General features: G+C 70.1%; 98 protein-coding genes, 4 tRNA genes and 1 pseudogene (2 of these 103 cut by a window edge). 39 read left to right on the top strand and 64 right to left on the bottom strand.

Annotated elements, in window-relative coordinates:
• Both AB0G10_RS25125 and AB0G10_RS25120 read left to right on the top strand, forming a co-directional pair.
• Nucleotides 1-460, top strand: partial view of a pyridoxamine 5'-phosphate oxidase family protein gene (locus AB0G10_RS25125; protein ID WP_360926213.1) — the 3' portion only. Its footprint begins 47 nt before the window's first position; only the last 460 of its 507 coding nucleotides appear in the window; its start codon lies beyond the left edge, outside the window; it ends in the stop codon at nucleotides 458-460.
• Between the two features lie 53 nt (nucleotides 461-513).
• Nucleotides 514-584, top strand: a tRNA-Gly gene (locus AB0G10_RS25120).
• A gap of 165 nt (nucleotides 585-749) precedes the next feature.
• Here AB0G10_RS25120 and AB0G10_RS25115 read toward each other — a convergent pair.
• Complete coding sequence (locus tag AB0G10_RS25115) at nucleotides 750-2,516, bottom strand: ATP-binding protein (protein ID WP_360926211.1); 1,767 nt, start codon at nucleotides 2,514-2,516, stop codon at nucleotides 750-752.
• Nucleotides 2,517-2,873: 357 nt separating this feature from the next.
• On the opposite strand from AB0G10_RS25115, the gene AB0G10_RS25110 reads away from it, so the two are divergent.
• A complete protein-coding gene (locus AB0G10_RS25110; RefSeq protein WP_360926208.1) occupies nucleotides 2,874-6,047 on the top strand; it encodes a FlgD immunoglobulin-like domain containing protein in 3,174 nt (1,057 codons plus the stop codon).
• Here AB0G10_RS25110 and AB0G10_RS25105 read toward each other — a convergent pair.
• The 3 genes from AB0G10_RS25105 to AB0G10_RS25095 form a co-directional block, all read right to left on the bottom strand.
• Nucleotides 6,034-6,795 (bottom strand): LamG domain-containing protein, encoded by a 762-nt coding sequence (locus tag AB0G10_RS25105; RefSeq protein WP_360926206.1) that lies wholly within the window; start codon nucleotides 6,793-6,795, stop codon nucleotides 6,034-6,036. The two genes, AB0G10_RS25110 and AB0G10_RS25105, sit on opposite strands and share 14 nt — an antisense overlap.
• Before the next feature lie 198 nt (nucleotides 6,796-6,993).
• Complete coding sequence (locus AB0G10_RS25100) at nucleotides 6,994-8,025, bottom strand: hemolysin family protein (protein ID WP_360926203.1); 1,032 nt, start codon at nucleotides 8,023-8,025, stop codon at nucleotides 6,994-6,996.
• The gene (locus tag AB0G10_RS25095; RefSeq protein WP_360926201.1) at nucleotides 8,018-9,352 is read right to left on the bottom strand and encodes a hemolysin family protein; all 1,335 of its coding nucleotides are present in this window, start codon (nucleotides 9,350-9,352) and stop codon (nucleotides 8,018-8,020) included. Before AB0G10_RS25095 ends, AB0G10_RS25100 begins: the two co-directional genes overlap by 8 nt.
• Before the next feature lie 86 nt (nucleotides 9,353-9,438).
• On the opposite strand from AB0G10_RS25095, the gene AB0G10_RS25090 reads away from it, so the two are divergent.
• The gene (locus AB0G10_RS25090) at nucleotides 9,439-10,095 is read left to right on the top strand and encodes a GPP34 family phosphoprotein (protein ID WP_360926198.1); all 657 of its coding nucleotides are present in this window, start codon (nucleotides 9,439-9,441) and stop codon (nucleotides 10,093-10,095) included.
• A gap of 47 nt (nucleotides 10,096-10,142) precedes the next feature.
• Here AB0G10_RS25090 and AB0G10_RS25085 read toward each other — a convergent pair whose 3' ends face one another.
• Nucleotides 10,143-12,290 carry a heterodisulfide reductase-related iron-sulfur binding cluster gene (locus AB0G10_RS25085; RefSeq protein WP_360926196.1) on the bottom strand — a complete coding sequence of 716 codons (2,148 nt, stop codon included), beginning with the start codon at nucleotides 12,288-12,290 and terminating at the stop codon, nucleotides 10,143-10,145.
• Between the two features lie 160 nt (nucleotides 12,291-12,450).
• The gene (locus AB0G10_RS25080) at nucleotides 12,451-12,714 is read right to left on the bottom strand and encodes a cell division protein CrgA (RefSeq protein WP_360926193.1); all 264 of its coding nucleotides are present in this window, start codon (nucleotides 12,712-12,714) and stop codon (nucleotides 12,451-12,453) included.
• A 257-nt stretch (nucleotides 12,715-12,971) separates the two neighbouring features.
• Here AB0G10_RS25080 and AB0G10_RS25075 point away from each other — a divergent pair, with 257 nt between their 5' ends.
• The 4 genes from AB0G10_RS25075 to AB0G10_RS25060 all read left to right on the top strand — a co-directional run bounded on the left by AB0G10_RS25075 (nucleotide 12,972) and on the right by AB0G10_RS25060 (nucleotide 17,091).
• On the top strand, nucleotides 12,972-13,742 hold the full coding sequence (locus AB0G10_RS25075) for a DUF881 domain-containing protein (RefSeq protein ID WP_360926484.1): 771 nt from the start codon (nucleotides 12,972-12,974) through the stop codon (nucleotides 13,740-13,742).
• 263 nt (nucleotides 13,743-14,005) lie between these two features.
• Nucleotides 14,006-16,144, top strand: coding sequence for a class E sortase (locus AB0G10_RS25070; RefSeq protein ID WP_360926190.1), 2,139 nt, complete (start codon nucleotides 14,006-14,008; stop codon nucleotides 16,142-16,144).
• Between the two features lie 4 nt (nucleotides 16,145-16,148).
• On the top strand, nucleotides 16,149-16,436 hold the full coding sequence (locus tag AB0G10_RS25065) for a hypothetical protein (RefSeq protein ID WP_360926187.1): 288 nt from the start codon (nucleotides 16,149-16,151) through the stop codon (nucleotides 16,434-16,436).
• A gap of 4 nt (nucleotides 16,437-16,440) precedes the next feature.
• On the top strand, nucleotides 16,441-17,091 hold the full coding sequence (locus AB0G10_RS25060) for an aminodeoxychorismate/anthranilate synthase component II (RefSeq protein WP_360926184.1): 651 nt from the start codon (nucleotides 16,441-16,443) through the stop codon (nucleotides 17,089-17,091).
• A 32-nt stretch (nucleotides 17,092-17,123) separates the two neighbouring features.
• On the opposite strand, the gene pknB is transcribed toward AB0G10_RS25060, so the two are convergent.
• The 7 genes from pknB to AB0G10_RS25025 all read right to left on the bottom strand — a co-directional run bounded on the left by pknB (nucleotide 17,124) and on the right by AB0G10_RS25025 (nucleotide 25,966).
• The gene (gene pknB / locus AB0G10_RS25055; protein WP_360926181.1) at nucleotides 17,124-18,911 is read right to left on the bottom strand and encodes a Stk1 family PASTA domain-containing Ser/Thr kinase; all 1,788 of its coding nucleotides are present in this window, start codon (nucleotides 18,909-18,911) and stop codon (nucleotides 17,124-17,126) included.
• Nucleotides 18,908-20,314, bottom strand: a complete 1,407-nt coding sequence (locus AB0G10_RS25050; protein ID WP_360926178.1) for a protein kinase — start codon at nucleotides 20,312-20,314, stop codon at nucleotides 18,908-18,910. Before AB0G10_RS25050 ends, pknB begins: the two co-directional genes overlap by 4 nt.
• Before the next feature lies 1 nt (nucleotide 20,315).
• Nucleotides 20,316-21,815, bottom strand: a complete 1,500-nt coding sequence (locus AB0G10_RS25045; protein WP_360926175.1) for a penicillin-binding protein 2 — start codon at nucleotides 21,813-21,815, stop codon at nucleotides 20,316-20,318.
• Entirely contained in the window at nucleotides 21,812-23,266 is a 1,455-nt protein-coding gene (locus AB0G10_RS25040) for an FtsW/RodA/SpoVE family cell cycle protein (protein WP_360926172.1), read from the bottom strand. The genes AB0G10_RS25045 and AB0G10_RS25040 overlap by 4 nt, the downstream gene beginning before the upstream one ends.
• 78 nt (nucleotides 23,267-23,344) lie before the next feature.
• Entirely contained in the window at nucleotides 23,345-24,697 is a 1,353-nt protein-coding gene (locus AB0G10_RS25035; protein ID WP_360926170.1) for a PP2C family serine/threonine-protein phosphatase, read from the bottom strand.
• Nucleotides 24,694-25,176, bottom strand: coding sequence for an FHA domain-containing protein (locus AB0G10_RS25030; RefSeq protein WP_360845922.1), 483 nt, complete (start codon nucleotides 25,174-25,176; stop codon nucleotides 24,694-24,696). The genes AB0G10_RS25035 and AB0G10_RS25030 overlap by 4 nt, the downstream gene beginning before the upstream one ends.
• A gap of 4 nt (nucleotides 25,177-25,180) precedes the next feature.
• Nucleotides 25,181-25,966 (bottom strand): DUF3662 and FHA domain-containing protein, encoded by a 786-nt coding sequence (locus AB0G10_RS25025; protein WP_014440161.1) that lies wholly within the window; start codon nucleotides 25,964-25,966, stop codon nucleotides 25,181-25,183.
• 235 nt (nucleotides 25,967-26,201) lie between these two features.
• On the opposite strand from AB0G10_RS25025, the gene AB0G10_RS25020 reads away from it, so the two are divergent.
• The 3 genes from AB0G10_RS25020 (at nucleotide 26,202) to AB0G10_RS25010 (ending at nucleotide 28,028) form a co-directional block, all read left to right on the top strand.
• Nucleotides 26,202-26,284: transfer RNA gene (locus AB0G10_RS25020), tRNA-Leu, on the top strand.
• A gap of 208 nt (nucleotides 26,285-26,492) precedes the next feature.
• A complete protein-coding gene (locus tag AB0G10_RS25015) occupies nucleotides 26,493-27,314 on the top strand; it encodes a WecB/TagA/CpsF family glycosyltransferase (protein WP_360926481.1) in 822 nt (273 codons plus the stop codon).
• A 69-nt stretch (nucleotides 27,315-27,383) separates the two neighbouring features.
• Nucleotides 27,384-28,028: a hypothetical protein gene (locus AB0G10_RS25010; protein ID WP_360926167.1), complete on the top strand. Its 645-nt coding sequence runs from the start codon at nucleotides 27,384-27,386 to the stop codon at nucleotides 28,026-28,028.
• A 90-nt stretch (nucleotides 28,029-28,118) separates the two neighbouring features.
• Here the strand turns inward: AB0G10_RS25010 and AB0G10_RS25005 are convergent, their stop codons facing one another.
• Both AB0G10_RS25005 and AB0G10_RS25000 read right to left on the bottom strand, forming a co-directional pair.
• The gene (locus tag AB0G10_RS25005; RefSeq protein ID WP_360926165.1) at nucleotides 28,119-28,559 is read right to left on the bottom strand and encodes a hypothetical protein; all 441 of its coding nucleotides are present in this window, start codon (nucleotides 28,557-28,559) and stop codon (nucleotides 28,119-28,121) included.
• 145 nt (nucleotides 28,560-28,704) lie between these two features.
• Complete coding sequence (locus AB0G10_RS25000; protein WP_360926162.1) at nucleotides 28,705-28,929, bottom strand: DUF397 domain-containing protein; 225 nt, start codon at nucleotides 28,927-28,929, stop codon at nucleotides 28,705-28,707.
• Between the two features lie 759 nt (nucleotides 28,930-29,688).
• On the opposite strand from AB0G10_RS25000, the gene AB0G10_RS24995 reads away from it, so the two are divergent.
• A complete protein-coding gene (locus tag AB0G10_RS24995) occupies nucleotides 29,689-29,991 on the top strand; it encodes a hypothetical protein (protein WP_360926159.1) in 303 nt (100 codons plus the stop codon).
• A 61-nt stretch (nucleotides 29,992-30,052) separates the two neighbouring features.
• Here AB0G10_RS24995 and AB0G10_RS24990 read toward each other — a convergent pair whose 3' ends face one another.
• Complete coding sequence (locus AB0G10_RS24990) at nucleotides 30,053-30,757, bottom strand: PASTA domain-containing protein (protein WP_360926157.1); 705 nt, start codon at nucleotides 30,755-30,757, stop codon at nucleotides 30,053-30,055.
• A gap of 144 nt (nucleotides 30,758-30,901) precedes the next feature.
• Here AB0G10_RS24990 and AB0G10_RS24985 point away from each other — a divergent pair, with 144 nt between their 5' ends.
• Entirely contained in the window at nucleotides 30,902-32,128 is a 1,227-nt protein-coding gene (locus AB0G10_RS24985; RefSeq protein ID WP_360926155.1) for a Hansenula MRAKII killer toxin-resistant protein 1, read from the top strand.
• A 3-nt stretch (nucleotides 32,129-32,131) separates the two neighbouring features.
• On the opposite strand, the gene AB0G10_RS24980 is transcribed toward AB0G10_RS24985, so the two are convergent.
• Nucleotides 32,132-33,610 (bottom strand): glutamate--cysteine ligase, encoded by a 1,479-nt coding sequence (locus tag AB0G10_RS24980; protein WP_360926479.1) that lies wholly within the window; start codon nucleotides 33,608-33,610, stop codon nucleotides 32,132-32,134.
• A 159-nt stretch (nucleotides 33,611-33,769) separates the two neighbouring features.
• Nucleotides 33,770-34,348, bottom strand: a complete 579-nt coding sequence (locus AB0G10_RS24975; RefSeq protein WP_360926152.1) for a YceI family protein — start codon at nucleotides 34,346-34,348, stop codon at nucleotides 33,770-33,772.
• Between the two features lie 103 nt (nucleotides 34,349-34,451).
• On the opposite strand from AB0G10_RS24975, the gene AB0G10_RS24970 reads away from it, so the two are divergent.
• Entirely contained in the window at nucleotides 34,452-34,940 is a 489-nt protein-coding gene (locus tag AB0G10_RS24970; RefSeq protein ID WP_360926149.1) for a MarR family transcriptional regulator, read from the top strand.
• Nucleotides 34,941-35,271: 331 nt separating this feature from the next.
• Here AB0G10_RS24970 and AB0G10_RS24965 read toward each other — a convergent pair whose 3' ends face one another.
• The 11 genes from AB0G10_RS24965 to AB0G10_RS24915 form a co-directional block, all read right to left on the bottom strand.
• Complete coding sequence (locus tag AB0G10_RS24965; protein ID WP_360926146.1) at nucleotides 35,272-36,429, bottom strand: acyl-CoA dehydrogenase family protein; 1,158 nt, start codon at nucleotides 36,427-36,429, stop codon at nucleotides 35,272-35,274.
• Between the two features lie 17 nt (nucleotides 36,430-36,446).
• Nucleotides 36,447-37,970, bottom strand: coding sequence for an acyl-CoA carboxylase subunit beta (locus AB0G10_RS24960; RefSeq protein WP_360926143.1), 1,524 nt, complete (start codon nucleotides 37,968-37,970; stop codon nucleotides 36,447-36,449).
• A 193-nt stretch (nucleotides 37,971-38,163) separates the two neighbouring features.
• Nucleotides 38,164-39,429: a chaplin family protein gene (locus AB0G10_RS24955; protein ID WP_360926140.1), complete on the bottom strand. Its 1,266-nt coding sequence runs from the start codon at nucleotides 39,427-39,429 to the stop codon at nucleotides 38,164-38,166.
• 237 nt (nucleotides 39,430-39,666) lie between these two features.
• Nucleotides 39,667-40,713: a hypothetical protein gene (locus AB0G10_RS24950; RefSeq protein ID WP_360926138.1), complete on the bottom strand. Its 1,047-nt coding sequence runs from the start codon at nucleotides 40,711-40,713 to the stop codon at nucleotides 39,667-39,669.
• A gap of 155 nt (nucleotides 40,714-40,868) precedes the next feature.
• On the bottom strand, nucleotides 40,869-41,747 hold the full coding sequence (locus AB0G10_RS24945; RefSeq protein WP_360926135.1) for a hydroxymethylglutaryl-CoA lyase: 879 nt from the start codon (nucleotides 41,745-41,747) through the stop codon (nucleotides 40,869-40,871).
• A complete protein-coding gene (locus tag AB0G10_RS24940) occupies nucleotides 41,744-43,081 on the bottom strand; it encodes a biotin carboxylase N-terminal domain-containing protein (protein WP_360926132.1) in 1,338 nt (445 codons plus the stop codon). The genes AB0G10_RS24945 and AB0G10_RS24940 overlap by 4 nt, the downstream gene beginning before the upstream one ends.
• A gap of 335 nt (nucleotides 43,082-43,416) precedes the next feature.
• Entirely contained in the window at nucleotides 43,417-44,022 is a 606-nt protein-coding gene (locus AB0G10_RS24935; RefSeq protein ID WP_360926129.1) for a helix-turn-helix domain-containing protein, read from the bottom strand.
• 71 nt (nucleotides 44,023-44,093) lie between these two features.
• Nucleotides 44,094-46,877 (bottom strand): tetratricopeptide repeat protein, encoded by a 2,784-nt coding sequence (locus AB0G10_RS24930; protein ID WP_360926126.1) that lies wholly within the window; start codon nucleotides 46,875-46,877, stop codon nucleotides 44,094-44,096.
• A gap of 3 nt (nucleotides 46,878-46,880) precedes the next feature.
• Entirely contained in the window at nucleotides 46,881-48,614 is a 1,734-nt protein-coding gene (locus AB0G10_RS24925) for an HSP90 family protein (RefSeq protein WP_360926123.1), read from the bottom strand.
• Between the two features lie 58 nt (nucleotides 48,615-48,672).
• Entirely contained in the window at nucleotides 48,673-49,572 is a 900-nt protein-coding gene (locus AB0G10_RS24920; protein WP_360926120.1) for a sulfurtransferase, read from the bottom strand.
• A 20-nt stretch (nucleotides 49,573-49,592) separates the two neighbouring features.
• Nucleotides 49,593-50,363 carry an SGNH/GDSL hydrolase family protein gene (locus AB0G10_RS24915; RefSeq protein WP_360926117.1) on the bottom strand — a complete coding sequence of 257 codons (771 nt, stop codon included), beginning with the start codon at nucleotides 50,361-50,363 and terminating at the stop codon, nucleotides 49,593-49,595.
• 127 nt (nucleotides 50,364-50,490) lie between these two features.
• Here AB0G10_RS24915 and AB0G10_RS24910 point away from each other — a divergent pair, with 127 nt between their 5' ends.
• From AB0G10_RS24910 to AB0G10_RS24895, 4 genes are read left to right on the top strand one after another with little or no spacing between them, the layout of a single operon-like run.
• Entirely contained in the window at nucleotides 50,491-52,224 is a 1,734-nt protein-coding gene (locus AB0G10_RS24910; RefSeq protein WP_360926114.1) for a proline--tRNA ligase, read from the top strand.
• 38 nt (nucleotides 52,225-52,262) lie between these two features.
• Entirely contained in the window at nucleotides 52,263-52,652 is a 390-nt protein-coding gene (locus AB0G10_RS24905; RefSeq protein ID WP_360926111.1) for a CBS domain-containing protein, read from the top strand.
• Nucleotides 52,653-52,672: 20 nt separating this feature from the next.
• Nucleotides 52,673-53,104, top strand: coding sequence for a SufE family protein (locus tag AB0G10_RS24900; protein WP_360926108.1), 432 nt, complete (start codon nucleotides 52,673-52,675; stop codon nucleotides 53,102-53,104).
• A gap of 1 nt (nucleotide 53,105) precedes the next feature.
• Nucleotides 53,106-53,726, top strand: coding sequence for a DsbA family oxidoreductase (locus AB0G10_RS24895; RefSeq protein WP_360926105.1), 621 nt, complete (start codon nucleotides 53,106-53,108; stop codon nucleotides 53,724-53,726).
• 42 nt (nucleotides 53,727-53,768) lie between these two features.
• On the opposite strand, the gene AB0G10_RS24890 is transcribed toward AB0G10_RS24895, so the two are convergent.
• The 10 genes from AB0G10_RS24890 to gyrB form a co-directional block, all read right to left on the bottom strand.
• Nucleotides 53,769-54,320 (bottom strand): YbaK/EbsC family protein, encoded by a 552-nt coding sequence (locus tag AB0G10_RS24890; RefSeq protein WP_360926476.1) that lies wholly within the window; start codon nucleotides 54,318-54,320, stop codon nucleotides 53,769-53,771.
• Between the two features lie 83 nt (nucleotides 54,321-54,403).
• Nucleotides 54,404-54,619 (bottom strand): hypothetical protein, encoded by a 216-nt coding sequence (locus tag AB0G10_RS24885; protein WP_360926102.1) that lies wholly within the window; start codon nucleotides 54,617-54,619, stop codon nucleotides 54,404-54,406.
• 125 nt (nucleotides 54,620-54,744) lie between these two features.
• Nucleotides 54,745-55,452 carry an NUDIX hydrolase gene (locus AB0G10_RS24880; protein ID WP_360926099.1) on the bottom strand — a complete coding sequence of 236 codons (708 nt, stop codon included), beginning with the start codon at nucleotides 55,450-55,452 and terminating at the stop codon, nucleotides 54,745-54,747.
• A 93-nt stretch (nucleotides 55,453-55,545) separates the two neighbouring features.
• Nucleotides 55,546-56,220, bottom strand: coding sequence for a DUF6461 domain-containing protein (locus AB0G10_RS24875; RefSeq protein WP_360926096.1), 675 nt, complete (start codon nucleotides 56,218-56,220; stop codon nucleotides 55,546-55,548).
• Nucleotides 56,221-56,428: 208 nt separating this feature from the next.
• Nucleotides 56,429-56,501 (bottom strand) — tRNA-Ala (locus AB0G10_RS24870).
• Between the two features lie 12 nt (nucleotides 56,502-56,513).
• Nucleotides 56,514-56,642, bottom strand: coding sequence for a DLW-39 family protein (locus AB0G10_RS24865; protein WP_220091386.1), 129 nt, complete (start codon nucleotides 56,640-56,642; stop codon nucleotides 56,514-56,516).
• Between the two features lie 179 nt (nucleotides 56,643-56,821).
• A tRNA-Ile gene (locus tag AB0G10_RS24860) sits at nucleotides 56,822-56,895 on the bottom strand.
• Nucleotides 56,896-56,975: 80 nt separating this feature from the next.
• Nucleotides 56,976-57,845: a DUF3566 domain-containing protein gene (locus tag AB0G10_RS24855; RefSeq protein ID WP_360926094.1), complete on the bottom strand. Its 870-nt coding sequence runs from the start codon at nucleotides 57,843-57,845 to the stop codon at nucleotides 56,976-56,978.
• A 3-nt stretch (nucleotides 57,846-57,848) separates the two neighbouring features.
• On the bottom strand, nucleotides 57,849-60,326 hold the full coding sequence (gene gyrA / locus AB0G10_RS24850; RefSeq protein ID WP_360926473.1) for a DNA gyrase subunit A: 2,478 nt from the start codon (nucleotides 60,324-60,326) through the stop codon (nucleotides 57,849-57,851).
• A 155-nt stretch (nucleotides 60,327-60,481) separates the two neighbouring features.
• Nucleotides 60,482-62,434 carry a DNA topoisomerase (ATP-hydrolyzing) subunit B gene (gene gyrB / locus AB0G10_RS24845; protein WP_360926091.1) on the bottom strand — a complete coding sequence of 651 codons (1,953 nt, stop codon included), beginning with the start codon at nucleotides 62,432-62,434 and terminating at the stop codon, nucleotides 60,482-60,484.
• Nucleotides 62,435-62,951: 517 nt separating this feature from the next.
• Between gyrB and AB0G10_RS24840 the strand changes: the two genes are divergently transcribed.
• Nucleotides 62,952-63,518, top strand: a complete 567-nt coding sequence (locus tag AB0G10_RS24840) for a hypothetical protein (protein WP_360926088.1) — start codon at nucleotides 62,952-62,954, stop codon at nucleotides 63,516-63,518.
• A 116-nt stretch (nucleotides 63,519-63,634) separates the two neighbouring features.
• Here AB0G10_RS24840 and AB0G10_RS24835 read toward each other — a convergent pair whose 3' ends face one another.
• The 6 genes from AB0G10_RS24835 to dnaA form a co-directional block, all read right to left on the bottom strand.
• The gene (locus AB0G10_RS24835; protein WP_360926085.1) at nucleotides 63,635-64,126 is read right to left on the bottom strand and encodes a hypothetical protein; all 492 of its coding nucleotides are present in this window, start codon (nucleotides 64,124-64,126) and stop codon (nucleotides 63,635-63,637) included.
• Between the two features lie 70 nt (nucleotides 64,127-64,196).
• A complete protein-coding gene (locus tag AB0G10_RS24830; RefSeq protein ID WP_360926082.1) occupies nucleotides 64,197-64,718 on the bottom strand; it encodes a DciA family protein in 522 nt (173 codons plus the stop codon).
• Between the two features lie 382 nt (nucleotides 64,719-65,100).
• Nucleotides 65,101-66,231, bottom strand: coding sequence for a DNA replication/repair protein RecF (gene recF / locus AB0G10_RS24825; RefSeq protein WP_360926079.1), 1,131 nt, complete (start codon nucleotides 66,229-66,231; stop codon nucleotides 65,101-65,103).
• A gap of 3 nt (nucleotides 66,232-66,234) precedes the next feature.
• On the bottom strand, nucleotides 66,235-67,107 hold the full coding sequence (gene gnd / locus AB0G10_RS24820; RefSeq protein ID WP_360926076.1) for a phosphogluconate dehydrogenase (NAD(+)-dependent, decarboxylating): 873 nt from the start codon (nucleotides 67,105-67,107) through the stop codon (nucleotides 66,235-66,237).
• Nucleotides 67,108-67,146: 39 nt separating this feature from the next.
• Nucleotides 67,147-68,280, bottom strand: a complete 1,134-nt coding sequence (gene dnaN, locus AB0G10_RS24815; RefSeq protein WP_360926073.1) for a DNA polymerase III subunit beta — start codon at nucleotides 68,278-68,280, stop codon at nucleotides 67,147-67,149.
• Nucleotides 68,281-69,655: 1,375 nt separating this feature from the next.
• Nucleotides 69,656-71,494 (bottom strand): chromosomal replication initiator protein DnaA, encoded by a 1,839-nt coding sequence (dnaA, locus tag AB0G10_RS24810; protein ID WP_360926070.1) that lies wholly within the window; start codon nucleotides 71,492-71,494, stop codon nucleotides 69,656-69,658.
• Between the two features lie 592 nt (nucleotides 71,495-72,086).
• Between dnaA and rpmH the strand changes: the two genes are divergently transcribed.
• The 9 genes and pseudogenes from rpmH to AB0G10_RS24765 form a co-directional block, all read left to right on the top strand.
• Nucleotides 72,087-72,224, top strand: a complete 138-nt coding sequence (gene rpmH, locus AB0G10_RS24805) for a 50S ribosomal protein L34 (protein ID WP_097329385.1) — start codon at nucleotides 72,087-72,089, stop codon at nucleotides 72,222-72,224.
• A gap of 38 nt (nucleotides 72,225-72,262) precedes the next feature.
• Complete coding sequence (rnpA, locus tag AB0G10_RS24800) at nucleotides 72,263-72,619, top strand: ribonuclease P protein component (RefSeq protein ID WP_360926067.1); 357 nt, start codon at nucleotides 72,263-72,265, stop codon at nucleotides 72,617-72,619.
• Nucleotides 72,616-72,873, top strand: coding sequence for a membrane protein insertion efficiency factor YidD (gene yidD, locus AB0G10_RS24795; RefSeq protein ID WP_360926064.1), 258 nt, complete (start codon nucleotides 72,616-72,618; stop codon nucleotides 72,871-72,873). Before rnpA ends, yidD begins: the two co-directional genes overlap by 4 nt.
• A gap of 1 nt (nucleotide 72,874) precedes the next feature.
• The gene (gene yidC / locus AB0G10_RS24790) at nucleotides 72,875-73,900 is read left to right on the top strand and encodes a membrane protein insertase YidC (protein ID WP_360926061.1); all 1,026 of its coding nucleotides are present in this window, start codon (nucleotides 72,875-72,877) and stop codon (nucleotides 73,898-73,900) included.
• 110 nt (nucleotides 73,901-74,010) lie between these two features.
• The gene (locus tag AB0G10_RS24785) at nucleotides 74,011-74,592 is read left to right on the top strand and encodes a R3H domain-containing nucleic acid-binding protein (protein ID WP_360926059.1); all 582 of its coding nucleotides are present in this window, start codon (nucleotides 74,011-74,013) and stop codon (nucleotides 74,590-74,592) included.
• Nucleotides 74,593-74,720: 128 nt separating this feature from the next.
• Complete coding sequence (rsmG, locus tag AB0G10_RS24780; RefSeq protein ID WP_360926470.1) at nucleotides 74,721-75,413, top strand: 16S rRNA (guanine(527)-N(7))-methyltransferase RsmG; 693 nt, start codon at nucleotides 74,721-74,723, stop codon at nucleotides 75,411-75,413.
• Nucleotides 75,414-76,181: 768 nt separating this feature from the next.
• The gene (locus tag AB0G10_RS24775; RefSeq protein ID WP_360926467.1) at nucleotides 76,182-77,234 is read left to right on the top strand and encodes a ParA family protein; all 1,053 of its coding nucleotides are present in this window, start codon (nucleotides 76,182-76,184) and stop codon (nucleotides 77,232-77,234) included.
• Nucleotides 77,231-78,289, top strand: coding sequence for a ParB/RepB/Spo0J family partition protein (locus AB0G10_RS24770; protein WP_360926056.1), 1,059 nt, complete (start codon nucleotides 77,231-77,233; stop codon nucleotides 78,287-78,289). The genes AB0G10_RS24775 and AB0G10_RS24770 overlap by 4 nt, the downstream gene beginning before the upstream one ends.
• A 2,672-nt stretch (nucleotides 78,290-80,961) precedes the next feature.
• Nucleotides 80,962-81,549: pseudogene (locus AB0G10_RS24765) on the top strand (hypothetical protein); the annotation flags it as partial.
• Nucleotides 81,550-81,684: 135 nt separating this feature from the next.
• On the opposite strand, the gene AB0G10_RS24760 reads toward AB0G10_RS24765, so the two are convergent.
• Both AB0G10_RS24760 and AB0G10_RS24755 read right to left on the bottom strand, forming a co-directional pair.
• Nucleotides 81,685-82,656, bottom strand: coding sequence for a D-alanine--D-alanine ligase (locus tag AB0G10_RS24760; RefSeq protein ID WP_360926053.1), 972 nt, complete (start codon nucleotides 82,654-82,656; stop codon nucleotides 81,685-81,687).
• Nucleotides 82,653-83,963 (bottom strand): PLP-dependent aminotransferase family protein, encoded by a 1,311-nt coding sequence (locus AB0G10_RS24755; protein WP_360926050.1) that lies wholly within the window; start codon nucleotides 83,961-83,963, stop codon nucleotides 82,653-82,655. Before AB0G10_RS24755 ends, AB0G10_RS24760 begins: the two co-directional genes overlap by 4 nt.
• Nucleotides 83,964-84,155: 192 nt before the next feature.
• Between AB0G10_RS24755 and AB0G10_RS24750 the strand changes: the two genes are divergently transcribed.
• Nucleotides 84,156-84,821, top strand: a complete 666-nt coding sequence (locus AB0G10_RS24750) for a GNAT family N-acetyltransferase (protein ID WP_360926047.1) — start codon at nucleotides 84,156-84,158, stop codon at nucleotides 84,819-84,821.
• A gap of 2 nt (nucleotides 84,822-84,823) precedes the next feature.
• Here AB0G10_RS24750 and AB0G10_RS24745 read toward each other — a convergent pair whose 3' ends face one another.
• The 8 genes from AB0G10_RS24745 to AB0G10_RS24710 form a co-directional block, all read right to left on the bottom strand.
• A complete protein-coding gene (locus tag AB0G10_RS24745) occupies nucleotides 84,824-85,975 on the bottom strand; it encodes an N-acetylmuramoyl-L-alanine amidase (RefSeq protein ID WP_360926044.1) in 1,152 nt (383 codons plus the stop codon).
• An 85-nt stretch (nucleotides 85,976-86,060) separates the two neighbouring features.
• Nucleotides 86,061-86,378 (bottom strand): thioredoxin, encoded by a 318-nt coding sequence (gene trxA, locus AB0G10_RS24740; protein ID WP_014448213.1) that lies wholly within the window; start codon nucleotides 86,376-86,378, stop codon nucleotides 86,061-86,063.
• 16 nt (nucleotides 86,379-86,394) lie between these two features.
• Complete coding sequence (gene trxB / locus AB0G10_RS24735) at nucleotides 86,395-87,354, bottom strand: thioredoxin-disulfide reductase (protein WP_360926041.1); 960 nt, start codon at nucleotides 87,352-87,354, stop codon at nucleotides 86,395-86,397.
• A 122-nt stretch (nucleotides 87,355-87,476) separates the two neighbouring features.
• The gene (locus AB0G10_RS24730) at nucleotides 87,477-88,409 is read right to left on the bottom strand and encodes a hypothetical protein (RefSeq protein ID WP_360926038.1); all 933 of its coding nucleotides are present in this window, start codon (nucleotides 88,407-88,409) and stop codon (nucleotides 87,477-87,479) included.
• The gene (gene sigM / locus AB0G10_RS24725) at nucleotides 88,406-89,092 is read right to left on the bottom strand and encodes an RNA polymerase sigma factor SigM (protein WP_360926035.1); all 687 of its coding nucleotides are present in this window, start codon (nucleotides 89,090-89,092) and stop codon (nucleotides 88,406-88,408) included. The genes AB0G10_RS24730 and sigM overlap by 4 nt, the downstream gene beginning before the upstream one ends.
• 39 nt (nucleotides 89,093-89,131) lie before the next feature.
• Nucleotides 89,132-90,688 carry a protein kinase family protein gene (locus AB0G10_RS24720; protein ID WP_360926032.1) on the bottom strand — a complete coding sequence of 519 codons (1,557 nt, stop codon included), beginning with the start codon at nucleotides 90,686-90,688 and terminating at the stop codon, nucleotides 89,132-89,134.
• Nucleotides 90,689-90,828: 140 nt separating this feature from the next.
• The gene (gene murJ, locus AB0G10_RS24715; protein ID WP_360926029.1) at nucleotides 90,829-92,589 is read right to left on the bottom strand and encodes a murein biosynthesis integral membrane protein MurJ; all 1,761 of its coding nucleotides are present in this window, start codon (nucleotides 92,587-92,589) and stop codon (nucleotides 90,829-90,831) included.
• A gap of 52 nt (nucleotides 92,590-92,641) precedes the next feature.
• Nucleotides 92,642-93,520: a hypothetical protein gene (locus tag AB0G10_RS24710; protein ID WP_360926026.1), complete on the bottom strand. Its 879-nt coding sequence runs from the start codon at nucleotides 93,518-93,520 to the stop codon at nucleotides 92,642-92,644.
• 103 nt (nucleotides 93,521-93,623) lie between these two features.
• Between AB0G10_RS24710 and AB0G10_RS24705 the strand changes: the two genes are divergently transcribed.
• A complete protein-coding gene (locus AB0G10_RS24705) occupies nucleotides 93,624-95,054 on the top strand; it encodes a CCA tRNA nucleotidyltransferase (protein ID WP_360926023.1) in 1,431 nt (476 codons plus the stop codon).
• Here the strand turns inward: AB0G10_RS24705 and AB0G10_RS24700 are convergent.
• The 4 genes from AB0G10_RS24700 to AB0G10_RS24685 are packed head-to-tail and all read right to left on the bottom strand — an operon-like array spanning nucleotide 95,051 to nucleotide 98,268.
• Nucleotides 95,051-96,157, bottom strand: coding sequence for a hypothetical protein (locus AB0G10_RS24700; RefSeq protein ID WP_360926020.1), 1,107 nt, complete (start codon nucleotides 96,155-96,157; stop codon nucleotides 95,051-95,053). The two genes, AB0G10_RS24705 and AB0G10_RS24700, sit on opposite strands and share 4 nt — an antisense overlap.
• Entirely contained in the window at nucleotides 96,154-96,663 is a 510-nt protein-coding gene (locus AB0G10_RS24695) for a SigE family RNA polymerase sigma factor (protein WP_360926017.1), read from the bottom strand. Before AB0G10_RS24695 ends, AB0G10_RS24700 begins: the two co-directional genes overlap by 4 nt.
• Nucleotides 96,664-96,718: 55 nt before the next feature.
• Nucleotides 96,719-97,753 carry a hypothetical protein gene (locus AB0G10_RS24690; protein WP_360926014.1) on the bottom strand — a complete coding sequence of 345 codons (1,035 nt, stop codon included), beginning with the start codon at nucleotides 97,751-97,753 and terminating at the stop codon, nucleotides 96,719-96,721.
• On the bottom strand, nucleotides 97,750-98,268 hold the full coding sequence (locus AB0G10_RS24685; protein ID WP_360926011.1) for a SigE family RNA polymerase sigma factor: 519 nt from the start codon (nucleotides 98,266-98,268) through the stop codon (nucleotides 97,750-97,752). The genes AB0G10_RS24690 and AB0G10_RS24685 overlap by 4 nt, the downstream gene beginning before the upstream one ends.
• Before the next feature lie 64 nt (nucleotides 98,269-98,332).
• Here AB0G10_RS24685 and AB0G10_RS24680 point away from each other — a divergent pair, with 64 nt between their 5' ends.
• Nucleotides 98,333-98,788: a methylated-DNA--[protein]-cysteine S-methyltransferase gene (locus AB0G10_RS24680; protein WP_360926008.1), complete on the top strand. Its 456-nt coding sequence runs from the start codon at nucleotides 98,333-98,335 to the stop codon at nucleotides 98,786-98,788.
• A gap of 54 nt (nucleotides 98,789-98,842) precedes the next feature.
• On the opposite strand, the gene AB0G10_RS24675 is transcribed toward AB0G10_RS24680, so the two are convergent.
• Together AB0G10_RS24675 and AB0G10_RS24670 are read right to left on the bottom strand one after the other, a co-directional pair.
• Nucleotides 98,843-99,922: an inositol-3-phosphate synthase gene (locus tag AB0G10_RS24675; RefSeq protein ID WP_229076670.1), complete on the bottom strand. Its 1,080-nt coding sequence runs from the start codon at nucleotides 99,920-99,922 to the stop codon at nucleotides 98,843-98,845.
• Between the two features lie 23 nt (nucleotides 99,923-99,945).
• Nucleotides 99,946-100,572, bottom strand: coding sequence for a PadR family transcriptional regulator (locus tag AB0G10_RS24670; RefSeq protein ID WP_360926005.1), 627 nt, complete (start codon nucleotides 100,570-100,572; stop codon nucleotides 99,946-99,948).
• A gap of 161 nt (nucleotides 100,573-100,733) precedes the next feature.
• Here AB0G10_RS24670 and AB0G10_RS24665 point away from each other — a divergent pair, with 161 nt between their 5' ends.
• The 3 genes from AB0G10_RS24665 (at nucleotide 100,734) to AB0G10_RS24655 (ending at nucleotide 105,655) form a co-directional block, all read left to right on the top strand.
• A complete protein-coding gene (locus AB0G10_RS24665; RefSeq protein ID WP_360926002.1) occupies nucleotides 100,734-101,156 on the top strand; it encodes a DUF5318 domain-containing protein in 423 nt (140 codons plus the stop codon).
• Nucleotides 101,157-101,529: 373 nt separating this feature from the next.
• Nucleotides 101,530-104,007 carry a transglycosylase domain-containing protein gene (locus tag AB0G10_RS24660; protein ID WP_360925999.1) on the top strand — a complete coding sequence of 826 codons (2,478 nt, stop codon included), beginning with the start codon at nucleotides 101,530-101,532 and terminating at the stop codon, nucleotides 104,005-104,007.
• Nucleotides 104,008-104,134: 127 nt separating this feature from the next.
• Nucleotides 104,135-105,655 (top strand): glycosyltransferase 87 family protein, encoded by a 1,521-nt coding sequence (locus AB0G10_RS24655; protein WP_360925996.1) that lies wholly within the window; start codon nucleotides 104,135-104,137, stop codon nucleotides 105,653-105,655.
• Here AB0G10_RS24655 and AB0G10_RS24650 read toward each other — a convergent pair.
• Both AB0G10_RS24650 and AB0G10_RS24645 read right to left on the bottom strand, forming a co-directional pair.
• Nucleotides 105,652-107,868 (bottom strand): hypothetical protein, encoded by a 2,217-nt coding sequence (locus AB0G10_RS24650; RefSeq protein WP_360925993.1) that lies wholly within the window; start codon nucleotides 107,866-107,868, stop codon nucleotides 105,652-105,654. The genes AB0G10_RS24655 and AB0G10_RS24650 overlap by 4 nt on opposite strands.
• A gap of 22 nt (nucleotides 107,869-107,890) precedes the next feature.
• Complete coding sequence (locus AB0G10_RS24645; protein WP_360925990.1) at nucleotides 107,891-108,667, bottom strand: deoxyribonuclease IV; 777 nt, start codon at nucleotides 108,665-108,667, stop codon at nucleotides 107,891-107,893.
• A gap of 129 nt (nucleotides 108,668-108,796) precedes the next feature.
• Between AB0G10_RS24645 and AB0G10_RS24640 the strand changes: the two genes are divergently transcribed.
• The 5 genes from AB0G10_RS24640 (at nucleotide 108,797) to rplI (ending at nucleotide 111,765) form a co-directional block, all read left to right on the top strand.
• A complete protein-coding gene (locus tag AB0G10_RS24640) occupies nucleotides 108,797-109,807 on the top strand; it encodes a hypothetical protein (protein ID WP_360925987.1) in 1,011 nt (336 codons plus the stop codon).
• Between the two features lie 294 nt (nucleotides 109,808-110,101).
• The gene (gene rpsF / locus AB0G10_RS24635; RefSeq protein ID WP_014448192.1) at nucleotides 110,102-110,392 is read left to right on the top strand and encodes a 30S ribosomal protein S6; all 291 of its coding nucleotides are present in this window, start codon (nucleotides 110,102-110,104) and stop codon (nucleotides 110,390-110,392) included.
• A gap of 65 nt (nucleotides 110,393-110,457) precedes the next feature.
• The gene (locus tag AB0G10_RS24630; RefSeq protein WP_360925984.1) at nucleotides 110,458-111,024 is read left to right on the top strand and encodes a single-stranded DNA-binding protein; all 567 of its coding nucleotides are present in this window, start codon (nucleotides 110,458-110,460) and stop codon (nucleotides 111,022-111,024) included.
• 37 nt (nucleotides 111,025-111,061) lie between these two features.
• The gene (gene rpsR, locus AB0G10_RS24625) at nucleotides 111,062-111,301 is read left to right on the top strand and encodes a 30S ribosomal protein S18 (RefSeq protein WP_007073789.1); all 240 of its coding nucleotides are present in this window, start codon (nucleotides 111,062-111,064) and stop codon (nucleotides 111,299-111,301) included.
• Nucleotides 111,302-111,315: 14 nt separating this feature from the next.
• The gene (gene rplI, locus AB0G10_RS24620; protein WP_360925981.1) at nucleotides 111,316-111,765 is read left to right on the top strand and encodes a 50S ribosomal protein L9; all 450 of its coding nucleotides are present in this window, start codon (nucleotides 111,316-111,318) and stop codon (nucleotides 111,763-111,765) included.
• Between the two features lie 107 nt (nucleotides 111,766-111,872).
• On the opposite strand, the gene AB0G10_RS24615 is transcribed toward rplI, so the two are convergent.
• Nucleotides 111,873-115,343, bottom strand: partial view of a hypothetical protein gene (locus AB0G10_RS24615; RefSeq protein ID WP_360925978.1) — the 3' portion only. It continues 1,323 nt past the right edge of the window; 3,471 of the gene's 4,794 nt are visible here — the last part of the coding sequence; its start codon lies off the right edge, out of view — the gene reads right to left on this strand; the stop codon is at nucleotides 111,873-111,875.

Here is a 115,343-nt window from a genome sequence, read left to right as displayed (position 1 = left end):
CGGCGTCCGCGCGCTCCTCCAGCAATACGGTCCCGGCATGGGCTACCTCGCCACCGTCCGCGCCGACGGCGGCCCCCGCGTGCACCCGGTCTCCCCGGTCTTCACCGACGGCGGCCTCTACTGCTTCATCGTCGACTCGCCGAAACGCCGCGACCTGGAGCGCGACGGGCGCTACGCCCTGCACTCCTACCCGCCGGAGGACAGCGACGACGAGGCCTCGCTGACCGGCCGCGCCATCCCCGTCACCGACCCGGTCACCATCGCCCACCTGGCCGGCGCCCTGCACGCCTCACCCGACGTCGACTGGCGCCTCTTCGAACTCACCGTCGAGACCGCCATGCTCCGCCACCACGGCCCGGCCGGCGCCCTCCCACTGGCCGAGTCCCCCTTCACCGCCGCGTTCACCCAGACGTGGCGGGCCCCCCACAACTTACGGCGGCCGCTGGCCATAGCGAGTTGATCGCGGGGCGGTCCCGCCACACTTCCGGATAATCAGGTACAGTGGGGCCGCTTGCGGGTGTAGTTCAATGGCAGAACATCAGCTTCCCAAGCTGACAGTGCGGGTTCGATTCCCGTCACCCGCTCATCGGTGAGAGGCCCGTGTCCGCGGAAAGCGCGGACCGGGCCTCCTCGCATTTCTGCTTGGGCCGAGCCCTCGGGCCCACGGCGCGGCGGCGACGTCTGGGTGCGTGGTGTTCGCCGTCGCAGCGTTAACAGTGAACACTGAGCTTGGGTGGCGCCTGAGCGAACTAGAAGAGTCCCTCTGGCTTGGCAGTAGCTGACGGCTGCACGCGGCGATACTTCGTATGCTTGCTTGCGGTCGATGCCTCGGTCGCCTCGACCAACCCTTCACGACGAAGCATCGTCAGCCATCGACGAACCGTCTGATCGGACAAGCCGGTCCTGGCGGCGAGTTCGGCGCGAGAAGCGGTCGTTGCACCCAGCGCCTCGAGAATTTCTTCGCGGCGGTCAGCCGGCGCCATCCGACCAGATCGGGCACTCCCGTCACCCGCCACGAGCCGCTGAGGCAAACGGTATCTGGCCCATCTACCGGTGCCCACTTGCTCAACGAGCTCACGTGCCACCAGGTCCTGAAGTTCGGCGGTGACCTTGCGGGAGTCAAGGCCGGTCATCTTGCGATAACTGGCGTTGTCGATGACCGTGCCGTCATGCATCACGCCAAGAGCCATGCACTGACTGTCGGTCAGCCCCGTTTGACCGAGGCTACCTATCCACCGGACCACATCGTCGCTGAGTAAAGAATGGTTGGGGAACGTCACCACGAAAGACGAGATCCGATCGTCGAACTTCGGCGCGGTCATACCAGAACGACGCAATGAGATCAGCATGGCTCGGATTCCCGACCCCCGGTTCTCGCACACCGTTCGATCTTCACCCGGAATCGGAACATCCTCCAGGACCCTGAGAAGCGAGGCGTTCCTGGAGGATGTCGCTCCTTCATCGCCGAGGTTCTCCAGCGTTACCGGACCGTAGAGCCCACCCGCGTTGCGTATGACCAAGCGGTCGGGGAACATCTCCACCTGGACCTGCGCGCCCCGAGATGCTGCAGAGAGATCCCTGTGGACAAGAGCGTTAGTCACAGCCTCCCTGAGGGCGGTTTCCGGGTACTCCCAAATGTCCTGCCGTCCAGCGCCGGTCGTTATGGAGCGACGTGACATGTTCCGCTGAATGGCCGCCAAGGCATCGCGGACCATGACTGGAATTGGGCCCTCGATCGCAACACTGTCCAGAAACCTGACACCCGTCTCCTCGGCCGACCCGCCGGGCGTGGGGTAGTGAACAAACGTCAGCATGAGCTGGGGAAAGTGTTCTTGAGGGTAGGTACCGAGGGCCAGGAGCCCGCCGACAGACACGTCGTCACCCGATCCGTCCGAACGCGGGATCAACACCTTCGTGCGGCGGAGGATCTCCTCTACGGTGAGGTCACGGTAGGAATAAGGGCGGCTGCTGCGAAGGCGCAGCATCATCGCCGAGACCAGGTGGGAGTCGAGAGCGTCGGCTCCCACGCCTGGGACTGGCTCCAAATCGTCCTTCGGCTGCCCTCGTGCAGACAACATCATCTGCACTTCATAGCTGGACAGTTGCCGGTCGCCGTCATGCAGCCGCGTGTAGGCCCCCTTGGTCAGGCCGGCACCTCTGTAGTAACAGGGCTTCTGCTCACGCGGAATCTCCGGCACCTCGGCGACGACCAGTTGAACGCCCTCGAAGGGATGGATCTGTATGTAGGGTCGGACCGGCGGCTCCATCTCGCTGGCGCAGAGCGAGGCCAAGTCCGCGGCTAGCTTGGCGGGATCAGCCAGCTTGACCGGCTGAAATCTTTCGTTTTCATCCAGTCCGAGGACGACAACCCCACCGCGGGTGTTGGAGAAGGCCGACAACGTCTCCCGCAGGCTCTTAGGAAGGCCTCCCTGCGCCTTTTTCACCTCGATGTCGGCCACGTCGCTACCTAGTACGCGGAGGTTCTCGACAATTTCAGCAAGTTCCTCGGCGTTCACGGTCCACCATCCTGCTAACCATCCTGATTATCAGGCAGGTTAGCAGGATACGGAGAGCACCGACTCCCGTCACCCGCTCGGGGTGCGCGCTCTGTGGGTGGTCGCTCTTCCCTTTCTTTTGTACGAGGTTCCGACCGCCCACAACCGCATCGGCGGGGTCACCGGTTTTCGGCGCGGGGTTGGTGGGTGGGCCTGGCCGTTGGGCGGGTTTCGCTATCGGTGGGTGGCTGGGCTTCCTGCGGGTCGATGGGTTTGGATCTCTGCTGCTAGGGTGCAGCCACGTGTGCTCGGGGGTGCCACGGTGGCCTCGCGCCCACTGGTGGAAGTCCCCCGTTCTTCGGTCATCAGGAGGATCGGTTGGGGACTGCCCGCCGGCTGCTCGGTTCAGTTCGTCTCATCTCTTTTCTCTCCCTTGTCTCGGTGCTGGTCGGCGGGACCCTCGCCGCCCCGGCCACAGCCGCCGCGCAGGCCGCCGCCGGCAGCGAGATCGTTGTTCCGGCCGCGGCCCGGGCCGTGCCCCGCGCCACCCGGATCCTCAATGCCGGTGACAGCGGCTTCCTGTGGGCTCAGGAAGGTGACGATCGGCTGCTCTGGACCGCCTATGCGAGCGGGGCGACGAACGCCCTCCCGCAGCGGCTGCCCGAAAAGCTGGTTTACGACGTCGATTCCGGATATTTCCGGAATGGCCCTTCCTTCCAAGCGGGCTGGTACGGCGCCGGCTCCGATGTGGTCGCCACCCTCGACGGGTCGGAGGTCGAACTCCGCGACACCACGGGAGTCCTCCGCACGGTCAGCTTGCCGGAGGGACACTCCTACCGCGGAACCTTCGGCGGCGTCGTCCTCAGCCGGAGTGGCGGGGACGGAACGCCGGAGGCCTACCACCTGTGGCGGCCGGCCGGCAGCGAGACCGTGGTCATGCCGGAAGGTGCGGAACAGATCCAGGTCGAGGACGGCGACGCCCGTTCGGTGGTCCTGCGATTCCAGACCGCCGAGGGCAGCCGCTGGGGCATCCTCGACCTGGCCACCGCCGTCGTCACCCCGCTGACCGGCGACGACGGCTGGGCCGCCGACGCGGTCCGGCTCGCGGCCGGCTCGGTTCTGCGGATCCGGTCCGGGTGGATGAAGCTCGACCTCTACGACCGGGACGATCTGTCGGCCGAGCCCCGGCAGGTCGACAGCGGGGCGTTCTCCTACGAGGCCGAGTACGGCGTCGTCGGGTCGACGATCCTCGCCGTCGAGCCGGTCTGGCCGGGCAACAACCTGTACCGCGGACAGACGCTGTGGGCGGTGTCCGCCACCGACGCCGACCCGGACCAGGTCTCCGTGATGAACCCGGCCGCCCACCAGATCGCGGCCGCCCCGGACGGGTCGGTGCTCGTCGCCGGAGCGGCGGAGTACCGGGCCACCGGCGACCTCGACTGGGGGATCTACCGGGTGAGCCGGCAGGCGGACGGCTCGATCGTCCGCAGCCGGGTGACGGCGGTGCAGCCGATGCCCGCCCAGGTGCACGGGCTCGCTCTGGGCAGCGGGATCCTCTCCACCGCCTCGGCCGGTGACCACTACAGCCCCGGCGACGTGATCGGGGCCTATCGGAGTGACTGGCTCGGCACGTCCGGCGTCGTCCGGTCGAGTGTGGACGGCTACGTGGCGTCCTGGGAGGGCTACTGCGGGGAGAGTCAGCCGCGGTGCATCACGATGTTCGCCGACGGCGCCGGGCACCAGGGCCGCCTCATGAACGCGCAGTCGGACCGGACCACGCTGACCGTCAACGGCAAGAGCACCCCGGGGCCCAGTGTCACCAGCGGTCTCGACAGCCCCCAGCTCGGCGAGCTGTCCGGCCGGTACGGCGTGATCAACTCGGCGTCGTCGACCGCGCAGCAGATCGTCGACTTCCGGCGCGGCGCCGTGCTGCAGAAGCGGAACCGGGTCGGCACCGCGATCTGGGGCGACATCCTGTGGAGCGGGGCCGCCGAGGGCGGCACCGTGCAGGCGAAGCGGATCTCGTCCGGGGCCGCTGTCGAGAGCTTCACCACGCACAACGGCTGCACCCCGTCGGAGCTTCAGGCCGCCGGCCGGTTCGTCTACTACACCTGCGTCGACTACTGGGGCGGCGTGCAGGGTTCCGGCCTCTACGACCGGGTCGCCAAGCGCACCACGACCGCACCGGCCGGCGACGTGCTGCTCGGCGACGGCTACCTGGTCGAGAAGGCCGACGGCGCCGGCCTGCGCCTGTTCGACCTGCACGGCGGCCTGCCTGCGGGCGGGTCGCACACCGCGATCCCGAGCCGGGTGCTGGTCACCGCGGCGCAGCTCGGCACGTTCACCGAGCGGCGCACCAGCTGGACCGTGGACCGGTTCGGCGGCGGCGTGGCCTACGCCGACGACCAGCAGCGGGTGCACGTCGTGCCGTCCGGTGTCCCGGCGCCCGCGATCTCCGTCATCGACTCGGTGACCGGCACCGCGGCGGCGAACTGGACCGGCGACTGGTGGCTCTCCAAGCCGGCCGCGTCGTGGCAGCTCACGTTCAAGAACACCGCCGGGGCTACGCTGCGGACGATCAACGGCTCGACCGCGTACGGCCTGATCCACGCGACCTGGGACGGCAAGGACTCGGCCGGCAAGGCGGTCGCCGACGGGACGTTCACCTGGACGCTCACGGCCAAGCCCGCCGACGGGATCGGCGCCGCGCTGACGACCGGCACCGCGCCGGCGCCGCTCACCGCGACCCGGGCCCCGGCGATCGGCGGAACCGTGGCGGTCGGCTCCACCGTGACCGCGTCGACCGGCACCTGGTCGCCGGCGCCGACCTCATACGCCTACCAGTGGGCCGCCGGCGGCGTGGCGATCAAGGGCGCGACCGGTTCCTCGTACGCAATCCCTGCTTCTCTGCTCGGAAAGCGCCTCACCGTGACCGTCACGGCCAAGCGCGCCGGTCACCCGAACGGCGTGTCCACGTCGGCGGCGTCGGCGGCGGTCGCGGCCGGCCGGGCCCCGAAGGCGACGAAGGCGCCTGCCGTCACCGGCACCGTGGCGGTCGGCTCCACCGTCAAGGCCACAGCCGGCACCTGGTCGCCCGCGGCGAGCTCGTACGCCTACCAGTGGGCCGCCAACGGCGTGGCGATCAAGGGTGCGACCGGTTCCTCGTACACGATCAGCGCCTCCCAGCTCGGGAAGCGCCTCACCGTGACCGTCACCGCGAAGCGTGCCGGTCACACGAACGGTGTGGCGAAGTCGGCGTCGTCGGCGAAGGTCGCCAAGGGCAAGGCGCCGAAGGCGACGAAGAAGCCGAAGGTCACCGGCACCGCCAAGGTCGGCAAGAAGGTGAAGGCTTCGGTCGGCACCTGGTCGCCGAAGGCGACCTCCTACCGGTACGAATGGCGGCTGAACGGGAAGCTGATCAAGGGGGCGACCGGCGCGACGCTGAAGCTGAAGTCCTCGATGAGGAAGAAGAAGCTGACCGTCACGGTGATCGCCAAGCGGACCGGCCACACGGACGGCCGCGCCACGAGCGCCTCGGTCAAGATCCGCTGATCGAGACGAAGACGTTGTCGATGGCCCCCGCGAACTGATCGTTCCCGGGGGCCGCTCCCTTTCCGCCGACCCGCAGCGGCTCGGCGTTCGCGATCGAGAGCATCGGCGGGACCGGGACCCAGGCCCGCAGCACGCCGTCGACGATCATCAGGAGCCGGTTGGGGGTCCGCCGGCACTCGAGGTCGTGCCAGGCGCCGTCGGCCACGTCCAGGAAGGGCTCGGCCCGGTAGATGCGGGCCCGCTGACCGGCGATCACGCAGCTCGGGTGGCCCTGCCGGTGGTCGACCTGGAGCTTGAACTGGCTGATGCCGCCGACCGAGTAGCCCTTCTGCAGCACGTTCGCGCCGTCGGCCAGGTCGGCGTGGGTCATCAGGACCGAGGCGCCGTAGCGGAGCGGGCGCCGGCCCGGGTTCAGGTCGTCGTCGCGGACCCCTTCGAGGATGGCGCGGGGGCAGTCGCGCTCGCGGGGCAGCGTGCAGCGGTCCGGATAGTCGACGGCCAGGCCACCCCCGTTCGGCGAGGAGCGCGGCACCAGCCGCAGCGTCCCGCCGTTCTGCCCGAGCGGCCGGAGCCGAAAGCGCCCGCTCAGGTCGGCGATCGGGTGGCCGGCACCCTCGTCGAAGTCGTACCGGACGGTCAGGGGACCGCCCGCGACCCGGACCCGGGCCGGGTTGATGGGGTCGGTGAGCCCGCCACTTGCGGGTGACGCCGGTACCGCATCGGCCCTCGCCGGGGCATGATTGATCAAGAGAAGTGCGCAGCCGAGGACGAGTGTGGCTGACAGGGCGCCGACCGGAACGACACGCCGTCTTCTGTGAAGCATGCGGTTAATTGTCCGGATTGCTCCCCCGTCGTCCGCTTGAAACTCCGAGTGTGAGCGAAAGCACCCATACGCGGTAAACCGAACACCCGAGGGCAAAAACCGGATAATGCCCCGATCGAGTGATCAGCGCAGCTTCGCGGCGGCGCCGGCCGGCTCGCCGACGACCGCGTGCAGCACGTCGTCCAGGGTGATCACGCCGAGCGGCCGCCGGCCGTCGCTCACCAGCACGATGTGCAGCCGGTCCCGCCGCATGGTCAGGAGCAGGTCGGCGAGGCTGCGCTCCGGCGCCACCACCGCGAGGGGACGGATCACCTCGGCGGGTATCGGCAGGCGCCGCTGCGGCCCGGCGTACCCGAGGACGTCCTTCACGTGCACGAAGCCCAGCACCCGCCGGGTGTCGCGCTGGACCACCGGGAATCGCGAACGGCCGCTGCGGGTCGCCACCGCCTCGAGCGTGGCCGGCGAGACGTCGGCCGCCACCGTGGTCACCCGCGACCAGGGCAGCAGCGTGTCGGCGGCGGTCCGGCTGTTGAGGCCGAGGGCCGCGTGGATCCGGGCGTACTGCTCCGAGCCGAGCAGGCCCTCGCTGCGCGCCTGGGTGACCATGCCGGCCAGCTCCTCGGCCGTGAAGACCGTCTTGACCGCGTCCGTCGTCTCGATCTTCCAGAGCTTCAGGATCAGCCGGGACGCCCAGCGCATCGCGTTGAGCAGCGGCTTCGTGGCGGTGCAGAACGCCAGCATGAACGGGCCGAGGATGAGCGCCGAGCGCTCCGGGCCGGCCAGGGTGATGTTCTTCGGCACCATCTCGCCGATCACCGTGTGCAGGAACGTCACGATCACCAGGGCGAAGACGAAGGCCACCGGGTGAATGGCGTTGTCGGGCAGGCCGGTCGCCGCGAACGGGCCCTCCAGCAGGTGCGCCACGGTCGGCTCGGCCAGCGCGCCGAGCACCAGCGTGCAGATCGTGATGCCGAGCTGCGCTCCGGCGATCATGAGCGGGATCTGGCTCATCGCGGAGAGCGCCCAGCGGGCCGCCTTGGACGTCTCGGCGAGCGGCTCCAGGGCGGTGCGGCGGGACGCGATCAGCGCGAACTCGCCGCCCACGAAGAGACCGTTGCCGACCAGCAGCACCGCGACGAAGAGGAGCTCAGTCATCGGCCGGCTCCGGCGGGGCGACCACCCGCACCTGCTCGATGCGGTGCCGGTCGACCTCCATCACGGTGAACTCCCACCCGTGCTCCTCCAGCGACTCGCCGACGACCGGGATGTGCCCGAGCCGGGCGAGCAGGAAGCCGGCCAGTGTCTCGTACGGGCCCTCGGGCAGCCGGAAGCCGGTCTGCTCCAGCGTCTCGTCCTCCCGGAGCAGGCCGTCCACCAGGAACGTCTTCTCGCCGCCGGGCGCGGTCAGCTCCTGGCTGCCGATCTCGTCGAGGTCGGTGTCGTACTCGTCGGCGATCTCGCCGACCAGCTCCTCGATCAGGTCCTCGACCGTCACGACCCCGTCGGTGCCGCCGTACTCGTCCACCACGATCGCGAGGTCCGCATCGGCGGCGCGGAGAGCAGCCAGAACCTTGTCGAGACCAAGGCTTTCGGGTACGTAGACCGCTTCCCTGGCGAGGGTCGACACCTTGATGGCGGCCCTTCGCTCGGGGGGCACTCCGAGCGCCTCGTTCACCCCGACCACGCCGGTCACCACGTCGAGCGTGTTCTCGTAGACGGGGAAGCGGGTGTGCCCGGTCTGCCGGGCCACGGTGATCAGGTCGGCCACGCTCGCGGTGGTCTTGAGGCCGACCACGTCGACGCGTGGGGTCATCGCCTTGGCCGCGCGCTTCTCGCCGAACCGGATCGTCCGGCGCAGCAGCGTCGCGGTCTCGTCGGGCAGCGCGCCGGCCCGGGCGCTGATCGCCGCGAGCAGGCCCAGCTCCTCGGGGGACCGGGCGCTCGCCAGCTCCTCCTGCGGCTCGATGCCGAGGCGGCGGACCAGCCAGTTGGCGGTCCCGTTCAGCGCCGCGATCAGCCACTTGAAGAGCGTCGAGAACCCGCGCAGCGGCGCCGCGGTGAGCAGCGCGAGGCTCATCGGGCGGGCCAGCGCCGCGTTCTTCGGCACCAGCTCGCCGAAGAGCATGGAGAGCAGGGTCGCCGCGACCAGCGCGCAGATGTGCGTGACGGTCTCGGTCGCCGAGCCGGCGAGCGGCTTCACGAGCGGCGTGAAGATCTCGGAGAGCGCGGGCTCGGCCAGGTAACCGGTGAGCAGCGCGGTCAGCGTGATGCCGAGCTGGGCGCCGGAGAGCTGGAAGGAGAGGCCGTGCAGTGCCGTGCGGACCGTACGCGCCCGGCGGTCCCCGGCCATGGCACGTTGCTCGATCTCCGCCCGGTCGACCGTGACGAGACCGAACTCGGCGGCCACGAAGAACGCGTTGCCCGCCGTGAGCAGCACGAAAGCCGCCAACGAGAGCACCGCGGTCAGGAGCAGGCCGTCCATGATCGCTTCACCTCGGCCATCATTCTGCCGGATCCGGGCCTTCCGGGACCAACCGTGACGGTGACAAGAGCCACTACCTTCGAGACATGAGCCTCCTCGACGACTTCATGCTTCTCGCTCACGACCGGCAGGGACGCCGGAAGGCCGACAGCACCCGGCTCGACTACGGGCTGGGCGGCGCGGTGCTGATGGAGCTGGCCCTGACGGGCCGGATCGACGTGGTGGACAAACGGGTCGTGGTCCTCGACCGGACCCCGACCGGCGATCCGATCGTCGACGACGCGCTGCGTCAGATCGACGGCGACCCGAAGGGCCGCAAGGCCGGCCACTGGGTGAAGAAGCTGGCCAAGGGTACGCGGAAGCGGGTGCTGGCCCGGCTCGTCGGCACCGAGGTGCTCGAGGAGGAGCACTCCTCGGTCCTGGTGATCTTCCCGCGCACCCGGTACCCGTGGGTGACGGACACCGAGCCGTCCGCCCGGGCGGACGCGCGGGAACGGATGCGCGCCGCGATCCTCGGGGGCGATGCGGGCCCTCGTACGTCCGCGCTCTGTGCCCTTGTCGCGGCCGTCGAAATGGAGCGCAAGGTCTTCCCGGAGCTCGACCGCAGGATGGTCAAGCGGCGGCTCAAGGAACTCAGCGAGGGCGAGTGGGCGGCCGTGGCCGTCCGCAAGGCGATCCAGGAGGTGCAGGCGGCACTCGCGGCCGCGAGCATCGGCGGCGCGGTGGCGGCCACCGGAAGCTGAGCCCAACGGCCGCTCCCGTCACGGGAGCGGCCGTTTCACGGGAAACCTCAGGCGTCCTGCTTGAGCGAGCGCAGCAGCACGGTCGCGACGTCGACGACCTCGACCTCTTCCTGCTTGCCCTTGCCGGTCACCCCGTCGCCGATCATCGTGTAGCAGAACGGGCAGCCCACCGCGATGGTCTTCGCGCCGGTGGCGAGGGCTTCCTCGGTGCGCTCCACGTTGATCCGCTTGCCGATCCGCTCCTCCATCCACATCCGGGCGCCGCCGGCGCCGCAGCAGAAGGAGCGCTCGGAGTTGCGCGGCATCTCGATGACGTTGCCGGCCTCGCCGAGCACCTCGCGGGGCGCGTCGAAGACCCGGTTGTGCCGGCCCAGGTAGCACGGGTCGTGGTAGGTGATGTCACCGTCGATCGGCTGGACCGGGGTGAGCTTGCCCTCCTTGACCAGGTGCGCCAGCAGCTGGGTGTGGTGCACGACCTCGACCTCGAGGCCGAGCTGCTCGTATTCGTTGCCGAGCGTGTTGAAGCAGTGCGGGCAGGTCGCCACGATCTTCTTCGACGTCTTCTCGCCGAGCGCCTCCTGCAGCGTCTCGACGTTCTGCTGGGCGAGCATCTGGAAGATGAACTCGTTGCCGATGCGGCGGGCCGGGTCGCCGGTGCAGGTCTCGCCCTCGCCGAGGATCGCGTACTTGACGCCCGCCTCGTTGAGCAGCGTCGCGACCGCCCGGGTGGTCTTCTTGGCCCGGTCCTCGAACGCGCCGGCGCAGCCGACCCAGAACAGGTAGTCGAAGTCCTCGACCTCGCCGACCCGCGGCACCTCGAAGTCGAGGCCCTTGGTCCAGTCCTCGCGGGTGTTCTGCGGGGCGCCCCACGGGTTGCCCTTGTTCTCCAGGTTGCGCAGCATGACGCCGGCCTCGCTGGGGAAGCTCGACTCGATCAGGACCTGGTAGCGGCGCATGTCGACGATGTGGTCGATGTGCTCGATGTCGACCGGGCACTGCTCGACGCAGGCGCCGCAGGTGGTGCACGACCAGAGCACGTCCGGGTCGATGACGCCCTGGTCCTCGGCGGTGCCGATCAGCGGCCGGTTGCCCTCGGCCAGCGCCAGGACGTCCATGTGCGCGAGCTGGGCCTCGGTGGCCTTCTCCTCGCCCATCAGGTCCTTGCCGCCGCCGGCCAGGAGATAGGGAGCCTTCGCGTACGCGTGATCGCGCAGGCTCAGCACCAGCAGCTTCGGCGACAGCGGCTTGGCCGTGTTCCACGCCGGGCACTGCGACTGGCAGCGGCCGCACTCGGTGCAGGTGGAGAAGTCGAGCAGGCCCTTCCAGGTGAACTGCTCCACCTGGTTGACGCCGAAGAGGTCCTTCTCCGGGTCGGCCTCCTCGAAGTCGAGCGGCTTGCCCTCGCTCATCATCGGCTTCAGCGCGCCGAGGCCGGAACCGGCCGGCTTCTCCGGGTTGCGCTTGAAGTAGATGTTGAAGAACGCCAGGAACCGGTGCCAGGCCACGCCCATCGTCGGGTTGAGCGAGATGGTGATCAGCCAGGTCATCGAGATGCAGATCTTGATGAGCGCCATCCAGGTGGCGCCGTCCTCCCAGGCCGGGAGGACCGCGCCGACCGCGTGGCTGACCGGAGTGGCCCAGAGCGGGTACTCGAAGTGGTCGGTGGCGACCTTGAACCCGCGGATCAGGAAGCCGAAGATCAGCACGCCGACGATGACGGCCTCGACGAAGTACGCCTGCCACATCGTCGAGCCGAGGAACCGGCTGCGCTTCTTGACGCCCGGCTTCTCGCGCTGGCGCACGAACACCAGGTAGAGGATGGCGATCGTGCCGAGGATCCCGAACCACTCGGTGACCAGGCCGAAGATCGTCCAGTGCCCGATGATCGGCAGGCCCATCGCCGGCGCCGCGACCTCGAAGTACGCCTCGAGGACCAGCAGCGACAGGATGATGAACGAGAACATCACGAACCAGTGGGCCGCGCCGATGGCGGACCACTTGAGCATCCTGGTGTGGCCGACCGTCTCGGTCAGCATGGTCTTCGTCCGGGTCTTCGGGTCGGCGAAGCGAGCCGGATCCGGCTGGCCGCGACGGATCACCGAGGTGATCGTCAGCACGGCCTTGACCGCCAGGTAGACGGCCACAATCGTGATCGCCCCGGCTAAGACGGTGGCGACGATCTGTGGAGTGTCCATCCGGTTGTGCCTCCTCGGTCGGCGGTGCGCCAGCCCATGTTACCCACGAGTAATAGACGGGCGCGCACCAGTCCGTCAAGGTAAAGCGCACCCCACGCCGGACGGGGGTGCGCTCACTTTGGCAGATTTTCACGTATCCGCAGGAAGCGGAGTGTGAAACCTAACGCCAGCGGGAGAGGAGGCCCAGCGAGGCGACCATGCAGCCGAAGCCCACCGCGAGGTTCCAGTAGCGCCAGCTCTCGACCGGCCACTGCTGCGACGACAGGTAGTAGATCACCAGCCACGCGATGCCGATGACGATCAGGGCGACCGCGGTGAACGGAATCCACGCGGGACTCGGCTTCTTGGACTCCCCCGCCACCGCCGGCCGGATGTCCGACGGCGGGGTGTAGACCTTCTTCTTGCGAACCTGAGACTTCGGCACGGTGCTCTCCTGAGGGCAACAAGTGGTGAACAACCCACCGCTGGGCCGGCTCCGGAAGCCCCGAATGCTGCCCGTGGCGAATACTGTTCGACAGCTAGCGTAGTCAAGGCGGCGCTCGGACAGGCACCCGCCGGGCGAGGAAAATACCTGGAGTCGGGTTCGACAGGGGGACTGGGGTGGTGTTTTCGGCGGGCGGCGACGGCATCGACGGGCGCGAAAATGCCCGTGACGGTGCTGGTGGGGCCTCCTGGCGGCTCGTGCTGCGGCGTGCCGCGCGCGGCCTGAGGCCCCGTCGCGACCACAAGAAATCAATCTGGTCGGCGGGGGTCCCGCTGATCGCCCTGGCGGCGGGTCTGCTCTTCACCACGTCGGCGACGACCGCCGACGGCACGGCCCTGCGCGACGACCGGCGGCCCCAGCTGGCCCAGCTGATCGCGGAGAAGCGGGACCGGCTCGCGGCGAGCGAGGAGCGGGCCGCCGATCTGCTCGCCGAGGTCGACCAGGAGACCGCCCGGCTCGCCGAGGTCGACCAGCCGGTGAAGACCGCCCGGGAGAACGCCGACGCGATCCGGGAGCCGGCCGGCTTCACCGGGCTGCGCGGGCCGGGCCTGACCGTGACGCTCAACGACTCCCCGCGGCGCGGCTCCGACTTCGCCGAGAACGCGCCGGACAACGACGATCTCGTGGTCCATCAGGGTGACGTCCAGGCCGTCGTGAACGCCCTCTGGGCCGGTGGAGCGGAGGCTATGACGATCATGGATGTCCGCGTCATCTCCACGAGCGCGGTACGCTGTGTCGGCAATACGCTGCTCCTTCACGGCCAGGTCTTCTCGCCACCGTTCAAGATCACGGCGATTGGCGAACCCACAGCCATGAGTCGTGCGTTGGACTCGGCAGAGGGAGTCAGGCAGTTCCGCGAGGCCGTCGCCGACTTCGGGCTCGGTTACACGGAAAAGGTGGAGAAAAACGTGACAGTGCGGGCGTACGACGGTTCGACCGACCTCCGATCGGCGCAGGCTGCCCAGTGAGTCGGCACCGCGCCCCGGACAACGACGGCCACACGGCCTACATCCCTCGCATTTCGGACGCTTCGGACGACGGCGTGCCCGGCGGTCCGCTGGCGCCCCCGGTCGGTCTGGGCGGTCTCAACGGCCGCCCCGCCGGCCGCCCCTCGCCCGAGCAGTCCCCTCCGGATCAGGCGACTCCTGATCGGGCCGTTTCGGATCGGGCCGCTCCTGATCGGGCCGCTTCGGATCGGGCCGCTTCGGATCGGGCCGCTTCGGATGCCGAGGTGAGTGCCGCGGCTGCGGCCGCGCGTCGCCGCGCCCTCCAGCCGCAGGCGAAGCCGTCCGAGCCGTTCGACTTCTTCGACGAGCCTTCTTCCGTACGCGGAAGCACCGAGCACCCGCCGGTCTCGCCGGCCCGCATCCCGGGAGAGGGCCCGACCGCCCCCATCCCGCCGGCGGCCACCCCACCTTCCCGGGGTGGCTCTCAGCCCTCCGGCGGCGCCGTCTCTCCGGGTGTGTCGTCTTCCGGCGTGTCGTCCTCGGGCATGGACCAGCTGGCCGCCCCGTTCCCCGGTTCCAGGCCGATGCCCGGTACGCGGCCCGCTGAGCAGCCTTCCTGGGTGCCGCAGAAGCCGCAGACGACCCAGGCCCCCGGCTGGACCGATCCGGCCGCCACAGCCCAGATCAGCACCGCAGGTGCCACTCCGCATCCGCAGTCCCGCGGCGACGCCACCACCGGCTGGCCCGCCACGCCCGGCGAGCCCACCACCGGATGGTCGGCAGCACCCGCTTCCCCGGCCGCGCAGTCCGCCGCCGCGCAGTCCGCCGCCGCGCAGTCCGCCGCCGCGCAGTCCTCAGTCGCGCAGCCCTCAGTCGCGCAGTCGCCCGCCCCGCAGTCGCCGGCCGCCGCGCCGAACACCCGCGTGGGCCGCCGCCGCCGTGCAGAATCGGTCAGCGAGACCCAGGCCGCCGCCGGCTGGAACCCGTCTGCGACCCCGCAGAGCCCGGCCTCCCAGGGCCTCCCGACGCCGCACAGCCCGGCCGCGCCCGCCGCCCAGGCCCCCACGGTCCTGACGCCGGCCATCGCGAGCCCAGCGGTCCCGGCCGTCCCACCGGTCGCGCAGCCTCCGGCGCACGCTTTCCCGCCTGCCACACAGCCCGCGGGCCAGGCTTTCCCGCCCGGCGCGCAGAGCCCGACCCAGGCCGTCCCGCCCGTGCAGAGCCCGACCCAGGCCGTCCCGCCCGTGCAGAGCCCGACCCAGGCCGTCCCGAACACGGCGGTCCCCGGACCGGCGGCCGCCGACGCCACCTCGACGTTCGGCGCGGTCGGCGCGGCTGGTGCGGCCGCTGCTGGTGGGGACAAGCCGGCCTGGGCCGCGAACGGCGCGGTCGGGCCCACTCGTGACCCGAGTGTCACGACGGTCATCCGTACGATCGACGCCCCCACCGGCATGCTGCCCACCCTCCCGGCAGGCGCCCCCCTTCCCGGCAAACTCACCGTGCTGCCGCCGGGCGCGGCGGCGCAGGCCGCCCGCGAGGCGGCCGGACCCGACGCCACCGTCGGCGCCGCCACGGTGAGCGCCACCCCGGCCGTCCGGCCCGCGGGCCCGGACGACGCCGGAACCCCCGGCGACGACGACGCCGACAGGCCGAAACGCGGCGAGCGGGTGGTCAAGCTCCGTCCGGAGCAGACCGGCGAGGGATACAAGAGCGTCTACTCCGAGCTGACCCGCCCGAGCGTCGGCTCGCGGATTCGCACCGGCATCCGCACGTCCGGTGAAGTGATGATCACTTTCGGTCTGGTCGTGCTGTTGTTCGCGGGCTACCAGGTCTTCGGCAACTCGGCGAAGGTGCAGTCCGAGCAGGACACCCTCGCGCAGGAGCTGGACCAGGCGTGGAACGACCCGACCGTCGCGCCGACCGCCACCAACGCGGCGGCGCCCGCCGCGCCCGGTGACAGCCTCGTCGGCCGCCTCTACATCCCGAAGTTCGACAAGGAGTGGGTGGTCGTCAACGGCGTCGAGCCGGACGACATCAAGTACGCGCCCGGCCACTACCCGGACACCGCCATGCCCGGCGAGATCGGCAACTTCTCGGTCGCCGGCCACCGGATCAAGAAGATCTTCTGGCGGCTGGACGAGATGAACGACGGCGACGTCATCGGCGTCGAGACCCGCGACAGCTGGTACGTCTACCACGTCTACAAGTCCGAGATCGTCCGCCCGCATCAGGTCGAGGTCGTCGCGCCGGTGCCCGGCAAGCCCAGGGCGAAGCCGACGAAGGCGCTGCTCACCCTCACCACGTGCAACCCGAAGTTCAACAACTACGAGCGGCTCATCGTGCACGCCGAACTGGTCAGCACGGTCCCGCGCGACCCGAGCAAGCCCGACGCCGGCATGCCGGCCGAGATGAAGGCCTCCTGAGACGATGTACGCCTGGATCTGGCGCAAGCTCCCGGGTGCCGTCTGGAGCAAGCTGTCCATCTCGCTGGGACTGGTCGCGGCCACCGGCGCGCTGCTCTGGTACGTGATCTTCCCGTGGGCGACGCCGCTGCTGCCCTTCGACGACGTGCAGGTCGAGTCCGGCACCGGCCAGGACGCCGAGACGGTGATCCCCGGTGACGACGGCGGCGCCGGCGACGAGGACGCGCCCGAAGAGCTGCCCTACAGCACCCACTCCAACGACCCCCACCCCAGCGAGACCGCCAGCAGGTGATGAGTTGCGCATCCTTGTCATAGACAACTACGACTCGTTCGTCTTCAACCTGGTGCAGTACCTCGGCCAGCTGGGCGCGGAGTGCGAGGTCCGCCGCAACGACGAGATCTCGGTCGACGAGGTGGGCGGCTTCGGCGCGGCCGGCCTGCTGCTCTCGCCCGGACCGGGCTCGCCGGAGCGCGCCGGGATCATGATGGACGTCATCAAGGCGTACGCCGGGAAGATCCCGATGTTCGGCGTCTGCCTCGGCCACCAGGCGATCGGCGCGGCGTTCGGCGCCACCGTGACCCGGGCGCCGGAGCTGCTGCACGGCAAGACCTCGCAGGTCCACCACGCGGGTACGGGCGTGCTCGCGGGCCTGCCCGACCCGTTCACGGCGACCCGCTACCACTCCCTCGCGGTCCTGCCGGAGACGCTGCCTGACGAGATCGAGGTGACCGGGCGTACCGAGTCCGGCGTGGTCATGGCGATGCGGCACCGCGAGCTGCCGATCGAGGGCGTGCAGTTCCACCCGGAGTCGGTGCTCACCGAGGGCGGCCACACCATGCTGGCGAACTGGCTCGCCTCCTGCGGCCTCACGTCGGCCGTGGAGAAGGCGCCGGCCCTCGCCGCCGAGGTGGAGACCCGCCGCAGATCCGCCTTCGCGACCGCATGAGAAAGGCCCGGGGAGATCCCCGGGCCTTTCCGCTAGTTCAGGCCGGTGCCGCCACCGCTGCCGTCGTCCTCTTCCGGGGGAGTCTCCCCGGTCGACGGCTCGGGGCTCGGCGACTCCTCGACCGGCTCACCGACGATGCTCAGCGTGATCGTCGTACCCTTGTCGACCTTCTTGTCCGGCGCGACGCTCTGCTTCGCGACGTCACCCGGGTTGCCCTCGGCCTGGATCGTCTGGATGCTGAAGTTCAGGCCGGCCTGCTCGAGCCGGTCCTGCGCGACCTCCTGCGACAGGCCCTTCACGTCGGGGACCACGACCTGGCTGTTGTCCGAGACCGTCACCGTGATCTCGGTGCCCGGCTCGACCTTCTTGCCGGCGCTCTCCACCTTGAGGACCTCGCCCTTGGGCTGGGCGCTGGCGACCTCGCGGATCACCGGCGTGAAGCCCTTCGCCACGAGCGCCGCCTCGGCCGCGCTGGACGTGCCGCCGACCAGCCCGGTCGGCACCTCGACCTCTTCGGGCGCGTTGCAGAGCTGGTAGCTGACCTGCGCGGTGACCTCGATCTGGGACTGCGCCGCCGGGTCCTGCTTCTCGACGGTGCCGGTGCACTCCTTGTCGACGGTCGGCTTCTGCGCCACCCGGTTGTTGAGCCCGAGCTGATCGAGCTCGGCACGGGCCTGCTCCTCGGTCATGCCTTCGAGGTTCGGCATGGTGACCGTGGCGACCGTGGGCGTGTCGTCGGTGTTGTCCCGGTCGCGGCTCATCGCGAGCGCGACGCCGAGGACGATGACGACGAGCACGGCGAGGCCGGCCAGCGTCGCCATCACCCAGTTCGACTTGTTCTCCGGCGGGCGCTGCTGGGCCACCGACGCCGGGATCGGCCGCTGCATCGTGGTGGCGGCCTGCGGCTGCCACTGCTGCTGCGGGCCCATCGCGACGGTCTCGGCCTGGCTCATCACCGGGGTGGCCATGACCGGGCGGCCGGAGACGGCGCGCAGCGCGTCGGCGCGCATCTCCTGGGCCGACTGGTAACGGTTCAGCGGGTTCTTGGCGAGCGCCTTCAGCGTGATCGCGTCGATGTCCGGCGGAAGGTCCCGGACGATCGAGCTCGGCGGCCGCGGGTCTTCCCGGACGTGCTGGTAGGCCACGCTCACCGGGCTGTCGCCGACGAACGGCGGGTGCCCGACGATCAGCTCGAAGAGGACACAGCCGGCCGCGTACACATCGGAGCGGGCGTCGACGGACTCGCCGCGCGCCTGCTCGGGCGACAGATATTGCGCCGTACCGATCACGGCGCTGGTCTGCGTCATCGTCGTGGCGCCGCTCGCGAGCGCCCGGGCGATGCCGAAGTCCATCACCTTGACCTGGCCGTTCTGCGTGATCATCACGTTGCCGGGCTTGATGTCCCGGTGAATGATCCCGTGCCGGTGGCTGAACTCCAGCGCCGCGCAGATGTCCGCGATGATCTCGAGGGCGCGCCGTGGCTGGAGGCGCTGCTCCTGGGCGAGCACCTCCTTGAGGGTGCGGCCGTTCACGAACTCCATCACGATGAACGGGAGCCGCTCGCCGGTGGCGGAGGTCTCCTCGCCCGTGTCGTAGACGGCGACGATCGCCGGGTGGTTCAGAGCTGCCGAGTTCTGTGCCTCACGCCGGAACCGCTCCTGGAACGTGGCGTCCCGGGCCAGGTCGCTGCGCAGCATCTTGATGGCGACGTCCCGGCCGAGGCGCAGGTCGCGCCCGCGGTGCACCTCCGCCATGCCGCCGTAGCCGAGCAGCTCGCCGACCTGATACCTGCCACCGAGCAGGCGGGCCTGCGCCGTCATAACGTCTGTCGTCCTTCGTTCAGTCGGATCCGGCCGAGCTGGGCATCGGCCTTCATAAGACGGTACGACGCCACCGACACTGGGTCAGCAACCACGCCCGAGCGGAGGATAGCCGCAGAGCTGCTCTGATAGCCCAGCGTGCTGCCTACGGCGCTGCTGCCGTTGCCATCTCGTAATAGGAAAGAGATGACCCCGGCGCAGAGGAGAACGAGAAGGGCGAGCACCACGGCCAGAACGATCAGGACCTGGCGCCCGAAAGTGTTCTCCGGCTTGGCGCCCGGAGACACGGGGGGTGAGTACGCCGGCGGCCCCGACTGGGGCCGATAGGGCGGAGGCTGCGGCGCCGGCGCCGGCTGGCGGTACGGCGGTTGCATCTGCGGCGGCGGGGAGGTCGGCACCGAGGCGGCGCCCCGCGCGCCCGACCCGGACACCGGCCGCGGCACCGAGGCACGCGCCGCCGCGCCGGACTGCGGACGGGCCTGGCCCGAGTGGGGCGGCCCGGAGTGCGGTGCGGAATGAGGAGGGGCCGAGTGCGGCGGGGCGGAATGCGGCGGCGAGGAGATCGGCGGCTGCACGATCCCGGTGGTCAGCGACGCGGCGGCCTGGCGGGCCACCGAGGCCATCGCGGCGGCGCTCGGCCAGCGGCTCGACGGGTCCTTGTCCATGGCGCGGTCCACGATGGCGCGGACCGCCGGCGGGATGTCGCCGGGCAGCGGGCGGGGCGTCTCCCGGACGTGCTTCATCGCGATCTCGATCGGCGTCGCGCCGTCGAACGGGCGGTGGCCGGAGAGGCACTGGTAGGCCACGACGCCCAGCGCGTACACGTCGGAGGCCGGGGTGGCGACGTCGCCGGCGGCCTGCTCGGGCGAGATGTACGACGCCGTGCCGAGCACCGCGCCGGCCACTGTCAGCTGCCCGACCAGCGCCGAGCGCGCGATGCCGAAGTCGGTGAGGACCAGCGTGCCGTTGGGGCGTACCAGAAGGTTTCCGGGTTTGACGTCGCGGTGGACGATGCCGTTCGCGTGCGCTGCCTGCAACGCGTCGGCGGCCTGCGCCACGAGCGCCATCGTCCGGGCCGGCGTCAACCGGCCCACCCGGCTCAGCGTCCGGGAGAGGGCGTCACCCTCCACGTACTCCATGACCAGGAACGCGAGCTGCTGGTCACTGCCGTAGTCGTAGACGTCCACGACGCCCGGGTGGTTGATCGTGGCCATGGTCCGCGCCTCACCGCGGAACCGCTCGGCGAAGCCCGGCTCGTCCAGCAGGGCGGGCAGCAGGATCTTGACGGCGACGGTACGGCCCAGCACCTCGTCGGTGCCGCGCCAGACGTCGCCCATGCCGCCGCCGGCGATCCGCTCGTCCAAGCGGTACCGCCCACCCAGCGTGACCCCCGGGCGGATCATGTCAGTCCCCTCCCCGGCCCGCCGCGGCCTTCATGATGAGCCCGGCGATCCGGGCCGCCTCGGCGCTCGCGTGTCCACCGGGCACGTTCTCCAGCATGACGCACACGGCCGAGACCGCCTTGCCGCTGTCGTCGAAGGCGAACCCGATGAACCAGCCGTGCGGGTTGGCGCCCTCGGCGTTCTGCGCGGTGCCGGTCTTGCCGCCGACCGTGAAGCCGCTGATCTGCGCCCGTTTGCCGGTGCCGTTCTCGACGACGCTGACCATCATGTCCCGCAGGTCGTCGGCGACGTCCGAGTTGATCGGGTCGCGCAGCTTCTCCGGCTCGGCCGTGTAGATCGTGCGGCGGTCCGGGCCGAGGAGCTTCTGCACCAGGTACGGCCGCATCTGCCGGCCGCCGTTCGCCACCGTGGCGGCCATCAGCGCGCCCTGCAGCGGGGTCATCCGGACGTCGCGCTGGCCGAGCGAGGACTGGGCCAGGGCCGCGGTGTCGGTGCTGCCGTCCGGGTTCGCGATCTCACCGGTCCGGCTGGCCGCGACCGTGAGGCCGGAGTCGTTGTCCAGCTCGCCGACCTTGAGGCCCTCGTCCTCGAAGCCGAACGCCTTCGCCGTCTCCTTGACCTTGTCGGCGCCCAGTTCGACGCCGAGCCGCGCGAAACCGGTGTTGCAGCTCTCGGTCAGCGCCTCCTTGAGGGTGACCCGGGAACCGGGGCAGACCTCCTCCTCGGAGTTGCGGATCGTCGCGCCGCCCTCCTGGTAGGAGCTGCCCGCCTCGATCTCGCTGGTGGTCTTGTAGCCGTTCTGCAGCGCCGCCGCCGAGACGATCACCTTGAACACCGAGCCGGGCGGCAGCGTCGCGCCGACCGTGCGGTTGATCAGCGGGTCGTCCTCGTCGCTCTCGAGCGCCTTGTACGCCTTCTGCGCCTTCTCGGTGTCGTGGTCGACCAGCGGGTTCGGGTCGTAGCTCGGCATCGAGACCATCGCCTGGATCGCGCCGGTGCTCGGGTCGATCGCGACCGCCGCACCCTTCGCGACCCCGCGCTGGTTGTTGGTCATCTGCTTCCAGGCGGCCTCTTGCGCCTTGGTGTTCAGCGACAGCACCACGTTGCCACCGCCGGCGTTGTCGCCGGTGAACATGTTGCTGAGCCGGTCCGCGAAGAGCTTGTCGCTGGCGCCGGAGAGGAAGTCGTTCTCGCTGGCCTCGATGCCGGTCGCGCCGAGACCCACCGGCTTGTAGCCGAGCACCGGCGCGTAGACCTTCCCCTCGGGGTAGACGCGCAGGTACTTCAGCTCGTCGTCGGTCTCCTTGTTCTGGGCGAGCGCGGTGCCGCCGGCCTCGATGACGCCGCGGGGCGTTTCGTACTCGGCGACGGTGACCCGCCGGTTGAAGTCGTGGGTGCGGTAGTCGTCGGCCTTGTAGACCTGGACCCAGTTGAGGTTCGCGAAGATCAGGCCGAACAGGACGATGATGACCACGCCGGCGCGGCGGAGCGGTGCGTTCACGGCTTGATCACCTCCGTCATGGCGCCGTGCAGCTGTACGGGTGCTTTCTTCGGACCGGCTCGTTCCGGTCCGGCCCCGGCCTGGGGCTGCCGGGCGGCGTCCGAGATCCGCAAGAGCATGGCGATCAGCAACCAGTTCGCCATGAGCGAGGAGCCACCTGCGGAGAGGAACGGGGTGGTCTGACCGGTCAGCGGGATCAGGCCGGTGATGCCGCCGAGGATGACGAAGACCTGCAGGCCCAGCGTGAAGGCGAGGCCGCCGGCGACCAGCTTGCCGAACGAGTCCCGGACCGCCAGGGCGGCGCGCAGGCCGCGCTCGACGATCAGCAGGTACGTCACCAGCAGCGCGGCCAGCCCGAAGAGGCCGACCTCCTCACCGAGGCCGGCGAAGATGAAGTCGGTGCGCACCTCGGGGACGAAGCCCGGCGATCCGGCGCCCGGCCCGCTGCCGAACAGGCCGCCCGAGCCGAGCGCGAGCAGGCCCTGGACGAGCTGGTAGCTGCCGCCGACCCGCTCGTAGTTCTCCAGCTCGAACGGGTCGAGCCAGACCTCGGCACGGTCGTAGAAGTTGGCGAACGGCCCGCCGATCGAGGCGCCCAGCAGGTATGCCACGTAGACGCCGCCGAAGAAGAGCAGCAGACCGATGATCAGCCAGCTGGCCCGCTCGGTGGCGACGTAGAGGGTCACCACGAACAGGCCGAAGTACAGCAGCGCGGTGCCGAGGTCCTTCTCGAAGACCAGGACCAGGAGGCTCAGCAGCCAGACCGTGACGACCGGGCCGAGGTCGCGGCCGCGCGGGAAGTCGATGCCGAGGAACCGGCGGGACGCCAGCGACAGCACCTCCCGCTTGCGGACCAGGTAGTACGCGAAGAACGAGACCAGCGCGATCTTGGCGAACTCACCGGGCTGGATCGAGAACGAGCCGAACCGGATCCACAGCTTCGCGCCGTTGACCTCGGAGATGCTGCTCGGCAGCACCGCCGGGATCATCACGAGCACGATGCCGACCAGGCCCAGCGTGTACGCGTACCGCGAGACGATCTTGTGGTCCCGGATCACCAGCAGCAGGATCGCCGCGAGGATCAGCGAGGCGAGCGTCCAGGCCAGCTGGCGGCCGCCGGTGCCGGCGAAGATGCCCGGCTCCGGCTGCTTCTGCGCGATGGCCCGGGCCAGGTCGAGGCGGCGCAGGAAGCCCACCCCGATGCCGTTGATCAGCGCGACGGCGGGCAGCAGCACCGGGTCGGCGAACGGAGCGGTGTAGCGGACCACCACGTGCAGTCCGAGGAAGAGGATGCCGACCAGCGCGGCCGGGATCCAGGAGGTCATCCGGATCTCGTCGAACTGGTGCGCCTCGACGGTCGCGCCGTACACGGCGACGATCGCCATGGCGAACGCCAGCAACCCGAGCTCGGCGTTGCGGCGTGTCTTCCATCCCGTCGGGATACGCGACATCTCACCCGTGGAGGCGGGCGGCGGAGCCGGTACGGCGGGCGCGGTCAAAGAAAGATCCCCAGACGTGTAGGCCGGACTTCAGTTGACGGTCCGGCAGCCGACCGTGTCGACGGTCGCCGGAACGCTTTCGGACGGTTGCGAGGGGGCGGCCGACGGGCCGGGCACGGCGGTGGCCGCCACCGACGGCGTCACCGAGGTCGCCGGCGTCGGCGCGGTGCTCGCGATGACGCAGACCGGCTTCAGATCGTCCGTGGTCAGCGACGTGAGCGTGGTCCGGGCCTCGTCCCGGTTGCCCGCGTGGATGCCCTCCTTGACCCGCTCCTGGGCGACCGGCGTGAGGTCGTCGAGCCGGACCTCGCTGGTCTCGCTCACCGAGGAGAGGTCCAGGCCGGCCACCTGGCCGGGCACGCCACGGAATATGGCGATCTGGCCCTGCTCGGTCGCGCCGACGTAGTACTGGTCCTGGGTGTACTGCCAGCCGGCCCAGAGGCCGCCGCCGAGCACGCCGAGCAGCAGCAGGACCATGAGCGTGGTCCGCACCGGGTGGCCCGCGGGCTCCGGTTCGTACCCGTTCACGGTCGGCTCCGGCTGGGCCGGGCGCGGCGGCTTGAGGGCCGCGGCACGGGCCGCCGAGGTGGAGCTGTCCGCCACCGTGTTGTTGCCCCGGTCGAGCGAGGCAGCACCGCCGACGATCGGCGCCTGCTCCATGATGTCGGCGTCGGTCGCGTCCGCGATCACCACGGTGATGTTGTCCGGGCCGCCGCCGCGCAGCGCGAGCTGCACGAGCCGCTCGACGCAGGCCTTCGGGTCCGGGATCTCCCGCATGGTCTGGCCGATGGTCTCCGCGCTGACGACACCGGAGAGGCCGTCGCTGCAGATCAGGTAGCGGTCGCCCTTGAGCACCTGGCGGACCGAGTACTCGGGGTCGATGTCGCGGCCGTCCAGCGCCCTGGTGAGCAGGGAGCGCTGCGGGTGGCTGCTGGCCTCCTCCGGGCTGACGCGGCCCTCGTCGACGAGCATCTGGACGTACGTGTCGTCCTTGGTGATCTGCGAGAACTCACCCCCTCGCAGAAGGTAGGCCCGGGAGTCCCCGATGTGCACCATGCCGAACTTGCTGCCCGAGAAGAGGACGGCGGTCAGCGTGGTGCCCATGCCCTCGAGCTGAGGGTTGGCGTCGACGGTGTCGCGCAGCTGCTGGTTGGCAGTGCCGACGGCGTGCCGCAGCGCGTCGACCATGGCGTCCCCGGGGACGTCGTCGTCGAGTGGCGCCATCGCGGCGATGACGATGTTGGACGCCACGTCACCGGCGGCCATGCCGCCCATGCCGTCGGCGACAGCGAGAAGTCGCGGCCCGGCGTAGACGGAGTCCTGGTTCAGGTCTCGGATCAGACCGCGGTCGCTCTGAGCGGCATAGCGCAGGGTCAGGGTCATGGCCGTAACTCGAGTGAAGTGCGTCCGATGCGAATCGGGACGCCAAGGGGGACTGGAGTAGGTCCGGAGACCTTACCGCGATCTAGATAGGTGCCGTTGGTCGAGCCGAGGTCCTCGACGAACCACTGGCCATCGCGGGGAACCAACCGGGCATGCCGTGCGGACGCGAAGTCGTCGGTGATGACGAGCGTCGAATCCTCGGCCCGCCCGATCGTGATCGGAGCCTCACCGAGCGTGATCCTGGTGCCGGCCAGCTGGCCGGCGGTCACGACCAGCTGCCGCGCCGCCTTACCGCGTTTCACCTTTGCCGGCCGGCCCGGGAGCACCGCGCCACCCACCCCCCGAGGGCTGGCGACGATGCTCTTGGTCCGGGCGCCGGAGAAGAGGTCCCGCCGGATCACCCCGACCACTGTGAAAACAAAGATCCACAGAAGGACGAGGAACCCGAAGCGGGCGACGGTGAGGACGAATTCGGGCAAGTCGCTAGCCGTCCACTCGGAAGGTGAGCGTGGTCGTCCCGAGCTGGATCATGTCGCCCGGGTTCAGGGCGACGGCCGAGACACGCTGGCCGTTCACCATCGTGCCGTTCGTCGACCCGAGGTCGGTGAGCACGACCTGGTTGCCGTCGTAGTCGAGCCGGGCGTGCCGCCGCGAGATGCCGACGTCGGGCAGGCGCAGGTTCGCCTGGTCGCCGCGGCCGATCACGGTCGAGCCCATCTGGAGCGGGTAGGTGCGCCCGTCACCGGAGACCAGGCCGACGCTGCGCGGGCCGCCGTGGCCGCCGTGCGGCGGGTAGCCACCCTGCTGGTCGTAGGGCGAGTACTGCGGGCCGGCGTCGTACGCGGGCTGCTGCACCGGGGCGACCTCGCCGCCGGTGTAGACCTCCGCGGTCACGCGGAACATGCCCGTGTCCAGGCCGTCGCCGCGCTCGATCTCGACGATCACGTCGCCGTAGACCGTCCAGGCCTGCTCGCCGATGAACTCGGCCTGCGACTGGGCCAGCTCCTGGGCCAGCGCGGCCGCGTACGGCGCCAGGCGACTGTGGTCGTAGGGCGACAGGTCGATCACGTAGCGGTTGGGCACGAGAGTGCGGCCACCGGCCAGGATGGCCTTGTGTGCCTCGGCCTCCCGCTGCATGGCATTCAGGATCTCCACAGGGTGCACGACACCCTTGAAGACCTTCGCGAAGGCCCCCTCGACAAGGCCTTCCAATCGCTTCTCAAAGCGCTGCAGCACGCTCACCGGCTCCTCCTCGGGTTCCGAGGACATGATGGTATCCGGCGACCGCTTGCGCATCCGTAGCCCAAGAGCAGCCGGCACTTCTGACCCTCGTATGACGCCCCTCGACGCCGTGCTAATGTTTCCTGCGTCGCGAGGCGATATCAAATTCGCTTAGTGACGTGCGACAGCGTAGTCTGTCGCAGCCAGTAACAAGAAGCAGGCTCAACGAGCCGGTTTCCGGCCGACGAGATCGTTCCTATATGATCTTGAAGGCAAGTCACATGGGGATGTGGCGGAATGGCAGACGCGCACGGTTCAGGTCCGTGTGTCCGAAAGGACGTGGGGGTTCAACTCCCCCCATCCCCACGAGTCGCAGGAGCCCTGTGTTTGCGGAGATCGCAGACCAGGGCTTCTTCGCTTTTCAAGATCAAAACCTCCTTCCGTACGTCTCCAAGCGTGCCGTAGGACACAGGAGGTTGTCTCGCCGTTCCCCTAGGGGTGTGTCGGCTCGTTCGGGTGAAGAAGGCGCCGGGCGCTATGCTCGCCGCCACTGTTCGACTTCAGGGCTGGAGTGTTGGTCGTGGCCGTCACCGCTGTTCGTGGGAAGCGCAACGTCCTCGGGGTGCTCGTCGACGTCACCGACTATGCGACGGCCACCGCGCAGATCATCGAAGCGGCCCGTGAGCACCGCCCGTTCGCGGTCACGGCACTCGCCGTCCACGGCGTGATGACCGGCGTCGAGGACCCGGCCCACAACGCCCGGCTGAACTCCTTCGACCTGGTCACCCCGGACGGGCAGCCGGTGCGCTGGGCGCTGAACCTGCTGCACGGCGCCGGCCTGACCGACCGGGTCTACGGGCCGTCGCTGACCCTCAAGGTGGTCGAGCAGGCCGCCGCCGAGGGATTGCCCGTCTATCTGTACGGGTCGACCCAGCCGGTCCTGGACAAGCTCGTCCCGGCGCTGCTGGGGATGTTCCCGGCTCTGAAGATCGCCGGTGTCGAGGCGTCGAAGTTCCGCGCCGCGCTGCCCGGCGAGGAGCTCGAGATCGCCGAGCGGATCAAGGCCTCCGGCGCCCGGATCACCCTGGTCGGCCTCGGGTGCCCGCGCCAGGAGCTGTTCACCTACGCCATGCGGCCGCTGCTCGACATGCCGCTGCTGGCGGTCGGCGCCGCCTTCGACTACCACGCCGGCCTGCTGAAGAACCCGCCCGCGTGGATGCAGAAGTACGCGCTCGAGTGGCTGTGGCGTCTCGGCCTGGAGCCGAAGCGGCTCTGGAAGCGCTACATCATCCTGAACCCGAAATACCTGAGCCGGCTCTTCGCGCAGAAGCTCGGCCTCTGGAAGGCGACCCCGCCGGCGCCCGCGAGCACGCCGGTGCACGGCTTCGCTGTCTGATCATTTACGGTCGGGCACCCGACACCTTGACCCCCTACGGGTAGGTCTTGGGGGCATATCCCGGTTTCGATGTCGGACGAATCGGTGAACGCTGTCGATGTGGACACCGTTGTGGACCTCATCCTGATCGGCACCCTCGCCGCCGTCTGGCTCACCGCCGGACTGCTCGTCGACGGGCTGCCCACCGCCGGCACGGCTCGCGAGCTGCGCCGGCGGGCCATCCTTCTCACCGCGCTCGTGGGCGCCGGCGCCGCCGTGCTCGTCGCGGTGCCCGTGGTCACCGGGCTCATCCCGGGCGTCTCGCCGGCTCCCACGGCCGCGCTGCTTCCCGCCGTACCCGGTCTGATCGTCCTGACCGCGACCCTGCGCCGTCTCTCCTGGGTGCGGCGCGGCGCGGGAGCGTTCGCGACCGCGCCGCTCGCGCCGGTCCCGCCCGCCCTGCGTGCCGCCGCCGCGCATCCGCTGGTGACCGCGCCGCTGCAGATCACCGGCCTGGCCGCGCTCGTCGGTGTGCCGATCGCCGCGCGTCTCGTCGAGGTGCCTGCGGGGGGCACCTCGGCCGTCGCCGGTGTCGCCATCAGCGTCGTCGCGGTCGCCGTCGTGGCGATCGGCATCCGCGCCGGCCTGCGGCACAGCCGCCTCGCCCCGCTCGTGATGGCGCCGCTCGGCTCCCGCACCCCGGGTCGGGCCCGCCTCACCGCGGGCGTCCGCTGAGGCCTTTCTCATAGAACTCGTGAGGCCGTCCGGCCGGTCGTCAGTGCTGTCTCTCTCCCGTGGAGGCAGCACTGCCGGCCGGCCGGGGTGTCACTGCTTCTTCGCCTCTTGCACGTAGAGCAGCTCCAGAATGGAGCGTGCCGCCTCGAACCAGCGGTCCAGCCAGTCCGACGGCGGCAGCGTCCCGCGCGCCGGAAGCTCGAGGAGCAGGCCGCGCAGCAGCGGGTGATCCGCCATCGACTGGCTCGTCGAGTCCGACCAGCTGGTCGAGAAGACCGGCTCGGTCAGCCCGTTCAGGTCGAGCGACGGGAGCTTGGCCGCGCGGTCGAGCGCGCTGGTCGGCTCGATGCTGTGCGACCGGCCCGGCGACCGGGTCGGCAGGCCGGAGCTGGTGCGGGACAGCAGTTCGCCGTCGCCGTCCGACGTCAGGGCCGCGTCCCGGCGGTTCTGCCGGTACGCGCTCACGCCACCGCTGAACCGGTCCTGCGCTGTCGACGAACCGTTGGTGAGGTTCTCGGAGCCAATAGTCATTTATCTGCCTTGCCTCGTTCGGTTGTGCCGCCGTAGCGCGGTCCGGTCCGCGCTTACGGCAATCAACGAGGCGACTCCCGCCCAGCGACGGGAAAATCGGGCAAATGACTACGGCCGGCCCGGGCGAGCCGGCCGTGCCGGAGGCTCAGAGATCGAACTCGCCGTCCTTGGCGCCGCCGACGAACGCGTCCCATTCCGCGGTCGTGAAGATCAATGCCGGACCGGCCGGGTTCTTGGAGTCGCGGACCGCGATCGCCTCACCGACGAACGCCACCTCGACGCAGTTCTCGCTGTCCGGTCCACTTCGGGTGCTCTTGTGCCACTCCGCCTGGTCCAGGTCGACCAGGAGACCCTTCGTCGCGAATTCCACAATGGCTCCTTCGCACGCATCTCGATCTTGTTGGTGGGCGGATCGCCGGATCCTGGTCACTCCGCCATCGAGCACTGCCCAGAGATCGATTGGATCGTCCTGAATCAGTAACGAACGCTTTCGCCGTCCGGACGTGGGCCGGTCGGCCGATTACAGGTCGCCGTCCTCCCATCGGGCGGATCAAATGGGGCCATTGCCGCTTGCCGCCCCATTAATTTGATCAAGACCTCCACATTTCCGCTGGTCAGAGCGTTGCGTTTCGCCATTCTCTACGCATGCGAGGCGCATTGTGGCGATAGAAGTTTTATGTCCGAAATGGCGGTTATTGCAGGTCGGCACTTGCCGTTCGGTGCGTTGACGCGGCAGCATTCCGGACGGCCACCGCGGCTCGATCCAGAGTCGATCTTCAACGCCGGTTCGATGATCACGGAGGATCACGGAAGGCGTACATGCAACTTGCATCGACGGAACTGGTGGTGCAATCTTTCCGTATGGCTGGCACTACTCAACGTTCTTGAGCAGACCGGTCAAGTCCGGCAAAACACAGCAAAACGACGTCCGATACGGGGCGCCGAGCCACTGGAAGTCCATTTCGGACTCCCGCGCCTGACGTGGGTGGCAGGATCGGCGATGGTGACGTTCCGCAACCTTCTTCGATGGGTATATGTCATCGAAGAGTTGCAAAGGTGTACCAGACAGGCACACTGGTGCATCTGTCACAAGAGTCCACCCCACACGAGTCTCAGGGCAGGAGATGACGTGGTTCTTCCTCGGTCCGGTGATGTCATCCACGTGACGAAAGCGGCGAGTGTCCAATTCGCATCACCGATGCTGTTCCGGGTGATCCGGGTGCACGACTGGCCGACGTACGAGGGTTGGGTCTGGCTCGACGGCTACGAGCTCAACTCCTCCGGTGACGCGGTCGAACGCCGATCCATCTTCGTGCAGGTCAACGGCCTGCGACCGGTCGGCAAGGCCCCCGATCCGCGGGCTCGGAACGGGCGTCAGCCCGCCGCCCGCCCGGGTGTGATGCCGTCGCGTCCGCTGCGCGCCCACCGCTGACCTCCCCCGGTCCTGGGTTCCCGCGGCAACGGGAGTCCAGGATCGGTGTGGAGGGGAAGCGTCAGGACGTGGCCTCGGCAGCCGGCGACGGGGACGCCGGGCTGTCCGAGGGTGCGATCGCGACGACCAGGGTGATGCGCGTATCCGAGGTCACCACGCTGCCCTCGGGCGGATCACTGTCGATCACCGTGCCCGGCTCGGCGTCGCTCTCGCGGCGGATGACCCGGGAGGTCAGGCCGGACCGTTGCAGGGCTGCCTGCGCGTCCGCCACCGGCATCCCGCGCAGCGCCGGCACCGCGACCTCGGCGTCCACCGGCTCGGTGGTCGCCTGCGTGGTGCTCAGCGTCGGCGCCGGGCTGGTCGCGGCGGTGGTCGGCGCGGTCGTCGGCTGCGTCGTCGCGGCTGTCGTGGTCGTCACCGTCACCGGTGTGGTCGCGGGCGTCTCGGTGCCGTCACCGGAGCTCTGCAGGATCACGGCGATGCCGTACCCGAGCAGGCCCAGCAGCACCAGCGCGGCGCTCCCCACGGCGACCGGCGCCCACCAGCGGCCCTGCGGCTCCTCCGGGCGGGCGTCCGCCCAGTCGCTCTCGTAGGCCTCGGCGCCCGGCCGCGGAGGCCTGACCTCGGCGCGTCCGGTCCAGATCGCGTTGTCCCGGTCATCCGATCGGGGACCCCCGGAAGGCTGAATCCGCGTCGCGTCGGGGGCAGGCTCGACCGGCTCCATCGGACGGGTCTCATCCCGTTCCGGGGGGCGTTCGTCGGCCATCGCCGGTGTCCCTTCGGTTCGGTCGTGCCGCGCGGGTCGCAAGCGTCAAAGTATCGAATCTTGAGCCCACGTGGGGTTTTCCCGCCGAATGCAACCGTGCCAGGCGTTTAGCAGACATCGGCGGCTACCAGTACAGTGCCCCGCATGGCCGACAAGGGCTGGACATCGCAGGCCGCCACGGCGGCCGGAATCGCGGCCGGCGCGGGCGCCGCACAGCTGGGCCTCGGCTACGGCCTGGGCGTTCTCGTGTGGCCGGTGACCGCGACCGGATCCGAGAACATTTGGCTGGGCAGCCTCGGCTGGGCCACCTGGATCACCGCGAGCGCCACGGTCCTCGGCGCGGTGATAGCCGGTCGCCTCCGTCCCGATCCGCCCGGCCGCTGGCGGCCACTGTGGCGGTTCGCGCTGGCGGCGGCGTCCGCGGTCGGCGCGCTGGTCTCGGTCGCGCTGGTCGCGCTTCCGGCGCGTTCATCGGTACGGGTGGACAGCCTGTCCCCGCAGCTCGTGGCGGGCGGTTACGCCCTCGCCGGACTCCTGGCCGGCCTGGTCGTCGCGTTCTGGGCGGTCTCCTCCGGTCCGGTGGCGGCCAACCTGATCGGCACCGCGCTCTGGCTCTGGGCCCTCGCCATCGCCGGGGTGATCGCCGAGCTGGTCACCGGCCGGGACTTCGCCACCTACCTGACCAGCTGGCAGTTCGCCGAGTCAGCGGTGAGCCCGATCCGGTACGGCGGCATCTACTGGCCGAGCGCCCTCCTGACCCTGGCCGCCGCCTTCGCGATCGGCATGGTCGCCGCCTGGCCGGCCGCGTCCCGGGGGGAGACAGGCCTCGGCACCGCCATCTCCGGCGCGGTGGGGCCGCTGCTCGTGGCCTTCTCCTTCCTGATCCTGGCGCCCCAGCTGACCGAGGCGATGGGCCCGCTCCAGTCGGCGTACCTGATCGCCCCCTACGCCGTCCTGTCCGGCCTGGCGGGTTCCGCCCTGACCACGGCGATAGGCCAGAACCGCCAGAACCGCCGCAACCGCCCCGACCTGGTCCCGGTCCCCGCGCCTGCCTCGCCCTCGCCCTCGGCTTCGGCTTCGACGTCGCCCTCGCCCTCAGCTTCGATCTCGGCTCCGGCTCCGGCTCCGGCTTCTGCTTCGGCTCCGGTCCCGCACGATTCCGCCGACCCGGCCGGCGAGTCCTCCAAAAAGGATGAACCGCCCGCCTACGCCGACCCGGAGATCGCCGCCGCCGCTCGACCGAGCCGCAGTCCGGCGAAGCGCGCACCCGCCCGCAAGGGCGACGACAAGCCCGAACCGCGCTCCACCATCACCCCTCCTCCGGCCAACCCCACTGTCGCCCGGATCAACCCGGCCGACCCCGGGAAGTAGCCGTCAGCGCTCGACCGGCCAGGTGTGCACCGGCTCGTTGTGGCGCTGCAGCTCCACGTACCGCCCGGTCATCTCGCGGAGGGCGGCCGGCCGGTCGAGGCCACGCCGCTCGGCCGCGCACACCGTCTCGATCTGCCAGGTGGCGCCGTTGCGGCGGCGACGGCACCGGCCCTCGATCACGCCGAGCAGGCGGTCGCGCTGGGCCGGGTCGACGCCGAAGCGGTCCAGGCCGGCGTGGGCCTTCTCGAGGAGATCGCCCAGGACGAGGTCGACCACCGGCACCTCGCCGAGGCCCGGCCACCTGATCACCGCGTCGATGCCGTCCCGGGCGCCGGCCTGGAAGTTCGCGTCGGCGTCGGCGAAGGCGAGCCGCTCCCAGATCGGGGACGAGGACGCCGACAGCTCGCCGACCAGGCCGAAGTAGAACGCCGCGTTGGCGACCAGGTCGACGACGGTCGGGCCGGAGGGCAGCACCCGGTTCTCCACGCGGAGGTGGGGCCGGCCGCCGGCGACGTCGTAGACCGGGCGGTTCCAGCGGTAGACCGTACCGTTGTGCAGTCGCAGTTCGTGCAGGCCGGGAACTCCGCCGGACGCGAGCACCTCGGCCGGGTCCTCGTCGTGGATCTCCGGGAGCAGCGGCGGGAAGAACTGGACGTTCTCGTCGTACAGGTCGAGGACCGAGTCGATCCACCGTTCCCCGAACCAGACACGTGGTCGGACGCCCTGGGCCTTGAACTCGTCCGGGCGGGCGTCGGTGGCCTGCTCGAAGAACGGGATCCTGGTCTCCGCACAGAGCCTCCGCCCGTACAGATAGGGGGAATTCGCCCCCAACGCGACCTGGACCGCGGCAATCACCTGGCTCGCGTTCCATGCTCGCGGAAAATCCGCGGGGGAGACCTGGAGGTGGAACTGGACGCTCGTGCACGCGGCTTCCGGCGCGATCGAATCGCTGGTGACGCGCAGCCGCTCGACACCGTCGATGTCGATCCGGAAGTCGTCGCCGCGGGCCGCGACGATCTCGCTGTTCAGGGCGGAGAAGCGTTCGCCGACGGAGAGGTTGCCGGACACCAGATGGGACGGCCGCAGGGTGGGCAGCATGCCGATCAGCGCGAGCCGGCTCTCGTTCTTGACGGCGCATTCGGCAGCGGCACGCAGACCGTCCAGAATGTCCTTCTCGTAGTCGCCGAGCCCGTGACCTGCGATGAGTCGCGGCGGAACGTTGAACTCGATGTTGAACCTGCCGAGCTCCGGCTGGAAGCGCGGGTCGCTCAGATCGGCCAGCACCCGCCGATTCCGCATGCTCGGGCCGGCGTCCGCGTCGACCAGATTGATCTCGATCTCCAGGCCCGTCATGGGCTCCGACGCATCGAACGGTGACGTATCCAACATCTTGCCCAGGACATCGAGGCAGCCGCGAAGTTTGCCCCGGAACGCGACCCGATCCTGCGGCGAGAAGGTGGCGTTCACCAGATCCTTGCCCATGGTGCCCTCCCAGGACGGCAGGCGGACGAAACGGACGTCGATCACCGCTCTGTGAACGAACACTTGCGCTCGGTACACATTGCCATCCCAGACGGAGGACCGCCAGGCGAACGAAAACGCCGCCCGGGAACCCGGACGGCGTTGTCGAGAAGACGTGGATCAGGCAGCGGGCTGCTGCAGGATGGCCTCGCCCTCGATCTCGATCTTGACCTTCTTGCCGATCATCACGCCACCGGTCTCCAGGGCCATGTTGTAGGTCAGGCCCCAGTCCTCCCGGTCGATCTCGGTGTGCGCGCTGAAGCCGAAGAGGTGCTGCCCGTAGGGGCTCGTGGTGGCGCCCTCGAACTCCACGACCAGCTCGACCGGACGGGTCACGTCCTTGATCGTGAGCTCGCCGTCGAGGACGAACTCGGCGCCCGCGTGCGACTTCACGCCGGTGCTGCGGAACTCCATGGTCGGGTACTTCTCCGCCTCGAAGAAGTCACCGGTGCGCAGGTGGTTGTCGCGGTCGACCTGGCCGGTCTCCACGCTCGCGGTCTTGATCGACGCGGTGACGGTGGAGTCGAGCGGGTTCTCGCCCACCACGATGGTGGCGCTGGCCTCGGCGAACTGGCCGCGGACCTTGCTGACCATGAGGTGCTTCACCACAAAGCCGACCCGCTTGTGAGCGGCGTCCAGCTCGTAGGTGCCGGCGGCCGGGATCTGCAGACCCTCGAACTCACGAGTGCTGACGGTCATGACTGTTCCTTCTCTCGAAACACTGGGCGGGTTTGCTTGTGTGACACAGCAACTATATGCGCAGCAATATTCCTCCTGTCAAGTGCCTGCTACTGTTGATCGTGTGAACACCGACCTGGACGACCCACGCCTCACCGCGATCGGCCTGCTCGCCGAGACGTACACGGGTCTGATGAACCGCCTGGCCGCACAATTCGACGAGCACCGGCTCTCCCCGGTCGAGTTCGAGGTGCTCATGCGCCTCGCCCGCACCCCCGGCAACCACCTCCGGATGACCGACCTGGCCGGCCAGACGACCCTCTCCACCAGCGGCGTCACCCGCGTCGTCGACCGCATGGAGCGCGGTGGCCTGGTCCGCCGCGAGGCCTGCCCCAGCGACCGGCGCAGCTCCTACGCCGTCATCACCGACGCCGGCATGCAGCGCCTCGACGAGGTGCTCCCCGGCCATCTCGAACTGGTCCAGCAGTGGTACGTCGGCCTGCTCCCGCCGGCCCAGCTCGACCAGCTCCTGGGCTCCCTCCGCACCATCCGCGACGCGGTGAATCCGTGCGCGGTCGCCGGAAGCGAGGAGCAGGCCGCACCGGCAGCCTGACCCAGACGCGCGCCCTCGCCAGGTCTGAGCCGTCGTCCACGCGCCCTCGCCCGGCCTGGGCGTCGTCCACGCGCTCCCACCCAGATCTTGGCGAGTTCTGGTTCAAAGATGGGCACAAGTCGCCGAGATCTGGGTGGGGCTCGCCGCGCGGTGCGGCGGGGTGCCGGTTGTCCACATTCGCGCGTTGTCCACAGGGCGGAGCGTGAAGATCGGCGCTGCTCGTCAGACTGGCCAGCGGGGGCTTCCCCCTGGGAGGGCGGGCTCGGAGGGTGGGCTCGGAGGGTGGGCTCGGAGGGCGAGCTCGGAGGGCAGGCTCGGAATTGGCGGCGATCTACAGGCCCAGCCCCCGCGCGATCAACATCCGCTGCACCTCCGACGTGCCCTCGCCGACCTCGAGGATCTTCGCGTCCCGGTAGAAGCGGCCCACCGCCGACTCGTTCATGAAGCCGTATCCGCCGTGCACCTGGGTGGCGTACCGGCTGTTCTCCATGGCCGCGTTGCTGGCGTTCAGCTTCGCGATCGCCGCGTGGCGTTTGAAGTCCTCGCCGGCGAGCATGCGGGCGGCCGCGTCGTAGTAGCCGAGCCGGGCCACGTGGGCTCGCATGTCCATGTCGGCGATGAGGAACTGGACTGCCTGGTTGTCGCCGATGGCGCGGCCGAAGGCGGTGCGCTGTTTCGCGTACGCGACGGACTCGTCGACGCAGCCCTGGGCCAGGCCCACCGCCAGCGCCGCGATCGCGATCCGGCCCTCGTCGAGGATGCGCAGGAACTGGGCGAGGCCCCGGCCGCGTTCGCCGAGCAGGTTGGCGGCCGGCACCCGTACGTCGTCGAAGAACAGCTCGTGGGTGTCCGAGGCGCACCAGCCGACCTTCGAGTACGGCGGGGCCACGGTGAAGCCGGGCGTGCCGGACGGGACGATGATCGTGGAGAGCTCCTTCGAGCCGTCCGGGTTGTGGCCGGTCACCGCCATCACCGTGACCAGCGTGGTGATGTCGGTGCCGGAGTTCGTGATGAACGCCTTCGTCCCGTTGATCACCCACTCGCCGGTGGTCTCGTCGAGCACGGCCCGGGTGGTGGTGCCGCCCGCGTCGGACCCGGCGCCCGGCTCGGTCAGGCCGAAACCGGCGAGCGCCTCGCCGGTGACCAGCCGGGGCAGCCACCGCTCCTTCTGCTCGTCCGTCCCGTACCGGTAGATCGGCATGGCGCCGAGCGAGACCGCCGCCTCCAGGGTGACCGCGACCGAGCTGTCCACTCTGGCCAGTTCTTCGAGGGCGATGCAGAGCGCGAAGTAGTCGCCGCCCATGCCGCCGTGCTTCTCGTCGAACGGGAGACCGAAAAGTCCCATCTTCCCCATTTGACGAACGATTTCGTACGGGAAGGTCTCGCTCTCGTAGTGCGCCGCGATGACCGGGGCGACCTGCTCCCGGGCGAACTCCCGCACGCTGGCGCGCAGCTCCGCATACTCGTCGTCGAGCCGGAAGTCGACCATGACCTGACTCTGCCTCTCTACACAGGAGTGACGCCGTGCCGGCGCCGGGAGAACGTGCGGTCCTTGCCCCGGGCCGCGGAGTAGCGCCGGATCAGCTCGGCCCGCAGATCGGCCGGCTCGACCACGGTGTCCACGACGAGCTCGCTGGCGAGGCGCATGATGTCGATGTCGCGCTCGTACTCGGCGCGGCGTTCGGCGACGAAGGCGGCCCGTTCCTCCGGGTCCTCGATCGCCGCGATCTTGTTGGCGTAGACCGCGTTGACGGCGGCCTCGGCGCCCATCACCGCGATCTTCGCGGTGGGCAGGGCGATCGTGGCGTCCGGGTCGAAGCCGGGGCCGGCCATCGCGTAGAGGCCGGCGCCGTACGCCTTGCGGACCACCACGCAGATCTTCGGCACCGTGGCCTCGGAGATCGCCGTGATCATCTTGGCGCCGTGCCGGATGATGCCCTGCTTCTCGACGGCCGTGCCGACCATGAAGCCGGGCACGTCGGAGAGGAACAGCAGCGGGACGTTGAAGGCGTCGCAGAGCTGCACGAACCGGGTGGCCTTGTCGGCCGAGTCGACGAACAGCACGCCGCCCTTGAACATCGAGTTGTTGCCGACGACGCCGACCACCTCGCCGTTCAGCCGGGCGAAGCCGACGGTCAGCTCGCGGGCCCAGAGCGCCTGGATCTCGAAGTAGGAGTTCTCGTCGACGAGCGCTTTGACGTACCTCCGCATGTCGAAGGCCTGGCGCTCGCTCGCCGGAACCAGCGCGGCGAGATCTCCCTTGCCCGGCTCGGCGGCGGAGGCCGCCGGCGGCTGCTGCGTCCAGTTCGCCGGAAGGTACGACAGGTAGGTCCGCACCACGTCGAGCGCCTCGCGCTCGGTCTTGCAGAGGAAGTGGCCGACGCCGGACTCGGTGCAGTGCACCCGGGCGCCGCCCATCGCCTCGAGCGTCGTCTTCTCCCCGGTGACCATCTCGACCATCCGGTCGGAGCCGAGGTACATGCTCGCGTTGCCCTCGACCATGGCGACCACGTCACAGAAGGCCGGTATATACGCCCCGCCGGCCGCGGACGGCCCGAACAGCGCGCAGACCTGCGGGATCGCGCCGGACGCGCGGACCTGGGTGTGGAAGATCTTCCCGGCGCCGCGGCGGCCGGGGAAGAGGTCGACCTGGTCGGTGATCCGGGCCCCGGCCGAGTCGACCAGGTAGACCATCGGGACGCTTTCCCGGTAGGCCCGCTCGATGATCCGGACGATCTTCTCGACCGTCCGCGCGCCCCAGGACCCCGCCTTGACCGTCGAGTCGTTCGCCATGACGCAGACGTCCCGGCCGTCGATGCGCGCGGATCCGGTGATCACACCGTCGGCGGGCAGCCCGTCGGCGAGACTGTTGGCGAACAGCCCGTCCTCGACGAAGGTGCCCTCGTCGACCAGCAGCGCGATGCGCTCCCGGGCGAACAGCTTGCCCTTGGCGGCGTTGGCGGCGTGGTACTTCTCGGCGCCGCCGGCCAGCACCCGCTTGCGAGCCGCCGCGAGCGCGTCGGCGTCCATTCGTTCCTCCGCATCCCGGCGGGATCGCCGCCCTTAACGATCGTTAGAACCTTAACGGTCGTTAGGCTAGCTCATCCGGTCGAGCGGCGGCAACGACGGATGGGAGCTTCCGCCGGCTGCGGAAGCTCCCATCCGTTTTCAGTTCAGGCAGTGCTGTGGAGAAGCGCCCGGGACGGCGCTACCGACCCGAGGGTCAGCGCAGGGTGTTGAGCAGACCGAGGCCACCGCCGAGACCCGCGCTGCGGACGCCACCGAGGTCGGTGAGGCGGCCCAGCGTGGTCTTCTCGGAGGCACGGCCACCGTTGCTGCTGCTGTAGTTGTCCGGCAGCTCGTCGCCGTAGCCGGCGTCCATGGCGTCGCCCGGCTCGTCGACGTCGGCCGGAGCCTCGTCGCCGTAGCCCGCGTCGTCCGCCACGTCGGCCGGGGCCTCGTCGCCGTAGCCGGCGTCGTCCGGCATCTCACCCGCGTCGTTGTAGCCGTTGTCGCCACGGACGTCGCCGGTGTCGTCGGGCATCTCGTCGCCGTAGCCACCGTCGTCGCCGGCCACGTCGCCGTCGTCGTCGTGGTTGTGGCCCTTGACGACCTTGACCTTCTTGACGTCGCCGCCGATGACGTTCGCGCAGTTCGCCGAGCTGTACGAGGTGCCGAGGAACGACAGCGAGTTGCCGCAGACGTTGATCGGGATGGTGATCGGCGCGGCGTACTGGTTGCCGTTGCCCAGGCCGAAGTTGCCGACGCTGCTCTGGCGGATGCCGCCCCAGTCGCCACCGTGCCGGTTGCCGGAGATGCCGAAGTTGCCGAAGCCGCCGGCGCCGTTCACGACGTGGCCGCCGGGAACGAAGGTGCCACCCGGGATGAAGCCGTGGCCCGGCATGAGGTTGCCGTGGCCGGCCTGCACGCCCTTGGCGCCGGTGCCGTGGGCCAGGTTGTGCGCGAGGTTCCCGACGGCGTTGTTGCCGAGCAGGTTGCGGTCGGTGCCGAAGCTCTCCCGCTTGTGCGACTTCTTCACGACGATGCTCTTGCGGCCGTCGACGCCGATCGCGTTGGTGCACGCGGCAGCGGCGTAGGAGATCCCGCCGAGGCTGGTCGCGTTGCCGCACTGGTTGATCGGGATGGCGACCGGAACGGCGATCTGGTTGCCGTTGCCGAAGCCGAAGTTGCCGACGCTCTGCTGGGCGATCCCGTCGTTCCAGCCACCGCGGTTGCCCTTGTGGCCGCCACCGATCGCGTTGAGGCCGCTGCCGGAGCCCTGGGAGATCCCGAGGAGGCTGTCCGCGTTGCCGACCTGGTTGACCGGGATGGCGACCGGCACGGCGACCTGCCCGCCGTTGAAGCCACCGACGTTGCCGAAACCGGTCTGGTCGATGTCGGCCTGCGCAGCGGCGGCCGGGGCCAGCAGCAGGGCGCCGGCGGCGAGCACGCCGATGCTGAGCGTCTTACGAACCCACGTCTTCTTCATCTGGAAAGAAATGCCTTTCACGAATGGTCAGCAAGGAATTTCCGCGTATTAAATTGATTCGGTTCCGAACCTGTCTTCGGGCGCAGCGGTGCCCTGGCTCGTTTCTTTCTGGCCTGACTCCGCGTTCGGCCCAGCGCCCCTGAATGGGGGTCGAGCAGCGGTGATGCGATGTGATGTGAACGATTCGCCGCCTGTACGCAAGCGGTTCGGGAATCGTGGCCCGGAGGCGTCAAACCATCAGTCAGGTGAGACGGTCGGTGCCACGGCGTCGTTGCGCCGGGCCTCGACGTCGGCCGCGAACGGGAACCGGTGGCCGTCCACCGCGTCGTTCACGACCCGAGCCGGAAGAACGGCCGCCGGGCCGACCTCCGGAGACGCTCCCGGCCCACCGGCCGGGATGCCGCTGACGGTCCCGAGGTTCATCCGTGCCGGGGTGTGCCCGTCGTCGACGGGCTCCTCCTGCCGGACCGTCTCCGCCGGGGCCGGCCGGGCGGCCGGGACACGACGGTGGACGTGGGACCGGGACTCGGCCTTCGCACGCCGCGGCGACGATTCGCCGCGCGGAGCGTGGTCGGCCCTGGTGCTGTGGTCCGCTGAGGTGGGCAGCGCTGCCCGGGGTTCCGCGGGCGGAACCACGGCGCTGCCGGCCGGGGACGGGTCGGCCACCTGCGGCGATGCCGCCGGGGCCTCCTGTTTCGGCTCGGTCACGGTGTCCGCGGCGTCCTCTGCCGGTTCGGGTCGCTCCCGGTCGTCCGCCGGCCCGTCGCTGGTACGCGAGGGAGCGGACTTCCGGCGCGGCTCCTCCTCGAGCAGGTCCGCGTCGATCGCGGATCCGTCGTAGATCACCTCGTCGGGCATCTCCACCGGACCGGACAGCATCCGTTCCGCTGTCGTGAGGATCGACTTCACGACCCGCCGGTGGAGTTTCGGTGCGGATTCTGACTCCAGCGGCTGGGCGGCCGCCTTCAGGAGTTCACCGACCATTGCTTCGTCGCCGGCAACCGGCGCGACACTGTGCGACGTGGACTCGTACAGCGAGCCGGCGGGCTCGAAGTCGTTGTCCGCGGCGTGTGCGGCGGTGCCGGTGAGCAGCCAGGCCGCTCCGGCCAGTCCGCCGATGACGAGTGCACGCAGAGCCCACCGAGAGCCGATGTGCCCTGCGCGGCGCTCCGGACGCCGCTCCGCCTCCTGGTTCGGAGACGGCATGAGCGGGGAGCCGCCGCGGGGGATCGACAGGGACCGGCACGCCGCGCGCATTCCACGCTCGACCCCCCAGCCCGTCATTGGTTCACCCCTCGTCGCCGACGCCGACCGATGGCCAATTCATCCCGTTCGTGAGGAACAGGCGATATTTGCCACTCGGTATTGGTAACGACGAGAGGGAACCGGGGTCACGCGTACAAAACGGGAAAAATGATCGCTGGAATGGGCCCGAGAATTCACACGGTCCGGGTACGCGGCCCAGCTCGCAGGACCCCCGACGGCAGCGGCCGGCCGACGATCTTTTCGGCCAGCTCAGCGGCCTCAATCAACCTATCGAGGTCGATTCCGGTGTCGATGCCCATGTCGTGGAGCATGTGCACGACCTCCTCGGTGGCGACGTTGCCGGAGGCGCCCGGCGCATAGGGACAGCCACCCAGCCCGCCCGCGCTCGCGTCGAACTCGGTCACCCCGAGATCCAGGGCGGTCAGGATGTTGGCGAGCCCGGTGCCGCGGGTGTTGTGGAAGTGCAGCAGGTCGGGGCGTACCTCGGAAAGAAGATCACGCACCCGGCGCGGAGTCGCCATGCCGGTGGTGTCACCGAAGGCGATGCGGTCCGCGCCGTCGGCGCGGACGCGAGCCACCATGCCCGCCACCCGCGCGGGGTCGACGTCGCCCTCGAACGGGCAGCCGAAGCTGGTCGCCACGATCACCTCGAGCGTCGCGCCGGCGTCGTGGACCAGCGGGATCAGCCCGGCGATGTCGTCGAGGGACTCCTCGGTGGACCGGTTGAGGTTGCGCCGGTTGTGGGTGTCGCTCGCCGAGACGACCACCTCGATCTCCCGGAAGCCGGCCGCGATCGCCCGATGCGCGCCCCGGGTGTTCGGGATGAGCGCCGAGTAGCGGACGTCCGGGTTCCGCTCGGCGCGCGCCCACACCTCGTCGGCGTCGGCCATCTGCGGGATGGCCCGGGGATGTACGAAGGAGACCGCCTCGATGCGCCGCACGCCGGTCCGGCTCAGCGCGTCGAGCAGGCGGATCTTGGCCTCGGTCGGGACCGGGTTCTCGTTCTGGAGGCCGTCCCGGGGCGCGACCTCGCGGATGCTGACGGCGGTCATTTCCGGGCCCTCATCCGTCCGACGATGGCGGTGTCGTAGTCGCCGGAGAGGAACTCCTCGTTCTCCAGCAGCTCGGCGAAGAACGGCAGGTTGTTCTTCGGCCCGGCGATCGCGAAGCCGGCCACCGCGGCGCGGGCCTTGGCGATCGCGTCGTCCCGGTCGGCGCCGAAGACGATCAGCTTCGCCATCAGGGAGTCGTAGTTCTGGCTCACCGTGGTGCCCTCGGCGTAGCCGGAGTCGACCCGGACGCCCTCGCCGGCCGGCTCCACCCAGGTGGTGACCTTGCCGGGGCCGGGCAGGAAGCGCTTCGGGTCCTCGGCGTTGACCCGCAGCTCGATCGCGTGCCCGCTCTGTCCTTCCTGGATGGTGACGTCCAGGCCGGAGGCGATCCGCAACTGCAGCTCCACCAGGTCGATCCCGTGGATGAGCTCGGTGATCGGATGCTCGACCTGGAGCCGGGTGTTCATCTCCAGGAAGAAGAACTCCCCGGTCGACGGGTCGAGCAGACACTCCACTGTGCCCGCATTGCGATAGTTGACCGCTTCGCCGGCTTTCACGGCGGCTGCCAGAATCCGTGCGCGCAGTTCGGGGCTCACGGCCGGCGACGGCGCCTCCTCGACCAGCTTCTGGTTGCGGCGCTGCACCGAGCACTCCCGCTCGGAGAGGGCGATCACCCGGCCGTCGGCCAGGCCGAGGATCTGCACCTCGACGTGCCGCACCCGGGGGAAGTAGCGCTCGATCAGCACCGAGCCGTCGCCGAACATCCGCTCGGCGAAGGCGCGCACCTTCTCGTACTCCTTCGCGAGCCCGGCCTCGTCGTCCGCGACGGCCATGCCCATCCCGCCGCCACCCGCGGCGGCCTTCACCATCACCGGAAATCCGATCTCCCCGGCCGCCCGGAGGGCGTCCTCGACGGTCGCCGCCGGGTCTGCCGACCCGGGCGCGACCGGCACGCCTGCCGCGGCCATGAGGTTGCGCGCATTGATCTTGTCGCCCATCGCGCTTATCGCTTCGGCGCCGGGTCCGACCCACACCAGGCCGTTTGATTGCACCGTACGGGCGAAGTCCGCGTTCTCGCTCAGGAATCCGTACCCGGGATGGATCGCCTGCGCCCCGGTCCTCTTCGCGGCGGCCAGGATCGCCTCGGCGTTCCGGTAGCTCTCCGCGGGGTTGGCCGGCCCGATCTCGACAGCCTCGTCCGCCTCCAGGACGAACGGCATGCCGGCATCGATGTCCGAGTGGACCGCGATCGTCCGGATCCCGAGCCGCTTGGCGGTCCTGATGATCCGGCGGGCGATCTCGCCCCGATTGGCGACGAGCAACGACTCGATCATTCCGCTCCTTTGCGGGTCGATCTTCGACATCTCTTCCTGCCGCATTTCCTCTTGGCGCGGCCCCTCTCGCCGCGGCTCCCCCTCTTACCGCGGCTCCCCCTCTTACCGCGGCCCCCTCCTGCCACGGCTCCCCTCTTGCCGCGGCCCTTCTTGTCGCGGCCCGCTGCCACGGCCCCCTCTTACCGCAGCTCCCCTTCTCGCCGCAGCTCCCTTCTCGCCGCGATCTTGTGAAGTTGCGCAGGACCGTCCCTGTGGAACTTCAAGATCGCGGCAAAGGGGGGAGCGGCGAGGAGAAGGGGCGGTGTGGAGGCGTGGAGGGGTGCGGTTCGGGGCGTCTAGTGCCCGGCCAGGGCGTGGATCGTCGCCTCGCGGAGCAGGTCGGCACGGCGGCGCCGCTCGACCTCGCCGCCGAGGAAGGGCGTCGAGTTCATCAGGCCGAACGCGGCGTGGGCCAGCACCCGGGCCTCCGGCGCCGCCAGCTCGGGACGCACCCGGGACAGCACGGCCACCCACTCCTCGACGTAGAGGCGCTGGAGGCGGCGGATCTGCCGGCGCGGCTCGTCCGGCAGCCGGTCGAGCTCGTGCAGGTGGAGGGCGATCACCGCGGGGTTGGCGAGCGCGAAGTCCACATGGAAGTCGATCAGGTCGGCGAGCGCGGCCTCGGCGTCGCCGGAATGCCGGGCCACCCGCTCGCGCCCACCCTCCAGCAGGCTCTCGCTGACCGGGATCAGCGCGGCGACCAGCATCGCCTCCTTGCCGGCGAAGTGGTGGTAGAGCGCTGGGCCGGTGACGCCGGCGGCCGAGCCGATGTCGTCCATCGACACACCGTGATAGCCGCGGGAGGCGAACAGGTCGACCGCGATCTCCAGAATCTCGTCGCGGCGTGACCGCCGCCGAGGCGCCGGAGGGGTGGTCCGGTGCCGTTGCTCTACCGTTGTCACCAGGCAACTGTAACCCGGCGTCAAGACTTCACTTAACGGTCGTTCAGCCTATTTTTGGAGCACTGCGCGGCTCAGGAAAGTTCGCGGGCCTCCACACGCAGGCCGGTCGCCAGCTCCCTGCCAGGTGCGTCGGGGGCCATGCCCGCCAGCAACGTGTCGAGCATCTCCTCCGCCTCGCGCACCGATCCCGACCGGAGTAACGCCTCGGCGAGCATGGTGGTCACCTGATCGGCGTCGTCGATCGCGCCGATCTCGCGGAGCTGCTCCGGCCTGCCCCGCAGGTGCGGCACCGCCTCGGCGAACCGGCCGCGGCGCATCAGCAGGTTGCCGACCTCGTACGCGAAGATCGACCGGCCCCAGATCACGCCCGGCTCGGCGGCCAGCTCCTCCGGCAGTTCCGCGTAGCGCCGGGCGACCAGCTCGATCAGCTCCTCGGCGGCCGGCACCTCGTCGGCGTAGTTGAGCGCCATCAGCCGCCGGCGCAGGACCCGCAGCTCACCGACCGGATCGCCGGCCTCGCGCAGCGCCTCGGCGGACGCCAGGAAGGTCAGGGCGGCCTCGCTGTCCCGGTCCATGGCGTAGAGCAACTGGCCGGCCTGCTCGCCGATCTGCCCGCGGCCGGCCGGGTTGCCCTCCAGCCGCTCGATCAGGTCGCGGAACCCGGCGAGGGCCCGGTTGTTGTCACCGAGATCGCGGTAGAGCCCGGCCAGCAGGAAGCGGCAGTCGTCGGCCGGCTGTTCGGCCTCGAACCGCTCGTATCCCAGCAGCGCCTCCTCGGCCACCTCGATCGCCTCGGCGATCCGGCCGGCCTGGCGGTAGGCCTGCGCCAGATCGTGACGGGCGAACGCGCCGCCCTCGTCCATCCCGCGCTCGGCGCAGAGCGCGACCGCCTCGACCAGGTCCTCGATCGCCTCGGCGGGCCGGTTCATCCGCAGGTATTCCCGGCCCCGCTGCACCCGGGCCGCCACCGCCGGACCGGGCAGGCCGGAGGCGAGCGTCTCGGTCAGAGCGGTGACCGCCTCCTCCGGGTCCTCGGCGAGCTGCCCGAAGATCATCGCCGCCTGCGCGCTGGAGCGGGCCGGGCCGTTGTCCCGGTAGAAGTCCCAGGCCGCGCGGGCGGCGTCCACCGCCTCCTCGTGGCGGTGCGTGGAGGCGAACAGCCGGGCCCGCATGATCGCGTGGTACGCCTGCCGGCGCGGGTCACCGGTCTCCTCGGCGAACCGGTCGGCCTGCGCGCCGGCCGTGACGGCCTCGTCGGCCCGCTCGAGACGCCAGTACATCGTGGACAGACGCAGCCAGGCGCTCGCCCGCTTCGCCGCGTCACCGTGCCGATCCTGGTGGTCGACGTCGGCCCGGACCGCGTCGAGGCCGCCATCCAGCTCGCCCATCTCGGCGCGTTCCAGGGCGATCCGGGCGCGCAGCACGCTCACCCGGCCGGGCTCGCCGGCCTCCTCCAGGAGCGCGATGGCCTTCTCCCAGACGGCCACCGTCTCGGCGTGCGCCTCGTCCGGCAGGCGCAGCCCGCGGAGGGCCCAGAGCCGGCCGGCGTGCAGCGGCTCCGCCGGCACGCCGAACCGCTCGTCGATCGCGTCGAGGGCCGCCGCGAACGCGTCCTCGCGGTCGTCCTCGAGGTGTTGCTCGGCCAGGTCGAGCAGTTCGGCCGCGGACGCCCGGGGCGGGATCTCGGCCGGCGGCTCCAGGACGACGGCGGCCGGTCGCGGCCGCTCGACGGCCAGTCCGACCGGCGCCGGCCGGGCGGTCGGGGAGAGCTGGACCGGAACCTCGTACGGCCGGGCGTCCAGCTCCTTGCGGATGATCTCGCTCTGGTGGCCGGTGCCGTTGCGGGCGTCGAAGCGGGCCGCCGTCTCGGCCGCGAAGGCCGACAGCTCGCCGGCCAGCTCGGCGGCGGTGGTGTCCGGCCGGCCGGTGCGGCGGACCACCGCGTCGCCGTGGCCGATCTCGGTGAGCCGGCGCAGCAGCAGCGACGCGTCGGCCGCGAACCACATGGCCGCCGAGGGGGAGGGCGCGCGGTCGAGCCAGTCGATGTGGCGCTGCAGGATCTCCAGGCCGCGGTGCTCGTTGCCGGTGCGGGCGCAGAACGCGATGTGGTCGCCGATCCCGCCGAGGTCGGCCAGGTTGTTCCGCTCGATCAGGTATGACCGGCGGTGCGCGTCGGCCGCCTCGGCCGGGTGCCCGGACCGCAGGTAGGCCACCATCAGCTCGCTCAGGATGCTCTGCGGCTGCTCGTTGCAGGACAGGTCGCCGGCCAGCACCGGCTCGGCCAGCTCGACGGCCTCGGCGAAGCGCCCCTTGCCGATCAGGTGGTGGGCGAGCGACGTCGGGTCGCAGCCGGCGCAGTCGGACAGCTCGTCGCGGGGCGCGGCCTGCCACTTCTCGAACCAGGCCTGCGCCTCGTCGGTGTCGCCGACGTGCTGGGCCACCAGGTAGCGATGTTTGTAGACGGCCTGCATGCCGCTGCCGTGTTCCCGGTAGCGCCGCTCCATGTCGTCGAGCACCGCGTGGGTCCGGGCCAGCGGGATCTCCGGGAACTTGGTGAGCATGCTGACCATGTTCTTGAAGAGCCAGAGCAGGTTGTGCGTCCAGCGCTCGTGGTACGGCGCGGGCTTGCGGTCGAAGTCGGCCACGCACCAGGAGAAGATGGGGAACGACTTCACCGGCTCGCCGCCGTACATGTACGCCGTCGTGGCGAGCAGGCGCGAGTAGAACGCCAGGGCCGGGTCACCGGCCGTGTCGACGTGCCGCAGCACCTGCTCGACCAGCGCGATCTGGGCCGCGCCGTAGGGCAGTTCGTGGGCCTGGTTCAGCAGGTCCCAGAGCTCTTCGGCGGTCTTCATCTGTCAGGCCTCCCCGGGAACGGCACGGTCCAGCAGGCCGAGGAGCGACGTGGTGAGCAGCGCCGCGTCGTTCGGCCGGATCGGGTGGTGGCCGAGCATCAGCGCCTGGCCGTAGAGCGACTCCACGGCGAGACCGGCCAGCTCGGCGTCGCCGAGCGCGGCGATCCGCCGAACCAGCGGGTTGCGGTGGTTGAGGACGAGCTGCGGGCGGTCGGCCGGCACCGTCGACGACAGCGCGTCGAGCACCCCGCCCCAGAGGTCGTCGGCCTGCGACCGGCCCGCCGTGAACTCCTCGTGGAAGGCGGCGGCCCGGCTCACCAGGTAGAGCGAGGGGAGCGTGACCGGGTCGAACGCGCGCACCACGACCTCGCAGCCGAGCCGGTCGAGGCGGCGCTGGGCGGCCGCCAGGAACGGCCGCAGCCGCAGCTCGGTCTCGGCCTCCACCGGCAGGAACCGGGTGGCCAGGTCGGACGGGTCGAGCCGCTCGGCGCGGACCTCGGGGTCGAGCTGGGCGAGCCGCTCGATCAGGTCGGCGTCGTAGACGTAGCCGCCGTTGATGAGGGCCACGTCCTGCGCCGCGGCGACCGCGGCGAGCTGCCGGAACTCGTCGTCGGTGGCGGCGTAGCGCAGCACCCCGTGCCGGGCGCGGAACTCGGCCAGGGTGATCTCACCCATGTTGGTCTGCAACGGGTACCACTGCTCGACCAGGCGCAGCATCTCGTCGTCGTGCAGGGCCAGCGCCTTCACCCCGAGGTGGTGGATGCGCAGGAACTCGCCGAGCCGGCGCGGGTCGGTCGCGGCGAGCCGGGCCAGCCAGCCGCGCAGCTGGTCGGCGATGGCGTCGCGGGTCTCGGCGAGCTGGCCGTCGTCGTAGAGCGCCTCGCGGCTCGCGGTCGGCCGCAGCTCGCTGCTGTCCACCACGCACCGGGCGAAGAACGCCCACTCCGGGAGCAGGCCCTCCACGTGCTCGGAGAGCAGCATGCGCTTGAGGTAGACCCGGTGGCCGCCGCGGCTCGCCGGGTTGACCGGGGTGGGCAGCACGAACGCGGCGCCGCTGAGGCCGGCGGCCGGCACGTTCAGGTCGATCACGTCGAACGGGCGGAAGCCGAGGACCTCCTCGGCGTAGGCCAGCCGGTCCGACTGCGGCCGGTCCCAGGGCAGGTCGTCGCCGGTCACCCGGGCGCCGTCGACGGTCACCGCGACCGGAAGCAGCGAGCCGTAGAGCCCGGCGAGCTCGCTCACCGTCGTACGCGAAAGGAAGTGCTCGGAGCCGCGGCGCGGCAGCAGGGTGACGGTGGTCCCGGGCTCGCGCTCCTCCCCGGGGCCGACCTCGTAGCTGCCGTCGGCGTGACCGGTCCAGAGGACCGGCGGGGCATCGCCCCGGCGGGTGTGCACCCGGATCTCGTCGGCCACCATGAAGCAGGAGAGCAGGCCGATGCCGAACTGGCCGAGGAACTGGTGGCGGGCGAAGCCGAGCTCGTCGCGCTTCGAACTGCGGCCGATCGTGGCGAGCAGCTCGTGCACCTGCGCCTCGGTGAGGCCGATGCCGTTGTCGCTGATCCGCAACGCGTCCCCGGTCGTGATCTCGACGCGGCCGGGATGCCCGGGGCCGACCGCGGTGATCGCGTCGACCGCGTTCTGGAGGAGCTCGCGGACGTAGACGCGCGGGCTCGCATAGAGGTGGTGGCTGAGGAGATCGACGATTCCGCGGAGATCGACCTGGAACGTGTTGCTCACGATCGAGCACGCTACCGGGCGGGGCCGACACTTTCGGCCCCCGCCCGGTCGTGGGAGATCAGCTCAGGCCGCCCGGCTCCGAGCCCTTCGCGATCGGCGCCCGGACCAGGTTGCCCCACTCGGTCCAGGAGCCGTCGTAGTTCCGGACCTGCGGGTATCCGAGCAGGTGGTGCAGCACGAACCAGGTGTGCGACGAGCGCTCGCCGATCCGGCAGTAGGCGATCACGTCGTCGGCCGGCTCGAGGCCGAGCTCGTCGCGATAGATCTTGACGAGCTCGTCGTGCGGCTTGAAGGTGCCGTCGTCGTTGGCCGCCGACTTCCACGGCTTGCTGACCGCGCCCGGGATGTGCCCGCCGCGCAGCGCGCCCTCCTGCGGGTACGCCTCCATGTGGGTCAGCTCGCCGGTGTACTCCTGCGGCGAGCGGACGTCGACCAGCGGCCGGCCGGTGGCGATGTGGCCCATCACCTGGTCGCGGAACGCCCGGATCTCGGCGTCGTTGCGGACCGGGACCGGATAGGAGGCGGGGGCGCGGGTGGTCTTGTCCCGGGTGAGCGCACGGCCCTCGGCCGCCCACTTCTGCCGCCCGCCGTCGAGCAGGCGCACGTCGCGGTGGCCGAAGAGACTGAAGACCCAGAGCGCGTACGCGGCCCACCAGTTGAAGTTGTCGCCGTAGAAGACGATCGTGTCGTCCCGGCCGATGCCCTTGGCCTCGCACATCGCGGCGAATGCGGCCGGGTCGAGGTAGTCGCGGGTGAGCTGATCGTTCAGCTCGAGGTGCCAGTCGACCTTCACGGCGCCCGGGATGTGGCCGGTGTCGTAGAGCAGCACGTCCTCGTCCGACTCGACGATGACCAGGCCGGGCGTTTCCAGGTTTGCGGCGAGCCACTCGGTGGTGACCAGTTTGTCGGGATGCGCGTACGCCTGAAGCGACTGCGCCGGATCGTTCGGAACGGACATGACGTAAACGCTAGCCCCTTCTAGTCGCCGAACGGGGCCAGCGCCGGTCGCTTCGCCGTGACCAGGTCGCCGGAGGAGCGTCCGCGCAGGTGCCGGCCCACCCACGGGGCCAGGTGCCGCCGCGCCCAGCGCAGGTCGGCGCTGCGGGCCAGCCGCCACGGCGTGGGCTGCGGCGCCGGCGGGACCAGCATCCAGTCCTCCTCGACGCCGACGCCGAGCGCGGTCAGCACGTGCCCGGCGACCCGGCGGTGACCGATCTCGGACAGGTGCAGGCGGTCGTCGCTCCACATCGTCGGGTGCAGGTACGCGCGGTCGCCGAACAGGTCGATCAGGTGCGCGCCGTGCCGCTCGGCGATCGCTCGGGTGCCGTCGTTGAGCGCGGCCGCCCGGGCCCCGATCATCCGCTGCCCGCCGGGGATGTGTGCCGCCACGTCGGCGAACCGGAAGAGGACCACGTCGGCGCCGGTGGCCCGGATCCGCGCGATCACCGGTTCGATCCGCGCCACGAGCGCGGCCGGGTCCGCCTTCGGCCGCAGGATGTCGTTGCCGCCGGCCGCGAAGCTGACCAGGTCGGGCCGCATCGCCAGGGTCGGCTCGAGCTGCTCGGCGAGGACCTGGTCGAGCAGGCGGCCGCGGATCGCCAGGTTCGCGTACTGAAACCCCGGGCCGGAGTCGACCGCGAGGCGGGTGGCGACCAGATCGGCCCACCCTCGATAGGTGCCGTCGGGATACGCGTCCGACATTCCTTCGGTGAAGCTGTCTCCCATTGCCACGAAACTGCGCCAGGCCATGGTGCCCCCCTGAGTTTGCCTATTGGGCAAGTTTTCCACCTCGGAGGGGCCCCGCGTCTACGTGACGCTGGCGACACGGGTTAATCCGGATGCTTCCCGACCAGCGGATTCCCTAGGCTTCGTCACCATGCTGCTCCGGATGTCCACCCTGCTGCTCAAGACCCTGCGCGAGGAGCCGGCGGACGCGGAGGTGCCGAGTCACCGGCTCCTCCTGCGCGCCGGCTTCATCCGCCGTGCCGCGCCGGGCGGCTACACCTGGCTGCCGCTCGGCAAGCTGGTCCTCGACCGGGTCACCGCTGTCGTCCGCGAGGAGATGGCCGCAGCCGGTGGACAGGAGGTCTCCTTCCCGTCGCTTTTACCCCGGGATCCGTACGAGGTGAGCGGGCGCTGGACGGAGTACGGCGACGACATCTTCACGCTGACGGACCGGCGCGGCGCCGAGCACCTGCTGGCGCCCACGCACGAGGAGATGTTCACCCTGCTCGTGCAGGACATGACCGGGTCGTACCGGGACTTCCCGCTGGTGCTCTTCCAGGTGCAGACGAAGTTCCGGGACGAGGCCCGGCCGCGCGGGGGTCTGCTCCGGGGCCGCGAGTTCCTGATGAAGGACGCGTACTCGTTCGACCTCTCCGACGACGGTCTCGCCGAGGCGTACCAGCGGATGCGGACGGCGTACCGGAAGGTCTTCGCACGGCTCGGTCTGGAGCACACCATCGTCTCGGCGGTGTCCGGCGCCATGGGCGGTTCCGCGTCGGAGGAGTTCCTCGCCACGTCCGAGGTGGGCGAGGACACGTTCGTCGGCTGCACGTCCTGCTCCTACGCGGCGAACACCGAGGCCGTGACGACGCCGGCGCCGGTCGTCGCGGAGACGCCCGGCGTGCCGCTGGTCGTCCACGACACCCCGGACACCCCGACCATCGCCTCGCTCGTCGAGCACGCCAACAGCCACCGGCTCGGCGGCCGGGACGACTGGACCGCCGCGGACACCCTCAAGAACGTCGTCGTGACGGTCCACCACCCGGGCCGCGAGCCCGAGCTCCTGGCGATCGGCGTGCCCGGCGACCGCGAGGTCGACCTCAAGCGGCTCGACGCCGCGCTCGCCCCGGCCACCGCCACCCTCTTCGACGACTTCGCGTCCCGGCCCGACCTGGTGAAGGGCTACATCGGGCCGCAGGGCATCGGGATCCGCTATCTCGCCGACCCGCGCGTGGCGACCGGCACGGCGTGGCTCACCGGCGCGAACGAGCCCGGCCGGCACGCCACCGGCGTGGTCGCCGGGCGCGACTTCACCCCGGACGGGACGATCGAGGCGGCCGAGGTGCGGGCCGGTGACCCCTGCCCGGCCTGCGACGGCGGCGAGCTGACCATCCGGCGTGGCATCGAGATCGGGCACATCTTCCAGCTCGGCCGCCGCTACACCGACGCGTTCAAGGTCGACGTGCTGGGCGCCGACGGCAAGCCGGTCCGGCCCACCATGGGCAGCTACGGCATCGGCCTGTCCCGCGCCGTCGCCGCGATCGCCGAGCAGCACCACGACGACCGCGGCCTGCTCTGGCCGTCCTCGGTCGCGCCGGCCGACGTGCACGTCGTCGCGGCCGGGAAGGACGGTCAGGTCGAGGCCGCGCTCACGCTCGGCGCGACGCTGGCCCGGGCCGGCCTGCGGGTGCTCGTCGACGACCGGCCGAACGTCTCGGCCGGCGTCAAGTTCACCGACGCCGAACTGATCGGCGTACCGCGGGCCGTCGTGGTCGGGCGCCGGCTCGCCGAGGGATACGTCGAATTACGCGATCGACGAAGCGGAACCCGGCAGGAGGTGCCTCTTGTGGACATCGCCGGTGTAATCACCACAGCGGTCGGGTAACCGCCTGACAACTGCGGCTGCACAGGGGGCGAGGGGACATGGTCAGGTCCGTCGCGGACGCGATGACACGGCAGGTCGTCTACCTGCCCGAGGACACCCCGCTCGACGAGGCGGCACAGGCCATGCGCGATCAGGGCATCGGCGATGTCGTGGTGACGCACGGACCGACGATGGCCGGGATCGTCACCGACCGGGACATCGTCGTCCGTGCCGTCGCCGAGCATCTGTCGCCGACGGCCACGACGCTCGGCGAAATCGCCACCCGGGAGCTGATCATGGTCGAGCAGAGCGCCACTGTGGAGGACGCGGTGCGGGCCATGCGTACGCGCGGGGTTCGCCGCCTGCTCGTCTGCGACGCGGACCGCAAGGTCGTCGGCATCGTGAGCCTCAGTGACATCGCTCTCCTGCCGACCTCGGCGGCCGCCTGAACCCGCGTAGGGTCGGTCCTGTGACTGACATGCCACCGAAGCTCGCCGAGATCGTCGACGAGTTCGCCTCCGCCCCGCGCGAGGTGGTCCTCGAGATGCTGCTGGAATTCGCCGACGCGGTGCCGCCGCTGCCCGCGTCGCTGGCCGGCCACGAGGGCATGGAGCAGGTGCCGGAGTGCCAGACGCAGTTCTTCCTGAAGGCCGAGGTGCAGCCGGACGGGACGGTCGTGACGCACTTCGACTGCCCGCCCGAGGCGCCGACCACGCGCGCCTTCGCCGGCATCCTGGCCGAGGGCCTGGCCGGCGCGAGCGCCGCCGAGATCGTGGCGGTGCCGGACGACCTCTACGCCCGGATGGGGCTCGCCCAGGCGATCAGCCCGCTGCGCATCCGCGGCGGCACCGCGATCCTGGCCCGGCTCAAGCGCCAGGTCGGCTCTTCCCTACAGGAGTGACGTGGATCTACAGGTCTGGTCCGACGTCGTCTGCCCGTGGTGCTACATCGGCAGGCGACGGCTGGAGAACGCCGTGAAGGCCTTCGACGGGACCGTCACGATCACCTACCGGGCCTACCAGCTCGACCCCGACCCGGTGCCGATGGTGGAGAAGGCCGGCGGGCCGGAGGAGCATGCCGAGCAGCTGTTCACCCAGGTCGCCTCGATCGCCGCGGGTGAGGGGCTCACGCTCAACTTCGATCGGGTGATCGCCGCCGACTCGTTCGCGGCGCACCGGCTGATCGCCTGGGCGCAGATCCAGGACCGCCAGGCCGACATGCTCGACGCGCTCCAGGTCGCGCACTTCACCGACGGCGTCGACATCGGGGCGCCCGGCGCGCTGGCCGCCCTCGCGTCCTACATCGGGCTGGACGGCGACGCGGCGCTGGAATACCTGGAGTCCGGCGCCGGCGAGGCGGCCGTGCGTACCGACCTCGCCGCCGCGCAGGAGTTCGGCATCACGAGCGTCCCGACGGTCGTGATCGACGGGAAGTATGTGATCCAGGGTGCTCAGGAGACGCCGACACTGCTGGCCGCGCTCGAAGAGATCAGCCGCCGGGAGGCGGCCGAGGCGTCCGCCTGACAGGGGTCGATGTCGTTTCACGTGAAACGACATCGACGCTGATCACGCTACTTCGCGCGCCAGACCCTCGATCACCTCGGCGCCGGGCAGTGCGCCGAGGGCCGGCCCGGCGATCGCGATCTTGCTGTGCCGGACGCCGGATCCGATGATCACGTGCGGGGTGGCGACCACCCGGGAGTCGACCAGAATCGGCCACGACGCCGGCAGGCCGATCGGGGTGATGCCGCCGTATTCCATTCCGGTCAGCGACACCGCGTCGTCCATCGGCGCGAAGCTCGCCTTGCGGACGTCGAGGTGCTTGCGGATCACGCCGTTCACGTCGGCCCGGGTGGTGGCGAGCACGACGCAGGCGGCATACCTCGTGACCTCGCCGCGGCGGCCCGCGACGATCACACAGTTCGCCGACTCGGCGAGGCTCACCCCGTACGCATCACAGAAAGCGGCCGTGTCGGCGAGGCCCGCATCGATCGGGGCGACCAGCACCTGGTCCGCGTCGATCGGCGCCTCGACCGGCCAGACCTCGAGGGCCTTCGCCACCGGCGGGGCGAGCAGGTCGAGCCGTGACTGTGCGGATTCGGTCTGCAGTCTTCCCATCATGCCGTCATCCTTGCCCGGATTCGGAGTTCATCCACCGCCGGGGCCGAGACTCCTCAGATGACGGCGGATCTTGCCGACCTTCAGTTGGTGTGAAGGACCGTCGGAGTGCACGCGTCGGGACCGTGAGTGGCCTCGCCCTGCTCACCGGTGCCACTGCCCTGGTCGCCGTTTCGGGCGGCCACCATTCGATCTTTGCGACCCTGCTGCTCGGCCTGCTCGCGGCCGTGATGGCGCACGCTCTCGTCGTCGAGATCCAGCGCCAGGCCCGCCGCCGAACCCGCGGCTGGGGCCGGCACGACACCGTCAACGCGGTACTGCTCGCCTGCTGGGCGGTCAGCGCCGCCCTGTTGATCGGCGTCGGGTCCCGTCCGGTGCAGATTCTCGGGTGTGTGCTGGCCCCGGGTTACGCCGCCGCGAGCGCCTACTTCGTCGTGGAACGCCTCCGCGTGCTGGCCGCGCCGTTCGCCCCGGCCCCCGCACCCGCCGCCGATCCGGTCGCCGCCGTCCCGGCGCCCGCACCCGCCGCCGTCCCGGTGCCCGCCGCCGTCCCGGTGCCCGCACCCGTCCCGGTGCCCGCAGCCGGCGTTTTGGCGCCCGCACCTGTGGCCGACCGGGTCGCCGGCGACGTGCCGCCCGCCGGACCGGTCGAGGCCGCACCTGTCGAGGCCGGACCTGTCGGTGTCGGGCCGTTCGCCGCCGCACCGGCCGACGCCACGCCGTCCGTGTGATCGTCGAGGGTCGGCAGCACCACCATGAGCGGTGGCACCGGCACCCCGTTCGTCTCGATAGGGAGCTCGGGGACCGGTAGCCAGTCGACGCCGAGCTGCTCCGGGCCGGCGCCGGTGTCCTGCCGCACCCGTGGCTCGCCGTCCGCCACCGTCACCGCGAAGACCGAGGTCATGCCGGTGGGGTAGGGCATCTCCAGCACGTAGCGGGCGTCGCTGACCACCAGCCCGGTCTCCTCGAAGACCTCGCGTCGCAGCGCTTCCTCGACCGACTCGCCAGGACGCAGACCACCGCCCGGCAGGGTCCACCACTCGCCGCCACCGGATCGCCGGCTGCGCTCGTGCACCATCAGCACACGACCCTCCCGCACGATCACGGCGGCGGCACGTCTTCGTTCGTCCACGAGTCGCAGGCTAACCGCCGTGGCTCTCCCGCGCAGAACTCATTCATTCCTCTGTGGAGACGTTCATCCATCGAAGAAAGGGCAAATAGGTGCCTACCGTTTCGGAACGGTGACCAGCACATACGTCCGTTCGGTGAGCTGTTCCCGGGTCAGCGCCACGCCCGTCCGGGCCGCCAGGAACGCCAGCGCCGGTCCGGTGGGCTCCGTCACGTCCGTACCCTCGAGAAGGCCTGCCGCCCGCATGGCCGGCACGAAGTCGCCGGGCCTGGACCCACCCCAGCGCTCCGGGGTCTCCGAATCGAAGTCGAGGAGGACCTGCTCGTCCTCGAGCACCAGCAGGTGCCCCCGCCCGGTCGCGTCGCTGCGGTAGGCGAGCACGGCACGGCCCTCGGACAGCGGACGCACGATCTCCTCGGTCACGCCGAGCTCGCCGGCGTCCTCGACGATCAGCGTCCAGTCGCCGATCCGGGCCAGGCCGGCGAAGTAGCGCTTCGAAGCGTCCGCCTCGCCGTCACCGGGACCGACGAGCTGGTGCCACTCGACGCGTTCCAGCTCCCTGCCGCCGAGCCGTTCGATGACCTGGTTCGGCTTGAGCTTCTCGACGAGCGTGAAGCAGAACCCGGCGTCCAGGCCGGCGTCGCGCAGCGGCCAGATCAGGTCGGCGGCCGGCACCGCGGACGCGCTGACGTCAGGTTCGTCGGCGCCCGCACCGGCACAGCCGGCCAGGCCGGTGAGGGCGAGGAGGAGAAGGGCGGAGCGGCGTTTCACGGCGACAGTCAACCAAAGCTCCGCTCGCGGGTCCGCCCCACTCTCAAGATCGGCGCAACGCGGCCGCAGACCGGCCCCAGACGCTTCCTGCGGGCCCGGACGAGCGCCGCGACGTATCAGGGTGCCCAGAAGCCTTGCGCCGCGCCAGAGATCGTTTGCGGGGGCCGCAGCCCGGCGACCATCACCGAGCCGGCGACGAAGTGGAAAGTGGAGCCCAGGGGACTTGAACCCCTAACCCCCGCCTTGCAAAGGCGGTGCTCTGCCAGTTGAGCTAGGGCCCCGACGCCAGAAGACTAGCGAAGGTCAGGCGAGGTGGTGGCCTCGTGCCACAACGCGCGCTCGTCGCTGGAAGCCTTGACCTTCTTGACGACCAGGTAGGCGGCACCAGCCACACCGGCAACGATCAGAAGCTTCTTGAGCACGAGCACGTCCCCTCAGAAAAGTGTCGAGCATGCCAACCCCGTACAGAAAGGGAAGCGCAACAACGCGGCAAGCGCAACCGAATCGCACCGTGGGGGGTTCGGGGGGCTCGGCCCCCCGGTAGATATGACGAGCGGTCCTGGTTCGCGCTTTCTGCGAACGCAGGACCGCCGACCGCTCGTGGGGCTAGATGGAATCGAACCATCGACCTCAGAGTTATCAGCTCTGCGCTCTAACCGACTGAGCTATAGCCCCGCTCAACTGCGAGAGGAACGTTACCGCATCGGGTTGCGAGCCTCCAAAGCGGGGGTGGCTCGCAACCCGACCAGGGGTCGTCAGTCCCGTTCGGCGAGGGTGAGCTCGACGCCGCCGACCAGGTCGGCGCAGACGTTGTAGATGAACGCGCCCAGGGTGGCGAGCGCCGTGAAGAGGACGACGTTCACCGCCCCGATCAGCATCGACGTGCCGATCACGCCCCACGCGGTGATCCGGAAGGAGCCGCCGGAGCTGGCCTGGTCGCCGCCGGAAGCGGTCACCAGGTCCTTGAGGCTGTTGTTGACCGAGCTCCACACGCCCATCGTGTCGAGGGCGAGGTAGAGCACCGAGGTCGCCACGACGACCACGATGAACAGCACGATCGAGACCGCGAATGCGAACTTCATCACGGACCAGGGGTCGATCCGCTTGAGGTTGAGCCGGGCCCGGCGGGGTCCGCGCGCCGCGGCCGAGGAGACCGTGGAGCGCGCGGAGCGGACCGCTTCGGAGACACGGGCGGCGCCGACGGCTGCGGAGCCGGCCGCCTGCGGGCCGGAACGCTGCTTGGCCGCGCCCGGCGCGGCGGCCGGGGCGGCCCCGGAGGGCCGCTGCGGGCCCGTCTGAGCCTGCCCTGGAGCCGTCGCACCACCGGGGCGTCCCGCGGCGGCGCCGGGCGCTGCGCCCTTGCCCTTGGTGACGACCGGCACGGCGGCGGAGCCCTTCACCACGGAGGGGCCACCGGCCGGCTTGCCGTCGCCGGCCGGCTCACCCGGTGGCGGGGCCATGCCCGGCGCCCGGGTGAATTTCGGCGGCGTGGAGGGGGCATCGGCGGGGACAGCGGCGCGCCCTGGGGTCTCACGCCCGTTCGCTGCGGCTGCGTCCTTTTTCGCCGCATCGTCCGGAGTCGCTGAGGCCCCCGGACCTCCCGACTTCGCCTGTGTCTCCGGCATCAACTAGTCCTGTTCGTCAGGCTCGTCGGCATTGCGAGCAAGCGCCACGATGGTTACACCTTCTGGGAGGTCCATCAGCTTGACCCCCATTGTGTTCCGATCCCTCGTGCGCCGTACAGGCTTCACGGGAGTCCGGATGACACCACCATTGCTGGTGATGGCAAACAGTTCATCCTCCGGGCTGATCACCAGAGCACCGACAAGTCCACCACGACGCTCCGTGATCTTGGCAGTGAGCACACCCTTGCCGCCACGGCCCTGTACGGGATACTCCTCGATCGGCGTGCGTTTCGCATACCCACCGTCGGTGGCGACCAACACATCCATGCCCTCGCGCACGACCTCCATGGCGAGCAGCTCGTCGTTGTCGCTGAACCGCATGCCGATCACACCGGAGGTCGCACGACCCATCGGGCGGAGTGCCTCGTCGGTCGCGTTGAAGCGGATGGCCTGAGCCTTCTTGGAGACCAGCAACAGGTCTTCCTCGGAGGCAGCCAACGCCGCGCCCACCAATTCGTCATCCTCCCGCAGGTTGATGGCGATGATGCCACCGCTGCGGTTGGAGTCAAATTCCTCCAGGCGGGTCTTCTTCACGAGACCATTCTTAGTGGCGAGCACAAGGTAGGGCGCGACCTGGTAGTTCGGGATCTGGATGACCTGCGCGATGTGCTCGTCCGGCTGGAAGGCGAGCAGGTTCGCGACGTGCTGTCCCTTGGCCACGCGAGCCGCCTCGGGCAGCTCGTACGCCTTCGCGCGGTAGACCCGGCCCTTGTTCGTGAAGAACAGGATCCAGTCGTGCGTCGAGATGACGAAGAAGTGCGAGACGATGTCGTCCTGCCGCAGCGTGGCGCCGCTCACGCCCTTGCCGCCGCGCTTCTGCGACCGGTACAGATCGGTCTTCGTCCGCTTCGCGTAACCGGTACGTGTGATCGTCACCACAACGTCCTCGCGCGCGATGAGGTCCTCCATCGAGACCTCGCCGTCGAACGGAATGATCTGGGTGCGCCGGTCGTCGCCGAACTTCTGGACGATCTCGCCCAGCTCCTCGGAGACGATCGCCCGCTGCCGCTCCGGCTTCTGCAGGATGTCCTTGAGGTCGGCGATCTCGATCTCGATCTTCGCGAGCTCGTCGATGATCCGCTGACGCTCCAGGGCGGCCAGCCGGCGCAGCTGCATGTCGAGGATCGCGGTGGCCTGCACCTCGTCGACGTCGAGCAGCTGCATCAGGCCCTGGCGGGAGTCCTCCACAGTGGGCGAACGCCGGATCAGGGCGATGACCTCGTCGAGCATGTCGAGCGCCTTGGCCAGACCGCGCAGGATGTGCGCGCGCTCCTCGGCCTTGCGCAGGCGGTACGCGGTCCGCCGGCGGATGACCTCGATCTGGTGCTCGACGTAGTACCGGATGAACTGCGCGAGGTTCAGCGTGCGCGGCACGCCGTCGACCAGCGCCAGCATGTTGGCGCCGAACGTCTCCTGCAGCTGGGTGTGCTTGTAGAGGTTGTTGAGCACCACCTTGGCGACCGCGTCGCGCTTGAGCACGAGGATCAGGCGCATACCGGTACGGCCGGAGGACTCGTCCCGGATGTCCGCGATGCCGGTGAGCTTGCCCTCCTTGACCAGTTCGGCGATCCGCTCGGCCAGGTTGTCCGGGTTGACCTGGTAGGGCAGCTCGGTGACGACGAGGCAGGGCCGGCCGCGCGGGTCCTCCTCGACCTCGACGACCGCGCGCATCCGGATCGAACCGCGGCCGGTCCGGTAGGCGTCCTGGATCGCCTGCTGACCCACGATGAGGCCGTAGGTCGGGAAGTCCGGGCCCTTGACCAGCTCGAGGAGCGCCTCGAGGGTGGTCGCCTCGTCCGCCTCGGGGTTGTCCAGGCACCACTGCACGGCGGCCGCGATCTCGCGCAGGTTGTGCGGCGGGATCTTGGTGGCCATGCCGACGGCGATGCCCTCGGAGCCGTTCACCAGCAGGTTCGGGAACCGCGCCGGCAGGATCGTCGGCTCCTTGGTCCGGCCGTCGTAGTTGTCCTGCATGTCGACGGTGTCCTCGTCGATGTCCCGCAGCATCTCCATGGCGAGAGGCGAGAGCTTCGACTCGGTGTACCGCATGGCGGCCGGCGGGTCGTTGCCCGGCGAGCCGAAGTTGCCGTTGCCGTCGATCAGCGGGTAGCGCAGCGACCACGGCTGGCCCATCCGGACCAGGGCGTCGTAGATCGACGAGTCGCCGTGCGGGTGGTAGTTGCCCATCACGTCGCCGACGACGCGGGCGCACTTGACGTAGCCGCGGTCCGGCCGGAAGCCGGCGTCGTACATCGCGTAGAGGATCTTGCGGTGGACGGGCTTGAGGCCGTCGCGGACGTCGGGGAGCGCACGGCCGACGATCACGCTCATGGCGTAGTCGAGGTACGAGCGCTGCATCTCGACCTCGAGGCCGACGGGCTCGACCCGCTGGGCGACACCGCCGACGGCGTCGTCCTGGATCTCGTCGCCGTCCGGGGGCTCGGGAGTGTCAGTCACTTTTAACCCTTACTCAAGGTGAAACCAGGCAAGTGCGGCCAAAACCGGCAAACTGCTGTGGATAACGCTGTGGAAAGTACCGTCACGCTGTGGATACCTGACTAGATGTCGAGGCTGAGTTAAATATCCAAGAAGCGGACGTCCTTGGCGTTGCGCTGGATGAACGACCGGCGGGCCTCCACGTCCTCACCCATCAGCACGCTGAACAGCTCGTCCGCGACCGCCGCGTCGTCCAGGGTGACCTGGCGCAGGGTGCGGGTGTCGGGGTTCATCGTGGTGTCCCAGAGCTCGTGGAAGTTCATCTCGCCGAGGCCCTTGAACCGCTGGATGTCGTCCGGCTTGGCGTTCGGCTTCTTCTGCTGGCGCAGCGCGATCAGGCCGTCCCGCTCGCGGTCCGAGTAGGCGTACTGGGCGTCGTCACCCCGCTTGTTCCACTTGATCTTGTAGAGCGGCGGGGATGCCAGGTAGACGTGGCCGTGCTCGACCAGCGGCCGCACGAAGCGGAACAGCAGCGTGAGCAGCAGCGTCTGGATGTGCTGGCCGTCGACGTCGGCGTCGGCCATCAGGATGATCTTGTGGTACCGCAGCTTCGAGATGTCGAACTCGTCGTGGATGCCGGTGCCCATCGCCGTGATCAGCGCCTGGACCTCGTTGTTCTTCAGAACCCGGTCGATCCGGGCCTTCTCCACGTTCAGGATCTTGCCGCGGATCGGCAGGATCGCCTGGATGCGGCTCTCCCGGCCGGACTTGGCCGAGCCGCCGGCCGAGTCGCCCTCGACGATGAACAGCTCGGTCTCGCGCGGGTCGGTGGACTGGCAGTCGGCCAGCTTGCCCGGCATCGAGCCGGACTCCAGCAGCGACTTGCGCCGGGCCAGCTTGCGGGCCTGCTGGGCGGCGATCCGGGCGCGGGCCGCCTGGTCGGCCTTCGTGATGATCAGCTTGGCGTCCGCCGGGTTGCGGTCGAACCAGTCGGCGAGCTGCTCGTTCGCGACCTTCTGCACGAAGCTCTTCATGTCGGTGTTGCCGAGCTTCGTCTTGGTCTGGCCCTCGAACTGCGGCTCGCGCAGGGTCACCGAGATGATCGCGGCGAGGCCCTCGCGGATGTCCTCGCCGGAGAGCTTCTGGTCGGCCTTGAGGAACTTCTTCTCGATGCCGTACTTGTTCACGATCGTCGTGAGCGCGGCGCGGAAGCCCTCTTCGTGGGTGCCGCCCTCGTGGGTGTTGATGCGGTTCGCGAAGGTGTAGACCGACTCGCCGTACGACTCGTTCCACTGCATCGCGACCTCGACGCCCATGCCGGCGTCGTTGTCCTCGGCGCCGAACTCGATCACGCTCTTGTGGATCGGGCTCTTCGTCGCGTTGAGGTGCCGGACGAAGTCGGCGATGCCCCCCGCGTACATGAACGTGACCTTGCGGGGATCACCGTTCTCGTCGGCCGAGACCGCCCGCTCGTCGGTGAAGTTGATGGTCAGGCCGCGGTTCAGGAAGGCCATCTCCTGAAGGCGGCGGTAGATCGTCTGGAAGTCGAACTCGACGGTCTCGAAGACGTCCGGGTCCGGCCAGAACTGCACCGTCGAACCGGTCTTGTCGGTGGTCTCGCCCTTGTCCAGCGGGCCGGGCTTGGAGTTGTCGTACTTCTGCCGCCACACGAAGCCGGCCTTGTGGATCTCCACGGCCATCTTGGTGGAGAGCGCGTTGACCACCGAGACGCCGACGCCGTGCAGACCGCCGGAGACCTTGTAGGCCTGGTTGTCGAACTTGCCGCCGGCGTGCAGCACGGTCAGCGCGACCTCGACACCCGGCTTCTTCAGCTTCGGGTGGAGGTCGACCGGGAAGCCACGCCCGTTGTCGGTGACCGAGACGCCACCGTCGGCGAACAGGACGACGTCGATGGTGTCGCAGTAGCCGGCCAGCGCCTCGTCGATGGCGTTGTCCACAACCTCCCAGACGAGGTGGTGCAGACCGCGCTCACCGGTGGAGCCGATGTACATACCGGGACGCTTGCGGACCGCCTCGAGGCCTTCGAGCACGGTGATCGACTCGGCACCGTACTCCTGCTTTTTCTCTGACACCCTCGGCCACTTTCTCGTTGCGGAGCCCTCGGGCCCCGCAGCGGGGTTGGCAGGCGCCGGCAGCATCCGGCACACGCGTGGCACCAGGGAGAACACCCGCGGGAAAGAAGCGGACCACCGGTGGAACCGTGCGCGCCGGTCGCCGCGGACGGCCCGCGGATCGTGATCGGCTGGAAAAACCGCGCAGCGTGACGAAGCTCCGTGATGCACAGTTTTCCCGGTCGCTGTCGATTCTACTCCGCCGAAACGAGTTGGCGAGGGTCCGGCACCCCTTCCGGGTGCCTGAGAGTCCCGTAGCGCGACTTGAGCCGCTACCCACGTGTTCCCCTACACGGAACTACCGGCCACCGCAACGGCAAGTGCTGCGGCGCTTCGACGCCTCGGGCGTGGCTGCCGGATCGAACCGGCACTCACTGCGACACTGCTCGACAGCGGCAGGGGCTGGTGTCGTAACCTCGCCCGCGCGGGCCGGTGAAGCCGGATGCGCCGCATGACAGTCCGAGGAGGGGTGGCCCCGATGGCTCATGACAAGGGCCTGGACAACGTCGCCGTGCACTGGCCGCGGACCAATCAGTACTACGACCCGGTCGCGCCCGCCGAGTTCGTCGACTTCGCCGGCATCGCGGACCGGCCCGAGATCGCGGCGCCGACCGGTGCGCTCGCCCTGCACATCGCCAAGACCGGCACGGTGCGCGCGACGGCCTACACCGAGCTCGTCGACCTGCTGCTGGGCCTCGAGGGCGTGCTCTACGCGACCGACGCGGCCGCCGAGGACGAGGATCCGGTGATCGACCCGGACGGCTGCGCGTGGATCGCCGGCGGCCTGGAGCGCTTCGTCGAGGGCCACGACAAGTTCGGCGATCTGGTCACCTTCGACACGGTCGCCGAGGTCATGCGTACCGCGATCTCCGCCGGTCGCCTCGCCGACCAGCAGCTCCGCTGGCTCGAGCACCGCCTCACCGCCCTGCGCGACGACGCCGGCAACGCGCCGCACTGGAGCTTCGCGCGCACCGAGCTCGCGATCCTGGCCGGTTTCTACCGCCGCTGCGCCGAGCGAGGGTTCGCGGTCTTCGCCGATTATTAAAGCTTTGGTCGCAGCGGGGTGGTGGGTACGGACCGCTGCTCACGCCGAGGGCCGGGCGCGGAGTCGCTGCGCTCCCGCGCCCGGCGACCTGAGTGAGTGGTTGCGCCCCTCTTCTCTCAGTCCCGTGGCTTCGGCTGACGCAACAGCAGCGCCATCCCGGCACCGACGAGGAGCACCACGATTCCGGTCCCGGTCCAGAAGATCACGGCCCGGTCCTCCGCGGCCCGCCGCTGCCGTTCCGCGCGCGCCGACGGGCTGGGCGAGGCGGTCAGCAGCTCGTTGCCGCTGCACAGCGACGTGACGCCGTCGACGGCATAGACCCGATATCGGCCGCCCTCCTCGAACCGATATCCACAGGACGCCTCATCATCCGATGTGGTCAGTGTCACTTCGTCCTGGTTCGGCCCTTTGACGACGTTCTCCACGGCGAACCGGACCCGAGCCTGGCCGCCGCCCTCGTAGACCGCCCGGACCGTCCCGTCGAACGCCAGCTGCGCGTCCTCGATCCCGCCGCCCGCCTTGCACGAGCAGGCCCAGGCCGGGCTCGCCACCACCGGCACCGGCGCGATCACCAACAGCAACAGAACCAGCAGCCGACGCATGATCATGCAGTTACGACGCTTCGAGCCGCCGTCCGGTTGCACCCGACCGCCGGTCGCGCTCAGCCGCCGGTCGCGCTCAGCCGTACGTGTCCCTCGGCCCCCGGCCCTGCACCCGGCGTGGGCCCCGGCTCCAGGACGGCGCGGCCGGCCCGTGGATGTTGAGCTTCGTGACCACGTTGTGGCCCACCTCGCCGGCGATCTGGCGCAGCAGCGTGCCGGAGAGCATCCGCAGCTGGGTGGCCCAGGCCGTGGACTCCGCCTCGACGGTGAGCACGCCGCCCTCGAGCTTGACCGGCCGGCTGTGCGAGGCGATGTCCGGGCCGACGACCTTCTCCCAGGAGCCGAAGACGGTCGCCTCGGCCTTCGGCTTCTCCCAGCCGCGCGACTTCATGAGCCGCTGCAGCATGTCCCCGAACAGCTGCGGATCGCGCGGGTCGGGCCCCGGACCGGAGTAGCCGCGCAGCCGCCGCTCCCCACCACCGCCGGTCCGGCGCTTCCGGGGCTTCTGAGCCGCTTCCCGCCGCCGCGCGAGCGCCGCGTCGAGCACGGCCCGAGCCAGCTCAGGCCCGGCCAGCCCCTCCTCGGCGGAGTTATCCACAGCCTCGTCCCCAGGGCTGCGGTCACTCTTCCCCGCGGACCCTTCCCCGGCGCCCGAGCCGCTCTTCCCGGCGGCGCCACTCTTCCCGGCGGCGCCACTCTCTCCGGCAGCGCCGGCGCTCCCGTTTCCGGCAGCGTCGCCTGGCGTCCTCCCCGAAGCGCCTGCGGACGTTCTGCCCGCGACATCCCCGAACGGTCGGCGGCCGGCGCCCTGAGCGCCCGCTGAACGGCCCGCAGCCCGCTCACCCGGCCCGGGACCACCCCGGAGATCTCCGAGGACCTCCCCGAAGAGCTGAGGCGGCTCATAGGGCATGTCCGGCTCCTGGTCCGGCCACTCCTCGTCGTCCCAGAGCCCACCACCCGAGCCGGATGACCGTCCCTGATCAGTCGGCACGGATCACCGACCCGGTCGTCACGTCGTACCGGACGCCGCGCAGCGACGCCGGCACGTCCTCCGGGACGGCGCAGGTGACGAGCAGCTGAGCGGCGTCCGAGACGAGCGCGGCCAGCCGTTCGCGCCGGCCCGAGTCGAGCTCGGCGAAGACGTCGTCGAGGACCAGCACCGGCTCGATGCCGTCGGAGCGCAGCAGGTCGTAGGCGGCCAGCCGGAGCGCCAGCGCGAACGACCACGACTCGCCGTGGCTGGCGTAGCCCTTGGCCGGCAGGTCGCCGAGGTTCAGCGAGAGATCGTCGCGGTGCGGACCGACCAGCGTGGTGCCGCGCTCGATCTCCGCGGTGCGGCGCTCCTCCAGCGAGGCGAGCAGCATCTCCTGGAGCCGGGACCGGTCCGCGGTGAGCGCTTCGCCGAGCCGGGAGGCGTACGCGATGGACGCCGAGGTGCGCCCGGCCGCCACCGCGTCGTACGCCTTGGTCAGATGCGGGCCGAGCGCGGCCGCCAGCTCGAGCCGGCCGGCCAGCAGCTCGGCGGCGTGATGCGCCAGATGTTGATCCCAGACCGCGAGCGTGGACAGGTCCTGCCCGCGGGATCCGCCGACCTTGCGGGTCAGGTAGGCGGTCCGGAGCAGGGCGTTGCGCTGCTTCACGACCCGGTCGTAGTCGGCGCGCACCCCGGCGTACCGGGGCTGGCGGGCGACCAGCAGGTCGTCGAGGTACCGCCGGCGCTCGGACGGGTCGCCGCGGACCAGTTCGAGATCCTCGGGGGCGAACAGCACCATCCGCAGGGCGCCGAGCACCTCCCGCGGCCGGCGTACCGGCGAGCGGTTGAGCCGGGCCCGGTTCGCCTTCCCCGGGACGATCTCCAGCTCGACGAGGAGCTCACGTCCATCGTGGACGATCGCGCACCTGATCACCGCCGACGTGGCGCCGGCCCGGACCAGGGGCGCGTCGGTGGCCACCCGGTGACTGTCCAGAGTGGCCACGTAGCCGAGCGCCTCGATGAGGTTCGTCTTGCCCATGCCGTTCTGGCCGACCAGCACGGACACGCCGGGGTCGAGATCCACGGCCACGCGCTCGTACGAGCGGAAGTCGGTGAGCTCGACCCGGCGTACGTGCATCGATCAGCGCTTGACGGCGTGGCCGCCGAACTGCTGGCGCAGCGCGGCGACGGCCTTCATCGCGGGCGAGTCCTCCTGGCGGGACTCGAAACGCGTGAAGATCGAGGCGGCCAGGACGTGGGCGGGCACGGCGAGGCGGACGGCCTCGTCGACGGTCCAGCGGCCCTCGCCGGTGTCCTCGACGTAGCCCTTGAGGTTGGCCAGCGTCGGGTCCTCGTCGAGAGCACGGTCGAGCAGGTCGAGCAGCCACGACTTGACGACGCTGCCCTCGCGCCAGCTCTTGATGACCGCCGGCACGTCGTGGACGAGCTCGGACGCCAGGAGGATCTCGTAACCCTCGCCGTACGCCTGCATCATCCCGTACTCGATGCCGTTGTGGATCATCTTGGCGTAGTGGCCGGCGCCGTGCGTGCCGGCGTGCGCGAAGCCGAACTCACCGGCGGGCTTGAGCGCCTCGAAGATCGGCTTGCAGTGCTGCACCTGCTCGGCATCGCCGCCGACCATCAGGGCGTAGCCGTTGGTGATGCCCCAGACGCCGCCGGAGACGCCGACATCCAGGTAGTGGATGCCCTTGGCCTTGAGACGCTCGGCGCGCGGCCCGTCGTCGGTGAACTTCGAGTTCCCACCGTCGATCACGATGTCGCCCGGCGAGAGCAGCTCCGCCAGCTCGTTGATGGTGTCTTCGGTGATCTTGCCGGCCGGCACCATGGTCCAGATGACGCGCGGACCGGTCAGCTTCTCGACCAGCTCGGCCAGGCTGGCGACGTCGCGCTTGTCCGGATTGTGGTCGAAACCGACGACTTCGTGCCCCGCTGCACGCAGTCGGTCCCGCATGTTGCCACCCATGCGGCCGAGACCGATCAGGCCGAGTTGCATGGTCTTCCCCCTAGAAGTGCGAATGTTCCTCGCTCAGTATCAGCGAGTTACCCGGATCGGCATGATCAGATAGCGGTAACCCGGGATGATTTCGCCACTTTCGCCCGCGGGGGAGATCACAGCGGGCTTGAACGCGTCGACGAAGGAGAGGACCGCGGTCGGTGCGCCGAGGTTCTGCAGGCCGTCGATGAGGTACTGCGGGTTGAAGCCGATCGTCAGGGGCTCACCGGTGAAGGTGGTCTCCATGGCCTCGCTCGCGCGGGCCTCCTCGGTGCCGCCGGCCTCCACGACCAGACCGTCCTCGCTGAAGCTGAGCAGCACCGGGGTGGTGCGCTCGGCGACCAGCGCCACGCGGCGGACCACCTCGACGAGAGCGGAGACGGCGACCCGGGCCTCGGCGTTGTGCGAGGTCGGGAAGAGCGAGCGCACCGGCGGGTAGTTGGCGCCGTCGAGCAGGCGGCTGGTGGTGCGGCGGGCGCCACCGGCGAAACCGATCATGCCCTCGCCGGCGCTGCCCTGGGCCAGCGCCAGGGTGACCGCGCCGCCGATCGGGCCGAGCGCCTTGGCCGTGTCGTTCAGGGTCTTCGCCGGGACGAGCGCGTTGAGGCTGATCTCCGGGTCGTCCGGGTTCCACTCGATCTCGCGCATCGCCAGGCGGTAGCGGTCGGTCGCCAGCATCGCCATCGAGGTGCCGTTCAGCTCGATCCGCACACCGGTCATCATCGGCAGCGTCTCGTCCCGGCCGGCCGCGATCGCCACCTGGGAGACCGCTGAGGCGAACGTGGCGGCGTCGACGGTCCCGGTGCTGGACGGCATCTCCGGGAGGGACGGATAGTCCTCCACCGGCATCGTGGGGAGCGTGAAACGGGCGCTGCCGCAGACGAGCTCGAGATGCGCGCCGACGGCGGCGATGTCCACCGGCTTGCCGGGCAGCGCCTTGGTGATCTCGGCGAGCAGGCGGCCGGAGACCAGAGCGGCGCCGTCGGCGTCCGCCTGAACCTCGACGCTCACCTGGCTCGAGACCTCGTAGTCGAATCCTGAGACCTGCAGCCGCCCGTCGGTGACCCGCAGCAGGACACCGGCGAGCACCGGAACCGACGGCCGGCTCGGCAGGCTCTTGGCTGTCCAGGCCACGGCGTCGGCAAGTGCGTCTCGCTCCACCCGGAACTTCATGCTTGTCCTCCGCGATGCTTCCTCTTACGGGGGCGTCGACGACCCCACTGAACTCTATGGCTCGTGCGGTGTTCCCGTGCGCCCGACCCTCGGTGCAAAGCAGTCGAGCCGATGCCCCGGTGAGCCGGAACCGGCTCCTCCACACCTTCCACAACGCTGATGATTGTTTTTTGTTCTCTATTAAAGAGATAACTAGTCGTCTTCATCGGTGCTGTGCAAACTGTGGAGAACTTGAGTTTTCCCTGGCCAGCGCGTTATCCACCGGTGATTCACAGGTGGACAACCAGGGTACAAACCCCGGTCTTCGTCCACAGTCGGGGAGCCGGCGGGGCGTTGTCCACCGTTGCCCACAGGCTATCCACCGGTTGTCCACCGGTTTTATCCCCCGACCTGTGCATAACGCTGGGACGCTACCGTCTCGTTGTCCCCAGATCCTTCAACAGGAAATCCACAGGCGTCCACAGGGTGGGGACACAGATGTGACGCACCGTGTCTGTCCACATCGATTTCCCCAGGGTTCGTCCACATCTGTGGGTTCGAGTGTCGTGCGTTGTCCACCGCCTGGGGAGGAAGCCTGTGGACGCCTGTGGATTAGTGTGGAAAAGGTTGGCACGAAACGTACCCGTCCTGACGTTGACATCCGGCTCTTTTTCACCCCCGATCTTCGCCTTCGATTGATCTCAATTCGCGGGCTGAGCTGCGATGATCTGGGCATAACCTGTGGACAACCCAGTGCAAATCCGGTGGATAACTCGCCGCGATCTTTAATAGGCGCTGGTCAAGCCCCTGGGGATATGTGGCCAACGGTTTTCCACGGTCCTGGGGATAGCGTGCGGAGGCCGGCGAGGCCCTAGTCGGTCGTCGCGATTGCTCAATGCCTACCGCCGCTGTGGACAACTCGAACTCTGTGGACAACCGGTTCGGGACGGCTTCTGACCTGGGCTTTCGCTTTGTGCACAGGCGTGGGGAAGCGGCTGCGGCGGCCCCTCAGCCTGTGGACAACCGAGCCCGCCGAAACATGCCCTCGACAGGGGGGACGGCGGCGGAATAGGGCGGCCTACGGCCAGATAGACGAGTTCGCGCGTGCCGGGGCGTGGGCCGGGCGGCCTCGGTCACGAGGAACGTCACCCGGGCGTGGGCCGCGGGCTTGCGATGGCGGAGGGCGCTCCAGGGTGTGCCGGGGGCTCACGGTGGCGGGAGACGCTCCAGGGTGTGGGCGGGGCGCTCTCGGTGGCCGGGGGCGTTTAGCCCGTTCGTGGGCATGCCCGCCGGTAGGTGGGCCACGGGCCGGACCGGCCCGTCAGGCCGTGGCCCCGACGCCGTCGGCGGCCCTGGTGCGGTTGGTGACCAGGGGCGCAATCGTACGAATGAGGTGTTAGGTGTTCTGCTTGATGCGGTTGGTCAGCTCGGCGATCTGGTTGTAGAGCGACCGGCGCTCGGCCATGTGCTGGCGGATCTTGCGGTCAGCGTGCATGACGGTGGTGTGGTCGCGTCCGCCGAAGGCCTGCCCGATGCGGGGCAGGGAGAGGTCGGTCAGCTCGCGGCAGAGGTACATCGCCACCTGACGGGCGTTCACGAGCACGCGGCTGCGGGAGTGGCCGCGCAGATCCTCGAGCGAGACGCCGAAGTAGTCGGCGGTGGAGACCATGATCTGGTCGGCGGTGATCTCCGGGCCGGCGCCGTCCGGCATGAAGTCGCGGAGGACCTCCTCGGCCAGGGAGAGCTGGACCGGGGAACGGGTGAGGCTCGCGAACGCGGTCACCCGGATGAGGGCGCCCTCGAGTTCGCGGATCGAGTTGGAGACGCGCGAGGCGATGAACTCGAGGACGTCGTCGGGGGCGTACATCCGCTCCTGGGCGGCCTTCTTCTGGAGGATCGCGATACGCGTCTCCAGGTCGGGCGGCTGGATGTCGGCGAGCAGACCCCACTCGAAGCGGGTCCGCATCCGGTCCTCGAGGGTGGCCAGCTGGCGCGGCGAGCGGTCCGAGCTGATCACGATCTGCTTGTTCGCGTTGTGCAGCGTGTTGAACGTGTGGAAGAACTCCTCCTGGGTCCGCTCGCGGTTCTCCAGGAACTGGATGTCATCGATCAGCAGGATGTCGACGTCGCGGTATCGCCGCTGGAACGCCTGCGTCTTGTCGTCGCGCAGGCTGTTGATGAAATCGTTCGTGAACTCCTCGGTCGACACGTAGCGCACCGACCGCGCGTGGCCCAGGGTGGTGGCGTAGTGCCCGATCGCGTGGAGAAGGTGGGTCTTGCCCAGCCCGGAGCTGCCGTAGATGAAGAGCGGGTTGTACGCCTTCGCCGGCGACTCCGCGACGGCGACCGCCGCGGCGTGCGCGAACCGGTTGGACGAGCCGATGACGAACGTCTCGAACATGTATTTCGGGTTCAGCCGGTTGCCGTCGTTGCCGCCCGGGCGCGGCGATGCGCCGGGACCGCGCAGGTCGACCGGCGGCCGGCCGGGGCCGTTGTCACCCCGGCTGGGGATCGGCTCGTCGCGGCGGTCCGGTCCGAGGACGCCCGGACGCTCCTCCGGCCGGCGCTGGTTCTCCCGCAGCTGGGCCGGGTCGCCGTTGATCCGGTGCGCGACGCCGTCGTTCGGCGCCTCCCGCTCCGGGCCGGCCTCGGCGGGCCGGGCCGGCGGGCGGTTCATCGGCGGCTGCGGCATCGGGTCGGCGAAGAGCGCCTCCTGGCCGTCGCGGGCCGAGGGCACGCTGCGCGAATGCTGGGCCGAACCGGTCGGGTAGGGCTCCTGCGGGTAGGCCGGCTCGGGGGTGCGCTGGCCACCCGGGTATCCGGGCAGCTCCGGCTGGTAGGGATTGGTGTCCGGGTAGGCGCCGGCGTCGTTGTAGCGCGGCGGCTCGGCGTAGTGCCGGGGCTGCGGCTCCATCGGCGGCGGAGCGGCCTCGATCGGGGTGCCGTACACCGTTCCGGGGATGCCCGAGCCGTCCTCCGGCGGTCGCACCGTGACCGCGACCTGTATCGGCCGGCTCAACCGGCGGCTGAGCGCCTCGGTGATCGCCGGGCGCATCCGGGACTCGATGACGTCACGGGTGAAGGCGTCCGGAACGGACAGGAGAGCGGTGTCCTCGACGATCGCCCGGAGCCGGACGAGTTGAAGGTAGGCGCGCTGCTGCGGTGAGGCGATCTCGTCGGACAACTCACCCAGAGTCGCCTTCCAGACCTCACCAAGGTCGACCTGATCGGCCACCGCCGCGCCACCCCCATCGCCACCGACCCCCGGTGACCTTGTGTCCGGCCTTTCCGCCTGAGCGGCTGCCAGTGCCCGGTCCAGCACCGACGCGCTCCCCAACCCTCGTCCAGCTAACGTGCTGAACACGCACGGCGCCACCGGCTATCCACAGGTTATCCACAACCTGTGGCGTTGCCAGTGGCCGCTCCCGGCCGGATTGGTCGGCAGATTCACCGGAGCCTGTAGTGGCGCGGGCTGAAAACAGGCTCACCGTGGCGAACGATCCACCTGCTTGTCCGGTTTTGGCCGCCGCTTCGCGGTGTGCGAACGGCCGGTGGAGACCAGCAACCGCGCACGCTAACAGCGCTGACAGGTGGACTACAACCGCACACCGGACCCTCCCCCGCACGTTTGCAGGAAAAGATTCACTTTGTGCGCGGAAAGACCAGGTGACTGCTGCCCGGTCCCGCTTGTCGGCGTGCCGACCAAGGATATGGTTGACCGGCAGAACGGCTCTCCGTAGGGTTGGGCGGTTGCTCCGCCGCGTTCTGCTAAAGTGGCGTCTTGCAGCCGATGCCCCCTGGACGTAGTACGAAGACGGAGTTTTGACGTGAGCAAGCGCACCTACCAGCCGAACAACCGCCGGCGCGCCAAGACCCACGGCTTCCGGCTGCGCATGCGCACCCGTGCCGGCCGCGCCATCCTCGCTGCCCGCCGTGGCAAGGGCCGCGACAAGCTGTCGGCCTGATCCGACCGCTTGGACGAGTCCGGAATGCCCGGGTAGTCGTGCTTCCTGCAGCGCAGCGCCTGCGACGTAGCAACGACTTCGCCGCAGCGATCCGCGGTGGCCGTCGTGCCGGTCGCGGGACCCTGGTCGTTCACCTTCTTGTCGAGGAGCCGGCGTCCGCCTCTACGGCGTGCGCCGGCTTCGTCGTATCCAAAGCGGTGGGCAATGCGGTGACCCGTAACAGGGTCCGCCGCCGGTTGCGCCACCTGGTCCAGCCGTTCCTCGCGGAACTGCCGGCCGGCGCGTCGGTGGTGGTCAGGGCGTTGCCGCCGGCCGCCGAGGCGTCCTACGCCACTCTCGCCGCGGACCTGGAAGGGGCGATCGCGGCTGCCCGCAGACCCCGGCGGCCGCGATGAGCGTCCTCGCCCGGCTCCTGACGGCAGCGGTCGTCGCGTACCGTCGATACTTGAGTCCGGTGTTGCCGGCACGCTGTCGGTTCTATCCCTCATGCAGCGCGTACGCCCAGGAGGCCCTGGCGCGGCACGGCGCGGTGCGGGGGACGGGTCTGACTGTCTGGCGGCTCCTGCGCTGCCACCCTTTCCACCCTGGCGGGTACGACCCGGTGCCTGAGCGGATCCGTCACCGTCCTGCCGATGTGACTGGAGCTTAGATTGAGTCTCGACTGGATCTACAACGCCATCTCGTGGATCCTCCTGCAGTGGCATGCCCTGTGGGACGCCATCGGCGTCCCCGACGACCGCGTGCTCGGCACCAACTGGGCCTGGATCCTGGCGATCATCTTCCTGGTCGTGACCCTGCGGATCATCCTGTTCCCGGTCTTCGTCAAGCAGATCAAGAGCCAGCGCGCCATGCAGGCCCTGCAGCCGAAGGTCAAGGCGCTGCAGGAGAAGCACAAGGGCGACAAGGAAACGCTCCAGAAAGAAATGATGGAGCTGTACCGGACGGAGAAGGCCAACCCGCTGATGGGTTGCCTTCCGATGTTCCTGCAGATCCCCGTCTTCTTCGGGCTCTTCCACGTCCTCCAGCACCTCGACCCGTCGATCTCCGACAAGTACAAGCAGCTGTACGGATGGTCGATCGAGCAGTTCAACAGCGCCGCCAACGCCCACCTCTTCAACGCCCCGATCAGCGCCAAGTTCGGCTCGAGCCCCGCTGAGCTCGCCGCCGTCGGCGCGGACGGCACCACCGTGAAGGTGCTGGCCGGCATCCTGGTCCTGATCATGATGGGCACCACGTTCCTCACCAGCCGTCAGATGATCCTGAAGACCGGCTGGGCCGAGGACCCGCAGCAGAAGATGATCCAGCGGCTGATGCTCTACGGCATCCCGTTCTCGCTGCTGATCTCCGGCTCGCTGTTCCCGATCGGTGTCGTCATCTACTGGGTCACGAACAACCTGTTCACCCTGGCGCAGCAGCAGTGGGTGCTCCGGAAGTACCCGCCGGTGCAGATGAACAAGGGCGGCAACACCTCCTCGGCCCGCCCGGCCTCGTCCGGCTCGCGCGCCGGCAACGCCGGCCCGGTCCAGCCGGCCCGCACCGGTGGCCTCTTCGGCAAGAAGCAGGCCCCGGAGCCGGTCAGCCCGGTCGTCGACACCAAGGCGCTCGCCCCGAAGCCCGGCGCCAAACCGGTGAATCCCAAGAAGGGCGCCCGACCGGCGAACAAACCCAAGGGATGATCGCAGCTCGGGCCCGGCATCCGTCCGGGTCCGAGCGCTCTCCCTCGCTTCGGAACGCCACAGACCTCCCCGCCCTGGCGGGAAACATCGGATACAACGGAGATGAGACCGTGACCGACACCAGCACTCCCCCTTCCGCTTCCGCCGAGCCGGCCGCGACGTCGGCGTCCGCCGAGCCGGCCGCCGTCGAGGAGACCGCGGAAGCCAAGAAGTCGGAGAGCGTCGCCTCGGACAGCGACCTGTTCCGCCAGAGCGAGATCGCGGCGGACTACGTCGAGGGTCTGCTGGACATCCTCGACTACGACGGCGACATCGACGAGCTGGTCTCGGCCGGCCGCCCGATGGTCGAGGTGGTCGGTGGTCGTCTGCAGCCGCTCGTCGGCCAGCGCGGCGCCACGCTCGAGGCCCTCCAGGAGCTCACCCGCCTGGCGATCTTCCGGGCCACCGGATCGCCGAGCCGGCTGCTGCTCGACATCGGCGGCTACCGCGCGTCCCGCCGCAAGGAGCTGGCCGCGGTCGCACGCAACGCGGTCGAGAAGGTCAAGGAGCACGGCGATCCGGTCCGCCTCGAGGCGATGTCGGCCTTCGAGCGCAAGTGCGTGCACGACGTGGTCAACGCGATCCCGGGCGTGCAGAGCGAGTCCGAGGGCGTGGAGCCCAACCGCCGCATCGTGGTGCGCGTGGCGGACTGATCGTGACGGACCCACGCTCCGGCGCGGGTGACAGCGGCCCGGGCGGTACTTCGCCCGGGCCGTCGTCTTCCCGGCCTTCTGTTGCTTCCTTCCCCGCTTCTCCTCCTGCCGCCTCCCGGTCTGCCGACATTCCGGTCGCCGCTCCGCCCTTCGATCTGCCCTCTTTCGAGGCCGCTGCCGGGGAGGTGTTCGGGGATCGGCTCGCGCTTGCCGGTCGATATGCCGAGCTGCTCGGCACCGACGGCGTGGTCCGGGGGCTGATCGGCCCGCGGGAGACGCCCCGGCTCTGGGAACGGCACCTGATCAACTGCGGCGTGATGGCGGAGATGATCCCGTTCGGCGCTTCGGTGGTCGACGTGGGCTCTGGTGCCGGTTTGCCCGGTATCGTGCTGGCAGTGGCGCGGCCGGATCTCGAGATCACGCTGGTTGAGCCGCTGGCTCGGCGGACCGCGTTCCTCGACGAGGCGGTATCCGTTCTGGGGTTGGACAACGTCACCGTCGTACGCGGCCGGGCCGAGGAGGTCGCCGGTCACGTCGAGGCCGACATCGTGACGGCCCGTGCCGTGGCGGCCCTCGACAAGCTGGCCGGCTGGTGCCTGCCGCTCGCGAAGGTGGGCGGGCGGTTGCTGGCGTTGAAGGGTGCCTCGGCGGCCGACGAGATCGCCTCGCACCAGGCGGCGCTGGTGAAGCTGGGCGGTGGTGAGGCCGTCGTGCGGCTCTGCGGAGTGGGGTTGATCGACCCGCCGGCGACGGTGGTGGATGTGGTCAAGGAGCGGCAGGTGTCGCGTTCTGGCGGGCGGAAGAAGGCGCGGAGGCGATAGATGGGCAAGCGGGGTGCTCGCAGGAGACACGTTCGGAAGCCGCACCCCGTTCAGTCCGATCCGCCGGCTCCGTCATCGTCGCCGTCTTTCGTGCCCTCTTTCGTGCCCTCTTTTGTGTCTGAAAATGAGCAGCCGGCCGGGCCACGGGTGGTGTCCGGGTTTCTCGTCTGGCCTGCTGTGGACGGCGTCCTGCGGGAATCGGCCGGGCCGTCGTCGGGGGCGGTGGTCGAATTGGTTCAGGGTGCGGTGTCGTCCCGGGACCCGTCCGGTGGTGATTTTCGTGCGAGTGGTGACGTTCGTGCGAGTGGTGACCTTTGTGTGGGTGGTGATCAGAGGGCACTCAGCGCCACGGTGGCGCCCGAAGTGGTGACTTTCGGTCGCGGGGTGGGCGGCGACGTTTTCGGGACGGACGGGCCTGCTGGGGGCGGCGGGAGTGTTTCTCTGCGGTTGTCGGAGCCGGTCCCCCGTACCCAATGGAGGGCTGCACCCCACGAAGCCGGCGGCGATGCCGCGGGGTTGTTGAAACTCGTGCCTGGAAGAATGGTGTTCCGGGAGGCGTTGCGCACGACTCATCGGACTTCGGGCCATGGCGACACATGCCCGACACCCGTAGGCTGGCTGAGCGTCGATAGTGTGGACCGGATTTCTGTTGCCGGGGCCCACGTTCTGCCGGCCAACCCGTTCCTAGCCAACAGGGATGAAGCGGTGCATGAGTACGGTGTTTCACGTGAAACCGAGTCGCCTCTCGACAGGCCGTCGGGAGTGAGCGTGGGAGGACCGCACGCCAGCGACGTTCCTCAGCCTCGCGCAGGGGGCTACGGCCCACCTGCGCAGTACGAATATGGTGTCCCGCCGTCGTCCTCGGCGTCGCTGATACCGGGTGCGCCACTTCCCGGTGTTCCCGTTCAGTCGGACGAGCATGTTTCACGTGAAACGCCGGGCGGGGTTGAGGACGATCCGCCCCTTGCCATGGAAGCGTTGCGAGCTGTGCAGATCCTCAACCCGAGCGGCGAGATCATCATGCCGCGCCCAGACCACCCCAGGGTGATTTGCGTCGCCAACCAGAAGGGCGGCGTCGGGAAGACGACCACGACGGTGAACCTGGCGGTGGCGTTGGCGCTGCATGGCAACCGTGTCCTGGTGGTCGACCTCGACCCGCAGGGAAACGCCTCCACCGGTCTCAACGTGCCGCACCACGCGGGCGTGCCGGACGTCTACGACTGCCTGATCGACAACGTGCCGCTGGCCGAGGTCGCGCAGCCGGTCGAGGGCATCCCGAACCTGTTCTGCGTGCCGGCCACGATCGACCTGGCCGGTGCGGAGATCGAGCTGGTGTCGGTGGTCGCCCGTGAGTCGCGGCTCGCTCGTGCGATCGCGGGGCATCCGGAGAAGTTCGACTACGTCTTCATCGACTGCCCGCCGTCGCTCGGCCTGCTGACGGTCAACGCCCTGTGCGCGGCGCAGGAGGTGCTGATCCCGATTCAGTGCGAGTACTACGCGCTGGAGGGCCTGAACCAGCTGATCAACAACATCAACCTGGTTCGGCAGCACCTGAACCCGACACTCGACGTCTCGACGATTCTGTTGACCATGTACGACCGGCGTACCCGCCTGGCCGACGCGGTCGAGCAGGACGTCCGGAATCACTTTGGGGCGAAGGTTCTGAACGCCGTCATTCCCCGAAACGTGCGAGTCTCGGAGGCTCCTAGCTACGGGCAGTCTGTGATGACCTACGATCCGGGATCTAGGGGTGCGACCAGCTATTTCGAGGCCGCCCTGGAGATCGCTATGCGTGGGGTCGACACAGGAGGCACGGCATGAAGAACCGTCCGCGGGGTGGCCTAGGCCGTGGCCTGGGTGCGTTGATCCCCACGGCGCCTGCTGCTGAACCGGCGGCTGAGCCAGCTTCTCCCACGCCGGCGCCGTCGTCGGCTCCCGTGCCCACTCCCGCTCCGGCTCCTGCTGTTGCCTCGTCGCCGCCCCCGGCCCCCGCTCCGGCTCCCGACCCTGTCTCGGTTGACGCGGATCTTGGGCTGGCTCCCGTTCCGGGGGCTCGGTTCGCTGAGCTTCCGGTCACTGCCATCGAGCCGAACGCGAAGCAGCCGCGGCACGTCTTCGACGAGGAGGCCCTGGAGGAGCTGAAGACCTCCATCCAGGAGGTCGGCTTCCTGCAGCCGATCGTGGTCCGGGACATCGGCGACGGGCGATACGAGCTCGTCATGGGTGAGCGCCGGTGGCGTGCCGCCCAAGCCGTCGGCAGGGACACGATCCCGGCCATCGTGCGGAGCACACCGGACGACGCGATGCTCCGCGATGCCCTGCTGGAGAACATCCACCGGGCCAACCTGAACCCGCTCGAAGAGGCGGCCGCCTATCAGCAGCTGCTTGAGGAGTTCGGGGCCACGCACGAGGAACTGGCCCGTCGGATCGGGCGGAGCCGGCCGCAGATCTCGAACACCATAAGGCTCATGAACCTGCCGGCGCCGGTTCAGCGTCGGGTGGCCGCGGGGGTGCTGTCGGCCGGGCATGCGCGGGCGCTGCTGGGTCTCGACGACAGCGAGGCGCAGGAGAAGCTGGCTCTGCGGATCGTGGCCGAAGGGCTGTCGGTCCGGGCAACCGAGGAACTCGTGCAGCTGGCCGTCTCCGACGGCCCGGTCAAGAAGACGGCGCCGGCTCGGCGGGCGAAGGTGCACGCGCCGGCGTTGAACGATCTTGCTGAGCGGCTCTCGGATCGGTTCGACACCCGGGTGAAGGTCGACATCGGCCGCAACAAGGGCAAGATCACCATTGAGTTCGCGACTGTGGATGATCTCGAGCGGATAGTGGGCATGATCGGGGTCGAGGAAGAGGGCGCGGCCGCTCGGGGGGATGAGTAAGGCCGCGGTTGGATTTGGGCTTGGGGTTGCTTGGGCGCGTACCGGTCGGGTGCGCGCCTTGCTTTTTGCCCGCGTGACGGACGTGAATCCGGTTCTAGCGGGTTCTGTCAGAACGATTCTCCTGGGATTTGCGTTGCGGGGCTGGGGTGGCTTGAAGCGCTTCGGAATGCAGTAGTTGAACCCTGTTTGACGGTTTTGACTCGCTTGCCTGTTGGTTGTTGGTGCGGGACCCGCGTATGGCTGCTCGGCGCTTGGGTGGGGTGGCGGAGTCGGGTGCGGTGGCAGTTCTGGGCCTTCGGTTGTCGGACTCACGCCGTGGCGGTTCAATCGCTCGCTTTGAGGACGGGTCCGGTTGGGCCGGCTTGGGACGAAACTCGGCTCTGCTCGACTATCCAAGCGGTCGCATGTGGGGCCGGGTTAGCGCTGAGCGCGTCCCTGAACTGTGGGGGATTGTCGGTGCTCTGTTCGCCTTCTTCTCGGCTGGCGCGGGGTCGCAACGACCTCGGGATCCTGCAGCCGAAGCCTTGCCGTTCTAGTCGATCCGTGCCGGACCGGACTGCTGAACCTAGCTGCTCGACTTCGCGTTGCTCAGAGGCAGATCACTGTCTCGTTGGAGAATGAGACCGGAAGACGCTCCAGCGTTTCACGTGAAACGGCGAGCGGAGGCGAGGGTTTGAGCCCTGGCCGGGAATTCGCGGCCAGGTGTGCGTCGGCCCTTTGGGGCGGCTCCCGATTGGCTCTTTGACTGCCTGACTGCCTGACTGCCTGTTTCACGTGAAACGGCACAACGAGGTTCTGAGTGCTTCTAGGCAGGGCGCGGCGGTGGCTCTTGCGCGACGAGGACGGCTGCTCTACTGAGATGTGGCCCGGCGGCTTCTGCTCGGCGACTAAGGACCGGCTCCGGCTCGTTGATCGCCGGATTCGAACAAGAGGGTGCGGTCTACTCTCTCGCAGCCACACGGCCACCGGGATGTGCCGCCACCCCGATGGCCGGCTTCGCTGCTTCCTTCTGGATCTAGGGATCCGTCGCCTCGGGCTGTCTTGCGAGAGCCCGGCCCAGCGAGGGGCGTTGAGACGCGGAAGCGAGGTTGGTGGTCCGGGCCGGTGAGGCCTGGGCCGGGACTCGGTTTCGACTGGCTGTCCGCCATGGTGGCGTGGGTCGGCGATCGAGGTTGAGAGGTGCCAGGACTGAGTGGTTACCCGCTACCGGCCGCTGGCACGATGCGCGGGCAGAGCGGGAGGGTAGGACTCGGGTTTGGGCGGGCTGCGGTTGTGGCGGCTTCTGCGAGTGACTGCACAAGGCGGAGCACTTCGCGGCAGGGTTGGCGACGAGGGGTGGGGCCGTTTACGGATCTGACGTGGGCAAGGGCATGACGGCGGGCGGGAGGGGATAGGGCGCTGGCCGGCGAAGCACCGGAGGTGGGACCAGCCGTGGGCGCGGACGGTGCACGGCGCCTTGATGTCCAGGCGGCGAGATGGGTGCGGCGGTGGCATGGGGGCGGCGGTGGCATGGGGGCGGCGGTGGCATGGGGACGGTGGCGGCATGGGGACGGTGGCGGCATGGGTGGGGCGGCGGCGACACGGGCTTGATGTCCGGCAGAGGGTGTCGGCCTGAGGTGCCGGGTGAAACAGCAGGGTGCCCCTACTCGGGTGTGGGCTACTTGAGAGGGCGGTTGTTGTGGAGGGCCCTGGGGGTCGAGCCCTATCACGGTGGGATCTGAGGCCCTTGGTCGAGCGTCGGAGGCCGCAGGCCGGGCCGGCCCGCAGCCGGTGCGTTGAGTTGAGCTCGGCACTTCTTGCGGGGCAACGAGACGGTGTGCTCACCCGTGCGGCGGCGAAGGGCACGGTCCAGCTTGCGCTTGAACTGCGTGAGTCCACGGGCGGCAGAGGAGAGCCGCCTGCGGGTTAAGTGACTATCAGGCTCGGCCCTCGGAAGTGGTGACGCAAGTCACTCTCGCGTTTCACGTGAAACACGGACTTGCGCGCATGCAACCGGACCTCCGCCGATGCCACACCCCGGGAGGCCTAGCGACGAGTCACGGCCTGGCGATGCCACGTCTTCGGTCTGGTGACGCCGCCTCGGCCTGACGCACATCAACCTCCGCCTAACGGCATCAACCGCGGCCTGGCGACGGCGCCACCCTCGGACTGACAGCGCAAGCCCCTCGGCGCCGGGTCTTTCTACCCTGAGCCGTTTCACGTGAAACCTGTCTCCACCTTGCGAGCGACCACCGAACGGTGGATCACCTTGACTTGAGATCCACTCGACTACCACGCTCCGTAGCCACCACACGCAGAGATGACGGTCCCTCGCCGTACATACGCCGACACCACTATCCACAACCTGTGCGCACAACCTGTTGAAAAACCAGCCGACCCCGTTTCACGTGAAACGCTGCCTATGTCGTGCGTACTGTCCACCGGTCTATCCACAGGGTCCACAAGCGTTCTACGTCGGGTTTCACGTGAAACACAGGGGCCTGTGGATAACTTCTGTGGATAACTTCGCGATCGTTGTGGGGAGGGCGGCATGCGCATGAGCGTCTACGTGCCGGCCGCCCTCGGGTGGGTGGAAAGGGGTCCCTCGGCCGAGCGAAGACGTGCGAAATTGACCCAGGACAGCCCCTCCTGAGCTGGGCTAAGGTCACGTCGTGTCCGAGAACACCGCCCCCCTGCCTGACTTCACACGTTGGCCGTCGTTCCCCTTTGAGGGGGACATGCGTGTCAAGAAGCTTGCGCCGCCTGTCGAGGTCGAGCCGCCGCGCAGCGGTGAGGACGCGTCCGATTGTGTGGCGTGCGGCACGCCCGACGACGCGTACATCTGGGTCAGCGAACGATGGCGGGTCCGGGCCATGGATCGTCCGACGGGGCTGCCGGTGGTTCTGATCCTGGAGTGCCGGTCGCATCTCGACCTCGGTGATCTGCCCAACATGCTGGCGGCCGAGCTCGGCGTCATGACCGTGCGGCTCGAGCGCGCTATCCGCTCTCTCGACGGCGTCGCCCGGGTGCACGTCAACCGATGGGGTGATGGTTCCGCGCATCTGCACATGTGGTTCCTGGCGAGGCCCTATGGACGCCTCCAGCTGCGCGGCACGTTCCTCTCCCTCTGGGACGATCTGCTGCCGGTGATCCCCGAGGCGCAGTGGCGGGAGAACCTCGCCCTCGTCGCCGCCTGGCTGGCCGACTTCGGCGGCAAGGCCAACGCCGAGCCGGCGCACATCCAGTGGGAGTCGCCGGCCACGTTCACCGTCCCCACGACGGACGACACGGGAAGGCCGAAGACCCTGGGCGACATCCAGGCTGAGGCCTGAAAAGAAACAGAAAGACCGAGGCCTAAGGAGAAACAGAAAGAGGGCCCGGCGCCGCAGCGCCGAGCCCTCCGGGAAAGAACGACCTCAGGACGAGCGAGCCACCGCCCGCTCCACAAGCGAGCTCAGCAGCTCACCCAGATCCACCCCGGCCGCCTGCACGGCCAGCGGCAGCAACGACGTCTCCGTCATCCCCGGCGACACGTTGCAGCCGAGCACCTGCGGCTCCCCGTCCGCCCCGACGATCACGTCGATCCGGGACAGGTCGCGCAGCCCGAGAGCCTTGTAGGCGGCGAGCGCCACCTCGGACACCCGCTCCGCGACGGCGGGCGTCAGCCGCGCCGGCACGTGCCACGTCGTCAGGCCGGCGGTGTAGCGGGCCGCGTAGTCGTACACCCCGTCGCGGGGAACGATCTCGACGATCGGCAGGGCCTCCGGGCCGGCGCCCCTGTCGACGATCGAGACGGCCACGTTGGTGCCGGTCACGAACTGCTCGACGAGGGCCGTCGAGTCGTACGCGAAACAGCCCACCATGGCGGCCGGCAGATCCGCGGCGTCGCGCACCACGGCGGCGCCCAAACCCGAGCCGCCCTGCGCCGGCTTCACCATGAGCGGCAGGCCGAGCCGCTCGACGATCCGGTCGAGCACCGCGACGGCGCCGAGCTCGGAGAACCGGTCGTGCGGCAGCGCCACCCAGTCGGGCGTCGGGATCCCCGCTTCGCGGAGCATCGACTTCGCCGACGGCTTGTCCCACGCGAGCCGGGCGGCCCGGGCGTCGGCGCCGACGTAGGGCACCCCGCACAGGTCGAGCACGCCGCGCAGCGAACCGTCCTCACCGGTGGCCCCGTGCAGCGCGATGAACGCGGCGTCCGGCGGGTCGGCCGAGAGCGCCGGCAGCAGCGAGACGTCGGCGTCGTGCAGCTCGGCGGTCAGGCCCGCGGACCGCAGGGCGTCCAGCACCCGGCGGCCGGACCGCAGGGACACGTCCCGCTCGTATGAGAGGCCACCGGCCAGCACCAGAATCCGCAACTCGTCACCCGTACCCATGGGGTTGATCATGCCAACTCGTGACCGGGGGTGTCGGCAGCGGCCGGACCACGACGGCGCTGGGACCCCAGGGCGCCGGAGGCGCCGAAGACGGCACGCATCTCCAGCTCCTTCTCCATCACCCCGGAGAGACGCCGCACGCCCTCACGAAGCCGCTCCGGCGACGAGAACGAGAAGTTGAGCCGCATGTTGCTCCGGCCGGTCCCGTCGGCGTAGAAGCCGGTTCCGGGCACGTAGGCGACCCGCGCCGCGATGGCCCGCGGCATCATCGCCTTCGAGTCGAGGCCCTCGGGCAGGGTCGCCCAGACGAACAGGCCGCCGGTCGGGCGGGTCCACGTGGTGCCCTGCGGCATCAGGTCGTCGAGCGCGTCGAGGAGGGTGTCCCGGCGTTCCCGATAGATCTCCCGGTACGCCTTGATCTGCTCCTGCCACGGCATCGTCGTCAGGTATTGCGTGACGGCGCCCTGGGCGAACGCGCTCGGGCAGAGCACGTTGGCCTCGCTCATCATGACGAGCTTCTCGCGGACCGCGTGCGGCGCGAGAATCCAGCCGACCCGCAGGCCGGGCGCGAACGTCTTGGAGAAGGTGCTGACGTAGAAGACGCCGTCCCGGCGACGGGCGCGCAGCGGACGCGGGGCCTCGCCCTCGAAGGAGAGCAGACCGTACGGGTCGTCCTCGATCACCAGCAGGCCGGCCCGCTCGCAGATGTCGAGCACCTGCTCGCGCCGCTCCTCGGTGAGCGTCATCCCGCCCGGGTTCTGGAAGGTCGGGATCGTGTAGAGGAACTTGGCCCGGCGCCCCGCTCGCGCCGTCGCCGCGATCGCCTCTTCGAGTGCTGCCGGGATCAGGCCGTCGGCGTCCATGGCCACGTGCTGCACCTGTGCCTGGGCGGCCTGGAAGACGCCGAGTGCGCCGACGTACGTCGGCCCCTCGGCGAGCACCACGTCGCCCGGATCCAGGAAGAGCCGTGCCAGGAGGTCGAGGGCCTGCTGCCCGCCGACGGTGACCACCACGTCGTCGGGGGACGCGCCGGTGATGCCGGACAGGGTCATCACGTCGCAGATCTGTTCGCGGAGCTCGATCGTGCCCTGGCCGATGCCGTACTGCAGGCTGGTGGCGCCGTGCTCGGAGCCGAGGCGGTTCAGCATCTCGCCGACCGCGTCGAGGGGGAGGGCCGCGATGTACGGCGAGCCGCCGGCCAGCGACACCACCTCCGGGCGGCTGGTGACGGCGAAGAGGGCGCGGATCTCGGATGTCGTCATCCCGCGGACTCGTCGCGCGTACCGATCGGTGTAATCGTCCTGAGTTGTGCCGGTCATGCGGCTCTCACCTCGTTGATTCGGTGGGTCGAGACGTTCTCGATAGTAAACGGGGAAACCACTGCGGGAACCTGTCGTCCCATTCAGCTGTTGCCCGACCTGCTCCCGTTCATGGTGATTCCGGCGTAGGATTCGCCGGGGGGCGCGAGCGGGCGTTTCCATCCGTCCCGGTCTCCGTGCAGGGGGTTCGCCATGTCGCGGCGCCTGGTCAATCTCACCCTCGACACCCTCGAGGACCTGCCCCGGCCCTGCCGGCAGTGCGTCTACTGGGAACTCGATCCGGTCTCGGCCGAGCGGGCCTGCGCCACCGGAGACCCCGGTCTCGAGAAGGAGGCCTGGGTCTCGCAGACGCTCCTCGAGTGGGGTTCCTGCGGCAAGCTGGCCTACGTCGACGGCATGCCGGCCGGCTTCGTCATGTACGCACCCCCGGCCTACGTCCCCCGCTCCATGGCGTTCCCGACCTCGCCGGTGAGTGCCGACGCCGCACTGCTGACCACCGCGAAGGTGGTGCCCGCGTTCGCCGGCGGCGGTCTGGGCCGGATGCTGGTGCAGGGCGTCGCGCGTGATCTGACGAAGCGCGGGATCAAGGCGATCGAGGCGTTCGGCGACGCGAAGGCGGGCGAGGCCGACGAGGACGAGGAGCGCGCCGGCACGTGCGTGGCCCCGACCGACTTCTTCCTGTCGGTGGGCTTCAAGACGGTCCGCCCGCACCCCCGCTACCCGCGCCTGCGGCTGGAGCTGCGGACGGCCCTGTCCTGGAAGTCCGACGTGGAATACGCGCTGGAGAAGCTGCTCGGCTCGATGAGCCCGGAGAAGCTGCTGCGGCCGCTGCCGGCCACCAGCTCGATGGAGAACTAGACCTAGGCCCGGTCGGCCAGGGCCAGGCGCAGCTGGCGCACGTCGATCGAGCCGGTCGGCACGTCGCGCTCCACCGGGAAATACATCCGCTGCACGGCGGCGAGCAGCGCCTCCACGATCTGCTCCCGGAACATCGGGTCGATCAGGCGCTCCCGGTCGTGCGGCGAGGTCAGGTATCCGAGGTCGACCCGGACCGTGGGCATCCGGGTGAGCCGGAGCAGGTCCCAGGTCTTCGCGTGGGTGCGGCAGTCGTGCAGGCCGGTGCGCACTACGATCTCGCGCTGCACCAGGTTCGCCAGGCGCTCGCCGACCGTGGAGCTCAGGCCGTTCCCGGTGCCGTAGTGGTAGGTGGCGACGCCCTGAGCGTCCTCGGACGCGAGCCCGTCGAGGTGCAGCGAGATCAGCAGGTCGGCGCCGAGGCTGTTGGCGAGCGCGGCCCGCTCGGCTCCGCTCATCGGGGCGGCCGGCGACGGCCCGCGGGTCAGGTGCACCCGCATGCCGGCCGCGGCGAGCCGGCCCTCGAGCCGGGACGCCAGGTCGAAGACGAGATCGGCCTCGTTCCACCGCAGCGGGCCGTCCGGCACGACCACGCCGGTGTCGTCGCCGCCGCCGTGGCCCGGGTCGATCACGATCGTCTTGCCGACCAGGTTGGGGCCGGACTGGCGGAACGCCTCGGCCTCGCGCAGCCACTGCGGGCGGCCGCCGACGACCTTGCGGCCGAGCCGCTGCAGCGCCTTCATGGTCTGCGGGCCGCACGAGCCGTCCGGGGAGAGGCCGACCTCGCGCTGGAACTGCGCCACGGCGCGGGCGGTGCGGGCGCCGTAGATCGCGTCGGGGCGGCCGGTGTCGTAGCCCATCTCGAGCAGTCGTTCCTGGAGCGTCCGCACGTCCTCGCCGACCAGCGGGTCGGGGACCGAGTGGAAGAGCGTCCGGGAGCCGAGCCGCCAGCGGGCCGCGTCGAGCGCGCCCCAGGTCTCGTCGCCGACCATCCCGTCCACGCCGAGCCCGCGGCCCTGCTGGAACGCGCGGACCGCGTCGACCAGCGCCTCGTCGAAGACGTCCGGTTCGGCCTCGGCGAGCAGCTCCAGCCCGGCCAGGATCGACCGGATCTCGGCAACGGCAGGACCAGTGTCTCCGCGTCGGATTGACCGCACTGAGGAACTCCCTAGGGGCGAGGGACGGGCGAGAAAGAGCGTACGCCCCGCATCCCAGTGGGGACGCGGGGCGCAGAGGCGAACGTCAGAGAGCCGATTCGATGAAGTTGACCAGGAAGCTCTTCGGCTTCGCGCCGGCCACCGAGTTGACCCGCTCGCCACCCTTGAAGATGGTCAGGGTCGGCACCGACATCACCTGGTACTGCATGGCGATCTGCGGGTTCTCGTCGATGTTGACCTTCACGATCTCCACCTGCGAGCCCAGCTCCGAGTCGGCGATCTCGGCGAGCAGCGGGTCGACCTTCTTGCACGGCACACACCACTCGGCCCAGAAGTCGACAAGCACCGGCTTGTCGGACTGCAGCACGTCGGCGGCGAATGTCTGTTCGGTGACGACCTTCACGAGGACCCTCCCGGTCTTACAGCTCTACGAATGAAGCGATGAAGCGCTCGGCGTCCAGCGCCGCGGCACAGCCGGTGCCGGAAGCGGTGATGGCCTGCCGGTACGTGTGGTCGACCAGGTCGCCGGCGGCGAACACGCCGGGGACGTTGGTCCGGGTGCTGGGCGAGTCCACCTTCACGTAGCCCTCGTCGTCCAGCTCGACCTGACCCTTGAAGAGCTCGCTGCGCGGGTCGTGGCCGATCGCCACGAACACGCCGGTGACGTCGAGGACCTTGGTCTCGCCGCTCTGCACGTTGCGGATCCGGGCGCCGCTGACCTTGCCGTCCTCGCCGAGGATCTCCTCGACCACCGAGTTCCACTCGACCTTGATCTTCTCGTTGTCGAGCGCGCGCTTCTGCATGACCTTGCTGGCCCGGAACGTGTCGCGCCGGTGCACGATCGTCACGGTCTCGGCGAAGCGGGTCAGGAAGGTCGCCTCCTCCATCGCCGAGTCGCCACCGCCGACCACGACGATGTGCTGGTTGCGGAAGAAGAAGCCGTCACAGGTAGCGCAGGACGAGACGCCGCGGCCGAGCAGCTCCTGCTCGCCGGGGACACCGATCGGGCGCCACGCCGACCCGGTCGCGAGGATCACGGCACGGGCGAAGTATTGCTTCTCACCGACCCAGACGGTCTTGAGGCCCTCGGTGCCCGGCTCGGTCGGCTTGTCGCCGAGCTCCACCCGGGTGACGTCGTCGGTGATGAACTCGGCGCCGAACTTCTCGGCCTGCGCGCGCATGTTGTCCATGAGCTCGGGGCCCATGATGCCGTCGCGGTGACCCGGGAAGTTCTCCACCTCGGTGGTGGTCATCAGCGCGCCGCCGGACTGGACGCCCTCGATCACCAGCGGCTTGAGGTTCGCCCGCGCCGCATAGAGCGCCGCGGTGTAGCCGGACGGCCCCGAACCGATGATGATCAGATTGCGGACCTCGTCCACTGCCGACTCCTCAGTCTGTTTTTCGCCGCATCGAAACGTCGGCGACACTGCACGCTAGAACGTCATGCTAGGCATTCGCCATTCCCGCGGACGGGCCGTGTCGGACCTCACCGGCGGTTCGGTCAGCGTACCGGCAGTTTCTCCAGGGTGTCGGCGTCACTGCCGGGTGTGCCGCACGCTGCGCCGACGGCCCACGCCCAGCCGCCGTTGGCCGCGCTGAACCGCACGATCAGGGCCGGGACGCCGGTGTAGGTGGCGTAGTCGACGGTGTCGACGGTCATCGGGCCGCCGCCGTTCTCCCGGGCGATCGCCTCGAGGCAGTCGGCCAGCGCGCCCGGCTCGAGCAGCCGGCTCAGCGGAGTCACCTTGGTGGCGCGCGAGTCGTCCGTGGCGATCATCGGCGCGTCCGAGGAAGAGGAAGAGGCGGAGGGTGCCGAGGCGCCACCCAGGCCGGCGATCGGCCGGGCCAGCGTCGTGGCGTCGTAGTCGAACCCGCTCTGCAGCACCTCGCCGATCGCGGGGGCCATCGCGGGGGCGGCCTGACCGGCGACGCTCTCCCCGGAGCCGGCGTCGGTCGCGTCGCCGCCGCTCAGCCGGCTGAGTCCGAATCCGGCGAAGGCGAGCACGCCGGCGGCCACCGAGATGGGTGCGGCCCAGCGCACGGCCCGTCGTGGCCGGCGACCTGCCGCGCGTCCGTGCCGTGCCTCCTGCCGCGCCTCTTCAAGATCAAGGACCTTCGAGGGTACGGGCGGAGCCTGCTCCCCGACCGCATCGGCGGCCGTCACCTGGGCCGGGAGGGTGGTCACGGATGACGAGGAGAAGAGGGCGTCGAGCCGGTTCGCGAGATCGTCGGGCACCGGCTCGGCGGGCAGGTCACGCAGCATCGCGCCGACCGTCGCCATGCCGGGGGCGAGCCGCTGGTAGGCCTCGCGCCACACCGGGTCGCCGGCCACCAGGGCCGCCACCCGCTCGTCGTCGGGGGTGCCGATCAACGCGCCGCCGATGTAGTCGGCGAGCAGATCGAGGTCGACCCCGTCGAACTCGGCGCCCGTCACCGCTCATCCCTCCGATCGTGTCCGGCCGGCAGGGAAGTCACCGGCGCCGACGTGGATGGGACGTTCCCACCGGTGGTCCGGTTCCCCTCGCCGCGCAGGAACCCCAGAGCCACCGCCATTCTGGCGCGGCCACGGGCGCATCGGCTCTTCACCGTGCCCTCCGCCACACCGAGCATTTCGGCCACCTCGGCGACCGGGTAGCCCTGGACGTCGACGAGCACGATCGCGGCCCGCTGCTCGACCGGCAGCGCCGCGAGCGCGTCGCGCACCACGAGGGCGGTGTCGTGGTCGGTGGCGGGCGCGGCCGGCTCCGGACCGGACGGGCGGTCGTCGTCCCGGTTGCCGTCCGGCAGCGGGACGGTCGGGTGGGCCTGGCGGCGGCGCAGGCGGTCGAGGCAGGCGTTCACCACGATCCGGTGCAGCCAGGTCGTGACGGCCGAGTCGCCGCGGAACCGGGCCGCGTTGCGATGCGCGTTCAGCAGGGCGTCCTGGAGCGCGTCGGCGGCCTCCTCGCGGTCGCCCACCGTGCGCAGGGCGACCGCCCAGAGCCGGTCCCGGTGGCGGCGGACCAGCTCGGCGAAGGCGTCGGCGTCACCGGCCACGTGGGCACGGATCAACTCGGTGTCACTCGGCGCGGATCCGCCCGCACCGGGCACACCGGATGAAACATCCCCGGAAGTCACGCCAGCAATGTAGTCCACCGCGGCTCCCGGGAGGGCCTGTCAGTACCCGTACAACTCGATCTCGTTGACGCTGACCTTGTAACCGGGGCCGTCCTCGTTCTTCGGCAGCTCGGTCAGGAACACCAGAACGTACTGGTATTTCTGGTCCGGCTCGAAGCCGGAGAACAGCCAGTTGGTGCCGGTGCTCTTCTCGGCCTCGGCGTCGGCGTCGGCGACCTTCTTGTATTCCTTCAGCAGCTTCTCGTCGCCGCCGCTGCTGTCGCCCGGGTCGTTCGTGCCGTAGCGCACGTCCATCGCGACACCCGGTGCCGACGTCGACACCCGCACCTCGGCGAGGTTGCGCGGGGTGCCCAGGTTGATCAGGACGCCCATGCCCTCTTTCAGGTTGCCGAACTTGGGCGTCTTGTACCACGCGAGGTCCCAGGCGGTGTCCTTGTCGCCGTCGACCGCGTACTTTGCCTCGCCGGTGTCGTCCCGATCGCCGGGCGGGGCGTCGACGATGCGGACCTGGTCCTCGGTCAACGCGATCTTCTTGGGGTCGGCGGCCGGAGCGGCGGGCTCCTCGCCGGGGTTCTCCGCGTTCTGCCCGGCACCGGCCGTGACCGGCGGCTGAGCCTCGGTGTCGGGGTCGTTCGAGTTGTTGATCGCGCGGATGCCGAAGATCAGGCCGATGATCGCGATGATCACCAGCGCGCCGACCCCGAGCAGGATCTTGGGCGTGCTCTTGATCGGCTCGGCCGACGACGACGTGCCCTGCACGAAGCGCAGCGGACCGACGTCCTCGTATTCCTCGTCCTCGGCGGCGGCGTCCAGCCGGCCCAGCTCCGCGGTGAGAGCGTCGGCGGCCGGCGCGGCGACCCGGCGGTCGAGCAGGTCCATGGTGAGGTCGTCGAGGTAGGCCGGGACGCCGGCCCGGACCTGCCGGGGCGCCGACGGGCCGCCCGAACTGTCGCGATTCGCATCAGGCAGCGCGGACCGGCCGACCTCGGCGTGCGGCCAGTGGCCGGTGAGGGCGAAGTAGAGCAGGCCGCCGACCGAGCGGATGTCCGACTCGACGCTGTCCGCGGCGTCGGCACGGGCGTCGGCGAGCACGACCCGGCCGTCGTCGGCGATCAGGGTGGTGCCGGGGTGCACGTTGCCGTGCACCATGCCGGTGGCGTGCACCGAGGTGAGCGCGTCGGCCACCGAATGGGCGATCGCGACGGCCCGGGCCGGGTCGAGCGGACCCTCGGCCGCGACCAGGTCGCGCAGCGACTCGCCGTCGACCCACTCGCGGACCACGTAGGCCCGCTCCTGCTCGTCGATGGCGTCGTAGACGCCGACCAGATTGGGGTGGATCACCCGGCTCGCCGCGACCGCGGCCTGGAGCATCTCGGTGGCGGAGGTGCCACCGGGGTGCCGCAGGACGACGGCGACCGGGCGCCGCAGGATGACATCGATGCCTCGCCACACCTGCCGGCCGGCACTGTCGTTGTTGACGTGCTGCTCCAGCTGGTAACGCTCGGCCAGAATCTCACCGGCGGTGGGCGCACCGAAGGTCAAGACCGGTCCGGCCTCGTCGGCCGCGGTCTCGTGGCCTTCGCCGACCTGGGTCACCAGTCCTCCCTCGGTGGTGCATGCTGGCTCGTCGAGTGGCTGGAGTGGGCAGGACTACGTGCTCCCGCGCACATGCCGACACCGACCATACCCGCACAGGGCCAGCGTCGGGCAGGTCGTCCCCCCGGCGCGGCAGTTATTCAGCGACCCAGTTTCCGGCGGACCATCCCCACCACCTGACTGATTTCCTGGATGCGCAGGGCGAGCGCCGCGCCGAGGTAGGCGACGAGGATCACCGCGCCACCGGCCACCATCTGGATGAGCGCCTCGACCCGGCCGTCCGGCGCGCCGGAGCCCGGCAGCAGCCGCACCACGAGGACGCCGAGCGCCGCGGCGATCGCGGCGGCGACCGCCACCTTCAGCAGCGACACCGCCACCGAGCCGAGGTTCAGCCGGCCGATCCGGCGGCGCAGCACGGCCAGCGAGATGACGGCGGAGACCACGTACGAGATCGCGTTGGCGGCGGTCATGCCGGCCGCCGAGAGCGACTCGCTCAGCACCGCGGCGAGCAGGAAGTAGGCGCCGATCCGGACCGCCACGACCGGGATGTTGATCAGCGCGACCGTCTTGTTGGCCTGCAGGGAGTAGAAGGCATAGGTGCAGAGATAGCTGATCGAGAGCGGCAGCACCGCGAACGCCGCGACGGTGAGCACCGTGCCGGTGTCCAGTGCCGCGTCGTTGTCGAAGTTGCCGCCCTGGAAGAGGAAGACCGAGAGCGGGGTGCCGAGCACGCCGTAGACCACCGCGATCGGGGCTAGCGCCGCGCTGACCAGCTTGATCCCCCGGGTCAGGTCGGCGCTGACCTCGGCGTAGCGGCCGTCGGCCGCGGCCGCGCTCATCTTCGGCAGCAGCGCGGTCATCACCGACACGCCGATGATGCCGTGCGCCATCATCGTGAGCAGGAAGACGTTGTTGAAGGCCAGGACGCTGGCGCTGCCCTTGCCGGCCACCTCGTTGAGGATGCGGACCACCACGAAGACCGCGATCTGGTTGGCCGCGACGTAGCAGAGCATCCAGCCGGCCAGGCCGCCGATCTCGCGGAGCCCGAGCGACCGCGGGTCCCAGCGGAACCGCCAGCGGAAGCCGACCCGGCGCAGGGCCGGCAGCAGCCCGGCGGCCTGCACGACCATGCCGAGCAGGGTGCCGCCGCCGATCAGCAGGATCTGGGCCGGGGTGACGTTCTCCGGGGTGAGGTCGCCGTCGCCGCTGAACGCGGCCAGGAACACGCCGCAGGTCGCGATCACCACGATGTTGTTGAGGATCGGCGCCCACATCGGGGCGGCGAAGTGGCCGCGCACGTTCAGCACCGCGCCGATCAGCGCGGAGAGACCGGTGAAGAAGATGATCGGCAGGATCAGGTACGCGAAGTGGGTGACCAGGTCCTGGTAGGCCTCGGTGTTCCCGTCGCTCGCCTGGATCGCGGTGATCACCGGTGCGGCGATCACGACGAGCACGGTCGCGATGCCGAGCGCGGTCACCGCGAACGTGAGCAGCTTCTGGGTGAACTCCTGGCCGCCGTCCGGGTCGGCCTTGCGCCGCCGGACCAGCAGCGGGATCAGCACGCTGGAGAGGATGCCGCCGAGCAGGAGCTCGTAGATCTGGCCGGGGAGGAACTGCGCGCTCGTGTACGCGTCGCCGACGCCGGCGCCGAGCGCCATGCCGATCAGGGCGTTCCGGACGAAACCGATGACCCGGCTCACCAGCGAGCCGATCGCCATGATCGCGCTCTGGCCCGCGGTGTCGCCGCTGCTCTGCCCCGCCGCGGGCGGCACCTGCTCCGGAGGCAGCGCCTGGTCGCCGGCCGGGCCCTCGGGGTCCACCGAGATCACGGTGACGCCGTCCTCCGACCGAGGATGCCCGTCCGGCGTCGCGTGCGTGCTGCGGTAGAGACCGCCGTTCACCGAGCCTCCTCCAACAAAGGTGCCGATATCGAAGTCACCATAAGGGCAACCGTCACACGTGGTGACGCAGGAGGGTCCCGGGTTCCGCTCCGGCCAGGGTCTCCACCATCCAGCACGCCTCCAGGGGGACCAGAGGCTCACTCAGCGCATCGAGCACGGTCGGGTGGTCGCAGCCGGCCTCGGTCAGCGCGCCCAGCAGGGCCGGCACCAGAGCCAGGTCACCGGAGTCGACGATCCGGCGGGCCAGGGACCGGGTCTGCGGGTAACAGTCCTGTTCGGGGAGGCGGTTCATGCGCACGGCGCTCCGGCGTACCAGATCGAAGAGATCGTCGTGCGGGAAGCGACCCCCGGCACGGACCTGGAGTGACGCCCAGGCCGGGGCGCTCAGGGCCGCGACCGCGGCCTCGTCCAGAACCTGCGGGGAGGGCGCCGGAGGAGCGGGCCACCAGCGTTCGTCGGCGAAGAGCGGGAGCGGCGCCTGCTCGGGACCGGACGGCGCGGCCGGCGGCACCTCGCGGCGCAGGGACCGGTACGCCGCCTCGCGCACCGCGGCGATCGTCGTGACGTCGTCGTCGGCGGTGGCCGGGGCGAACGGCGACAGCAGGGCCACCACGAGACCCGGATGCGGCAGCAGCGGATCGTCCAGGGCGATCACCCGGGCGAATGACTCCAGCTCCCACCAGTGCAGCGCGGCCGGGTAGGGACCCGAGGCCGGCGCCCAGCCCAGCTGGACCGGCTCGCTGGAGGAGGGGCGGCGCAGGCCGAGCGTCCGATCGCCGGACGGCAGCTCGATCTCGAGCACCAGCGCATAGCCGTCCACCACCGGAAACGACACGCGGAGCTGGGGCGGGAGGTCATCGGTGTCGCTGATCTGTCCCGTCCAGAACCCGGGGTCCTGAGTCAGGGGTAGCAGCGCCTCGGAAACGGGCACCTCGCCATCCTGCCCGGCGCTCCTCTCTTTTGCCACAGCAGCCATTCCGACCGCCCCACCCACCGCCCTTAACCGGACTAAAGGCAGATAGGCTGGTCACCCCATGTCTGTACTGAACTCCGCCCAGCAGAAAGCGGTAGCCGAGCTGCTCCGCGTGTCCCCCCTCGCCGACGAGCTCGGCCGCCGCTTCACCGCCGCGGGCCACGAGCTGCACCTGGTCGGCGGCTCGGTCCGCGACGCGTTGCTCGGCAACCTCGGCGACGACCTCGACTTCTGCACCGACGCGCGGCCGGAGCAGACGCTCGACGTGGTCAAGGGGTGGGCCGACGCGATCTGGGAGACCGGCCGGGAGTTCGGCACGATCGGCATCCAGAAGAACGGCCTGCGGATCGAGATCACCACCTTCCGGGCCGAGGCGTACGACGGGGTCACCCGCAATCCGGTGGTCTCCTACGGCGACTCGCTGCTCGAGGATCTCTCCCGGCGAGACTTCACGATCAACGCGATGGCCGTGTCGGTGCCGGGACACGAGTTCACCGACCCCTTCGGCGGGCTTCAAGATCTTTCGAGCAAGATCATTCGTACGCCGTCAGCACCGCAGATCTCGTTCGGTGACGATCCACTTCGGATGCTCAGGGCCGCGCGGTTCGCGGCGAAGCTGCGGTTCACTGTGGACGAGCCGGTGGTCGCGGCGATGCGGGACATGGCGGCCGACCTCGACCGGATCACCGCGGAGCGGATCCGGGACGAGTTCACCAAGCTGATGGTCGGCGCCGACCCGATCGCCGGCCTGCGCCTGCTCGTCGACACCGGGCTGGCCGACCGCTTCCTGCCCGAGGTCTCCGGGCTCAAGCTGGAGATCGACGAGCACGCCCAGCACAAGGACGTCTACGAGCACACGCTGATCGTCGTGATGAACGCGATGCGGCTCGAGGGCGACGAGGGCCCCGACTTCGCGCTCCGGATGGCGGCGCTCATGCACGACGTCGGCAAGCCGGCCACCAAGGCGGTCGGCCGGGACGGACGGGTCAGCTTCCACCACCACGAGGTCGTCGGCGCGCGGCTCACGAAGCAGCGCATGAAGGCCATGAAGTACCCGAAGGACGTCACCTCCGAGGTGGTCGGGCTGGTCGCCCTGCACCTGCGCTTCTACGGGTACGGCCGGGGCGAGTGGACCGACTCGGCGGTGCGCCGCTACGTCGCGGACGCCGGCCCGCTGCTCTCCCGGCTGCACAAGCTCACCCGCTCCGACGTCACGACCCGCAACCGCCGCAAGGCCGCCCAGCTCGCCGCCGACTACGACGCGCTCGAGGAGCGGATCGCCCGGATCGCGGCCGAGGAGGATCTCGCCAAGGTGCGCCCCGACCTGGACGGCAACGCGATCATGGAGCTGCTCGGGGTGCCGCCGGGCCCGATCGTCGGTCAGGCGTGGCGGTTCCTGAAGGAGCTACGCCTCGACCGCGGGCCACTCGATCGCGACGAGGCCGAGGCGGAGCTCTTCAAATGGGCCCGGGCGAACGGGCACGTCTCCTAGGGCGCCCCCACCTGCACGGCCAGTCCCCGGAACTCGGCCGGCAGGTACCCCTTCTCCAGTTGCGTGCCGCGCGCGTCGCAGAGCAGCACGTACTCGCCGTCGAGGACGAGGATCCGCCCGTCCGGCAGGAAGAGGGCGTCGGAGCCGGGCAGGCCGGCGACCTTCGTGCCGTCCGCGACCTCGGTCAGGACGATCGTCCCGGTCCGGTCCCGGAGCAGGACCCGGCTGCCGTCGGGGGACCAGCCGCGGGTGCCGAGCGGCCGGCCCGCCAGCGGCAGTTCGCGCAGCACCTCGCCGGTAGCGGCCGAGCGGACCTCGAGCCGGCCGACCGGATCCGGCAGGGCCTCGTCGTGCGGGACCGAGGTGTCCCGCTGCGGCACCGCGAACTCGGTGCCGCCGGGCAGCCAGGAGAGGGAGCAGTAGTCCGGGCAGTTCGAGAGCGGGCCGGTGACGATCTCGTCGGAGGCCCGCACGCCGGTGACCGCGAAGCCCTCCAGGGTCGGGATCAGCAGCCGGTCGCCGTCCGGTGACCACTGTGGCCGGTCGCCGACCGGCTGGTAGGGGATCCGCCGGCGCACCTCGCCGTCCGCGGTGACGAGGACGACCTCCCGCTCCGCGTCCGGGCCGTCGTGGACCGCGACGAGCGAGCGCGGCCCCGGTGTCACGTCGAGGTAGTCGCCGGGCAGCTCGGCGTACCGGTCGGCGCCGCGGTCGAGCAGCACGTGGTGGGTGCTGCCGGCGGTCACCTCGCCGGTCGCCGTCTCGATCTCCTCGGTGCTGCTCAGCGCCACGACGACCGCGCCGCCGGGCAGCTCGTAGGGCTTGCGCGCGTCGAAGGGCGGCAGAGCCCGCGCCGACGGTGCCGTGGAGGGCGTCGGGCTCACGGCCGTCACCGGCGGTGGCGCGGTGTCCTCGCGCAGCACCGCGTAGGGCGTCACGGTCACGCCGATCAGGGCCACCGCGGCGACCGCGACGGCGGCGTGCCGGCGCCGGCGGATCCCCCGGCCGCGGGACCGGGCGATCGCGGCGAGGTCGTGCGGCGGGGGCGCGTCGTCGGCGAGGCCGAGCACGACGTCGCGCAGGTTGTCCTCCAGATTCCTCATCGGGATGCCTCCAACGGCGTCGCGCGGCCGACCAGGGCGCGGAGTTTGACGAGGGCCCGGCTGGCCTGGCTGACCACCGTCCCGGGCCGGCAGCCGAGCGCCTCGGCGGTCTCCTCGACGGAACGGTCCTCGAGGTAGCGCATCACCAGCACGGCACGCTGCCGGGCGGGCAGCGACAGCAGCGCCTCGCGCAGGGCGAGGCGCTCGGCCACGTCCTCGTCGTGGCGTGCCGCGGACGGGCGTTCCGGCACGTCGGCCACGAACACCTCGTTGCGGGTGCCCGGCCGGCGCCAGGTCGAGATCCGGTCGTTGTAAAGGATCTTGCGGACGTAGGCCTCCGCGTCCCCGTGGATGCGTGGCCAGCGCGAATACGCCTTCGCCAGTGCACCCTGCACCAGGTCCTGCGCGGCGTCCCGATCCCCCGTCATAGCGTGCGCGATCCGGAGCAACGACTGCCCCCGTTCCGCGACGAACGCGGTGAACTCGTCCTCGAGCGACTGCTTCACCGGTCACCTCCACCGGGTCAGACGCGCCGCGGATCGGAAAGCTTGCATGTCCCGGTCAGGATCCGAAAGTCAGCCCCCGCCCGAGGAGCCCGGCCGGCACCGCGACCTTCTCGAGCACGACGCCGTTCGCGTCATACCTGGTCAGGACGCGGCCGAGCTGAGCCAGCACGGTGCCGTCGGCGAGATACCGGGACCAGCTCGCGGTGAAGTGCGCGACCTCCCGCCGGGTCTCCACCTCGACGATCGAGACCTGGTCTCGGGAGACGCCCGGGTGGACGAGCACCCGCCGCCCGTCCGGCGACCACGAGCTCTGGCCGACCGGATCACCCTTGATCGGCACGTTCCGCAGCAGTTCGCCGCTGTCCGGCTCGAACACCGCGAGGCCACCGACCCGCGCGTCCTCCTCGCCGCGGGCCGACGCCTGCGGCAGGACGACGCGGGTGTCGAGCGCGGACCAGGTGAACCGGCAGAAGTCGATGCACCGCATCTGCTGCGGGTCGACCGTGACGGTGCTGCGCCGGCGGGTGCCCGGCTCGAGGATCGAATAGCCGTCGTCGTGGGTGAGCAGCAGGCGGCCGTCCTCGGACCACATCGCGAAGCTGGGCACGGGCACCGGCGGCCGCCAGTAGTCGCCGGTGGTCAGGTCGAGGATCCGGACGTTGGTGTCGTCGTAGCGGTGGACGGCGGCGTACCGCCCGTCCGGCGACGGCTCGGCGTTCGCGACCGCCGTCGGCAGTTGCCGGTAACCGCCGTTCTTCGCGTCCAGCACGCGGACCGTGGCCCGGTCGATGACGGCGAGCAGGTGGGCGCCGCCGGGACCGGTGAAGGTCTCCCGCTCGTCGAACTCCCGGGCCGGTGCCGTGGTGACCGTCGCGGCGGGCAGCGGGCGGGGCTCGTCGGCCGGGGTCCGGCGGATCACGAACGGGACGGTGGCGGCCAGGACGACGGCGAGGGCGGCCGCGGCGGTGGCGGCCCGGCGGTTGCGGCGGATCCGGTGGCCCCGGGCCAGGGCCGCGGCGGCCAGGTCGTGCGGGGTGCCGGACTCGTCGGCGAGGTCGCGGACGGCGGTACGGAGCAGGTCGTCGATCATCGCAGCACCTCCACGGCGGTCGCGTCGTTCAGCTCGGGCACCAGGTCGCGCAGCTTCGCCAGCGCGCGGGCGGACTGGCTCGCCACCGTGCCGGGCCGGCAGCCGAGCACCGCGGCGGTCTCCTCGACCGAGCGGTCCTCCAGGTAGCGCAGGACCAGCACGGCACGCTGCCGGGGCGGCAGGGACAGCAACGCCTGCCGCAGCGCGAGGCGCAGCGTCGAGTCGTGGTCGTGCCCGCGATGGGCGCCGGCCTCCGGCAACTCGGCCATCAGCAGCTCACGGCCCCGGCCGCGGCGGCGCCAGAAGGAGACGCGGTCGTTGTAGATGATCCGGCGGACGTACGGCTCCGGATCGTTCTCGATCCGCGACCACCGGGCGAACGCCTTCGCCAGCGCCGCCTGCACCAGGTCCTCCGCGGTCTGCTGGTCGCCGGTCAGCGCGTATGCGACACGCACCAGCGCCGGCCCGCGCGCGACGACGAACGCGGTGAACTCCGCTTCGATCGACTGGGTCACGGTCACCTCCCGATAGAGATACGCCGCTGGGCCCGGGAACTTTGCACGAGGGAGAATCGGGGACATGTTCGTCGTCGATTCGCCGATCGGGCCGCTCGGTGTCGTCACCGAGGGCGACGTCGTGGTGGGTGTGCGCTTCGGTGCGCAGCCGCGCCCGACCGGGGAGCACCGTGCCACCGAGGAGCTGCGCGCCTACTTCGCGGGGGAGCTGACCGGCTTCACCGTGCCGGTGGAGATGCGCGGCGGCTCGGAGTTCGAGCGCGCGGTCTGGGCCGAGATCGCCAGGATTCCGTACGGCGAGATGGTCACGTACGGGGCCATCGCGACGGCGCTCGGCGACCCGGGTGCGGCGCGGGCGGTCGGCACGGCGTGCAACCACAACCCGGTCCCGGTGATCGTGCCCTGCCACCGGGTGGTCGGGGCCGGCGGCAAGATGGTCGGCTTCGGCGGCGGCCTCGACCGCAAGCGCAGGCTCCTGGAGCTGGAGGCGAAGGTCTCGCTGACCAGGCTGTGGGGATGAGAAACGGGCCGGCCCACGAGTGGACCGGCCCGTCACCCATCAGACGGCTTGAGCTCAGCGCTCGATGTCGCCCTTGATGAACGCCTCGACGGCCGCGTGGGCGTCGTGGTCGCTGTACTGCACCGGCGGGGACTTCATGAAGTACGAGGACGCCGAGAGGATCGGGCCACCGACGCCGCGGTCCTTGGCGATCTTCGCGGCCCGGACGGCGTCGATGATCACGCCGGCCGAGTTCGGGGAGTCCCACACCTCGAGCTTGAGCTCGGCGTTGAGCGGGGTGTCACCGAAGGACCGGCCCTCGAGGCGGATGTACGCCCACTTGCGGTCGTCCAGCCACGGCACGTGGTCGGACGGGCCGATGTGCACGTCGCTCTTGACCATCTCGTGCGGGATCTGGGAGGTCACCGACTGGGTCTTCGAGATCTTCTTGGAGACCAGGCGGTTGCGCTCCAGCATGTTCATGAAGTCCATGTTGCCGCCGAAGTTGAGCTGGTACGTGCGCAGCAGCTCGACACCGCGGTCCTCGAACAGCTTCGCGAGCGCGCGGTGCACGATCGTGGCGCCGACCTGGCTCTTGATGTCGTCGCCGACGATGGGCAGGCCCGCGTCGGTGAACTTCTGCGCCCACACCGGGTCGGAGGCGATGAAGACCGGCAGGGCGTTCACGAACGCGCAGCCGGCGTCGATCGCGGCCTGGGCGTAGAACTTGTCGGCCTCCTCGGAGCCCACCGGGAGGTAGGAGACGACGACGTCGACCTCGGCGTCACGCAGAGCCTGCGCCACGTCGACGACCTCGGCCGAGGACTCCTCGATGATCTCGCGGTAGTACGTGCCCAGACCGTCGAAGGTCGGGCCGCGCTGCACGGTCACGCCGGCCGGCGGGACGTCGGTCAGCTTGATGGTGTTGTTCTCGCTGGCGACGATCGCCTCGCTCAGGTCCATGCCGACCTTCTTGGCGTCCACATCGAACGCCGCGACGAACTTCACGTCGGATACGTGGTAGTCGCCGAAGGTCACGTGCATGAGACCCGGGACGCGGTCGTTGGGGTCGGCGTTCTTGTAGTACTCCACGCCCTGCACGAGGGACGAGGCGCAGTTACCCACACCGACGATGGCGACGCGGACGGAGCCCATCGCGTTTGCCTCCTTGTTGTTCATCACGGCCGGTCCGGGTGCGGACGCGGATGTTCCGGGGGTGTAGCGGTTTCGCTGGTGAACGTCCGGCTCCGGCTGGGAGCCCGGCCCGAACGCTCGTTGGTGATCAATTCCTCCAGCCAGCGGACCTCGCGCTCGCACGCGTCGAGTCCGTGGCGTTGAAGTTCGAGGGTGTACGCGTCCAGACGATCGGCAGCGCGGGCCAGAACTTCACGAAGTCCTTCCCGGCGTTCTTCGACGCGGCGCCGCCGGCCCTCCAGGATGCGGAGCCGGGTCGCGCGGTCGGTGCGCGAGAAGAAGGTGAAGTGCACGCCGAAGCCGGTGTCGTCGTACGTCTCCGGGCCGGTCTGGGTCAGCAGGTCGGCGAAACGTTCCTTGCCCTCGGCCGTGATCTTGTAGACAACGCGACCCCGTTTGCTGGTCATCGGGGGAATGATGTCGCTGTCCGTCTCGGTCGTGTCGGCCTCGCTGATCCAACCGGCCAGCTTCAACCGCTTCAGGGTCGGGTAGAGCGTGCCGTAACTGATGGCGGCCCGGAGCGTGCCGAGCTTGGTCGCGAGCTCCTTGCGGAGCTCGTAACCGTGCATCGGAGCCTCCTGCAGGAGACCGAGGATCGCCAACTCCAGCACCGATCCCTCCCCCACAAGTCTGCCCCGATGTATCGGCCCGATACATCGCAACCGTAGAACTGCCCCGGCAGGTGCGCAAGTCGGACACTGCTCCGGAGTCGCCACGCCACGCTCAGTGATGGCGGTCGCCGGGGATGCGGCGACCGCGTACTCTCTTCGCCATGCGCACGCAGCGGCAGGTCATCGACTACTCGCTACAGAGGCGAGCAGTCCTGCGTGACGTGCGGAACGGCCGGGTGCCGGCTCTCGAGGTGTGTGACGCGTCTCCTTACTTGAGAAACGCGGCGACGTACCACGGCGAGCCGACCGACGAGCGCTGCCCGATCTGCCGCCGCGACAACCTGACACTTGTGCACTACGTCTATGGCGAAGAGCTCAAGCAGTCCGCGGGGCAGGCCCGGAAACTGGCCGAGCTGCCGGTTCTGGCGATGACGCTGCGTGAGTTCCAGGTCTTCGTGGTCGAGGTCTGCCGATCCTGCGCGTGGAACCACCTGATCGAGCGCTACGTGCTCGGCCGGGACGGCCTCTCCGAAGCCGAGCTCGATGAGCCCCTCGCCTCACACGGTGGGGAGGGGCGTCGGTGAACCGGTTCGATCTCGTTACCGTGTACAGGTTTGGGTGCCAAATTCTCATTCCAGGTTCCAACTCCGAGAACGTCCGCTCGAGGCGCAACGGAAGGGCGGCCCCGCCGGGCCGGCCGGACGCGCCCCCGCGACCGGTAGGTGTGAAGAAATGAACGCGTACGGCGATCCGCAGAACGCACGAGCCCGGGCCCGAGTGCCCGGGCCGTCCGCTGCTTCCACGCCTGACGACGAGCCCGTGGGTCGCCCCTCGGGCTCTGCCTCGGTGGCCGGTCCGGCCGGGCGTGCGTCGGTGGGCGGCGCCTCAGCAGGACGGGCATCGGTGGGGTCGGCCTCGGTCGGCTCCGCGTCGGTCGGCCCAGCCGGGCGTGCCTCGGTGGGCGCCGGCGCCGGCGGCCGTGCCTCGGTCCCGGCGGCCGGCGGCCGTGCCTCGGTCGGCGCCGCCTCGGTCGGTGGCCCGGCCGGGCGTGCCTCGGTGCCGATCTCCCCGGCCGGAGGCGGCCCGGGCGGACCGGGAGGCCCCGGCGGTCCGGGTGGCTTCGGCGGCGGCTCCGGCGGTTCCGGTGGCCGTGGCGGCCGGAGCAAGGCGGACAAGAAGCACCGCCGCGCCAACATCCTGACCGCCGCCGCGGCCGTGCTGGTGATCATGCTCGGTGTCGGCATCGTCGGTGGCACCTACTTCTTCGACGACGTCGAGCTCCCCACGCCGCAGGCGGAGGAGCAGATGAACGTGATCTACGACGCCAAGGGCAACGTGCTGGCGAAGGAGGGCTCGCCGCGCATCAACGTGCCCTACCAGAACATCAGCGAAGTGATGCAGAACGCCGTCGCCGCCGCTGAGGACAAGAACTTCTACAAGCACAACGGCATCGACATGAAGGGCATCGCCCGCGCCGCGTGGAACAACTTCACCGGCGGGGACAAGCAGGGCGCCTCGACGATCACCCAGCAGTACGCCCGGCACGTGGCCGAGCTCAAGGAGATCAGCTACAGCCGCAAGCTGCGTGAGGCCGTCATCGCCCGCAAGCTCGAGTCGAAGTACGACAAGCCGCAGATCATGGGCATGTACCTGAACTACATCGACCTCGGTGAGGGACGGTACGGCGCGGAGGCCGCGGCGAACGGCTACTTCAACGCCTCGGTGGTCAAGGGCGCGAAGAACGAGATCAACGTCTACCAGGCCGCGGTCATCGCGTCGATCATCAAGCAGCCGTACCCGAACAACTTCCACAAGGGATACGACCCGAACCACAACCCGACCGACGCCAAGGACCGCTGGGAGTACACGCTCAAGAACATGCTCGAGATGGGTTGGATGACCCAGAAGGAGTACGACGAGCGGAAGTACCCGAAGGTCAACCCGATCAGCAAGGGCAGCACCTGCAAGACCTGTGCCGAGGGCAAGCCGGTCGGCATGATCATGCGGCACGTGCAGTACGAGCTGAAGGAAATGGGCATCTCCGACGAGGAGCTGACCAAGGGCGGCTACACGATCACGACGACGATCAACCCGAAGGTCCAGGCCGCCGCGGTGGCCGCCGGATCGCGGGCCAGTAAGACGTCGCCGCTGAACGGCCGGCCGAAGAGTTACCAGTCCGCGGTGATCGGCATCGACCCGGACACCGGCCGGGTGCTCGGCTACTACGGCGGTGACGACCCCAACGGCACCGACTACGGCGGCTACATGGCCGGTGACGGCAGCGGCGTCGTCGACTACGGCGGCCAGTCCCCGGGCTCGACCTTCAAGATCTACACGCTGGCCGCCGGCCTGAAGGAGAAGATCTCCTTCAAGACGACCTGGGACGGCTCGCTCAAGCGCCCGAACGGCACGCCGATCAGCAACGCCGGCGCCGACCCGGGCCGGGTCTGCGGCGGCAAGATCAAGTATTGCGATCTGGAGACGTCGACGGTCAAGTCGTACAACTTCCCGTTCTACTGGATCGCCAACAACATCGGCCGCGAGAAGGTCATCGAGGCCGCCCGCGACGCCGGTATCCGTTACATGTGGACGGACGCCAAGGAAGGCTTCCAGAGCGGCGAGATGGTCGACCTGACCAAGACCAAGGCGTCCAAGTGGACGAGCGGCGGCTACTTCGACAACGAGGTCGCCTTCGGCCAGTACCGGGTCGTGCCGCTGGACCACGCGCAGGGTGTCTCCACGATCGTCAACGGCGGCGTCCGGCACGACGTGCACTTCATCAAGACGGTGAAGAAGCGCGACTCGACCACCGGCAAGCAGACCACCGTCAAGAGCGAGAACCTCAAGGGCAAGCAGGTCTTCGACGCCGCCGAGATGGCCAACCTGCTCGGCGTCCTGCAGGAGATCCCGAAGTCGCAGAACCACCGGATCTCGGACGGCCGCCAGTCGGTCGCCAAGTCGGGCACCTGGGAGTTCAAGAAGGGCAACGGCGACACCTGGTACGTCGGCGGCATCCCGCAGCTCGCGGTGACCGTCTGGGTCGGCGGCTCCAAGGACAAGGTCCAGCTCAAGGAGGCCGACGGCGGCAAGATGTTCGGCTCCGGCACTCCGGCCAAGATCTGGGAGGAGTTCATCGAGACCGTCGTCGACGAGCTCAACTGGGAGAAGGAGGAGTTCCCGGCCCGGATCGAGACCGGCGACGAGAACAGCGAGTACGCCAACGGCCAGGACCCGCCGCCCGTACAGACCCCGGTCCCGGACCCGAACCAGAGCCAGGTCTGCCAGCAGTTCCCGATCCTCTGCCAGGGTCAGGAGAACAACGGCGGCAACAACGCCGGCAACGGCGGCAACCAGAACGCCGGCAACGGTGGCAACCAGAACGCCGGCAACGGCAACGGCGGCAACAACAACGGCAACGGGAACAACAGCGATTGACGTCCTGTGATCCCTGAACGGCACCCGTCTCGTTTTCGAGGCGGGCGCCGTCGTTTGGGACCGAAGATCGGTGTGGCAGTGCGGCCAGTCACCGCAACGGGCGCGGAATGCGGCATGATGCCAAGTCATGAGCGCGAAACCGCCCACCGACCAGCCGGACGTCTCCGAACCGTCCTCCGACGGATTCGTCCGGGGACTGTCCCAGTTCCTCGGCGGCCCGCTCGGCTCGCACGCGGTGAAGCCGGGCTCGCGTCCCGGGCGGTTCTGGACCGCGCCACGGATCGTGCTGGCGCTGACCTGTCTGGTCCTCGCGTTCTCCTGGGTGCAGAAGTCGCCCTGCATGGACGGCAACTGGCAGAAGAACGTGCAGTACACCCGGTACTGCTACACCGACGTGCTGGCGCTCTACTACGCCGAGGGCATCAACGAGGGCAAGGTCCCGTACGTGGACCACCCGGTGGAGTACCCGGTCGTCACCGGCTACTTCATGGGCGCGCTCGGCCTGCCGGTGCACTGGTACGGCCAGGACCACCCGGACATCAACCAGGGCAGCTGGTTCTACAACGCCAACGCGCTGGTGCTGTCGCTGCTCGCGATCGCCACCGCGGCGATCATCCTGGCCCTTCGCCGGCGCCGGCCGTGGGACGCGGCGATCTTCGCGCTCTCGCCGATCCTGCTGCTCACCGCGACGATCAACTGGGACTTCCTGGCGATCGCGTTCGCCCTCTTCGGCCTCTACCTCTGGGTGCAGCGCAAGCCCGTCTGGGCCGGCGTCTTCTTCGGCCTCGGCGCCGCGGCGAAACTCTGGCCGCTCTTCATCCTCGGGCCGATCCTGGTCCTCGCGCTGCGCACCGGCCGGCTGAAACCGTTCTTCAGCTCGTTCATCGCGACCGCGCTGACCTGGGCCGTCGTCAACTTCCCGGTCTACTACTGGCACCACGAGAGCTGGCTGCGGTTCTTCCGGCTCAACTCGGAGCGGCCGATCGACTGGGGCACGTTCTGGTACATCGGCCGCTACCTCGACGGCAAGTGGGCCAGTGGCAACGAGGGCGACCAGGGGCCGTTCCAGTGGCTCAGCAACCACGTGCCGACGCTGAACTACGTGTCGTACGCGCTCTTCGGCCTGGCCTGCCTCGGCATCCTGCTGCTCGGCCTGCTCGCGCCGCGCCGGCCGCGGCTGTCGCAGATCGCGTTCCTGGTCGTGGCCGCCTTCCTGATCTTCAGCAAGGTGTGGTCGCAGCAGTACGTGCTCTGGCTGCTGCCGCTGATCGTCCTGGCCCGGCCGAAGTGGGGCGCGGTCGTCGCCTGGAGCATCGCCGAGGTGGGCTATCTCGCCGCCTTCTACGCCGAGCTGATCGGCGCCGGCGGCAAGTCGGTCATCCCGGAGGGGACGTTCGTGCTCGCCTCGACCGCCCGCCTGGTCACCGTCGCGCTGCTCTTCGCGCTGGTGGCCCGCGAGGTCTGGCGGCCCGAGCTGGACGTGGTCCGGCAGTCCTACGACGGCGCCGACCCGGACGCCGGCCCGCTGGACGGCCCGGAGGCCGGGTGGCTCACCGGGTTCCGCCGGGCGTTCGGCTTCGGGCCGTCCCAGGAGGCGCCCGCGCCGGCGCCCGACCAGGAGCCCCCGGTTCTGGCCGGCAAGCCCTAGCGCAGGAAGAACACCACGGCGTCGTTCAGGTCCTGCCGGCGGATCTGGAGCGCGTCCACCGCGGTGTCGCCGGCACGCTCCCACGAGGTGCCGGCCACGTGGTCGCGGAGCAGCAGCACCTTGTTCACGTTGATCGACCGCAGGTAGTCGACGCTCGCCTGGTCGGGGAACGACGCCACCCGGCTGCGCAGCTCGGTCTGCCGGGCCGCCGCGAACGAGCCGCCGCCGTTCGCCAGCTGCTGGAACCTCGTCGTGGACCAGAGCTGCACGGTCTGGTCGGTGAGCTCCGCGGTCGGCAGCACCAGCATCGGGCCGGTCACGGTCCGCATGGCTTCCGGCTGCTCCGGGACGACCGGGTGGGCGGTGGCGTTCCAGCCCTCCAGGGCGACCAGAGCCAGCGGGGTGACCATGGCGAGCCGCAGCCACGGGCCCGGCCAGGGTGGGATCCGCTGCGCGGCGAAGTGCCGGGCCCGGCGGACGAAGTCGTCGACCGCGCCGGCCGCCAGGATCGCCAGCAGCAGCGTCACCCAGAGCATGAGGCGGCCGGGGACGCGCTGGTCGAACGAGGTCGGGAAGTGCCCGAACAGCGGTAGATAGGTGTAGTGCCCGCCGAGGTAGTTGGTGCCGAGGGTGAGCACCACGGTCAGCGTCACGCCGACCATCAGCATCATCCGGTGCCGCAGCCGCCAGACCGAGAAGGCGAGGCCGGCCAGGGCCAGGGCGTAGAGCGCGAAGCCGGGCAGCAGCGACATCTCGGCGGCCCAGCCGAGCGAGGTGCGGGCGGTCTCGTGCGCGGCGCCCCAGATCCGGGACTCGGCCGGGCCGATGAGGAGGCTCTGCAGCGGCGGCGAGAAGAACTCGATCTCCTGCGTCCGGGTCGGGCTGTCCGGCACCCGCAGGTAGGGCACCGCGACGACCATCCCGACACCGATGAAGATCGCGGCGCCGAGCGTGTTGGTGGCCATCAGCCGCCATCCGAAGAGCGGCTTCTTCGGCGCGCGCATGAGCCGATCGAACCAGTTGTAGTCGCGTCGCCGGAGACGATGAACGAACCCGGCGATCTCCAGGGCCACCAGGATCAGGCCCAGGACGTACGCGAAGGGGATGCCCAGCGCGAAGCCGAGAGTGATCTGCCAGGCCGCCACCAGCCACCCCGCGGCCGCCCAGCCGGGGCTCTGGCGCTTCGGGCGCAGGCCGTACCGCAGCGACCAGCCGTGGCCGCGGGCGAGCATGGCGAGGGCCAGCGGGATGCCGCCCGCCGAGATGATGTCGAGGTGGCCCTCCTGAGCGAGCCGCCACGGCGCGTAGGCGAACGCCACGGCCGCGACCGAGGCGCCGAGGGGGCGCGCGCCGAGCTGCCGGACCAGGGCGTAGGCGCCGAGCGTGAGCAGCGCGTGGGCGGCCACGAAGAGCAGGTTGTAGCGCAGGACGGCGGCGGCCGGGCCGGTGCCGATCAGCGCGAAGACGCCGTACCCGAGCAGGCTGTCGCCGAACGCGTAGCTGTTGACCAGGGGGTAGTAGGAGTTCGACTGCCAGAGCTGCACCGGGTCGGAGAAGACGACGTGCCCGGCCCAGGAGATCTGCCAGGCCTGGCGGGCCGGATCACCGAGGTCCTGCGGCAGGGTGTGCAGCGGGTACCGCAGCGTCGGCCAGGTCATCAGAACGGCGAGAACAAGGCTTGTGTACGTCGCTACGGCGTATTCGTGAACGAGCGTGCGGCCCGTCGCGGCGAGACCACGGCGCACCCGGCCCGGGGGCTGATCCTCAGTTGATGCGAACACGGTCCACGGGTCGGGCGGGGCGCCGGGCGGGCGTGCCTCGGACCGCTTCCCCCTCGCCTTCCCGCGTCCGGCCGGCTTGACCTCCTCGGCCGGTTTCGCCTTCTCAGCGGTCTTGGCCTTCTCGGCCGGCCCGGCGTCCTCGGCCGGCTTGGTGCCGTCAGCCGGCTTGGCCTTTCCGGCCGGCTCGCCCTCCGCCGCGGCCTTGTCCTCGGCCTTCGCCGCGGTCTTGTCCTCGCCCTTCGCTGCGGCCTTGTCCTCGACCGGCCTGCGCTGCTCCGGGATCGCGGGCGCGGCGGCCGATTTCGCCGCGAATCGCCCGAACCACCGGCGCGACTTCACGGCCGACCCCACCCCCGGTGAGCTCGGCGCGACGGAGGGCGACGGCTTCTCGCCGGGCGGTGCGGGCGAGGCCGGTCGCTGCTGCTCGGTCATGACCCTCCCGTACCGGTGCCCGTCAGCCGCCCGCCCGCTCGCGCAGAAGGGCGATGTCGGCGGTCTGGCCTTCCGCGCCGCCGGGGGTCTCCACAATGGCCGGAGCGCCCGAGGCCCGGATCGCGGCCACCACCAACTCGGGGTCGATCTTCCCACTGCCCAGGTTGTCGTGCCGATCCTGGCCCGAGTCGAATCCACCCTTCGAATCGTTGGCGTGGATCAGGTCGATGCGGCCGGTGATGGACTTGACCCGGTCGACGATGCCGGTCAGGTCTTCCCCGCCGGCGAAGGCGTGGCAGGTGTCCAGGCAGAACCCGGCGCCGAACTGCCCGACCTCGTCCCACAGCCGCGCCAGGTCGTCGAAGCGGCGGGCGCAGGCGTTGTCGCCGCCGGCCGTGTTCTCGATGAGCACCGGCAGCGGCAGGCCGCCGTCCTTCTCCGCGTATTCAAAAGCCTTGCGCCAGTTCACGAAGCCGTCGGCGAGGTCGGCCCCGGAGCCCACGTGGCCGCCGTGCACGATCAGGCCTTTCGCGCCGATCTCGGCGGCCGCCTTGGCGTGCGCCATGAGCAGCTTGCGGCTCGGGATCCGGATCCGGTTGTTCGGCGAGGCGACGTTCACGATGTAGGGCGCGTGAACGTAGATGTCCACCTCGGACGCCTTCAGCAGCTCCGCGTCGGCGCGCGGTTTGGGCGAATTGTATTTCTGTGGGTCGGTCAGGAAGAACTGCACCGCGTCGGCGCCGCGAGCAGCGGCCTCGACCAGCGGTTCGGCGGAATCGACGTGGGCTCCGATGCGCATGGGACGAGCCTACGACGCGAGTACGACGCTTTCCTATCGCGTCACCGGCCCCGGTATGCCCTCGTTGTGTCCATTGATCACGGTTTGACTGATACCGGCGTGTCCGGTGGCGAACTCGAGGGATGGTGCATGGCGTTGCGTGTCCGATACCGGGTGGCGGCAGTGGTCCTGAGCGGGCTGATCTTCGGCGCGCCGCTGCTCACCAACGGGACGGCGAGCGCCGAGCAGCTCGACCCGAACGACCGCCGGGTGAGCTTCAACGGCGACGGGGTGCTCGGGCTGACCTGCGAGTCGAAGCCGAGCGTCGAGTCGATGAAGGTGCCCGCCGACAGCGTGGTCCAGGTGCGGAACCGGACCGGCCACGACGCGCAGCTCAAACTCGGCGGCGCGCCGAAGGGGATGATTCCGGAGAACGGCTCGGCCGAGGTGGTGTTCCGGCGCGGCACGACGTCGGTGCTGCTCACGCCGGAGTGCGATGGCGACGAGGTGGTGCCGATGATCGTGACGGCCGAGCCCTCGGCCAGCGCTTCCCGGCCGGATACGACGCCGGCGGCCCCGGGCGCGAACGCGTCGACCCTGTCCAAGCCATCGGGTCACGGTGCTCCCCCTCGTACACGTGCAGGCTCTGCCAAATCGGGCCTTGCCTCTTCCGCGCAGCGCCCCCGCCGGACCGGATTGCAGATCTCGCGGCCCGGTTCGCGCAAACCGGCCGCCGTGCGGCCTTCGGCCGCGGTCCCGTCGAGCGCCATGCCGCAGGGCGACGCGAGCCCGCGTCTCAGGACAAGACCCATGCCGGGTACGGGCGGAGTCGGGAACGCGGCGATCGCGGGCATGCCGCCGGGCACCCTCACGCCCAGCTCGGCCGCTGCCGCCGCGGCGACGACCGGCGCGCCGCCCGCCGACGTCATGGAGACCGTCGCGTCCGAGGAGGGCTCGGCGAACGCGGGTGTCCCGGTGCTGGACATGCGGGAGCCGTCGGCCGGCGTCACCACCGAGCCGGTCGCCGCGGTCGGGACGATCAGCGAGGGGAAGCCGATCGGGCTGCTCGGACTCACCGCGCTGGTCTGTGTTCTGGGCGTCTCAATCGCCGCGATTCGGGCAATCGTGTCACAACGTGCATCTCGCGCGAATATGGCGTAAGCTCTTCCTCGAAAGCTCCGCGGGGCGGACGCGTCCAACCTCATCGGTGTGGTCGTTCCTCCCCAGGTCCCACCCAACGAATCGGGCCGGACGCCCCGCGGCTCTCCTTCGACGACGACCCCGTCCCCGGACGGGGTCGTCGTTTTTGGGCCGAGCGCCTTACCTGGGTATGCTGGCCCGGTTCGCAGTGTGTGCGCCGTGGGGATCCGACTCCCACGGTTTTCTTCTGCGTACGACACAAGACCTCCTGCCACGGAGAGACCGTGGCCGCTTAGCCCACAGGAGGTGAATGTCTTGCGTCATTACGAACTCATGGTGATCCTCGATCCTTCGCTCGAGGAGCGCACCGTCGCGCCGTCGCTCGACCAGTACCTGAACGTCATCAGGACCGCGGGTGGCTCGGTGGAGAAGCTCGACGTCTGGGGCCGTCGCCGGCTCTCGTTCGAGATCAACAAGAAGGCCGAGGGCATCTACGCCGTCGTCGACCTTCAGGCGACCCCCGAGGCCGTCGCCGAGCTGGACCGTCAGCTCCGGCTCAACGAGTCCATCCTGCGTACCAAGGTCATCCGTCCCGAGACCCGCTGAGGCGTTTTTGTCAGAGGGTCCTGAGACCCTTTGCCATCTACGACTGAAAGCGGCGAGGAGAAGTCATGGCAGGAGAAACCACCATCACGGTCGTCGGTAACCTCACCGACGACCCTGAGCTGCGCTTCACCCCTTCGGGTGCGGCGGTCGCCAAGTTCCGCATCGCTTCCACGCCGCGGACCTTGGACCGGCAATCGGGCGAATGGAAAGACGGCGAGCCACTCTTCCTCGCGTGCAACATCTGGCGTGACGCTGCCGAGCACGTCGCCGAGTCGCTGCAGCGCGGCGCTCGGGTGATCGTGCAGGGTCGCCTGCGCCAGAGGTCGTACGAGACGCGTGAGGGCGAGAAGCGCACCGTCTATGAGCTCGAGGTCGACGAGATCGGCCCGTCCCTGCGCTACGCCACGGCGAAGGTGCAGAAGATGAACCGGTCCGGCGGCGGCGGGGGTGGCTTCGGCGCCTCCGGTGGTGGCAACCGGCAGTCCGGTGGGAACAACGGCGGAGGCGGCGGCGGAGGCGGCGGCGGAAACCGCGACTTCGACGACCCCTGGGCCACGGCTGCGCCCGCCTCCAGTGGTGGCGGCCGCTCCGGCGGCGGCAACTCCTCGTTCGACGACGAGCCTCCCTTCTAAGCCTTCGGGCTTACTTGAGTTCAGGAGTTAGAGAGCAATGGCCAAGGCTGCTGCGCTTCGCAAGCCGAAGAAGAAGGTGAACCCGCTCGACAAGGACGGGATCACCTACATCGACTACAAGGACACCGCGCTCCTGCGCAAGTTCATCTCCGACCGCGGCAAGATCCGTGCCCGCCGCGTCACCGGTGTGACCTCGCAGCAGCAGCGTCAGATCGCCCGCGCGGTCAAGAACGCCCGCGAGATGGCGCTCCTGCCGTACACGGCCACGGCGCGCTGAGAGGGGGCACCGAGATGAAGATCATCCTCACGCAGGAAGTTTCCGGCCTCGGCACCCCCGGCGACATCGTCGAGGTGAAGAACGGCTACGGCCGCAACTACCTGCTGCCCCAGGGTTTCGCCATCCAGTGGACCAAGGGCGCCGAGAAGCAGGTCGTTGTCATCAAGCGGGCCCGCGAGGCTCGTGAGATCCGTGACCTGGGTCAGGCCACCGAGGTCAAGGGCCAGCTGGCCGGCCTCAAGGTCACGCTGAGCGCGCGCTCCGGCAACGGCGGCCGCCTGTTCGGCTCGATCACCCCGGCCGAGATCGTCGACGCGGTCAAGGCCGCCGGCGGCCCGGCCCTCGACCGTCGTCGTCTCGAGCTCCCGGGTCACATCAAGACCACGGGCTCGTACACCGTGTCGGTCAAGCTGCACCCCGAGGTGACCGCGACGTTCCCGGTGAACGTCGTCGCCGCCAAGTAATTCCGGCTGCACGCTCTTGAGGCGCGCTGGGCTTCGGCCCGGCGCGCCTTTCGCCGTTCCAGGCCGGGCGGCGGCAATCGCCGCGGAGCGAAGCGGAGCCAGCCGGCTCAGCTCAGGCTGTTGCCGGTTATCGCCGAACTCAGGACCGTCGCGAGGCCGCCGCCGACGACCGCTGCCGCCAAGCCCACGCTCGCGGACTTCCAGGCGGTGGTGGCGCGACGCAGGGCGAAGGCCACGATCATGCTGAGCACCAGCGAGACGGCGAACTCGGGGGCGGCGTCGGCGAGGGTGTCCAGGGCGTGGTTGCGCTGGCCGCTGTTCAGCAGGAACATGCCGGCCACGAAGAGGACGACCGGTACGCCGTACCAGACGACCGTGTAGCCGACGGCGGCGAGCGGACTGCTGGAGGTCTCCTCGTCCTCCTCGTCGTCGTCCGGGTCGAGCAGGTCGGTGCCGCCGGCGGCGACCAGGCCGCTCGTGACGGGGCGGCGTTCGTAGGAGCCGGTGCCCTGGAAGGCGCCGGTGCTGCGGCGGGGCGGCCAGGAGGTGTCGAGGTCGGCCTCGCCGGCGGTCGCCGCATTCTTTCCCGCTGCCTCTTCCAGGCCGGTTCGCCAGGTCGCCGCTTTCGTTCCGGCTGCCTCTTCCTGACCGGTTCGCCAGGTCGCCGCTTTCGTTCCGGCTGCCTCTTCCGGGCCTGTTCGCCAGGTTGCCGGGCCTCGGGCCGGTGCGGGCCCGGGGGCGTCGCCGACCGGCGCGGTGGTCCCGGCCCGGGCCTCGGGGTCCGTCGAGATGACGGAGGTGGCGCTCAGGGCCAGATTCGCCGATCCGTCGACCGTCGCTGATCCACTGGGCCGAAAGGGCGGAAAGTCCGACGTGTCATAACGCCGGGACTCACCCTCGGCAAGGTCGCTCTGCGGTCCCAGCGACTGGCGCCAGTCGGTCTCACCACCCTGCCCGGCGCCGTCGCGATAGTCAGCACTCCGACGCCCGGTCGCACGCTCGGCGGCGAGCCAGTCGGCGGTCCCACCCGTATCGCCGTACCCGCTGGTAGCGGCCGGCGGGGCGTCGTTGTTCCACGGCTCGGCAGAACCGTACCCGGGCACGCTGGCCCGCCGCGGCGGACTGCTCAGCGGATCGGGCCAGCCGGCGCTCCCGGCGCTCCCGGCGCTCCCGGCGGGAAGCTGGCGCGGGGTGCCGTAGGCGGGCTTCCGCTGCTCGGGCCCCTCCTGCCGGGCAGGATCGGACCAGGCGGGGCTGCCGGTGGCCGAGCCGCGGTAGGAGCCACCCGCACCGCCCGACCCGGAGCCGCCGGACCTGGGACCGCCGTATGCCGGGCCTCCGGAGCCGTCGTATGCCGGGCCTCGGTAACCGGGGCCTCCCGAGCCCGCGCCTCCCGAGCCCGGCCAGTCGCTTCCTGAGCCGCCGGGCCGGTTCTGATCGTCGTCGGGGCCGCCTGAGCCGTAGGGAGGTTTGCGCCCGTCGTTCCAGGTAGGGCCGTCCTCCTGCCAGGAGGAGTTGCCGGCGGGCAGGGCACGCGGGGTCCCACTGCCATAGGTCGTCTCGTCACGGCTGGGCCCGGCGGGCAGTGCACGAGCAGCGCCATAGGAAGGGCGCCCACCCTCATCCCGAACCCACCCGGCGCCGCGATCGTCACGGCCGGAACCGGGCCGGCTGCCACGTTCGTCGCCGCCCTGCCAGCCACCGCGGGTGTCGTCAGGTCGGCCGCTGCGGGAGGTGTCCTGCCAGCCCGGGCCGCGCGAGGAGTCCTGCCGGGGGCTCTGCCAGGAGTCGCCGCCGGGGCCGCGAGTGGAGACCTGCCAGTCGTCGCGGGAGGGGCCGCGGGTTTCGTCGCGGGCGGGTTCCTGCCAGGAGGGGCCGCGTGGTTCGGTCTGCCAGGAGGGCGCGCTCGACTGCGGGGTCTGCCAGGACGGGCCGCTCGGGGCGGCGTTGTCGCGGGGTTCCTGCCAGGACGGGCCGCGGGGCTCGTCGCGGGCCGGGTCGCGCCAGGAGGGGGCGCCGGCGGCACCGCGTACGTCGTCCCGGGCGGAATCGGCCCACGACGGTCCGCGGCCGGGGTCGCGGTCCTGCCAGGAGGGGGCGCTCGCCGGACGCGTGGGGCCGGGTCGTGAGGTGTCCTGCCAGGAGGGCGCGTCGTCACGGCCGCCGGCAGCGTCACGGTTCCACGTGGAACCAGAGCCGTCGCGGTTCCACGAGCCGGATGAATCGGGTCGTCCGGTTGCCTCGCGGGCCCAGGAGCCGGTGGAGTCGGGTCGTCCGGCTGCGTCGCGGTTCCACGAGCCCGTCGTGTCGGGGGTGCCCGGGCGTCCGGCGGAGTCGCGGTTCCAGGAGCCGGTGGAGTCGGGGGCTCCTGCTCGGCCGGCCAGGTTGCGGCTGCCGAAGGAGCCCGTCGTCTCGCGGGATCCGGGGTCGCGGTTCCACGAGGGGCCACCTGCGGGCAGTTCGCGGGAAGGCGTGCCTCCGGAAGGTTGCGGGTCACGCCACGAATCGGGCCTGCCTTGATCGGGACGGGCCGTACCCGGCCAGGCCCGATTCGGGACACCGGTCTCGCCCGGGGCGTCCCAGCGGCTCTCCTGGCGGGCCGGGTCGGCGGACCAGTCGGAACCGCCGGGCAGCGCGCGCTGCTGCGGGCTGCCGAAGGGGCGGCGCGGCTCCGGGACGTCGGGCTGCCATGAGGGAGCGGCGGACGGGGCGGGGTTCGCCGGGTAGCCGCCGGAGGGCAGCTCGCGCCGCGGCGGCAGGGGGCCTGCGGGGTCGCGGCGGCTCTGCCAGGAGTCGGGGTCGGGTTCGGCGGCGCGACGGCGGCGGCCGGTGGCGTATCCCTCACCGGAACCCTCGTCGCGGGAACGCCGCCCGCCCGCACCGAACGAGCCCGTGTCACCGGGGCCCGCCGGGCCGGACCCGAACTGGCCGGTGTCGGCAGGGCGGGAGCCGAACTGGCCCGACTCGCCCGGACGAGGGCCGAACGGGCCGCTGTCGCCGGGACGAGAAGGGCCGGAGCCGAACTGACCGCTGTCAGCCGGACGCGAGGGGCTGGAGCCGAACTGACCGCTGTCAGCCGGACGCGAGGGGCTGGAGCCGAACTGACCGCTGTCGCCTGGACGGGAGGGGCCGGCGCCGAACTGGCCGGTCTCATAAGGAGCGGGAGAACCCGGGACCGCACTGCTCGGACGGCTCGGGAGTTGGCGGTTGCTCGGCATGCCGCTGCGCGGGATCGGCAGCATGGCCATGCCGCGGGAGCCCGAGGCGGGTTCGTCGGGTACGGAGCTTGTCGGCCAGGCCGCGTCGGGTGAGGGCATGCCGCTGCTCGGCAGGGGACCGCCGGGTACGCCGCCGGCCGGGCCGTCGAGACGTGGGCCGTCGCGGCGGGCTCGGCGGCCGGAGCGGGGGGCTTCGTCGGCGGGTGGGGAGTCGGTCTTCAGGGATTCGCGGCGGGCCGCTTCGGCGCGCCAGGCGAGGACGCGCGGGTCGTCCTCGGCGCGGCTCCACTGGCCGGTGTCGGGGTCGCGGGTCCAGTTGCTGGTGTCGGGCTCGGCCGTCCAGGAGGCGGTGTCCTCGCG

Source organism: Actinoplanes sp. NPDC023714 (genome assembly GCF_040639855.1).
GTDB lineage: Bacteria > Actinomycetota > Actinomycetes > Mycobacteriales > Micromonosporaceae > Actinoplanes.
Note: the sequence above shows the minus strand (reverse complement) of the source record. Positions and strands in the feature narration are given on the sequence as shown.

Bases quoted from the DNA above. Each gene is read 5' to 3' on its own strand.
- AB0G10_RS25100 (WP_360926203.1), bottom strand. From the start codon at position 8,025: ATGACTGAGCTCCTCTTCGTCGCGGTGCTGCTGGTCGGCAACGGTCTC.
- AB0G10_RS25095 (WP_360926201.1), bottom strand. From the start codon at position 9,352: ATGGACGGCCTGCTCCTGACCGCGGTGCTCTCGTTGGCGGCTTTCGTG.
- AB0G10_RS25090 (WP_360926198.1), top strand. From the start codon at position 9,439: ATGAGCCTCCTCGACGACTTCATGCTTCTCGCTCACGACCGGCAGGGA.
- AB0G10_RS25085 (WP_360926196.1), bottom strand. From the start codon at position 12,290: ATGGACACTCCACAGATCGTCGCCACCGTCTTAGCCGGGGCGATCACG.
- AB0G10_RS25065 (WP_360926187.1), top strand. From the start codon at position 16,149: ATGTACGCCTGGATCTGGCGCAAGCTCCCGGGTGCCGTCTGGAGCAAG.
- pknB (WP_360926181.1), bottom strand. From the start codon at position 18,911: ATGACGGCGCAGGCCCGCCTGCTCGGTGGCAGGTATCAGGTCGGCGAG.
- AB0G10_RS25050 (WP_360926178.1), bottom strand. From the start codon at position 20,314: ATGATCCGCCCGGGGGTCACGCTGGGTGGGCGGTACCGCTTGGACGAG.
- AB0G10_RS25040 (WP_360926172.1), bottom strand. From the start codon at position 23,266: ATGTCGCGTATCCCGACGGGATGGAAGACACGCCGCAACGCCGAGCTC.
- AB0G10_RS25035 (WP_360926170.1), bottom strand. From the start codon at position 24,697: ATGACCCTGACCCTGCGCTATGCCGCTCAGAGCGACCGCGGTCTGATC.
- AB0G10_RS25025 (WP_014440161.1), bottom strand. From the start codon at position 25,966: ATGTCCTCGGAACCCGAGGAGGAGCCGGTGAGCGTGCTGCAGCGCTTT.
- AB0G10_RS25010 (WP_360926167.1), top strand. From the start codon at position 27,384: ATGTCGGACGAATCGGTGAACGCTGTCGATGTGGACACCGTTGTGGAC.
- AB0G10_RS25005 (WP_360926165.1), bottom strand. From the start codon at position 28,559: ATGACTATTGGCTCCGAGAACCTCACCAACGGTTCGTCGACAGCGCAG.
- AB0G10_RS24990 (WP_360926157.1), bottom strand. From the start codon at position 30,757: ATGGCCGACGAACGCCCCCCGGAACGGGATGAGACCCGTCCGATGGAG.
- AB0G10_RS24985 (WP_360926155.1), top strand. From the start codon at position 30,902: ATGGCCGACAAGGGCTGGACATCGCAGGCCGCCACGGCGGCCGGAATC.
- AB0G10_RS24980 (WP_360926479.1), bottom strand. From the start codon at position 33,610: ATGGGCAAGGATCTGGTGAACGCCACCTTCTCGCCGCAGGATCGGGTC.
- AB0G10_RS24975 (WP_360926152.1), bottom strand. From the start codon at position 34,348: ATGACCGTCAGCACTCGTGAGTTCGAGGGTCTGCAGATCCCGGCCGCC.
- AB0G10_RS24965 (WP_360926146.1), bottom strand. From the start codon at position 36,429: ATGGTCGACTTCCGGCTCGACGACGAGTATGCGGAGCTGCGCGCCAGC.
- AB0G10_RS24960 (WP_360926143.1), bottom strand. From the start codon at position 37,970: ATGGACGCCGACGCGCTCGCGGCGGCTCGCAAGCGGGTGCTGGCCGGC.
- AB0G10_RS24955 (WP_360926140.1), bottom strand. From the start codon at position 39,429: ATGAAGAAGACGTGGGTTCGTAAGACGCTCAGCATCGGCGTGCTCGCC.
- AB0G10_RS24950 (WP_360926138.1), bottom strand. From the start codon at position 40,713: ATGACGGGCTGGGGGGTCGAGCGTGGAATGCGCGCGGCGTGCCGGTCC.
- AB0G10_RS24945 (WP_360926135.1), bottom strand. From the start codon at position 41,747: ATGACCGCCGTCAGCATCCGCGAGGTCGCGCCCCGGGACGGCCTCCAG.
- AB0G10_RS24940 (WP_360926132.1), bottom strand. From the start codon at position 43,081: ATGATCGAGTCGTTGCTCGTCGCCAATCGGGGCGAGATCGCCCGCCGG.
- AB0G10_RS24930 (WP_360926126.1), bottom strand. From the start codon at position 46,877: ATGAAGACCGCCGAAGAGCTCTGGGACCTGCTGAACCAGGCCCACGAA.
- AB0G10_RS24920 (WP_360926120.1), bottom strand. From the start codon at position 49,572: ATGTCCGTTCCGAACGATCCGGCGCAGTCGCTTCAGGCGTACGCGCAT.
- AB0G10_RS24915 (WP_360926117.1), bottom strand. From the start codon at position 50,363: ATGGCCTGGCGCAGTTTCGTGGCAATGGGAGACAGCTTCACCGAAGGA.
- AB0G10_RS24910 (WP_360926114.1), top strand. From the start codon at position 50,491: ATGCTGCTCCGGATGTCCACCCTGCTGCTCAAGACCCTGCGCGAGGAG.
- AB0G10_RS24905 (WP_360926111.1), top strand. From the start codon at position 52,263: ATGGTCAGGTCCGTCGCGGACGCGATGACACGGCAGGTCGTCTACCTG.
- AB0G10_RS24890 (WP_360926476.1), bottom strand. From the start codon at position 54,320: ATGGGAAGACTGCAGACCGAATCCGCACAGTCACGGCTCGACCTGCTC.
- AB0G10_RS24855 (WP_360926094.1), bottom strand. From the start codon at position 57,845: ATGCCGGAGACACAGGCGAAGTCGGGAGGTCCGGGGGCCTCAGCGACT.
- AB0G10_RS24840 (WP_360926088.1), top strand. From the start codon at position 62,952: ATGGCTCATGACAAGGGCCTGGACAACGTCGCCGTGCACTGGCCGCGG.
- AB0G10_RS24835 (WP_360926085.1), bottom strand. From the start codon at position 64,126: ATGATCATGCGTCGGCTGCTGGTTCTGTTGCTGTTGGTGATCGCGCCG.
- recF (WP_360926079.1), bottom strand. From the start codon at position 66,231: ATGCACGTACGCCGGGTCGAGCTCACCGACTTCCGCTCGTACGAGCGC.
- gnd (WP_360926076.1), bottom strand. From the start codon at position 67,107: ATGCAACTCGGCCTGATCGGTCTCGGCCGCATGGGTGGCAACATGCGG.
- dnaN (WP_360926073.1), bottom strand. From the start codon at position 68,280: ATGAAGTTCCGGGTGGAGCGAGACGCACTTGCCGACGCCGTGGCCTGG.
- yidD (WP_360926064.1), top strand. From the start codon at position 72,616: ATGAGCGTCCTCGCCCGGCTCCTGACGGCAGCGGTCGTCGCGTACCGT.
- AB0G10_RS24770 (WP_360926056.1), top strand. From the start codon at position 77,231: ATGAAGAACCGTCCGCGGGGTGGCCTAGGCCGTGGCCTGGGTGCGTTG.
- AB0G10_RS24760 (WP_360926053.1), bottom strand. From the start codon at position 82,656: ATGATCAACCCCATGGGTACGGGTGACGAGTTGCGGATTCTGGTGCTG.
- AB0G10_RS24755 (WP_360926050.1), bottom strand. From the start codon at position 83,963: ATGACCGGCACAACTCAGGACGATTACACCGATCGGTACGCGCGACGA.
- AB0G10_RS24750 (WP_360926047.1), top strand. From the start codon at position 84,156: ATGTCGCGGCGCCTGGTCAATCTCACCCTCGACACCCTCGAGGACCTG.
- AB0G10_RS24705 (WP_360926023.1), top strand. From the start codon at position 93,624: ATGTCTGTACTGAACTCCGCCCAGCAGAAAGCGGTAGCCGAGCTGCTC.
- AB0G10_RS24700 (WP_360926020.1), bottom strand. From the start codon at position 96,157: ATGAGGAATCTGGAGGACAACCTGCGCGACGTCGTGCTCGGCCTCGCC.
- AB0G10_RS24690 (WP_360926014.1), bottom strand. From the start codon at position 97,753: ATGATCGACGACCTGCTCCGTACCGCCGTCCGCGACCTCGCCGACGAG.
- AB0G10_RS24680 (WP_360926008.1), top strand. From the start codon at position 98,333: ATGTTCGTCGTCGATTCGCCGATCGGGCCGCTCGGTGTCGTCACCGAG.
- AB0G10_RS24675 (WP_229076670.1), bottom strand. From the start codon at position 99,922: ATGGGCTCCGTCCGCGTCGCCATCGTCGGTGTGGGTAACTGCGCCTCG.
- AB0G10_RS24665 (WP_360926002.1), top strand. From the start codon at position 100,734: ATGCGCACGCAGCGGCAGGTCATCGACTACTCGCTACAGAGGCGAGCA.
- AB0G10_RS24655 (WP_360925996.1), top strand. From the start codon at position 104,135: ATGAGCGCGAAACCGCCCACCGACCAGCCGGACGTCTCCGAACCGTCC.
- AB0G10_RS24650 (WP_360925993.1), bottom strand. From the start codon at position 107,868: ATGACCGAGCAGCAGCGACCGGCCTCGCCCGCACCGCCCGGCGAGAAG.
- AB0G10_RS24645 (WP_360925990.1), bottom strand. From the start codon at position 108,667: ATGCGCATCGGAGCCCACGTCGATTCCGCCGAACCGCTGGTCGAGGCC.
- AB0G10_RS24640 (WP_360925987.1), top strand. From the start codon at position 108,797: ATGGCGTTGCGTGTCCGATACCGGGTGGCGGCAGTGGTCCTGAGCGGG.
- AB0G10_RS24630 (WP_360925984.1), top strand. From the start codon at position 110,458: ATGGCAGGAGAAACCACCATCACGGTCGTCGGTAACCTCACCGACGAC.
- rpsR (WP_007073789.1), top strand. From the start codon at position 111,062: ATGGCCAAGGCTGCTGCGCTTCGCAAGCCGAAGAAGAAGGTGAACCCG.
- rplI (WP_360925981.1), top strand. From the start codon at position 111,316: ATGAAGATCATCCTCACGCAGGAAGTTTCCGGCCTCGGCACCCCCGGC.